At 59.4% G+C, this 112876-nt stretch carries 112 protein-coding genes and 3 pseudogenes (2 of these 115 cut by a window edge); 53 read left to right on the top strand and 62 right to left on the bottom strand.

Annotation, left to right across the window (positions count from 1 at the left end; translation table 11 throughout):
• The 7 genes from ACYZUM_RS21965 to ACYZUM_RS21995 form a co-directional block, all read left to right on the top strand.
• Nucleotides 1–753, top strand: partial view of a sensor domain-containing protein gene (locus ACYZUM_RS21965; protein ID WP_108183854.1) — the 3' end only. The gene continues 3096 nt to the left of window position 1, outside the view; 753 of the gene's 3849 nt are visible here — the last part of the coding sequence; its start codon lies beyond the left edge, outside the window; its stop codon occupies nt 751–753.
• Nucleotides 754–992: 239 nt separating this feature from the next.
• Entirely contained in the window at nt 993–2246 is a 1254-nt protein-coding gene (gene glyA, locus ACYZUM_RS21970; protein WP_108183855.1) for a serine hydroxymethyltransferase, read from the top strand.
• 226 nt (nt 2247–2472) lie between these two features.
• Nucleotides 2473–3045, top strand: coding sequence for a hypothetical protein (locus ACYZUM_RS21975; RefSeq protein WP_142579774.1), 573 nt, complete (start codon nt 2473–2475; stop codon nt 3043–3045).
• An 82-nt stretch (nt 3046–3127) separates the two neighbouring features.
• A complete protein-coding gene (locus tag ACYZUM_RS21980; RefSeq protein WP_108183857.1) occupies nt 3128–3682 on the top strand; it encodes a hypothetical protein in 555 nt (184 codons plus the stop codon).
• Nucleotides 3683–3949: 267 nt separating this feature from the next.
• A complete protein-coding gene (locus tag ACYZUM_RS21985; protein ID WP_095668274.1) occupies nt 3950–5263 on the top strand; it encodes a C4-dicarboxylate transporter DctA in 1314 nt (437 codons plus the stop codon).
• A gap of 84 nt (nt 5264–5347) precedes the next feature.
• Nucleotides 5348–6052 carry a FadR/GntR family transcriptional regulator gene (locus ACYZUM_RS21990; protein WP_025108765.1) on the top strand — a complete coding sequence of 235 codons (705 nt, stop codon included), beginning with the start codon at nt 5348–5350 and terminating at the stop codon, nt 6050–6052.
• A gap of 23 nt (nt 6053–6075) precedes the next feature.
• Nucleotides 6076–6786 (top strand): GntR family transcriptional regulator, encoded by a 711-nt coding sequence (locus ACYZUM_RS21995; protein WP_108183858.1) that lies wholly within the window; start codon nt 6076–6078, stop codon nt 6784–6786.
• Nucleotides 6787–6902: 116 nt separating this feature from the next.
• On the opposite strand, the gene yjiA is transcribed toward ACYZUM_RS21995, so the two are convergent.
• The 3 genes from yjiA to ACYZUM_RS22010 all read right to left on the bottom strand — a co-directional run bounded on the left by yjiA (nt 6903) and on the right by ACYZUM_RS22010 (nt 10318).
• Nucleotides 6903–7874: a GTPase gene (yjiA, locus tag ACYZUM_RS22000; protein WP_108183859.1), complete on the bottom strand. Its 972-nt coding sequence runs from the start codon at nt 7872–7874 to the stop codon at nt 6903–6905.
• Nucleotides 7875–8038: 164 nt separating this feature from the next.
• Nucleotides 8039–8236 (bottom strand): YbdD/YjiX family protein, encoded by a 198-nt coding sequence (locus ACYZUM_RS22005; protein WP_003228401.1) that lies wholly within the window; start codon nt 8234–8236, stop codon nt 8039–8041.
• A gap of 15 nt (nt 8237–8251) precedes the next feature.
• Nucleotides 8252–10318 carry a carbon starvation CstA family protein gene (locus ACYZUM_RS22010; protein ID WP_007963766.1) on the bottom strand — a complete coding sequence of 689 codons (2067 nt, stop codon included), beginning with the start codon at nt 10316–10318 and terminating at the stop codon, nt 8252–8254.
• A 159-nt stretch (nt 10319–10477) separates the two neighbouring features.
• Here ACYZUM_RS22010 and ACYZUM_RS22015 point away from each other — a divergent pair, with 159 nt between their 5' ends.
• Complete coding sequence (locus tag ACYZUM_RS22015; protein ID WP_108183860.1) at nt 10478–10846, top strand: PilZ domain-containing protein; 369 nt, start codon at nt 10478–10480, stop codon at nt 10844–10846.
• Between the two features lie 151 nt (nt 10847–10997).
• Here ACYZUM_RS22015 and radA read toward each other — a convergent pair whose 3' ends face one another.
• Genes radA through katB form a run of 3 tightly spaced genes read right to left on the bottom strand, consistent with a single transcriptional unit; the run spans nt 10998 to nt 14547 of the window.
• Complete coding sequence (gene radA, locus ACYZUM_RS22020) at nt 10998–12365, bottom strand: DNA repair protein RadA (protein ID WP_003228407.1); 1368 nt, start codon at nt 12363–12365, stop codon at nt 10998–11000.
• A gap of 43 nt (nt 12366–12408) precedes the next feature.
• Nucleotides 12409–12945: an ankyrin repeat domain-containing protein gene (locus ACYZUM_RS22025; protein ID WP_108183861.1), complete on the bottom strand. Its 537-nt coding sequence runs from the start codon at nt 12943–12945 to the stop codon at nt 12409–12411.
• A gap of 60 nt (nt 12946–13005) precedes the next feature.
• Nucleotides 13006–14547 carry a catalase KatB gene (gene katB / locus ACYZUM_RS22030; RefSeq protein ID WP_108183862.1) on the bottom strand — a complete coding sequence of 514 codons (1542 nt, stop codon included), beginning with the start codon at nt 14545–14547 and terminating at the stop codon, nt 13006–13008.
• Between the two features lie 285 nt (nt 14548–14832).
• Between katB and mscL the strand changes: the two genes are divergently transcribed.
• Entirely contained in the window at nt 14833–15246 is a 414-nt protein-coding gene (gene mscL / locus ACYZUM_RS22035) for a large-conductance mechanosensitive channel protein MscL (protein WP_007963760.1), read from the top strand.
• 42 nt (nt 15247–15288) lie between these two features.
• Here mscL and ACYZUM_RS22040 read toward each other — a convergent pair whose 3' ends face one another.
• Nucleotides 15289–16065, bottom strand: coding sequence for a ferredoxin--NADP reductase (locus ACYZUM_RS22040; RefSeq protein ID WP_041065214.1), 777 nt, complete (start codon nt 16063–16065; stop codon nt 15289–15291).
• Between the two features lie 331 nt (nt 16066–16396).
• Here ACYZUM_RS22040 and ACYZUM_RS22045 point away from each other — a divergent pair, with 331 nt between their 5' ends.
• Nucleotides 16397–17125: a helix-turn-helix transcriptional regulator gene (locus ACYZUM_RS22045; protein ID WP_108183863.1), complete on the top strand. Its 729-nt coding sequence runs from the start codon at nt 16397–16399 to the stop codon at nt 17123–17125.
• A 150-nt stretch (nt 17126–17275) separates the two neighbouring features.
• Nucleotides 17276–18400: a methyltransferase gene (locus ACYZUM_RS22050; RefSeq protein ID WP_108183864.1), complete on the top strand. Its 1125-nt coding sequence runs from the start codon at nt 17276–17278 to the stop codon at nt 18398–18400.
• A 75-nt stretch (nt 18401–18475) separates the two neighbouring features.
• Here the strand turns inward: ACYZUM_RS22050 and ACYZUM_RS22055 are convergent, their stop codons facing one another.
• From ACYZUM_RS22055 to ACYZUM_RS22065, 3 genes are all read right to left on the bottom strand, one after another.
• Nucleotides 18476–18643, bottom strand: a complete 168-nt coding sequence (locus tag ACYZUM_RS22055; protein ID WP_080963309.1) for a DUF2474 domain-containing protein — start codon at nt 18641–18643, stop codon at nt 18476–18478.
• An 84-nt stretch (nt 18644–18727) separates the two neighbouring features.
• A complete protein-coding gene (gene cydB, locus ACYZUM_RS22060) occupies nt 18728–19735 on the bottom strand; it encodes a cytochrome d ubiquinol oxidase subunit II (protein WP_007963753.1) in 1008 nt (335 codons plus the stop codon).
• Nucleotides 19736–19738: 3 nt separating this feature from the next.
• Nucleotides 19739–21181, bottom strand: a complete 1443-nt coding sequence (locus tag ACYZUM_RS22065; protein WP_041065206.1) for a cytochrome ubiquinol oxidase subunit I — start codon at nt 21179–21181, stop codon at nt 19739–19741.
• Between the two features lie 540 nt (nt 21182–21721).
• Here ACYZUM_RS22065 and ACYZUM_RS22070 point away from each other — a divergent pair.
• The 3 genes from ACYZUM_RS22070 to ACYZUM_RS22080 all read left to right on the top strand — a co-directional run bounded on the left by ACYZUM_RS22070 (nt 21722) and on the right by ACYZUM_RS22080 (nt 23641).
• Nucleotides 21722–22960, top strand: a complete 1239-nt coding sequence (locus tag ACYZUM_RS22070; RefSeq protein WP_108183865.1) for an MFS transporter — start codon at nt 21722–21724, stop codon at nt 22958–22960.
• 100 nt (nt 22961–23060) lie between these two features.
• A complete protein-coding gene (locus ACYZUM_RS22075) occupies nt 23061–23339 on the top strand; it encodes a type II toxin-antitoxin system RelE/ParE family toxin (RefSeq protein ID WP_027612847.1) in 279 nt (92 codons plus the stop codon).
• Between the two features lie 14 nt (nt 23340–23353).
• Complete coding sequence (locus ACYZUM_RS22080; protein WP_108183866.1) at nt 23354–23641, top strand: HigA family addiction module antitoxin; 288 nt, start codon at nt 23354–23356, stop codon at nt 23639–23641.
• A gap of 11 nt (nt 23642–23652) precedes the next feature.
• On the opposite strand, the gene ACYZUM_RS22085 is transcribed toward ACYZUM_RS22080, so the two are convergent.
• Together ACYZUM_RS22085 and ACYZUM_RS22090 are read right to left on the bottom strand one after the other, a co-directional pair.
• Nucleotides 23653–24198 carry a DJ-1 family glyoxalase III gene (locus ACYZUM_RS22085; protein ID WP_108184435.1) on the bottom strand — a complete coding sequence of 182 codons (546 nt, stop codon included), beginning with the start codon at nt 24196–24198 and terminating at the stop codon, nt 23653–23655.
• Nucleotides 24199–24265: 67 nt separating this feature from the next.
• The gene (locus tag ACYZUM_RS22090; protein ID WP_108183867.1) at nt 24266–24715 is read right to left on the bottom strand and encodes a DUF4879 domain-containing protein; all 450 of its coding nucleotides are present in this window, start codon (nt 24713–24715) and stop codon (nt 24266–24268) included.
• Between the two features lie 224 nt (nt 24716–24939).
• Here ACYZUM_RS22090 and ACYZUM_RS22095 point away from each other — a divergent pair, with 224 nt between their 5' ends.
• From ACYZUM_RS22095 to ACYZUM_RS22110, 4 genes are all read left to right on the top strand, one after another.
• Nucleotides 24940–26235 carry an NCS2 family permease gene (locus ACYZUM_RS22095; RefSeq protein ID WP_047296708.1) on the top strand — a complete coding sequence of 432 codons (1296 nt, stop codon included), beginning with the start codon at nt 24940–24942 and terminating at the stop codon, nt 26233–26235.
• Complete coding sequence (gene trmA / locus ACYZUM_RS22100; protein ID WP_041065191.1) at nt 26232–27311, top strand: tRNA (uridine(54)-C5)-methyltransferase TrmA; 1080 nt, start codon at nt 26232–26234, stop codon at nt 27309–27311. Before ACYZUM_RS22095 ends, trmA begins: the two co-directional genes overlap by 4 nt.
• A gap of 198 nt (nt 27312–27509) precedes the next feature.
• The gene (gene aroQ, locus ACYZUM_RS22105) at nt 27510–27959 is read left to right on the top strand and encodes a type II 3-dehydroquinate dehydratase (protein ID WP_025108744.1); all 450 of its coding nucleotides are present in this window, start codon (nt 27510–27512) and stop codon (nt 27957–27959) included.
• Nucleotides 27956–28810, top strand: coding sequence for a shikimate dehydrogenase (locus tag ACYZUM_RS22110; protein WP_108183868.1), 855 nt, complete (start codon nt 27956–27958; stop codon nt 28808–28810). The genes aroQ and ACYZUM_RS22110 overlap by 4 nt, the downstream gene beginning before the upstream one ends.
• Before the next feature lie 79 nt (nt 28811–28889).
• On the opposite strand, the gene ACYZUM_RS22115 is transcribed toward ACYZUM_RS22110, so the two are convergent.
• Complete coding sequence (locus ACYZUM_RS22115; RefSeq protein ID WP_041065184.1) at nt 28890–29567, bottom strand: TetR/AcrR family transcriptional regulator; 678 nt, start codon at nt 29565–29567, stop codon at nt 28890–28892.
• A gap of 102 nt (nt 29568–29669) precedes the next feature.
• On the bottom strand, nt 29670–31571 hold the full coding sequence (gene quiC, locus ACYZUM_RS22120) for a 3-dehydroshikimate dehydratase QuiC (RefSeq protein WP_108183869.1): 1902 nt from the start codon (nt 31569–31571) through the stop codon (nt 29670–29672).
• Between quiC and ACYZUM_RS22125 the strand changes: the two genes are divergently transcribed.
• Nucleotides 31570–31812 carry a hypothetical protein gene (locus ACYZUM_RS22125; protein WP_473061185.1) on the top strand — a complete coding sequence of 81 codons (243 nt, stop codon included), beginning with the start codon at nt 31570–31572 and terminating at the stop codon, nt 31810–31812. The genes quiC and ACYZUM_RS22125 overlap by 2 nt on opposite strands.
• A 111-nt stretch (nt 31813–31923) precedes the next feature.
• Complete coding sequence (locus tag ACYZUM_RS22130) at nt 31924–33261, top strand: MFS transporter (protein WP_108183870.1); 1338 nt, start codon at nt 31924–31926, stop codon at nt 33259–33261.
• A gap of 186 nt (nt 33262–33447) precedes the next feature.
• Here ACYZUM_RS22130 and ACYZUM_RS22135 read toward each other — a convergent pair whose 3' ends face one another.
• The 4 genes from ACYZUM_RS22135 to ACYZUM_RS22150 form a co-directional block, all read right to left on the bottom strand.
• Nucleotides 33448–34326 (bottom strand): DMT family transporter, encoded by an 879-nt coding sequence (locus ACYZUM_RS22135; RefSeq protein ID WP_047296716.1) that lies wholly within the window; start codon nt 34324–34326, stop codon nt 33448–33450.
• A gap of 64 nt (nt 34327–34390) precedes the next feature.
• Nucleotides 34391–35206: a sugar phosphate isomerase/epimerase family protein gene (locus tag ACYZUM_RS22140; protein WP_108183871.1), complete on the bottom strand. Its 816-nt coding sequence runs from the start codon at nt 35204–35206 to the stop codon at nt 34391–34393.
• 2 nt (nt 35207–35208) lie between these two features.
• Nucleotides 35209–36270: a Gfo/Idh/MocA family protein gene (locus ACYZUM_RS22145; RefSeq protein WP_108183872.1), complete on the bottom strand. Its 1062-nt coding sequence runs from the start codon at nt 36268–36270 to the stop codon at nt 35209–35211.
• A gap of 229 nt (nt 36271–36499) precedes the next feature.
• The gene (locus ACYZUM_RS22150) at nt 36500–37276 is read right to left on the bottom strand and encodes an IclR family transcriptional regulator (RefSeq protein WP_108183873.1); all 777 of its coding nucleotides are present in this window, start codon (nt 37274–37276) and stop codon (nt 36500–36502) included.
• Between the two features lie 175 nt (nt 37277–37451).
• Here ACYZUM_RS22150 and ACYZUM_RS22155 point away from each other — a divergent pair, with 175 nt between their 5' ends.
• The 4 genes from ACYZUM_RS22155 to ACYZUM_RS22170 all read left to right on the top strand — a co-directional run bounded on the left by ACYZUM_RS22155 (nt 37452) and on the right by ACYZUM_RS22170 (nt 42040).
• Complete coding sequence (locus ACYZUM_RS22155) at nt 37452–39191, top strand: FAD-dependent oxidoreductase (protein ID WP_108183874.1); 1740 nt, start codon at nt 37452–37454, stop codon at nt 39189–39191.
• A complete protein-coding gene (locus ACYZUM_RS22160) occupies nt 39175–40008 on the top strand; it encodes an aldo/keto reductase (RefSeq protein WP_108183875.1) in 834 nt (277 codons plus the stop codon). The genes ACYZUM_RS22155 and ACYZUM_RS22160 overlap by 17 nt, the downstream gene beginning before the upstream one ends.
• 190 nt (nt 40009–40198) lie before the next feature.
• A complete protein-coding gene (gene ypfJ, locus ACYZUM_RS22165) occupies nt 40199–41086 on the top strand; it encodes a KPN_02809 family neutral zinc metallopeptidase (protein ID WP_108183876.1) in 888 nt (295 codons plus the stop codon).
• Entirely contained in the window at nt 41087–42040 is a 954-nt protein-coding gene (locus tag ACYZUM_RS22170; protein WP_041065155.1) for an alpha/beta fold hydrolase, read from the top strand. It abuts the gene before it with no gap.
• Between the two features lie 115 nt (nt 42041–42155).
• On the opposite strand, the gene ACYZUM_RS22175 is transcribed toward ACYZUM_RS22170, so the two are convergent.
• The 3 genes from ACYZUM_RS22175 to ACYZUM_RS22185 form a co-directional block, all read right to left on the bottom strand.
• The gene (locus ACYZUM_RS22175; protein WP_108183877.1) at nt 42156–42749 is read right to left on the bottom strand and encodes an HAD family hydrolase; all 594 of its coding nucleotides are present in this window, start codon (nt 42747–42749) and stop codon (nt 42156–42158) included.
• Nucleotides 42746–43615, bottom strand: coding sequence for an acyl-CoA thioesterase II (gene tesB / locus ACYZUM_RS22180; RefSeq protein WP_003228466.1), 870 nt, complete (start codon nt 43613–43615; stop codon nt 42746–42748). The genes ACYZUM_RS22175 and tesB overlap by 4 nt, the downstream gene beginning before the upstream one ends.
• Nucleotides 43616–43720: 105 nt before the next feature.
• Nucleotides 43721–44290, bottom strand: a complete 570-nt coding sequence (locus tag ACYZUM_RS22185) for a GNAT family N-acetyltransferase (RefSeq protein ID WP_041065149.1) — start codon at nt 44288–44290, stop codon at nt 43721–43723.
• Between the two features lie 82 nt (nt 44291–44372).
• Between ACYZUM_RS22185 and ACYZUM_RS22190 the strand changes: the two genes are divergently transcribed.
• Both ACYZUM_RS22190 and ACYZUM_RS22195 read left to right on the top strand, forming a co-directional pair.
• A complete protein-coding gene (locus ACYZUM_RS22190; RefSeq protein WP_108183878.1) occupies nt 44373–45293 on the top strand; it encodes a histone deacetylase family protein in 921 nt (306 codons plus the stop codon).
• A gap of 280 nt (nt 45294–45573) precedes the next feature.
• Nucleotides 45574–46818: a TIGR03862 family flavoprotein gene (locus tag ACYZUM_RS22195; protein WP_108184436.1), complete on the top strand. Its 1245-nt coding sequence runs from the start codon at nt 45574–45576 to the stop codon at nt 46816–46818.
• 135 nt (nt 46819–46953) lie between these two features.
• Here ACYZUM_RS22195 and ACYZUM_RS22200 read toward each other — a convergent pair whose 3' ends face one another.
• Both ACYZUM_RS22200 and yedA read right to left on the bottom strand, forming a co-directional pair.
• Nucleotides 46954–48294: a DEAD/DEAH box helicase gene (locus tag ACYZUM_RS22200; protein WP_041065140.1), complete on the bottom strand. Its 1341-nt coding sequence runs from the start codon at nt 48292–48294 to the stop codon at nt 46954–46956.
• A 65-nt stretch (nt 48295–48359) separates the two neighbouring features.
• The gene (yedA, locus tag ACYZUM_RS22205) at nt 48360–49301 is read right to left on the bottom strand and encodes a drug/metabolite exporter YedA (protein ID WP_041065137.1); all 942 of its coding nucleotides are present in this window, start codon (nt 49299–49301) and stop codon (nt 48360–48362) included.
• A gap of 163 nt (nt 49302–49464) precedes the next feature.
• On the opposite strand from yedA, the gene ACYZUM_RS22210 reads away from it, so the two are divergent.
• Nucleotides 49465–49917 (top strand): Lrp/AsnC family transcriptional regulator, encoded by a 453-nt coding sequence (locus ACYZUM_RS22210; protein ID WP_041065134.1) that lies wholly within the window; start codon nt 49465–49467, stop codon nt 49915–49917.
• A gap of 144 nt (nt 49918–50061) precedes the next feature.
• Here the strand turns inward: ACYZUM_RS22210 and ACYZUM_RS22215 are convergent, their stop codons facing one another.
• The 3 genes from ACYZUM_RS22215 to ACYZUM_RS22225 all read right to left on the bottom strand — a co-directional run bounded on the left by ACYZUM_RS22215 (nt 50062) and on the right by ACYZUM_RS22225 (nt 52186).
• Nucleotides 50062–50667: a 3'-5' exonuclease gene (locus ACYZUM_RS22215; RefSeq protein ID WP_108183879.1), complete on the bottom strand. Its 606-nt coding sequence runs from the start codon at nt 50665–50667 to the stop codon at nt 50062–50064.
• A 35-nt stretch (nt 50668–50702) separates the two neighbouring features.
• Nucleotides 50703–51182, bottom strand: coding sequence for a LabA-like NYN domain-containing protein (locus tag ACYZUM_RS22220; RefSeq protein WP_007963710.1), 480 nt, complete (start codon nt 51180–51182; stop codon nt 50703–50705).
• 245 nt (nt 51183–51427) lie between these two features.
• Entirely contained in the window at nt 51428–52186 is a 759-nt protein-coding gene (locus tag ACYZUM_RS22225; protein ID WP_108183880.1) for a DUF2076 domain-containing protein, read from the bottom strand.
• 178 nt (nt 52187–52364) lie between these two features.
• Here ACYZUM_RS22225 and ACYZUM_RS22230 point away from each other — a divergent pair, with 178 nt between their 5' ends.
• Together ACYZUM_RS22230 and ACYZUM_RS22235 are read left to right on the top strand one after the other, a co-directional pair.
• Nucleotides 52365–53039: a YciC family protein gene (locus ACYZUM_RS22230; RefSeq protein WP_108183881.1), complete on the top strand. Its 675-nt coding sequence runs from the start codon at nt 52365–52367 to the stop codon at nt 53037–53039.
• Nucleotides 53040–53113: 74 nt separating this feature from the next.
• On the top strand, nt 53114–54193 hold the full coding sequence (locus ACYZUM_RS22235) for an endonuclease/exonuclease/phosphatase family protein (RefSeq protein ID WP_108183882.1): 1080 nt from the start codon (nt 53114–53116) through the stop codon (nt 54191–54193).
• Between the two features lie 116 nt (nt 54194–54309).
• Here ACYZUM_RS22235 and ACYZUM_RS22240 read toward each other — a convergent pair whose 3' ends face one another.
• The 4 genes from ACYZUM_RS22240 to ACYZUM_RS22255 form a co-directional block, all read right to left on the bottom strand.
• Nucleotides 54310–55146, bottom strand: coding sequence for an ABC transporter ATP-binding protein (locus ACYZUM_RS22240; protein ID WP_041065116.1), 837 nt, complete (start codon nt 55144–55146; stop codon nt 54310–54312).
• Nucleotides 55134–55937, bottom strand: coding sequence for an ABC transporter permease (locus ACYZUM_RS22245; protein ID WP_041065113.1), 804 nt, complete (start codon nt 55935–55937; stop codon nt 55134–55136). Before ACYZUM_RS22245 ends, ACYZUM_RS22240 begins: the two co-directional genes overlap by 13 nt.
• A 10-nt stretch (nt 55938–55947) precedes the next feature.
• Nucleotides 55948–56934 carry an ABC transporter substrate-binding protein gene (locus ACYZUM_RS22250; protein ID WP_108183883.1) on the bottom strand — a complete coding sequence of 329 codons (987 nt, stop codon included), beginning with the start codon at nt 56932–56934 and terminating at the stop codon, nt 55948–55950.
• A 340-nt stretch (nt 56935–57274) separates the two neighbouring features.
• Nucleotides 57275–58765 carry an aldehyde dehydrogenase gene (locus tag ACYZUM_RS22255; protein ID WP_108183884.1) on the bottom strand — a complete coding sequence of 497 codons (1491 nt, stop codon included), beginning with the start codon at nt 58763–58765 and terminating at the stop codon, nt 57275–57277.
• A 222-nt stretch (nt 58766–58987) separates the two neighbouring features.
• Here ACYZUM_RS22255 and ACYZUM_RS22260 point away from each other — a divergent pair, with 222 nt between their 5' ends.
• A complete protein-coding gene (locus ACYZUM_RS22260; RefSeq protein WP_108183885.1) occupies nt 58988–59932 on the top strand; it encodes a LysR family transcriptional regulator in 945 nt (314 codons plus the stop codon).
• Here ACYZUM_RS22260 and ACYZUM_RS22265 read toward each other — a convergent pair.
• The 8 genes from ACYZUM_RS22265 to ACYZUM_RS22300 form a co-directional block, all read right to left on the bottom strand.
• Nucleotides 59915–61099 carry an MFS transporter gene (locus ACYZUM_RS22265; RefSeq protein ID WP_108183886.1) on the bottom strand — a complete coding sequence of 395 codons (1185 nt, stop codon included), beginning with the start codon at nt 61097–61099 and terminating at the stop codon, nt 59915–59917. The two genes, ACYZUM_RS22260 and ACYZUM_RS22265, sit on opposite strands and share 18 nt — an antisense overlap.
• Entirely contained in the window at nt 61096–62331 is a 1236-nt protein-coding gene (locus ACYZUM_RS22270) for an ATP-grasp domain-containing protein (protein ID WP_108183887.1), read from the bottom strand. Before ACYZUM_RS22270 ends, ACYZUM_RS22265 begins: the two co-directional genes overlap by 4 nt.
• 38 nt (nt 62332–62369) lie before the next feature.
• Nucleotides 62370–63752, bottom strand: a complete 1383-nt coding sequence (locus ACYZUM_RS22275) for an FAD-binding oxidoreductase (RefSeq protein WP_047296761.1) — start codon at nt 63750–63752, stop codon at nt 62370–62372.
• A 139-nt stretch (nt 63753–63891) separates the two neighbouring features.
• Nucleotides 63892–64791 carry a hypothetical protein gene (locus ACYZUM_RS22280; RefSeq protein ID WP_254616369.1) on the bottom strand — a complete coding sequence of 300 codons (900 nt, stop codon included), beginning with the start codon at nt 64789–64791 and terminating at the stop codon, nt 63892–63894.
• Between the two features lie 25 nt (nt 64792–64816).
• The gene (locus ACYZUM_RS22285; RefSeq protein ID WP_108183888.1) at nt 64817–65557 is read right to left on the bottom strand and encodes an alanyl-tRNA editing protein; all 741 of its coding nucleotides are present in this window, start codon (nt 65555–65557) and stop codon (nt 64817–64819) included.
• Nucleotides 65558–65635: 78 nt separating this feature from the next.
• The gene (locus ACYZUM_RS22290) at nt 65636–66697 is read right to left on the bottom strand and encodes a pyridoxal phosphate-dependent aminotransferase (protein ID WP_108183889.1); all 1062 of its coding nucleotides are present in this window, start codon (nt 66695–66697) and stop codon (nt 65636–65638) included.
• Nucleotides 66694–68277, bottom strand: coding sequence for a phenylalanine aminomutase (D-beta-phenylalanine forming) (locus ACYZUM_RS22295; protein ID WP_041065084.1), 1584 nt, complete (start codon nt 68275–68277; stop codon nt 66694–66696). Before ACYZUM_RS22295 ends, ACYZUM_RS22290 begins: the two co-directional genes overlap by 4 nt.
• 4 nt (nt 68278–68281) lie before the next feature.
• On the bottom strand, nt 68282–69295 hold the full coding sequence (locus tag ACYZUM_RS22300) for a TauD/TfdA family dioxygenase (RefSeq protein ID WP_108184437.1): 1014 nt from the start codon (nt 69293–69295) through the stop codon (nt 68282–68284).
• A 327-nt stretch (nt 69296–69622) separates the two neighbouring features.
• On the opposite strand from ACYZUM_RS22300, the gene ACYZUM_RS22305 reads away from it, so the two are divergent.
• Nucleotides 69623–71032, top strand: coding sequence for an amino acid permease (locus ACYZUM_RS22305; protein ID WP_108183890.1), 1410 nt, complete (start codon nt 69623–69625; stop codon nt 71030–71032).
• Nucleotides 71033–71700: 668 nt separating this feature from the next.
• On the opposite strand, the gene ACYZUM_RS22310 is transcribed toward ACYZUM_RS22305, so the two are convergent.
• On the bottom strand, nt 71701–72249 hold the full coding sequence (locus ACYZUM_RS22310) for an antitoxin Xre/MbcA/ParS toxin-binding domain-containing protein (RefSeq protein WP_017849609.1): 549 nt from the start codon (nt 72247–72249) through the stop codon (nt 71701–71703).
• A 237-nt stretch (nt 72250–72486) separates the two neighbouring features.
• On the opposite strand from ACYZUM_RS22310, the gene ACYZUM_RS22315 reads away from it, so the two are divergent.
• A complete protein-coding gene (locus ACYZUM_RS22315) occupies nt 72487–73656 on the top strand; it encodes a lysozyme inhibitor LprI family protein (RefSeq protein WP_179294960.1) in 1170 nt (389 codons plus the stop codon).
• Between the two features lie 317 nt (nt 73657–73973).
• Entirely contained in the window at nt 73974–74465 is a 492-nt protein-coding gene (locus ACYZUM_RS22320; protein ID WP_239778225.1) for a hypothetical protein, read from the top strand.
• Nucleotides 74466–75185: 720 nt separating this feature from the next.
• On the opposite strand, the gene ACYZUM_RS22325 is transcribed toward ACYZUM_RS22320, so the two are convergent.
• Nucleotides 75186–75425, bottom strand: coding sequence for a hypothetical protein (locus ACYZUM_RS22325; RefSeq protein WP_081791613.1), 240 nt, complete (start codon nt 75423–75425; stop codon nt 75186–75188).
• 304 nt (nt 75426–75729) lie between these two features.
• On the opposite strand from ACYZUM_RS22325, the gene ACYZUM_RS22330 reads away from it, so the two are divergent.
• Together ACYZUM_RS22330 and ACYZUM_RS22335 are read left to right on the top strand one after the other, a co-directional pair.
• Nucleotides 75730–76056, top strand: coding sequence for a Tn7-like element transposition protein TnsE (locus tag ACYZUM_RS22330; RefSeq protein WP_257011529.1), 327 nt, complete (start codon nt 75730–75732; stop codon nt 76054–76056).
• Between the two features lie 91 nt (nt 76057–76147).
• Nucleotides 76148–76249 (top strand): annotated as a pseudogene (locus ACYZUM_RS22335) (ATP-binding protein); the annotation flags it as partial.
• A gap of 290 nt (nt 76250–76539) precedes the next feature.
• Here the strand turns inward: ACYZUM_RS22335 and ACYZUM_RS22340 are convergent.
• Nucleotides 76540–76692 (bottom strand): annotated as a pseudogene (locus tag ACYZUM_RS22340) (transposase domain-containing protein); the annotation flags it as partial.
• A complete protein-coding gene (locus tag ACYZUM_RS22345) occupies nt 76649–77092 on the bottom strand; it encodes a transposase (protein WP_430459340.1) in 444 nt (147 codons plus the stop codon). The pseudogene ACYZUM_RS22340 and the gene ACYZUM_RS22345, both read right to left, overlap by 44 nt.
• A 125-nt stretch (nt 77093–77217) precedes the next feature.
• On the opposite strand from ACYZUM_RS22345, the gene ACYZUM_RS22350 reads away from it, so the two are divergent.
• The 16 genes and pseudogenes from ACYZUM_RS22350 to ACYZUM_RS22425 all read left to right on the top strand — a co-directional run bounded on the left by ACYZUM_RS22350 (nt 77218) and on the right by ACYZUM_RS22425 (nt 91174).
• A complete protein-coding gene (locus ACYZUM_RS22350; RefSeq protein WP_034126242.1) occupies nt 77218–77490 on the top strand; it encodes a helix-turn-helix domain-containing protein in 273 nt (90 codons plus the stop codon).
• Between the two features lie 43 nt (nt 77491–77533).
• The gene (gene hsp20, locus ACYZUM_RS22355; RefSeq protein WP_034126243.1) at nt 77534–78103 is read left to right on the top strand and encodes a small heat shock protein sHSP20; all 570 of its coding nucleotides are present in this window, start codon (nt 77534–77536) and stop codon (nt 78101–78103) included.
• Between the two features lie 105 nt (nt 78104–78208).
• Nucleotides 78209–81058 carry a heat shock survival AAA family ATPase ClpK gene (clpK, locus tag ACYZUM_RS22360; protein ID WP_095668238.1) on the top strand — a complete coding sequence of 950 codons (2850 nt, stop codon included), beginning with the start codon at nt 78209–78211 and terminating at the stop codon, nt 81056–81058.
• Between the two features lie 146 nt (nt 81059–81204).
• The gene (hsp20-GI, locus tag ACYZUM_RS22365; RefSeq protein WP_016782889.1) at nt 81205–81663 is read left to right on the top strand and encodes a small heat shock protein sHSP20-GI; all 459 of its coding nucleotides are present in this window, start codon (nt 81205–81207) and stop codon (nt 81661–81663) included.
• A 21-nt stretch (nt 81664–81684) separates the two neighbouring features.
• Nucleotides 81685–82593, top strand: a complete 909-nt coding sequence (yfdX1, locus tag ACYZUM_RS22370) for a heat resistance protein YfdX1 (RefSeq protein WP_016782890.1) — start codon at nt 81685–81687, stop codon at nt 82591–82593.
• 102 nt (nt 82594–82695) lie between these two features.
• The gene (locus tag ACYZUM_RS22375; protein WP_016782891.1) at nt 82696–83583 is read left to right on the top strand and encodes a YfdX family protein; all 888 of its coding nucleotides are present in this window, start codon (nt 82696–82698) and stop codon (nt 83581–83583) included.
• An 85-nt stretch (nt 83584–83668) separates the two neighbouring features.
• Nucleotides 83669–84280, top strand: a complete 612-nt coding sequence (locus ACYZUM_RS22380) for an HdeD family acid-resistance protein (protein ID WP_000993372.1) — start codon at nt 83669–83671, stop codon at nt 84278–84280.
• Nucleotides 84281–84378: 98 nt separating this feature from the next.
• Complete coding sequence (locus ACYZUM_RS22385; protein ID WP_029611654.1) at nt 84379–85524, top strand: hypothetical protein; 1146 nt, start codon at nt 84379–84381, stop codon at nt 85522–85524.
• Nucleotides 85514–85954, top strand: coding sequence for a heat resistance system thioredoxin Trx-GI (gene trx-GI, locus ACYZUM_RS22390; protein WP_000787151.1), 441 nt, complete (start codon nt 85514–85516; stop codon nt 85952–85954). The genes ACYZUM_RS22385 and trx-GI overlap by 11 nt, the downstream gene beginning before the upstream one ends.
• A gap of 3 nt (nt 85955–85957) precedes the next feature.
• Nucleotides 85958–87664, top strand: coding sequence for a cation:proton antiporter domain-containing protein (locus ACYZUM_RS22395; RefSeq protein ID WP_034113490.1), 1707 nt, complete (start codon nt 85958–85960; stop codon nt 87662–87664).
• A 20-nt stretch (nt 87665–87684) separates the two neighbouring features.
• Entirely contained in the window at nt 87685–88578 is an 894-nt protein-coding gene (locus tag ACYZUM_RS22400; RefSeq protein WP_176464243.1) for a GGDEF domain-containing protein, read from the top strand.
• 28 nt (nt 88579–88606) lie between these two features.
• Nucleotides 88607–88690 carry a hypothetical protein gene (locus ACYZUM_RS22405; RefSeq protein WP_193759561.1) on the top strand — a complete coding sequence of 28 codons (84 nt, stop codon included), beginning with the start codon at nt 88607–88609 and terminating at the stop codon, nt 88688–88690.
• An 11-nt stretch (nt 88691–88701) separates the two neighbouring features.
• Nucleotides 88702–89190: a phosphate-starvation-inducible PsiE family protein gene (locus tag ACYZUM_RS22410; protein WP_047290147.1), complete on the top strand. Its 489-nt coding sequence runs from the start codon at nt 88702–88704 to the stop codon at nt 89188–89190.
• A pseudogene (locus tag ACYZUM_RS22415) lies at nt 89177–90140 on the top strand (zinc metalloprotease HtpX). Before ACYZUM_RS22410 ends, ACYZUM_RS22415 begins: the two are co-directional and overlap by 14 nt.
• A 19-nt stretch (nt 90141–90159) precedes the next feature.
• Complete coding sequence (locus tag ACYZUM_RS22420; RefSeq protein ID WP_257012236.1) at nt 90160–90291, top strand: hypothetical protein; 132 nt, start codon at nt 90160–90162, stop codon at nt 90289–90291.
• Nucleotides 90292–90631: 340 nt separating this feature from the next.
• The gene (locus ACYZUM_RS22425) at nt 90632–91174 is read left to right on the top strand and encodes a DUF1523 family protein (RefSeq protein WP_033896496.1); all 543 of its coding nucleotides are present in this window, start codon (nt 90632–90634) and stop codon (nt 91172–91174) included.
• Between the two features lie 127 nt (nt 91175–91301).
• Here ACYZUM_RS22425 and ACYZUM_RS22430 read toward each other — a convergent pair whose 3' ends face one another.
• The 6 genes from ACYZUM_RS22430 to ACYZUM_RS22455 all read right to left on the bottom strand — a co-directional run bounded on the left by ACYZUM_RS22430 (nt 91302) and on the right by ACYZUM_RS22455 (nt 97736).
• Nucleotides 91302–91727: a hypothetical protein gene (locus ACYZUM_RS22430; RefSeq protein WP_042561205.1), complete on the bottom strand. Its 426-nt coding sequence runs from the start codon at nt 91725–91727 to the stop codon at nt 91302–91304.
• Nucleotides 91728–91820: 93 nt separating this feature from the next.
• Nucleotides 91821–92297: a DUF2059 domain-containing protein gene (locus ACYZUM_RS22435; RefSeq protein WP_042561206.1), complete on the bottom strand. Its 477-nt coding sequence runs from the start codon at nt 92295–92297 to the stop codon at nt 91821–91823.
• A gap of 84 nt (nt 92298–92381) precedes the next feature.
• Nucleotides 92382–93593, bottom strand: coding sequence for a hypothetical protein (locus tag ACYZUM_RS22440; RefSeq protein WP_033896493.1), 1212 nt, complete (start codon nt 93591–93593; stop codon nt 92382–92384).
• 11 nt (nt 93594–93604) lie between these two features.
• Nucleotides 93605–95587, bottom strand: a complete 1983-nt coding sequence (locus tag ACYZUM_RS22445; RefSeq protein ID WP_042561207.1) for a hypothetical protein — start codon at nt 95585–95587, stop codon at nt 93605–93607.
• A 9-nt stretch (nt 95588–95596) separates the two neighbouring features.
• On the bottom strand, nt 95597–96454 hold the full coding sequence (locus tag ACYZUM_RS22450) for an SH3 domain-containing protein (protein WP_033896491.1): 858 nt from the start codon (nt 96452–96454) through the stop codon (nt 95597–95599).
• A 22-nt stretch (nt 96455–96476) separates the two neighbouring features.
• Complete coding sequence (locus ACYZUM_RS22455) at nt 96477–97736, bottom strand: hypothetical protein (RefSeq protein WP_042561208.1); 1260 nt, start codon at nt 97734–97736, stop codon at nt 96477–96479.
• 418 nt (nt 97737–98154) lie between these two features.
• Between ACYZUM_RS22455 and ACYZUM_RS22460 the strand changes: the two genes are divergently transcribed.
• The gene (locus ACYZUM_RS22460; protein ID WP_042561209.1) at nt 98155–99408 is read left to right on the top strand and encodes a TerD family protein; all 1254 of its coding nucleotides are present in this window, start codon (nt 98155–98157) and stop codon (nt 99406–99408) included.
• 327 nt (nt 99409–99735) lie between these two features.
• The gene (locus ACYZUM_RS22465) at nt 99736–100992 is read left to right on the top strand and encodes a VWA domain-containing protein (protein ID WP_042561210.1); all 1257 of its coding nucleotides are present in this window, start codon (nt 99736–99738) and stop codon (nt 100990–100992) included.
• A 57-nt stretch (nt 100993–101049) separates the two neighbouring features.
• On the opposite strand, the gene ACYZUM_RS22470 is transcribed toward ACYZUM_RS22465, so the two are convergent.
• The 14 genes from ACYZUM_RS22470 to ACYZUM_RS22535 form a co-directional block, all read right to left on the bottom strand.
• Nucleotides 101050–102243 carry a DUF4236 domain-containing protein gene (locus tag ACYZUM_RS22470; RefSeq protein ID WP_080896062.1) on the bottom strand — a complete coding sequence of 398 codons (1194 nt, stop codon included), beginning with the start codon at nt 102241–102243 and terminating at the stop codon, nt 101050–101052.
• A gap of 137 nt (nt 102244–102380) precedes the next feature.
• Nucleotides 102381–103337, bottom strand: coding sequence for a lysozyme inhibitor LprI family protein (locus ACYZUM_RS22475; protein ID WP_162184592.1), 957 nt, complete (start codon nt 103335–103337; stop codon nt 102381–102383).
• Nucleotides 103338–103438: 101 nt separating this feature from the next.
• Nucleotides 103439–104446: a hypothetical protein gene (locus tag ACYZUM_RS22480; protein WP_095668235.1), complete on the bottom strand. Its 1008-nt coding sequence runs from the start codon at nt 104444–104446 to the stop codon at nt 103439–103441.
• Nucleotides 104447–104612: 166 nt separating this feature from the next.
• A complete protein-coding gene (locus tag ACYZUM_RS22485; RefSeq protein WP_033896483.1) occupies nt 104613–105191 on the bottom strand; it encodes a TerD family protein in 579 nt (192 codons plus the stop codon).
• An 84-nt stretch (nt 105192–105275) separates the two neighbouring features.
• Nucleotides 105276–105851, bottom strand: coding sequence for a TerD family protein (locus ACYZUM_RS22490; protein ID WP_042561212.1), 576 nt, complete (start codon nt 105849–105851; stop codon nt 105276–105278).
• Nucleotides 105852–105878: 27 nt separating this feature from the next.
• Nucleotides 105879–106880 (bottom strand): TerC/Alx family metal homeostasis membrane protein, encoded by a 1002-nt coding sequence (locus ACYZUM_RS22495; protein WP_042562209.1) that lies wholly within the window; start codon nt 106878–106880, stop codon nt 105879–105881.
• Nucleotides 106881–106924: 44 nt separating this feature from the next.
• Complete coding sequence (locus ACYZUM_RS22500) at nt 106925–107374, bottom strand: tellurite resistance TerB family protein (RefSeq protein ID WP_033896478.1); 450 nt, start codon at nt 107372–107374, stop codon at nt 106925–106927.
• A gap of 45 nt (nt 107375–107419) precedes the next feature.
• Nucleotides 107420–108601, bottom strand: a complete 1182-nt coding sequence (locus ACYZUM_RS22505) for a TerD family protein (RefSeq protein ID WP_033896477.1) — start codon at nt 108599–108601, stop codon at nt 107420–107422.
• Nucleotides 108601–109188: a TerD family protein gene (locus ACYZUM_RS22510; RefSeq protein WP_033896476.1), complete on the bottom strand. Its 588-nt coding sequence runs from the start codon at nt 109186–109188 to the stop codon at nt 108601–108603. The genes ACYZUM_RS22505 and ACYZUM_RS22510 overlap by 1 nt, the downstream gene beginning before the upstream one ends.
• 2 nt (nt 109189–109190) lie before the next feature.
• A complete protein-coding gene (locus ACYZUM_RS22515; protein ID WP_042561213.1) occupies nt 109191–109949 on the bottom strand; it encodes an HAD family hydrolase in 759 nt (252 codons plus the stop codon).
• Nucleotides 109946–110896 carry an HpcH/HpaI aldolase/citrate lyase family protein gene (locus ACYZUM_RS22520; protein WP_042561214.1) on the bottom strand — a complete coding sequence of 317 codons (951 nt, stop codon included), beginning with the start codon at nt 110894–110896 and terminating at the stop codon, nt 109946–109948. The genes ACYZUM_RS22515 and ACYZUM_RS22520 overlap by 4 nt, the downstream gene beginning before the upstream one ends.
• Entirely contained in the window at nt 110896–111990 is a 1095-nt protein-coding gene (locus ACYZUM_RS22525; RefSeq protein ID WP_042561215.1) for a cysteine protease StiP family protein, read from the bottom strand. The genes ACYZUM_RS22520 and ACYZUM_RS22525 overlap by 1 nt, the downstream gene beginning before the upstream one ends.
• On the bottom strand, nt 111983–112741 hold the full coding sequence (locus ACYZUM_RS22530) for an HAD family hydrolase (protein ID WP_033896472.1): 759 nt from the start codon (nt 112739–112741) through the stop codon (nt 111983–111985). The genes ACYZUM_RS22525 and ACYZUM_RS22530 overlap by 8 nt, the downstream gene beginning before the upstream one ends.
• Nucleotides 112731–112876 carry the 3' portion of a phosphoribosyltransferase domain-containing protein gene (locus ACYZUM_RS22535; RefSeq protein WP_042561216.1) on the bottom strand. The gene runs 982 nt beyond the window's last position, so 146 of the gene's 1128 nt are visible here — the last part of the coding sequence; its start codon lies beyond the right edge, outside the window; it ends in the stop codon at nt 112731–112733. Before ACYZUM_RS22535 ends, ACYZUM_RS22530 begins: the two co-directional genes overlap by 11 nt.

Here is a 112876-nt window from a genome sequence, read left to right on the forward strand (position 1 = left end):
GCGCTGGAACAGAACGAATTCGTCCTGTATTACCAGCCGCAGTTCAGCGGCGACGGCAAACGCCTGACCGGTGCCGAAGCGCTGCTGCGCTGGCGCCATCCGCGTCGCGGGCTGGTGCCGCCGGGGGATTTCATTCCGGTGCTGGAAGAGCTCGGTCTGGTGGTCGACGTTGGCGACTGGGTCATCAGCGAAGCCTGCCGCCAGCTCAAGACCTGGCACCAGAACCGGGTTCGCGTGCCGAAGGTGTCGGTGAACATCTCGGCGCGGCAGTTCTCCGATGGCCAGCTCGGTACACGCATCGCCACCATCCTGCGGGAAACCGGGCTGCCACCGGCGTGCCTGGAACTGGAGCTGACCGAAAGTATCCTGATGCGCGAAGTCAGCGAGGCCATGCAGATTCTCGCCGGGCTGAAAAACCTTGGTCTGAGTATCGCGGTCGACGATTTCGGCACCGGTTATTCATCGCTGAACTACCTCAAGCAGTTCCCGATCGACGTGCTGAAGATCGACCGTACCTTCGTCGACGGCCTGCCGTCCGGCGAGCAGGACGCGCAGATCGCCCGCGCGATCATCGCCATGGCCCACAGCCTCAATCTGGCGGTGATCGCCGAGGGCGTGGAAACCCATGAGCAACTGGACTTCCTGCGCGAGCACGGCTGCGATGAGGTTCAGGGCTATCTGTTCGGCCGGCCGATGCCGGCGAGCCGGTTTGAAGCGCAGTTCAGCAATGATGCGCTGTTCATGTTCGACTGAACATCGGCGGCGCGCCCTTCGCGAGCAGGCTCGCTCCCACAGGGATTGATGTCGATCACAAAATCGCAGGCCTGCCTCGATTACTGTGGGAGCGAGCCTGCTCGCGAAGAGGCCTTCAAAAGCACCGCACATCTGTCATGAACGCCACTTGTCTGCGACATGATGTCGTTTCATATGCCATCCAAAACCCATTGGGTTAGAATGCCCCCCTTTTCTGCCCCCGATCCTTGAGGACCGCCATGTTCAGCCGTGATTTGACTATTGCCAAGTACGACGCCGATCTCTTTGCCGCCATGGAGCAAGAAGCTCAGCGCCAGGAAGAGCACATTGAGCTGATCGCTTCGGAAAACTACACCAGCCCTGCGGTGATGGAAGCTCAAGGCTCGGTTCTGACCAACAAATACGCCGAAGGCTATCCGGGCAAGCGCTACTACGGTGGTTGCGAGTACGTTGACGTCGTTGAACAACTGGCCATCGACCGCGCCAAAGAGCTGTTCGGCGCCGATTACGCCAACGTTCAGCCGCACGCCGGTTCGCAAGCCAACGCCGCTGTTTACCTGGCCCTGCTGCAAGGTGGCGACACCATTCTGGGCATGAGCCTGGCCCACGGTGGTCACCTGACCCACGGTGCCAGCGTTTCCTCCTCCGGCAAGCTGTACAACGCGGTGCAGTACGGCATCGACGCCAACGGCCTGATCGACTACGACGAAGTCGAGCGTCTGGCCGTTGAACACAAGCCGAAAATGATCGTGGCCGGTTTCTCTGCCTACTCGCAGATTCTCGACTTCCCACGCTTCCGCGCCATCGCGGACAAAGTCGGTGCCTACCTGTTCGTCGACATGGCTCACGTGGCCGGTCTGGTCGCCGCTGGCGTCTACCCGAACCCGGTGCCTTTCGCTGACGTCGTGACCACCACCACGCACAAGACCCTGCGCGGTCCACGTGGCGGTCTGATCCTGGCGCGCGCCAACGCCGACATCGAGAAGAAGCTGAACTCTGCGGTATTCCCAGGCGCCCAGGGTGGCCCGCTGGAGCACGTGATCGCCGCCAAAGCGATCTGCTTCAAGGAAGCGCTGCAGCCTGAGTTCAAGGCTTACCAGGAACAAGTGGTGAAGAACGCCCAGGCCATGGCCGAAGTGTTCATCGCGCGCGGTTTCGACGTGGTTTCCGGCGGTACCAAGAACCACCTGTTCCTGCTGTCGCTGATCAAGCAGGACATCTCCGGTAAAGACGCCGACGCCGCGCTGGGCAAAGCGTTCATCACCGTGAACAAGAACTCCGTGCCAAACGACCCACGCTCGCCGTTCGTCACTTCCGGCCTGCGCTTCGGTACTCCGGCTGTGACCACTCGTGGCTTCAAAGAAGCAGAGTGCAAAGAGCTGGCCGGCTGGATCTGCGACATCCTGGCAGACCTGAACAACGAAGCGGTGATCGACGCCGTTCGTGAGAAAGTCAAAGCCATCTGCAAGAAACTGCCGGTATACAGCGCTTGATGCGACGTTAAATCAGCAGCATGAAAAACCGGCCAAGTGATTGGCCGGTTTTTTTTCGTCTGCGTGAAAGTCGCTGCCGCCTCACTTAAAACTTGAAACAACAACTTCAAAGAAAAACAGGACACCCACAAAACTTAGCTGTTAGTGTTAAAAACAGAACACGCAACAGCAACTAAAAATCCACACAAAATAAAGAAACACCCATCAAAAACTCAAGGAAGAGTTCATGACAACAAACAGGCAAAAGTCATTTATCGCAACACTAACACTGGACCAGCACCATCTGAACATCCTGGGAGCGCTTTATGAAAACCCAGTCTTGCGTTATGACCATTCATTTTCCGGCGGTTTTTATACAGGCGCCCCCAAAACGATCGATGATGCCCATCTATTGGGTTGCCGCCCCCAAAGGGAAGTAAAGAATGTTCAACCCATGAACATTTATTTCCGCTGCACTGATGACTATTACCACCTTTACATACGCGACCACGCCACGCACACCGGCTATTGCTTGAGCAAGGGTCGCGCCGGGGTGTTAGGGGCTTTTCTGCCGGCGGGCAGCGATACCACCTCTTTCAACTTGCTGAGCCACGATAACCGGATCATCACCTTGCAGGACATGGGCGGTGATCGCCAGCGAGTGCGGCTCAAGGCACGCAACGCCGGTCAAATAACAGCGCTGCGTCGACGAGGCGCGCCCTACACCTACCTGGCCGAGACGGATAACACAGGCCTGCCGTTCACACTGAACATCATCGAGCGCAATGCATCGTTTCTCAGTGATCCCGACGAAATCTGACATCAACGCTCAAGTTTTCAATATTTACGCCACAGAACAGTCCGCTGCTTATTTATCAACATTCAAACAATCGAGTAATACCATGAGCACCAATCAGGAAAAATCCTTTATTGCAACATTGAGCACTCGCTATGGCTACCCGCACTTCCCCAAGTTGACGTATGGCAGAAAGGTCACCACTCCGCGTCCTGATTATGAAGCTTTTACGTTCTCCCACCACCTGGATGTTTCAAACTATCTCTTTCTCAAGCCGGATGTTGCACCGGACGCACTGACTCTTTACTTCCGCTGCCTTGACGACTACTACACTATCTATATCTTCACGCCAGGCGAGTACTACTACAGAACCATCAGCCGTGAAGAAAAAGATTTCTTGAACGCTTATGCAACCGAAGATGGAGACCAGACCACGTTCAACTTGCTCAATGCCAAGGGCAATATCATCACGCTGGATCAGATCGAAACGGATACGCCCACCGTCAGAATCCAGACCCGAAGCGGCGCGCTGTTGTGCGCCGGGCAAAGTCGCAACAAGCATGACCCCAGAGTCGGCACGTTCGTACGCACCAACTCGAACCGCAGCGCCGGTGTTCTCGACTTCAAGCTCAATATCCTGAAGCGCAACGTGCCTTACTGAGCAGATTGAAATCCGCCAGCGTCAGCACAAACCAGCCCGGCCGAACATCGCCGGGCTTTCTCGTTGCGAACGGGCTCCACGGCAACACCGTGCAAAGCACCACTGGTCAGACCGGTCATGCCAATTTCCGACCTCCCTCTTGTATTTCAAGAAATCCCGCGCGTAGACTGCGCCTGCACTGGACATACCGGTAAGACCACAATAATTAAGTCCTGAATCTGATGTGCTCCGCACACGGCAGCCAGGACACCGACCAGGATTCCTCCCATGCTCAGATGGTGCTCGCGTTCAATCTTCCTCCAAGTGGTTCTCGGACTGGTGCTCGGCATCATCTGCGGACTGACCCTTCCCGAATATTCCGCTCAGCTCAAACCCTTGGGCGACGGCTTCATCAAACTGATCAAGATGCTGATCGGCCTGATCGTGTTCTGCGTGGTGGTCAGTGGCATCAGCGGCGCAGGGGATCTGAAGAAGGTCGGGCGTATCGGCCTCAAATCGGTGATCTACTTTGAAGTGCTGACCACCATTGCGTTGGTGATCGGTCTGGTGTTCGCGTTCAGCACCGGGATCGGCAGCGGCGCGAATATCCATCTGGAGCAGTTGTCCGCCGCTGACATGGGCGACATCGCCGAACGCGGCCAGCACATGCACACCACCACGCAGTTCCTGATGGACCTGATCCCGACCTCGGTGCTCGGCGCCTTTGCCGACAACAACATCCTGCAGGTGCTGCTGTTTTCGGTGCTGTTCGGCAGCGCACTGAATCTGGTGGGTGAAGCGGCCTCCGGGATCTCGCGACTGATCAACGAACTGAGCCATGTGATCTTCCGCATCATGGGCATGATCGTGCGTCTGGCGCCCATCGGTGTATTCGGCGCCATCGCCTTCACCACCAGCAAGTACGGCCTCGATTCGCTGCAGCACCTGGGCAGTCTGGTCGGCTTGTTCTACCTGACCTGCGTCGCGTTCGTCAGCGTGATCCTCGGTGTGGTGATGCGTGCCTCGGGCCTGCGCCTGTGGCCATTGCTCAAATATCTGCGTGAAGAACTGCTGATCGTCATGGGCACCGCCTCCTCCGATGCCGTGCTGCCACAGATCATGCGCAAACTCGAACACCTGGGCATCGGCAGCTCGACGGTCGGGCTGGTGATTCCCACCGGCTACTCGTTCAACCTCGACGGATTTTCGATCTACCTGACGCTGGCCATTGTGTTCATCGCCAACGCCACCGGCACGCCATTGGCGATGACCGACCTGCTGACGATTCTGCTGGTGTCGCTGATCACCTCCAAGGGTGCCCACGGCATTCCCGGTTCGGCGCTGGTGATTCTGGCGGCGACACTGACAGCGATCCCGGCGATTCCGGTGGTCGGGCTGGTGCTGGTGCTGGCGGTGGACTGGTTCATGGGCATCGGCCGGGCGCTGACCAACCTGATCGGCAACTGTGTCGCCACCGTGGCCATCGCCCGCTGGGAAAAGGACATCGACGTACAACGCGCAAACAAAGTACTCAGCGGTCAGCAGGGCTACACCTTTCAACCGCGTAAAACCGGAACTCCGGCGCACCAGCAAGAGTTCTGATTTTCAACCCTGCAGGAGCTGCCGCAGGCTGCGATCTTTTGATCTTGTTTGCGGCATCCCCTATAGGCTTACGGAGCTAGACAAGTGATCACCACATCAACCGTCGTCAACTCAGTCGTAGAAAAACTGCGCGCCGCCCTCGCCCGTGGTCAGTGGCGCTCCGGCGACATGCTGCCGGGCCAGCGCGAACTGGCCGAACAACTGGGCATCAGCCGTCCGAGCCTGCGCGAAGCGGTGATCGTTCTGGAGACCCTGGGCCTGGTCCGCTCGATGCCGGGCAAAGGCGTGGTAGTGCTCGACGCCCAGCTCAGTGACAGCCAGAGCCACGACAGCGCGGTCGCCGGCGCCAGCCTCGAAGACGTGCTGCAACTGCGCTACACCCTTGAGCCGTTCATTGTCGGCCTGGTCGCGCAGTCGATCAGCAGCAAGGAAGTCGGCCAGTTGCGCCTGACCCTGATGGACATGCGCGAAGCCCTTGAAGCGGGCGACAGCGAAGCCGGCGTCAGCGCCTACATCGCCTTCCACGAAGAGCTGTTCACCCTGACCTCGAACCCGATTTTCCAGAGCGTGGTGCAGCAGACCAGCAATGCCCTCAAGCAAAGCGCCGAAGTGCTGCGCAATTCGCCTGAGCATCTGGCCGAGCGCCTGGAAGAAAACGAAGCAGTGGTGCGCGCGATCCGCAGCAAGAACAGCGCTCAGGCCAGCGCCGAAATGCGTCGGCACATCCTGCGCGAAGGCCAGCGGATGGGCATCGAACTGAATATCCCGGAAGACAACCTCAGCCACTGAAGAACTCACACTGGAGACCGGCCATGAACAGTCTTGCCACGTCGCCGCACACTCGTCAGATGTCGGCACCTCTGCCCTTCTCGCGCCTGCGAGCGCCGGCAGATGCTCTGTACCCGCGGCTGTTCGAGGCGATTCTGGACCGGCGAATCGACCCGGCCAGCCGCTTCACCGAAGACAGTCTCAAGCAGATGTTTGGCGTCAGCCGCGCCGATGTACGCCGGGTACTGAAGCAGTTGTCCCATGAACAGGTGATTGTGCTGCGCGCCAACCATCGGCCACGGGTCGCCGCACCGGATGCAGAGCAGACCCGACAAACCCTGCACGCTCGGCGCCTGACCGAAGCGACGCTGGTGCGTCTGGCTTGTCAGAATGCGTCGGCGGAGGGTTTGAAACGCTTGCGCACGCTGGTCGAACGCGAACGCCTGGCCGTGGTTCAGGAACGGCGTGCGGCAGCAATTCGCCTGTCCGGTGAGTTTCATCTGCAGTTGGCACAGATGGCGGGGAATGCACCGCTGGCGCATTTCCTTGGCAGCCTGGTGCCGTTGACGTCGCTGGCGATTGCGCGGTGTGATGGATCAACGCTCGGTTGCTGCGCGTGGCAGGAGCACCTGGCGATTATCGAGGCGGTGGAGCTGAGAGATGTTCCCAAGGCTGGTTTGTTGATGAATCAGCACCTGGATCATCTTGAGCAGACCCTGCTGGGTTCAGCCCTTGAGCATTGCGCTGTCGGTTAGATCGTCTTCGCGAGCAGGCTCGCTCCCACAGTGAACTGCATTCCTCCTGACAGAATGCGGATTACTGTGGGAGCGAGCCTGCTCGCGAAGAGGCCATCGCTGACAACCAGGATCCATCAGGCAGAAGTCACTCTGGCAAACCCCGCCCGAATTTTCTCTTCCGGCAAATCATCGGCAATAAACACGACCACACTTTCCCGCGCCTCACCCTCGGCCCACTCGGTGTCCCAGTCGAAACCGTAGAGTTTCAGCACGCCCTGGAACACCAGGCGCCGATCCTCGCCAGCGATGTTCAGCACTCCCTTGTAACGCAGCAATTGCTTGCCGTGCTCTTCCAGCAACTCATTCATGAATTCGCTGAGCCGATCGATATCCAGCGGCTGGTCCGTGCGCAGCACCAGGCTGGAGATGCGATCGATGGAAGGCGCCTTGCTGACCGGACGCAGGCTGACCCCGCCCCCCAGATCGGCGTTAAGGTTGAAACCACGCACATCAAGCAGTTCCGCCAGATCGATGTTGCCGTGCTCGACCACGCGGATTGGTGCACGGCGGTTGATTCGCGTCAGGCGTTCGCTCAGTGCATTGAACGTGGCCTCATCCACCAGATCAGTCTTGCTGACCAGCAAGCGGTCGGCGAAGCCGATCTGCGCCTGGGCGATGGTCTGGGTCAAATGCAGGTCGGCGTGGGCGGCGTCGACCAATGTGATGATGCCGTCGAGCAGATAGCGCTCACGCAGTTCTTCGTCGATGAAAAAGGTTTGCGCCACAGGCGCTGGATCGGCCAGCCCGGTGCATTCGATCACCAGCCGGTCGAAGGCGATTTCGCCGCTGTCCAGGCGTTCGAGCAGCAGGTACAGGGCCTTGGTCAGATCAGTGTGAATGGTGCAGCAGACGCAGCCGTTGGCCAGGGTCATGACTTGCACCGGTTCATCGCCGAGCAACTGGGTGTCGATGCCGGCGTCGCTGAATTCGTTCTCGATCACGGCGATTTTCAGACCGTGCTCGGCTTTCAGCAGATGGCGCAGCAAAGTGGTCTTGCCGGCACCGAGAAAACCACTGAGTACCGTTACGGGTATGGGAGAAGACAAAACAGATCCCCTTCACAAAATGAATGAACAACACAAAAACAAATGTGGGAGCGAGCTTGCTCGCGAAAGCGGTGTGTCAGTCAAATCATTCATCAACTGACACTCCGCATTCGCGAGCAGGCTCGCTCCCACAAGGGGGATTGCATCAACCGCAGGCTGTCAGCTCAACAGCACTTCGGCCCACCCTTGCCACCGTAACGCGCTTCCTGACGCTCGCGAAAGAACATCTCGTAGCTCATCACCGGCTTGTCCGGGTGTTTGGTTTGCATATGCTCGACGTAGGTGTCGTAGTCGGGCATGCCGACCATCAGGCGTGCGGCCTGACCGAGGTATTTACCGAGGCGACTCAGGTCATTGAACATGGTGCAATCCTCTGGTTACGCGTCCGGCAGGGCCTGGAATGGCGATTCTTTATCCGTACGCTCTTTTTTGCCCCAGGCGGCAATGCCGACCTTGAGCGCGTAGAACAGGATGCTGAAGACCACGAACAGGAACAGCGCGGTGAGCGTTGCGTTGGTGTAGGCGTTGAAGATCACGTGCTGCATCTGCTCGATGCTCTTGGCCGGAGCAATGACTTGGCCGGCGGCCAGGGCATCGCTGTACTTCTTGGCCAGCGACAGGAAGCCGATCGCCGGGTTGGCGTCGAACAGCTTGATGAAGCCCGCAGTCGTGGTGCAGATCAGCAGCCAGGCGGCCGGCAGCAGGGTGACCCAGATGTAGCGCTGGCGCTTCATCTTGATCAGGACCACAGTGCCGAGCATCAGCGCGATACCCGCCAGCATCTGGTTGGAGATACCGAACAGCGGCCACAGGGTGTTGATGCCGCCCAGCGGATCGATCACGCCCTGATACAGCAACCAGCCCCACATCGCCACACAACCGGCGGTGGCGATCAGGTTGGCGGTCCACGATTCGGTGCGCTTGAGCGCCGGAACGAAGGAGCCGAGCAGGTCCTGCAGCATGAAGCGCCCGGCACGGGTGCCGGCGTCCACAGCAGTCAGGATGAACAGTGCTTCGAACAGGATCGCGAAGTGGTACCAGAACGCCATGGTGTTTTCACCCGGCAGGACACTGTGCAGGATCTGCGCGATACCGACCGCCAGGGTCGGCGCACCGCCGGCACGGGCGAGGATGGTGGTTTCACCGATGTCATGGGCAACCGCTTGCAGCGCCTCAGGCGTGATCGCGAAGCCCCAACTGCTGACCATCTGTGCCACCGATGCCACGTCACCACCGACCACCGCAGCCGGGCTGTTCATGGCGAAGTACACGCCCGGCTCGATCACCGAAGCGGCAACCATCGCCATGATCGCCACAAACGATTCCATCAGCATGCCGCCGTAACCGATGTAACGGGCGTTGGTTTCGTTATCCAGCAGCTTCGGCGTGGTACCCGACGAGATCAGTGCGTGGAAACCGGATACTGCACCGCAAGCGATGGTGATGAAGAGGAACGGGAACAGACCGCCCTTCCACACCGGGCCCGTGCCGTCGACGAACTGGGTCAGCGCCGGCATTTTCAGCTCGGGCATGGTGACCAGGATGCCGATCGCCAGGGCGATGATGGTGCCGATCTTGAGGAACGTGGACAGATAGTCGCGCGGGGCGAGGATCAGCCAGACCGGCAACACAGCGGCAACGAAACCGTAACCGATCAGCATCCAGGTGATTTGCACACCGGTGAAGCTGAAGGCCTTGGCCCACACCGGGTCAGCGGCAATCTGCCCACCGAGCCAGATCGAACCGAGCAGCAGCAACACGCCGATGACCGAGATTTCGCCAATGCGGCCTGGGCGGATGTAGCGCATGTAGATGCCCATGAACATTGCGATCGGGATGGTCGCCATCACGGTGAAGATGCCCCACGGGCTCTCGGCCAGGGCCTTGACCACGATCAGCGCCAGCACCGCAAGGATGATGATCATGATCAGGAAGCAGCCGAACAGGGCGATGGTGCCGGGGATGCGGCCCATTTCTTCACGCACCATGTCGCCCAAGGAACGACCGTTGCGACGGGTGGACATGAACAGGACCATGAAGTCCTGCACCGCGCCCGCCAGCACCACGCCGGCGATCAGCCACAGCGTGCCGGGCAGGTAGCCCATCTGCGCCGCCAGTACCGGGCCGACCAGTGGTCCCGCGCCGGCGATGGCCGCGAAGTGGTGTCCGAAGAGAATGTGTTTGTTGGTCGGAACGTAGTCCAGACCGTCGTTGTTGAGCACGGCGGGGGTGGCCCGGCGTGGATCGAGTTGCATCACATTGTTTGCGATGAACAGGCTGTAGTAACGGTACGCAACCAGATAAATGGCCACGGCCGCGACCACGATCCACAAGGCGTTGATCGCCTCTCCTCGGCGCAATGCCACTACGCCCAGGGCGCACGCTCCTACGATTGCCAGCACTAGCCAGGGTAAGTGGCGTAGCAGGCTATTATTATTTTTCATTTTATTATTCCAGCCAGGGTGGACAAGAAAGACAGCCACCCCGAGTTTAGCGCTACTGGCGGTAAAGACCATACCCCGACATTGGTCTAGACGCCTTGTCGATTGGCAGCCACCCGCCGGTCGGGTCTATAGTCAGCGAACGCTTCCGAGGATTGCGCCATGAGCGAACAACCAGCCAATCGCCGTCGCTTCAAACGTATTGCGTTCGATGCCAGAACCGAGCTGAGTCAGGGCCAATTCATCTGGCCGGTGAAACTGATCGATCTGTCCCTCAAGGGGCTGCTGATCGAGCGGCCGGAGCCATGGCTGGGGGATAAGGAGCAGGATTTCTTCGTCGACATTCATCTGAGCGATGACGTGGATATTCAAATGAATGTGCATCTGGCCCATGAGGATCACGGGCAACTGGGGTTTGTCTGCCGGCATATCAGCCTGGAATCGATCCAGCGCTTGCGGCGGTTGATCGAACTGAATCTGGCGGATGAGGCCGAGCTTGAGCGCGAACTGGGCGCTCTGATCGAAATCTAGCCCCCAAATCGACCTGTGGAAACAACCGTGTGGTGAGGGGATTTATCCCCGATGGGGCACGGAGCGGCCCCGATAAATCCGGGTCTGCTGCGCAGCCCATCGGGGATAAATCCCCTCACCACAGGTTTTCATTCAATCAAGGGAATGGCAGCTATTCGAACAGTGCGTCGAGCGCCTGCTCCAACCGGGTCACGGCAATGATCTGCAGCCCCGCCGGCGCCTCTTTCGGCGCATTGCCTTTGGGCACAATTGCGCGTTTGAAGCCATGCTTGGCCGCTTCCTTCAAGCGCTCCTGACCGCTCGGCACCGGGCGTACCTCGCCGGACAAACCGACCTCGCCAAACACCAGCAGATCATGCGGCAGCGGCCGGTTGCGCAGGCTCGACATCACCGCCGCCATCAACGCCAGGTCGGACGCGGTTTCCAGCACCTTCACCCCGCCGACCACGTTGAGGAACACGTCCTGATCGTGGGTCGGGATGCCGCCGTGCCGATGCAATACCGCCAGCAACATCGCCAGACGATTCTGGTCCAGACCCAGGGTTACCCGGCGCGGGTTGGCCAGATGACTGTCATCGACCAGCGCCTGCACTTCCACCAGCATCGGCCGCGTGCCTTCCCACGTGGCCATGACCACACTGCCCGGGACTTCCTCTTGGGCACGGGTGAGAAAAATCGCCGACGGGTTGGAGACTTCTTTCAGGCCCTTGTCGGTCATGCCGAAGACGCCGAGTTCGTTGACCGCGCCGAAACGGTTTTTCACCGCCCGCAGCAAGCGCAAACGCCCGTCCGATTCGCCTTCAAAATACAGCACGGTATCGACCATGTGCTCCAGGACTCGCGGGCCGGCGAGCGCGCCTTCCTTGGTGACGTGGCCGACGAGGAAAATCGCCGTGCCGCTCTGCTTGGCATACCGCACCAGCAACGCCGCACTCTCACGCACCTGCGAGACGCCACCCGGCGCTGATTGCAGCTGTTCGGTGAAAATGGTCTGGATCGAGTCGATCACCATCACCTTGGGTTTTTCCTGGCGGGCGGTGGCGATGATGGTTTCGATGCAGGTTTCGGTCATCACCCGCAGTTGATCCTGCGGCAGTCCGAGACGGCGGGCACGCATGGCCACTTGTTGCTGCGATTCTTCGCCGGTGACGTACAGCGCCGGCATGCTCTTGGCGAGGTTGCACAGTGTCTGCAACAGGATCGTCGACTTGCCGATGCCCGGGTCACCGCCGATCAATACCACCGAGCCGTCGACCAGACCGCCACCCAGGACCCGGTCCAGCTCACCGGACGCGGTAGAGAAACGCGGAATCTCTTCGATGCTGACTTCGGCCAGGGTCTTGATCTGCGCCTGCTGCCCGGCCCAGCCGGTACGCCCGGTGGGCGCCGTGGCGCCGCCGCTCTCGATCATGGTTTCGGTCAGGGTATTCCAGGCGCCGCACTCGCCGCACTGGCCCGCCCATTTGGGAAAGGTTGCGCCGCATTCGGTGCAGCCGTACATGCGCTTGGCCTTGGCCATCTGGATCCCCCGGCAAAAACCGCGATGATAACGCAGCCACCGCTCAGCGCGGCACGGCGGTGCGGATTTCGCCGTTGGCCAGACGCGCGGCGCTATTGCCCAGCGGATCCTCGGCATTGAGGTCGGCGCCCTTGGCCTTGAGCGCGTCGAGCAGCTCGATGCGCTTGAACAACCCGGCGTACATCGCCGCAGTCTGGCCGGCGCCGTTGCGCTGATCGGGGCTGCAATCGGTGGCCATCAACCGTCGGGCAATCTGCATCTCGCCCTTGAAGATCGCGCCCATCAGCGCCGTATTGCCGCGTTGATCCTGCGCACAGGCATCAGCCCCCGCCGCCAGCAGTCGCTCAACTGCCGTCCCCTGGCCGTGATACGCCGCCAGAATCAGTGCGGTGTAGCCCTTGCTGTCGCGGGTATCGAGGGAATAACCGGACTCGATGAAGGTCTCGAGCATCGGCACATCACCACGCCGGGCCGCATCGAAATAGTAATCCTGCAACTGGGCCTTGATCGCCTCGGGGTTCTGTTCGGCCAGCGCTGTACATGACAGGCAACCGAGCAGCAATAACAGACAAAATCGCATCAGCCTTCTCCTTGAGCAGAACGGGGCCTGCATCAGGCCCCGCGTTGCATGGCGTCGAGATCAGTCGACCAGTTTCGCTGCCAGCGCCTTGACCCGGCTCAGGTCACCCTTGGCCACTTTCGTCACGCCAGTGCCGTATTCCGGATCGGCCTTATAAAGGAAGGACAGGATGATGTGCTTGCTCTCGTCATCGGTGGTGGCCAACGAGCCGCCGAAGCTGGCAATCAGGTCCTGACGTTCCTGCTGGCTGAACGAGCGGTACAGATCACCGGCCTGCTTGAAGTTCTGCTCGCGCTGAATCTTCGCCTGCTGGGTGCTGCCGGACAGCGCCAGCTGGCTGTAACGCGCGCTTTGCGGCTCTTCACGCGGTTGCAGGCGGCTTGGCTGATAGTTCACGCCAGACTGCGTGGCTGCGAAGTTCATCGCACCGTCCTGATTGCCATTATTGACGGCAACTTTGGGCGCGTTGATCGGCAACTGCAGAGCATTGGCTCCCAGACGATACATTTGCGTATCGGCATAAGAAAACACTCGGCCTTGCAACAGACGATCTTCCGAAGGTTCGATACCCGGCACAACATTGGCCGGGGCCATCGCAACTTGTTCGGTTTCCTGGAACACGTTGGCCGGATTACGGTTCAACACCATTTGTCCAACTTTTCGCTCAGGAACATTTGGCCAGATCTTGGTAGCGTCCAATGGATCGAAATCAAACTTGGACAAATCTTGCGGATTTAGCACTTGGATGTACAAGTCCCATTTCGGAAAATCGCCCTTGTTAATATGGGTGACCATATCATTAGTCATATGACTGTAATCCTTGCCCTGAACTTTCTCGACTTGTTCAGGTGTCAGGTTTTTGATGCCCTGCAAACTTTTCCAGTGAAACTTCACATAGTGCACTTCACCTTTGGCGTTCACCAACTTGTAGGCATGCACGCCATTACCGTCCATCTCCCGATAACTGGCTGGAGTACCCGAATTGGAATACAACTCGGTCAGCGTGCGAGTGGCTTCCGGTACGTGGGAGAAGAAGTCGAAACGACGCGAGTCATCGTCCAGGTTGGTACGTGGATCGGGCTTGAAGGCGTGAACCATGTCCGGGAACTTGATCGCATCGCGGATGAAGAAGGTCGGGAAGTTGTTGCCCACCAGATCCCAGTTGCCATCGGCGGTGTAGAACTTGGTGGCAAAACCCCGTGGATCGCGCAGGGTTTCCGGGGAGTGGTTGCCGTGCACCACGGCGGAGAAACGCACGAACACCGGTGTGACCTGGCCAGCGGCGAATACTTTGGCCTTGCTCAAATCGCTGAGGTCGTTGGTCACGGTGAAGGTCCCGTGAGCCCCGGTGCCGCGGGCATGCACCACGCGCTCGGGAATGCGCTCACGGTCAAAACGCTGAAGCTTCTGGATCAGTTGCACATCCTGCAGCAACACCGGGCCGGTGGCACCGGCGGTCTGCGAATTCTGGTTGTCGCCGACCGCGGCACCGTTATCACGGGTCAGGGGTGCAGCGTGCACGGAGAAAGTCAGCAAGCTGGCGGCCAGCACGCCGAAAGTACGGCGATGGGGAAAAGCCCCCAGTCCAAGAGTGGAGTTCATATCAGGTTCCTCTGGTTTTTTGGGCGCATCCAGGTGCGCAAACCAGAGGCTAGAGGGCTATGGCGGTGAACATAAATAGAAAGTTCGTAACTCGACGATTGAAAAAAATGGCTTTGTGATCAGCGATTTACGGCGTATTTCGCGCGCGATTAGTGGCACTTTGCAAACTAATCGTTGATTCATGTGTCGATAAAAACGGGCATTGTAAGAAGGTGTTTCGCGCAGGACGCGTTTTGCTGATTTACACTGCGTACACCAACCTCATCTGTAACAAGGAAATAACCTATGGGCGTGCTAAGTGAGTTCAAGGCCTTCGCGGTCAAAGGCAATGTGGTCGACATGGCCGTCGGTATCATCATCGGTGCAGCCTTCGGCAAAATCGTTTCGTCGTTTGTCGGCGACGTGATCATGCCGCCAATCGGCCTGTTGATCGGTGGGGTGGACTTCAGTGATCTGGCCATCACGCTGAAAGCCGCCGAGGGCAACGCCCCAGCCGTGGTACTGGCTTACGGTAAATTCATTCAGAGCATTCTGGACTTCGTGATCGTCGCCTTTGCGATCTTCATGGGTGTAAAAGCCATCAACCGCCTGAAACGCGAAGAAGCCGTGGCCCCTTCCCTGCCGCCGGTTCCAACCAAAGAAGAAGAGTTGCTCGGCGAGATCCGCGATCTGCTCAAGGCGCAGAACAATCGGCCTTGACGGCTTCATGAATGAAAACGGCGCCTGATGGCGCCGTTTTTTTTACCAGTAATTTTCCACCGCCACCTGACCGGGCCGCCGCGCCAGGCTCAGGCTCATGTGGCGTTTCTTCAACAACGCGCGGGTGTCATCGATCATCTGCGGATTGCCGCACAGCATGACGCGCGAGTGCTCGGGGGTCAGTTCCACGCCGGCCTCACGTTCCAGTTCGCCGCTTTCGATCAACGTGGTGATGCGACCGTGCAAGGCGCCAGGCCAGCGCTCGCGGGTAACCGTGGGGATGAACCGTAATTTATGGGCATGCTCTGCCAGGTAATCACGTGTGGAAAGCTCAGCGATCAATGATTGATAGGCCAGCTCCCTTGCCTCGCGCACGCTGTACACCAGAATAATTCGCTCGAAACGCTCCCACACTTCGAAGTCCTGCAGGATCGACAGAAACGGCGCCACGCCGGTCCCTGTGGATAACAACCACAGATCCCGGCCGTCGACAAAACGATCCAGCGTCAGGTATCCAAAGGCCTGGCGCTCCACCAGCACGGTATCGCCGACCTGCAACCGGCTCAGTTCACTGGTGAATTCGCCACCCGGCACCACAATAGAGAAGAACTCGAGAAACTCGTCGAAGGGTGAAGAAACCATCGAGTAGGCACGCCACACCGTGCTGCCATCCGCCTTGGTCACGCCCAGGCGGGCGAATTGTCCTGCGCGGAACCTGAAACCCGTATCGCGCGTGGTGCGCAAAGTGAACAGGCTGGGGGTCAAGGGCTGCACGTCGAGCAAGGTCTGGGCAGTAAACTTTTCTGCACTGACAGTCATGGGCCACTCCACTGTAAAGAACCCAGACAGTTTCGCGCAAACTGACACTGTAAACACCACTGTTTTTGTAATGTCTTTTCATTTAGCGAAGCCAATGAGAAACAAACTCAGATACAACCAATGGAGAAACTTTCATATCTCAATCTGAAATTGAATGACACCTTGAATACAACGCTCTACTTCGGACTAATAACATTCTTGCAATCAAACTTCTTTGCAAAGAGCAAAAAAGTTCAACGCCAACTGTAGGACATGTCCTACACTCGATTGCGTGATGGATTCATTGGATCCAAACAGCCCAGCGCGTAAAACGACTCACGGAGAGTTTGTGATGGAAATGTGGAAGGAGTCGCAATTAAAGCAACTGACTTTCGCAAGAGAAATAGAGACCGCTTATCCGATCCTGCTGAGATTCGCTCAAAACATAGGCTTCAACTTTTGTGCCATCTCTTTGACATCAAACAATCGGACCGCTGACTTTAAAGCCTTGCAAATCAATAACTATCCCAAAGAATGGAATAATCTCTATGAACAGAAAAGCTACAGCAAAGTTGACCCGGTAGTCATACACTGCAACCAGTCAATGCTGCCGATTGTCTGGACCGAAAAGTTGTTTGCGCCGACTCCACAGTTGTGGGACGCGCAACAGGAGCATGGATTGCGCCACGGTTGGTCCCAGTCGTTTCACCATGAAGCCAGCGGGCTGTGCAGCACACTCAGCCTTGTCAGGAAAAATGGTCCTCTGAGCCCGCTCGAGTTGTACGAGCATTTTGGCTACATGTTTTACGCGACCAGTCATCTGAGTGATCTGTTTGCCAGAACCCTGCCCACAGCCCCGAAAAAACCCCAACAACCGCACCTTTCACCACGGGAACTGGAAGTGCTGAAGCTCTCGGCGCTCGGCAAAACAGCCTATGAAATCGCCAGGATCCTCTGCCTGAGCGAACGAACCGTGAATTACCACGTGCAAAACGTGATTATCAAACTGAACGTCTGCAACAAAATCTCCGCCGTCATCGCCGCCAGCCGCTGCGGCCTTCTCGACGCCCCCTCCGCCTAAAAGCCACGGGTATTTCAACAGAAAAAAACGTACCATTTGAGGCCTTCCCGAGTGATGACGTGAGCAGTGACGTCGTATTGCACTCGGACGGTTCCGCCGCACATTCCCTTGGCCGCGGGCCACCCGTTGATTATCCAGAGTCCCCGCCCCATGCCTTTGCTCGACACGCCCTTTGCCCAACTCGACCTGATCCGCCAGCCCGAGCAGCAGAATGAACCTCTGCAAGCCTTCGACGCGGCTGACGAGTACCTGCTCAATCATCTGGCCGCGCAACAGCCGGCCGCAGACACTCGGGTATTGGTACTCAATGACAGCTTCGGGGCCTTGGCAGCGAGTCTGGCGGGCAAGGTTCAGGTCAGCAGCAGCGGCGATTCGTTTCTCGCGTTCCAGGGTCTGGAAAAGAATCTGGTACGCAACGGACTGCCATTCGATGCGGTGCGCGGCGTTGCGGCGAGTGAGCCGTTGACCGGGCCGTTCGACAAGGTGTTGATCCGCGTCCCCAAGACGCTCGCACTGCTGGAAGAGCAACTGATCCGTCTGCAAGGGCAACTGGCCCCCGGCGCCGAAGTGGTGGCAGCGGCCATGGTCAAACACTTGCCGCGCGCCGCCGGTGATCTGCTGGAGCGTTACATTGGCCCGGTACACGCTTCACTGGCGGTAAAAAAGGCTCGCCTGCTGATCGCGACACCCGAGGCCAAAGCCCCGGCGACCTCGCCCTACCCGTCGCGCTACCAGCTCGACGAGCCGGCCATCGAGTTGCTCAACCACGCCAACGTGTTCTGCCGTGAAGGTCTGGATATCGGCACCCGGGCCTTTCTCCCGCACCTGCCCAAAAACCTCGGCAGCGCCCGGGTCGCCGACCTTGGCTGCGGTAACGGCGTACTGGCCATCGCCAGTGCTCTGCACAACCCTGACGCACACTACACGCTGGTCGACGAATCGTTCATGGCCGTGCAATCGGCTGCGGAAAACTGGCGCGCCGCGCTCGGCGAGCGCGAAGTGATCGTGCGCGCCGGCGATGGTCTGGCCGGGCAGGAGCCGCAATCGCTGGACGTGGTGTTGTGCAATCCGCCGTTCCATCAGCAGCAAGTGGTCGGCGATTTCCTCGCCTGGCGCATGTTCCAGCAGGCCCGCGAGGCGCTGGTGTTGGGCGGTGCGTTGTACATCGTCGGCAACCGTCATCTGGGCTATCACAGCAAACTGGCGCGGCTGTTCCGTGGCGTCGAACAAGTGGCGGCCACACCGAAATTCGTGATTCTCAAAGCCCGCAAGTAAAGCATCAGGCAAAAAAAACCCTCCGCGGTACAGAGGGTCATAAAACCGTGCCCAAGGGCAACGGGACGGGATGTCTCAGTGTGTGGTCAGGCCGGCCGCGCTCATGAACAGGCGCATCAGACTGGCGGCAATGAACAGCGCGCCGACGCTACCGATCCAAATCAGAGCCAACCAGCCGAGCCGCTGCCACAGCGGCTTTTTTTCGGCTTCTTCAATCTCGTGCAGGGAATGTTTGCCGTTCATTGCATCGTTCCTCCATCAGGCGATGGCGTCGCCAGGGACGCCATCGCGAGCAGGTTCGCTCCCACAGGTGTGCGGGGCGGCAGTCTAGTGGTAACCGTCTTCATGGGTGACCTTGCCGCGGAACACGTAGTAGCTCCAGAAGGTGTAACCCAGGATGAACGGGATGATGAACAGCGTACCGACCAGCATGAAGCCCTGGCTTTGCGGCGGTGCGGCGGCGTCCCAGATCGAGATCGACGGCGGCACGATGTTCGGCCACAGGCTGATGCCCAGACCGCTGTAACCGAGGAAAATCAGCACCAGGGTCAGCAGGAACGGCATGTAGTTGGCGTTGCGTGCCACCGCGCGGATCAGCCCGTACAAGGTGACCAGCACCAGAATCGGCACCGGCATGAACCAGAACAGGTTCGGCATGCTGAACCAGCGAGTGGCGATTTCCGGGTGGGCCAGCGGCGTCCACAGGCTGACGATACCGATTACGGCCAACAGCACGAACGCCAGCGGCCGCGCCAGGTTGTGCATCTGCTCCTGCAACTTGCCTTCGGTCTTCATGATCAACCAGGTACAACCGAGCAAGGCATAGGCCACCACCAGCGCGGCGCCGCAGAACAGGGTGAACGGTGTCAGCCAGTCCAGTGAGCCGCCGGCGTATTGCCGATTGACCACCGGCAAGCCGTCGATGAATGCCCCGAGTGCCACGCCCTGGAAGAACGTCGCCGCCACCGAACCGCCGATGAACGCCTTGTCCCACAGGTGACGTTTGTCGTCCTTGGCCTTGAAGCGGAACTCGAATGCCACGCCTCGGAAAATCAACCCGATCAGCATGAAGATCAGCGGCAGGTACAGCGCCGACAGCACCACCGAATAGGCCAACGGGAACGCGCCAAACAACGCCGCACCGCCCAGGACCAGCCAGGTTTCATTGCCGTCCCACACCGGGGCGACAGTGTTCATCATCACGTCACGGTCGGTCTTGCCCGGGATGAACGGGAAGAGAATCCCGATCCCCAGGTCGAAACCGTCCATGACCACGTACATCATGATGCCGAAGATGATGATCACGGCCCAGATCAGCGGAAGATCAATACCCATGAGTCAAATCTCCTTTTCCAGGCTGCGCGGCGAGTCAGCGTCGGCGCCTTCGTCATCGGCGGCGGACAACGGCCGCGCCGGGGTGCGTTTCTGGCCGGGACCCCCTTCGTTGGTCTCCTTGCCTTCGTCGGTTTTCGGCCCTTTGCGCACCAGGCGCATCATGTAGCCGAGCCCCGCACCGAACAGCGCGAAATACACCACGACGAACATGATCAGGGTGATGCTCATCTGCATGAAGCTGTGATTGGAGGACGCATCCGCCGTGCGCATCAGCCCGTAGACCACCCACGGTTGACGACCGATTTCGGTGGTGAACCAGCCGGCGAGGATCGCGATCAGGCCGGACGGCCCCATCCACAACGCCAGATACAGGAACGGGCGTGAGGTGTAGAGCGTGTCGCGCTTGCGCAGCCACAGACTCCACAGACCGGTAAAGATCATCAGGAAACCGAGGCCGACCATGACCCGGAACGACCAGAACACGATGGTCGAGTTCGGCCGGTCTTCTGGCGGGAACTCCTTGAGCGCCGGCACCTGCTTGTCCAGCGAGTGGGTCAGGATCAGGCTGCCGAGGTACGGGATTTCCACGGCGAATTTGGTTTTCTCTTCTTTCATGTCCGGCCAGCCGAACAGGATCAACGGCGTCGCTTCGTTGCCTTTGTTTTCCCAATGGCCTTCGATTGCGGCGATTTTCGCCGGCTGGTGCTCAAGGGTGTTGAGGCCGTGGAAGTCGCCGATCACGGCCTGGATCGGCGCGACGATCAGTGCCATCCACATCGCCATCGACAGCATGGTGCGGATCGCCGGGTTGTCCCTGCCGCGCAGCAAGTGCCAGGCCGCTGACGAGCCGACGAAGAACGCCGTGGCGACGAACGCCGCCGTCGCCATGTGCATCAGGCGATACGGGAACGACGGGTTGAACACGATGGCCAGCCAGTCGGTCGGGATCACTTGACCGTTGACGATCTCGAAGCCTTGCGGCGTCTGCATCCAGCTGTTGGACGCGAGAATCCAGAACGTCGAGATCAGCGTGCCGATCGCCACCATCACCGTGGAGAAAAAGTGCAGTTTTCGTCCGACCTTGTTCCAGCCGAACAGCATCACCCCGAGGAAACCGGCCTCGAGGAAGAACGCCGTGAGCACCTCGTAGGTCAGCAACGGTCCGGTGACGGAACCGGCGAAGTCCGAGAAACGGCTCCAGTTGGTACCAAACTGGTAGGCCATGACCAGACCAGAGACCACCCCCATGCCGAAGTTGACGGCAAAGATCTTCGACCAGAAGTGGTACAGGTCTCGGTAGGTGTCGTTATGGGTTTTCAACCACAGCCCTTCGAGCACCGCCAGGTAGCTCGCCAGACCAATGGTGATGGCCGGGAACAGGATGTGGAACGAGATGGTGAATGCGAACTGAATTCGGGCGAGATCGAGCGCCTCTAAACCGAACATAAGTCTTCCTCTGTCAGGTAATACCGGCGATGGGGCTTGTGGCCCCTGCACCTACTGCCCCCACGGATATCGAGTGCGGCGAATTCTGATTCGTTCTTTTTTAATAACCATCGCAACGCAGGGAGTCTGGCCGTCGGGCCACCAGACCATGGCCCGGGAGGGTCTTGATCTGGATCAAGCAACGTTAAAAGAGTAGTCCCATTTCCGACGAAGAACGGCGTGGTCGTTTGCCGCGTGACAAGTTGCCTCAGCGCCTGAGTAACGCTCTGAAATACATCCCCCAGAGCGGCACGACCTGTAGCGAGGGGATTCATCCCCGATGGGCGGCGAAGCAGCCCCATAGACATCGTGCCTTTGGTGGCATCGTCAATGTTTTACGCCTGCTGCGCAGCCGATCGGGGATGAATCCCCTCGCCACAATGGAATGAGGAGTGCAGGGAACAATAGATGTTTGGCTAACTAAATTTTTCCTCATGGCAACTTCCTGTTACAGACTGGTGATAACCTCACCGTTCCGCCCCGAGCCAGACCTGCCTTAAGATGCCCAGCCAAGAGCCCCTGCTGTTACGTCACCATCGTCCTTTTCTTGCGTTCTGGTTCGCACGGATCTTCACCGCCAGTGGCTTTCAGATGCTCACGGTGGCGATCGGCTGGAATCTGTATCAGTTGACCGGCAACGTGCTCGACCTGGGTCTGGTCGGTCTGGTGGAATTCGCGCCACGGGTGCTGTTCATGCTGCACACCGGTCACGTCGCCGACCGCTATGACCGGCGCCGGGTCGCGGCCATCTGCCAGTCGTTGCAGGCGTTGATTGCCCTGGCGCTGGCCATCGGCAGTGCGACCGATCACGTGACCCGGGAAATGATCTTCGTCCTCGCCTTCCTGCTCGGTGCGGCGCGCTCCTTCGAAATGCCGACCACCCAGGCGCTCCTGCCAAGCATCGTGCCCAGCGCCCTGTTTCCCCGCGCGGTCGCCGCAGCGCAATCGGCTCAACAGTCAGCCACCATCGTCGCCCCGGCCCTCGGTGGCTTGCTTTACGCGTTTGGCAGTGTCTGGGTCTACGGCCCGACGGTGTTGCTTTACGTCATCGCCTGCACCTTGATGCTCAACCTGCCCGCGCGACAGACGCCATTGAACAAAGGCAAAGCCACGCTCGACTCGTTGCTGGCGGGCATCCGTTTCATTCGCAGCCGCCCGGACATTCTCGGGGCGATCTCGCTGGACCTGTTCGCCGTGCTGCTCGGCGGCGCCACCGCGTTGCTGCCGGTGTTCGCCAAGGACATTCTGCTCACCGGGCCGTGGGGCCTGGGCCTGCTGCGTTCGGCGCCGGCGGTCGGCGCGCTGGGGATGTCGCTGTTTCTGGCGCGATTCGCCGTCGAGCGCAACGTCGGGCGCGTAATGTTCACCGCCGTCGGCGTATTCGGCGTGGCGACCATCGCCTTCGGCCTGTCGACCTCGTTCTGGTTCTCACTGGCGGTGCTGGTGGTGCTCGGCGCGGCGGACATGATCAGCATGGTGATCCGCGCCTCCTTCGTGCAACTGGAAACCCCGGACGAAATGCGCGGCCGGGTCAGCGCGGTGAACGGCCTGTTCATCGGCGCCTCGAATCAGCTGGGCGAATTCGAATCCGGCCTCACCGCACACTGGTTCGGCACCGTCCCAGCCGTGGTGATGGGCGGGATCGGCACACTGGTGGTCACCGGGACGTGGATCAAACTGTTCCCGACCCTGGCCAAACGCGACCGGATGCATGTGCCGGTGGAAGAGGTGAAGGTCTGAGGCACATCAGCCAAATCAACACGCCAAGCACAAATTGATCGAAAAGGTGCGGTACATAGTTACCGCACAAAGTGTAATGTATCGCCTTACACTCGCCGCCATGATCAAATCCTTTCAGCACAAAGGCCTTCGTGGTTTCTATGAAACAGGTTCGACCCGCGGAATTCGCGCCGATCACGCAAAACGGCTGGCGCGTATGCTGCAGTTCATGGATCGCGCAGCACTTCCCGCAGACCTTGATCTGCCGGGTTGGCGCCTGCATCCACTGAAGGGTGAACTGTCCGAATATTGGTCGCTCAGTGTTTCAGGCAACTGGCGGGTTATCTTTCGTTTTGTCGGTTCGGACATCGAATTGGTCGATTATCTGGACTACCACTGACAGGAGGCAGGCTCATGCCCATGCACAACCCGCCACACCCCGGTGAAACGCTGCTCATGGATGTCTTGCCAGAGTTAGGCATCAGCGTGAGTGAGTTGGCCAGACATCTGGGCTTCGCCCGCCCTCACCTTTCCCGCGTATTGCACGGCCATGCACCGATCAGCCCGGATCTGGCAGTAAGGCTGGAGCGAGCAGGTATCGGCAAGGCGCGTGTGTGGCTAGGCGTTCAAACCGATTACGATCTGTGGCAAGCAGAGCATCGGGAGCAACCAGCCATTACGCCTATCGCTGCCCACGCCTAAAGCCATCACACCTACATCTCCCCCGCCACTTTCGCCCGCAATGCCTTGCCACCAAGCTGCTCCACCAACATCAGGGCAAAGTCCAGTGCGGCGCCGGAGCCCTGGGCGGTGATGCAATTGCCGTCGACCACCACCGGTTGATCAACAAACGTACAGCCCGACAGTTGATGACTGACACTTGGCAGGCAGGTCATGCGTCGCTGGCGCAATACGCCAGCGGCTTGCAGGGCGATGGCCGGGGCTTCGGCGATGGCGGCGAACAGACGTCCGGCGCTGGCCTGATCCTTGAGCAATTGTTGCAGCGGCTGATGCGCCGCCAGATGTTGAGAACCGACAGCCCCGCCGGGCAGGACGATCAGGTCAAACGTCTGCGCCAGCACATCGACCAGCATGCCGTCCGCCGTCAGGCGCGTACCGCGTGCACAGGTCAGCATGCGCCGGCCTTCGATGCTGGCCGCCACCACTTCAATGCCGGCACGGCGCAGCACGTCGATCAGGGTCACGCTGTGCAGATCATCGATGCCCTCGGCGAGGGTAATCAGGGCTCTAAAGGTCATGGGCGCCATCCGCTGAGTGATCTTTAAAGCGTAGTCAGCTTTGCCTTGCCCTGTTCGATGACAGCCGTTACTTGATGTAAAGCTGGGTCGACATCGTATTGCGTGGCGCGTTGATCGAGGTGTTGCTGAAGCTGAACGTACCTTCCTGCTTGCCCGCCAGATCGAAGGTATACAGCGAGCCGACCGTTTTGCTGCCGGGGGTGCATTCGGTCAGATTGCCGGTATCGAAAGCGCACACCGGGGCGCGGGTGCCATTCACTTCAAAACCGTCCAGCGTGGCGTGCGGCTGGTTCTGGCCATAGCCGATTTCCAGCACATACACCTTGATGCTCGGGCCGCTGTGATTACATTGGGTTTGCGGCTGGTTATCGCCAATGTCTTCCAGGCCACAGGCCGGCGACTGGACCTTGATCACTTTCACCTCAGTCAACGGTGGCGCCGAGGCTGCCAGCACCGCCGTCGACCCGGCCATCAGCCCTGCCATTAACCCGAAAGCCTGCATCCAGCGCTTGCCCATGTGATCGCGTTTCCCTGAAAAATTCAGCGCGCAGTATGGCGCAGATAACCCTGCTACAAAACTTCGACGACGTTCGGCACCAACAACCGCCATATTCCTCACGCTGCTGGTATGATGCGCGGCTTTTTCCGGCCCACCACAAATTCCCAGGCGCTTGCGACGGTCTGTGCTTTGCTGTTGAGGTCGATACATTCACGGCGCCACGCGCGCCACGGGGAGCAGACATGCTGGAAAGGCTGTTTCAACTCAAGGCACACAACACCAACGTGCGGACCGAGATTCTGGCGGGCGTCACGACTTTCCTGGCCATGGCCTACATTCTGTTCGTCAACCCGAGCATTCTCGGCGAGACCGGCATGGACAAAGGCGCGGTGTTCGTCGCCACCTGTCTGGCAGCCGCCATCGGCTCGACCATCATGGGCCTGATCGCCAACTACCCGATCGCCCTCGCCCCGGGCATGGGCCTGAACGCCTTCTTCACTTACACCGTGGTGCTGCACATGGGCCACACCTGGCAAGTGGCGCTGGGCGCGGTGTTCATCTCGGCGGTGTGCTTCTTCCTGCTGTCGATCTTCCGCATCCGCGAATGGATCATCAACAGCATCCCGCTGCCCCTGCGCTCGGCGATTGCCGCCGGTATCGGCCTGTTCCTGGCGCTGATCGCCCTGCACAACGCCGGTATCGTGGTCAGCAACCCGGCGACCATGGTCGGCCTCGGTGATCTGAAAGCCCCGGCCCCGATCCTCGCCACCCTAGGCTTCGCCCTGATCGTCGCCCTCGAAGCGCTGAAAGTGCGCGGCGCGGTACTGATCGGCATTCTGGCGGTGACCATCATTTCCATCGCCATGGGCTTCACCCCGTTCGGCGGCGTGACCTCGATGCCACCTTCGCTGGCCCCGACCTTCATGCAACTGGATATCAAGGGCGCCCTGGACATCGGTCTGGTCAGCGTGATCTTCGCCTTCCTGTTCGTCGACCTGTTCGACAACTCCGGCACCCTGATCGGCGTCGCCAAGCGCGCCGGCCTGATGGGCAAGGACGGCCACATGCCAAAAATGGGTCGTGCACTGATCGCCGACAGCACCGCGGCGATGGCCGGCTCGCTGCTGGGTACTTCGACCACCACCAGCTACATCGAATCCGCTGCGGGCGTGAGTGCCGGCGGCCGTACCGGTCTGACAGCGATCGTCGTGGCGATCCTGTTCCTGTTGGCGCTGTTCTTCTCGCCACTGGCGGCCAGCGTTCCGGCATTCGCCACCGCACCGGCGCTGCTGTTCGTCGCCGTGCTGATGACCTCGGGCCTGGCGGAAATAGACTGGGAAGACATCACCGTTGCCGCACCGGTCGTGGTCACCGCGCTGGCGATGCCGTTCACTTACTCGATCGCCAATGGCATTGCCTTCGGTTTCATCGCCTGGACCGTGATCAAGCTGCTGTCGGGCCGCGCCCGTGAGCTGAACCCGGCGCTGGTGATTCTGTCGATTCTGTTCGTGATCAAGTTGGGTTGGTTCAACGCATGACTTTCGATTCCCAGGCCTACGCCACTCAGCTCGAAGACAAGGTCACGCGTTTGCGCGACCTGCTGGCCCCGTTCGATGCACCAGAGCCGACCGTGTTCGACTCGCCGCTGCAGAACTTCCGCCTGCGCGCGGAATTTCGCCTGTGGCGCGAGGCCGGCGAGCGGCACTACGCGATGTTCTCCCAGGACGACAAACGCACGCCGATCCTGATCGAAGAGTTCCCGATTGCCAGCTTGCGCATCAACCAGTTGATGCCGCAGCTCAAGGCCGCGTGGCAGGCCAGCGCGGCGCTGAGCCACAAGCTGTTCCAGGTGGAATTCCTGACCACCCTGGCCGGCGACGCGATGATCACCCTGTGCTACCACCGTCCGCTGGATGAGCACTGGCATGCGGCCGCGTCGAAGTTGGCGGCTGATCTCAACGTCAGCGTCATCGGGCGTTCCAAGGGCAAGCGCGAAGTGATCGGCCACGATTACGTGGTGGAGAAACTCGACGTCGGCGGTCGCACCTTCAGCTACCGTCAGCCGGAAGGCGCGTTCACCCAGCCCAACGGCACGGTGAACCAGAAAATGCTCAACTGGGCCTACGAAGCACTGGGCGATCGTCCTGACGATCTGCTGGAGCTGTATTGCGGCAACGGCAACTTCACCCTGCCGCTCGCCACCCGCGTGCGCAACGTGCTTGCCACCGAGATCAGCAAGACTTCGGTCAACGCCGCACTGAGCAACCTCAGCGAAAACGCTGTGGATAACGTCACGCTGGTGCGGCTGTCCGCCGAAGAGCTGACCGAAGCACTCAACGAAGTGCGCCCGTTCCGTCGCCTGCAGGGCATCGACCTGAAGAGCTACGAGTTCGGCAGTGTGTTTGTTGACCCGCCGCGCGCCGGCATGGATCCGGACACCTGCGAGCTGACCCGGCGCTTCGACAACATCCTGTACATCTCCTGCAACCCGGAAACCCTCGCGGCCAACATCGCCCAACTGCACGACACGCACCGCATCAGCCGCTGCGCGATGTTCGATCAGTTCCCGTGGACGCATCACATGGAGTCCGGGGTGTTGCTGACCCGCCGTTGATGGCGAATGCCGGATACGAGAAAGCCGTCGTGAGTGACGGCTTTTTTGTGGGTGCAGTTTCTTGATCTGTGCGATCACCGAACATAAAACGTCGGAGGCAACGCCGTTCAATTGACCATGGTAACCATCTGGTACATTTTACCTCCACAGGCTGAAACCTTCGGCCCAAGCCAAAAACAATAAGTGGAGTTTGCCCCCATGCCCCCTATCGTTCTGGTGCTCAACGGCCCGAACCTGAACCTGCTCGGCACCCGTGAACCGGCAACCTACGGTCACGAAACCCTGGCTGACATCTCTGCCCTGTGCGGGCGCGCCGCCGAAGAATTCGGCCTGGCCGTGGAGTTTCGCCAGACCAATCACGAAGGCGAACTGCTCGACTGGATTCATGCGGCACGCGGCCGTTGCGCCGGAATCGTGATCAACCCGGCAGCCTGGACGCACACCTCGGTGGCGATCCGCGACGCCTTGGTCGCCAGTGAGTTGCCAGTGATCGAAGTGCATCTGTCCAACGTGCATGCCCGCGAGCCATTCCGCCATCACTCGTTCGTCTCGGCCATCGCCACGGCGGTAATGTGCGGCTTCGGCAGCCATGGCTATCGCCTGGCTCTGGAGCATTTCAGTCAGCGACTGAAGGGGCGCGCAGCATGACCCGTAAACCGGTAATACTGGCTGGCCTGATCGGCGCGGGCATTCAAGCCTCGCGCACGCCAGCCCTGCATGAACACGAAGGCGATGCCCAAGGCTTGCGCTATCTGTATCGGCTGATCGACCTCGATCAGTTGCAACTCGACAGCAATGCCTTGGCCGACTTGCTGCAGGCCGCCGAACGGATGAACTACACCGGCCTGAACATCACCTTCCCGTGCAAGCAGGCGATCATCCCGCTGCTCGACGAACTGTCGCCGGAAGCCCGGGGCATCGGCGCGGTCAACACCGTGGTGCTCAAGGACGGCAAACGCATCGGCCACAACACCGACTGCCTGGGTTTTGCCGAAGGTTTTCGCCGTGGCCTGAAAGACGCTGCGCGTGCACGTGTCGTACAGATGGGTGCCGGTGGCGCAGGGGCGGCGGTGGCCCATGCGCTGTTGAGCGAAGGCGTGCAGCAACTGAGTATTTTCGACGTCGATCGCGAGCGCGCCGAGAGTCTGGCGAACAACCTCAACCAGCATTTCGGCTCAGGTCGCGCGGTGGCCGGGCACGATCTGCCGAGTACGCTGAATCAGGCCGATGGTCTGGTGAACACCACGCCGATGGGCATGGCCAAACTGCCGGGCATGCCCGTGCCGGTGGAGTTGCTGCGCAAGCAATTGTGGGTCGCGGAGATCGTGTACTTCCCGCTGGAAACCGAACTGCTGCGCAACGCCCGCGCCTTGGGCTGCCGCACGCTGGACGGCGGCAACATGGCGGTGTTTCAAGCGGTGAAGGCGTTTGAGCTGTTCAGCGGCGTGGTGCCGGATGCGCAGCGCATGCTGGCGCATTTTCAAAGCATGAACGTTTAAAAGATCAAAAGATCGCAGCCTTCGGCAGCTCCTACAGGGCCTTGTGTAGGAGCTGCCGAAGGCTGCGATCTTTTGCTTGTCACGGCTGCAAGTAGCGCAACACCGACTCGCAGATCATCTCGCGATGACGCTGCTTGATGCTTTCGTCCGGCAGGTCGATCTGAAAGATCTCACCGAAGGTGTGGCGGTTCGAGACGCGGTAGAAGCAGAACGAGCTGATCAGCAAGTGCACATCCAGCGCGTCGAGCCCGGCGCGGAACACCCCTTCTTCAGCACCGCGGCGCAAAATCTCGCCCAGCGAATCGAGGATCGTATTGTTCATCGCCTTGATCGCGTCCGAACGCTTCACGAATTCGGCGTTGTGGATGTTTTCGATGCAGACGATGCGCACGAAATCGACGTTGCGGTCATGGTGGTCGAAGGTGAACTCCACCAGTCGGCGGATCGCCACCACCGGCGGCAACTCGGCGAGGTGCAGGCGGTTTTCGGTGCTGCGGATATCGCCGTAAAGCTTCTCCAGCACCTCGACGTACAACTGCTCCTTACTGCCGAAGTAGTAATAGATCATGCGTTTGGAGGTATGGATACGCTCGGCGATCGCGTCAACGCGGGCGCCGGACAAACCCTGCTGGACGAACTCGACGATCGCCTCCTGCAGGATGTTCTCGCGGGTCTTTTCCGGGTTGTTCTTGCGACTCTTGCGCGGCTCGATGCCGGATACGACGGAGGCGGCGGGGAGTTCTGAAGTCATTGTCATTGCGGGCTCACGGCCATCACTGCACAGGTGGGCGATTATGGGCCGCGCTGCACAGTGAAGGAAGCCACGCGGCCCGTGTTTAATCCCGCGTTTACGAAATTCCTACAACTTCGCCTGGCGCACCGCGCCGCTGCGTGATTTGGCCATCGCCGCCAGACGTACCGCGACGTTCGCCGCACCATAGCCGGCATAGCCGTTTTTACGCTGAATGATCTCGAAGAAGAAGCGTCCCTCGAACGGCTCGGTATAGACGTGGAACAACTCACCGCCCTGGGCATCGCGGTCGTAGAGCACGTTGTAGTACGCCAGTTCGCTGAGGAATTCATCGTCGAAATCGAAGCGCGCAGCGAGGTCGTCGTAATAGTTGAGCGGAATATCCAGCAACGGCACGCCAGCCTCTTTGGCGCGGCTGACTTCAGCGAAGATGTCGTCACAATCGAAGGCGATGTGATGCACACCGGAACCGCGATAACTCGACAGTGCGTGAGAAATCGCGGTGTTGCGGTTCTCCGAGATATTCAGCGGCAAGCGGATCGAACTGTCGCGGCTGCGCAACGCGCGGCTCTTCACCAGCCCGTACGGATCGGGCAGCACCACTTCATCGTCGGCCTCGAAATCCAGCAGGCTCTTGTAGAACAGCACCCAACTGTCGAGGCTGTCGGCCGGCAACGCCATGGCCATGTGATCGATGCGCTTGAGGCCGCCACGGGCCTGAGCGTTCGGCAGCAGATTGAAGTCGGTGCCATAGACATCCGCCGCTTCATCCACCAGATAAATCAGGCTGCCGTCCGGTGCACGCACCGCGGCCAGTTCCAGTTCGTTGGGGCCGACCAAGCCGCGATAGGGCTGGCCCTTGTAGGCGACGGCGCGGGCCAGGGCGCTGGCGCTGTCCTTGACCCGCACGGCGGTGGCGCACAGCGACGGGCCGTGCGCCTCAAAGAAACTGTGGCCGAACGAATACGGTTCGGCGTTGAGGATCAGGTTGATATCGCCCTGACGCAGCAGGCTCACGCTCTTGGAGCGATGCTGCCCGGCCTTGACGAAGCCCAGGCGCTCCAGCCAATTGCTCAGTTTGGCGCCGAGGCTTTCGTCGACGGCGAACTCGAGAAACTCGATGCCGTTGTACTCGCTGGCCGGCGGCGTTTCGAAGAGGATCTCGCGGTTGGCCACCGGCGTCGGTTGCTGCTCCAGCCGCTGACGGGTCTTCTCTTCCAGATACAGCAGCGAACGCAGACCATCGGCGGCATTCGCTCGAGGTGGCGCGGCGCGGAAGCCGTCGTTGAAAATTTCCAGCGACAACGGCCCGGTGTAACCGCTCTGGATGATCGGCGCGAGGAAGCCCGGCAGATCGAATTCGCCCTGCCCCGGGAAGCAACGGAAATGCCGGCTCCATTCCAGCACATCCATGGCGAGGATCGGCGCGTCGGCCATTTGCACAAAGAAGATCTTGTCGCCGGGAATGTCGGCAATCGCGCTTGGATCACCTTTCAGCGACAAGGTGTGAAAGCTGTCGAGCAGCACGCCGAGGGCCGGGTGATCGGCCTGGCGGACGATGTCCCAGACCTGTTGATACGTATTGACGTGCCGGCCCCAGGCCAGCGCTTCATAACCGATGCGCAACCCGCGCGCGCCGGCCCGTTCGGCCAGCAGGCACAGGTCATCGACGAGAATCTGTTGATCGCCGACGCTGTCTGCCGAGGCGTTGCTGCAGACCAGCACCAGGTCGGTGCCCAGTTCCTGCATCAGGTCGAATTTGCGCTCGGCCCGCTCCAGATTGCGCGCCAGCCGATCACGCCGGCAACCTTCGAAATCGCGGAACGGCTGGAACAGCGTGATGGCGATCCCCAGGTCAGCGCACATCTGCCTGATTTCCCGCGGACTGCCGTCGTAATACAGAAGATCGTTCTCGAAAATCTCGACGCCGTCGAACCCGGCGGCGGCAATGGCTTCGAGCTTTTCCGGCAGGGTGCCGCTCAGGGAAACGGTGGCAATGGAACGCTGCATGTTTCTACTCCCGGACTTCGCCGCGCTTATCTTTAAGGTAGGAGCTGCCGAAGGCTGCGATCTTTTGATCCTGGTCCTGAAAAGCAAATTCAAAAGATCGCAGCCTTCGGCAGCTCCTACACAGGATGTTTTTTATCGTTGGGAAATTATTGGCTGCATGACTGCGCACAGCAATTTAAAGTGTACCAGCCGGTTAGTTTTGCGTGCGATTATCGAACACTATGGCGTTTCGACGAATTGACGATTTTTCGTCCACTGCCCACCATCGACTCCACATTGAGTCCGGATATGAACCTTCGGTCGCAGTGCGTGCAAACAACACCACATAACAAATTCAAAAACGGGTGGAACAATGATTCCTTCACAGACTTCCCGCATGGCTCCGGCCATGAGCACTGCCACGGGTGGCATCGGCGACAAGATCCGCGGCGCCATGGCCGTCGGCAAGACCCGTTGGGGCATGCTGGCGCTGGTGTTTTTCGCCACGACCCTGAACTACATCGACCGCGCCGCCCTCGGCGTCATGCAGCCCATTCTTGCCAAGGAAATGAGCTGGACGGCGATGGATTACGCCAACATCAACTTCTGGTTTCAGGTCGGCTACGCGATCGGCTTCGTCCTGCAGGGACGCCTGATCGACCGGGTCGGCGTGAAACGCGTGTTCTTCTGCGCGGTGCTGCTCTGGAGCCTGGCCACCGGCGCCCACGGTCTGGCGACGTCGGCCGTCGGCTTCATGGTCTGCCGGTTTATCCTCGGCCTGACCGAAGCGGCCAACTACCCGGCCTGCGTGAAAACCACGCGCCTGTGGTTCCCGGCCGGCGAACGCGCGGTGGCCACCGGCATCTTCAACGCCGGGACCAACGTCGGCGCCATGTTCACGCCGATGCTGCTGCCGCTGATTCTCCACGTCTGGGGCTGGCAGGCAGCGTTCCTGTGCATGTCGGCACTGGGCGGGATCTGGCTGCTGTTCTGGGGCTTGAAATACTTCAACCCGGAAGACCATCCGAGCGTCAAACAGTCGGAGCTGGAATACATCCAGAAAGAAGTCGAACCGGAACAGGCCCGCGTCCCGTTCTCACGCATCCTGCGCATGCGCGGCACCTGGGCGTTCGCCCTCGCCTATTCGCTGACCGCGCCGGTGTTCTGGTTCTACCTGTATTGGTTGCCGCCGTTTCTCAACCAGCAATACAACCTGGGCATCAACGTGACCCAGATGGGTATTCCGCTGATCATCATCTACGTGACGGCCGACTTCGGCAGCATCGGTGGCGGCATTCTGTCTTCGTTCCTGATCGGTCGCGGCATGAACTCGATCAAGGCGCGACTGCTGTCGATGTTCCTGTTCGCCTGCTGCATCATCGGCGTGATCATGGCCGCCGGTTCGAGCAATCTGTGGGTCGCCGTCGCGGCAATCTCCCTGGCGATCGGCGCGCATCAGGCCTGGACCGCGAATATCTGGAGCCTGGTGATGGACTACACGCCCAAGCACATGATGAGCACGGTGTTCGGTTTCGGCGGCATGTGCGCAGCGATTGGCGGGATGTTCATGACCCAGATCGTCGGCCACATTCTGACCGTCACCAACAACAACTACACGGTGCTGTTCACGCTGATCCCGGCGATGTACTTCATTGCGCTGACCTGGATGTACTTCATGGCCCCGCGCAAGATTCCTGACGTCACCGAGTAACCGGCCTACCCTGTAGGGGGGGGGGGGGGGGGGGGGGGGGGGGGGGGGGGGGGGGGGGGGGGGGGGGGGGGGGGGGGGGGGGGGGGGGGACGCTGCGATCTTTTGATCCTGTTTTTAAAGATCAAAAGATCGCAGCGTGCCGCAGCTCCTACAGGGTTTTGTGTTCGGCAAAAAGCTGAGTTCTTTTCACCTACGGCTCTGCTGCCACGCCGCCGCCAGGCCGCTGCAACAGATCACCACAATGCCGATCACCGTCAACAGGCTTGGCGTGTGATTGAACACCACCCAGCCCAACAGCCCGGCAAACACGATCTGACAGTAACCGAACGGCGCCAGCAATGCCGGCGCGGCGTGCCGAAACGCCTGGGTCAGAAACAGGTGCGCGGTCATCCCGCAACTGCCCAGCGCCAGCATCAGTGCGGCGTGCGTCAACGTCGGCACCTGCCAGAAGAACGGCACCAGTGCACTCATCACCAGCGTGTTGCACAGACCGGCGAAGAAGTTGCTGGTGGTCGGGCTATCGACCTCACTGAGCTTGCGCGTCAGCAGTTGATAGAAGCAGAAAAACAACGCCGAGCAGAACGGCAGCAGCACCGCTGGAGTGAACAATTCACCGCCCGGGTGAACGATGATCAGCACGCCGATGAATCCACAGATCACCGCAATCCATTGCCCGCGCGTTACCCGTTCCTTGAGCAACGGCACCGACAATGCCGTCACCAGCACCGGCGCGAGAAAGTTGACCGCCGTGGCCTCGGCCAGCGGGATATACAGCAGCGCCGTGGTGAAAAACAGACTGGTGCCGAGCAGACACAGCGCCCGCGCCAACTGCCACAACGGCCGTTTGGTACGCAACACCCGAAGCCCCGATTGTGGCAGGAAGATCCCCGCCATCAGCAAGGTGTGCACCAGATACCGCGCCCATACCACCATGACGATCGGGTAGAAACCCGAGAGGTATTTCGACAGCGCATCGTGGCTGGAAAACAGGAAGGTCGCCACGACAATCAGCAAGATCCCCTTGAAGGGTTGGTTGACACCGGAGAGCGGGGTGCTGACGGTCATTGGATATCTCTGAAGGAAAAATAAACAGTGGTGGGGACGCTGGCGCCCCGCCACCCACACTGACTTACAACTGCGCCAACAATTCCCGCGTCCTGTCGAGCGCCATCTGCGCTCGTTGCAATCCGCTGACGCCCTGCTCCAGCAGTTTTACCGTGGGGATCTCCAGGCTCAGGGGAATATTAGCTGGCAGACTGCGCAACAAACCGTGCAGGTCGCAATCGCCCTCGCCGGGAAACCGCCGCTCGTTGCGAGCCTGACGCAAGATCTCGGCCATGTCCGCCGGTCTCGGCCCCGCCACATCGCACAATTGCGCATAACGCAGGCGCGCCGGTGCGACGCTGGCCAGATCCTCCAGCCGTGAGCCGGAGCGATCGAAATGAAAGGCATCGACCAGCACCGCGGCATTTTCCCGGTCGGCATTGGCAACGATGCGCAACGCCTGTTCGAGGTTGCACGCATCGGTCCAGGGCATGAACTCCAGATGCGGATGCAAACCGTAAGGCGCCGCCAGATCACACAGCGCGGCAAAGTTGTCGGTGAGCCGTTGCTCGTCAGGATCATTGCCGGCGATGAGTAATTCACTGGCGCCAAACTCCGCGCCGACGGCCAGCAGCTTCTCGAAATCGGCGACCACGGTGTGCGGTTTCAGGCGCAGGATTTCCACATCGAGCACCGCGATGCCAGTGTCGCGCAAACGCCTCAACGTCTGACGCCGCAGATCACCATCAGCCACCAGCGGAAAGTGATATTCCTCCGCCGTCGCCGGTTCCAGGCGCAGGCCGACATGGCTGTAACCGGCACGCGCCGCGACCTCGACCATTTGCGGTGGCGACAATTCGAGCACGGTGAGACTGGCCAGGGACAGGATTCGTTCGTTCATGCTCAAGCCTCGACCGCTGCCGGGGAACAGGCACGGCCGCTGGCCGCCGCTTCACGAATCGCCTCGACCAGTGCCAGGGTTCGCGCGGCATCGGCGGCACTGACTAAGGGTTCGACTTCACGCCGCGCGACCTGCACAAAATGTTGCAGCTGCAAACGCAACGCGTCCCCGCCCTCACACGGTTCTTGCAGCGCGATCAGCGGTTCGTGCCAACCGGCATCGACTTGATCGGCAGCGTAATGCCAACGCTTGAGTTGCGGAATGCTTAACGCTCCGGCAGTGCCCGCCAGCAAATAACACGGCTGATCGGCCTGACGCGGGTAAACCGGGTTCTCTGCGGAATTCAGCTCCCAGCTCCATGGCGCGGCGACCGCATCGGAACCGCTCAGCGTGCCCAGTGCACCGCCGGCAAATTGCAGTAACACCGCGACGCTGTCTTCGTTGGCAAAACCCCGCACCGCGTTGTCGGTGACGGCCTGTACCGACTGCACCTCCCCGCACAGGTGACGCAGCAGATCGAGGTCGTGAATCAGGTTGGTCAGCAACAGGCCCGCGCCCGGCTCACGGCGCCACGGGACCTCGAAATAACGGTCGGGTTTGCGTAACTGGAACAGCGCAGTAACCATGGTCAGCCGCCCGAGCGCGCCGCTGCGCAGCAATTGGTGGGCACGCACGATCAACGGATTGTGCCGCCGATGATGGCCGACCAGCACCGGCACGCCGCTGCGTTTGACCGCCGCCACCAGTTTGCGCACCTCATCCCTGTTCACGCCCACCGGTTTCTCCAACAGCACCGGCACGCCAGCGGCGAGGCAATCCAGCGCCGTGCTGACGTGCTGATTATTCGGGTTGGCCACGATCACCGCGTCGGGCCTCACCTGCTCCAGCATCTGCCGGTGATCGGCGAAATTCGCCACGCCCCACTGCGCCGCCAGCGCGGGAGCCTGCGGGCCGGGATCGGCCACTGCACACAACCGGGCTTCATCGAGGGTTTGCAAGTGCTGGTAATGCTGTTGGCCCATGTTGCCGGCGCCGATCAGGGCGATACGAAGGGGCGGAGTCAAGGCGCGATCCTCTTGTGATTGTTGTTGGAAATGTCTCTTCAGCAACAATCTAGAACTGCGTTCCAGAATCAAACACCCACTAATGGAAAATCCGTGCGAACACCGCACAACTTCGTACACGACGCTCAACCTGTAGGAGCTGCCGCCGGCTGCGATCTTTTGCTCTTGATCTGAAAAACAACGTCAAAAGATCGCAGCCTTCGGCAGCTCCTACAAAGATCGGCGCGGGTCAGACAAACAATTCGGACGCCAGACTCGCCGCCGACAACTCCTCGGTGAACTTCATCAGCAACGGCGCCAATTCATGCAGCCGCGCGCCGGGCATCCGTGCGCTTGGCCCGGCGATGCTCAGTACGCCGATCACCCGTCCGTCAACGGGATGCTTGACCACCGCGGCAATCGCCGAAGTGCCCACCGCCGAACTTTCCTCGACGCAGGCATAACCCTGCTCCCGCGCCAGCCGCAGGCGCTCGAGCAACTCGATATTGGAGCGCGGCGCATTCGGCCCGACGCCCATCGGAACTTCCGCGCCCTGGCGCTCGACCAGCGACAACGCCTCGGCATCGCTCATGCAGGCCAGCCACGCGTGCCCGGAAGCGGTGTAGAACAGCGGCGCGTCGCGGCCCATGTCCGGGTCATAACGCAGGCCCGTCCGGGCACCCTGCGCCTTGGCGATCCAGGTCTGGCGCTCGCCATCGATCACCCCCAGACGCACCAGCTCACCGGTTTCCTGAGCCAGTCGATCCAGCACCGGTTGCACGATGTCGGCACCGCTGCTCGACAGGTACTGAAACCCCATCGCCACCAGTTTGGTCGACAGGTGATAGCGCAAAGTCTCGGCATTCTGTCGCACGTAGCCCAGCCGAATCAGCTCGGCGAGCATCCGGTGAGTGGCACTTTTCGGGATGTCCAGTTGCTCGGCCAGGGTCTGCATCGGCAGCCCGCGCGGCTCACTGGTGAGGCTTTCCAGCACACTGAAAACCCGTTCGATCTGACTGCCGGCCATGGGAAGGTCCAAGTGAAATTTTGCCGATTCTAGAAGACATCCGAGACAAAGCGAAATCCGGAACTGGCCGTGCGATAACCGCCCACTTTACTGAACCATGCCTTGTTGCAGCTGCACTTCATTGGTTAATTTCTGGAATCTAATTCCAATAAACCCAGTTGCGGAGCTTTGCCTGATGCCTGCCGAACTTCCCGAAATCGACTGCGACGTTCTGGTCGTCGGCTCCGGTGCCGCCGGTTTATCCACAGCGGTCACTGCCGCCTGGCACGGTCTGAAGGTCATCGTGGTTGAAAAAGATCCGCTGTTCGGTGGTGCCACGGCGTGGTCCGGCGGCTGGGCGTGGGTACCGTGCAATCCGCTGGCGCGACGCGCCGGCATCGTCGAAGACATCGAGCAACCGCGCACGTACCTGCGCCACGAACTCGGTGAGCATTACGACCCGGCCATGGTCGACGCCTTCCTCACTGCCGGACCACATATGGTCGCGTTTTTCGAACAGCACAGTGCTTTGCAATTTGCCGACGGCAACGCCATCGCCGACATCCATGGCGATACGCCGGGCGCTGGCACGGGCGGGCGCTCGGTCATCGCGGCGCCTTACGACGGACGACAAGTCGGACGCCTGCTCAAGCGCCTGCGTACAACGATGCGCGAAACGTCCTTCATGGGCATGCCGATCATGGCCGGCGCCGACCTTTCGGCGTTCCTCAATCTCACCCGTTCGCTGAAAGCGGCTTGGCATGTAACCCGTCGTTTTACCCGACACTTGCTGGATCTGGCGGTACACGGCCGGGCCATGCAACTGGTCAACGGGGTGGCGCTGGTCGCAAGGCTGGCGAAATCCGCCGAGGACCTTGGCGTCCTGTTATGGGAGTCGGCGCCGGTGAGCGAACTGCTGCGCGATGAATCAAGGGTTTGCGGCGCCGTGGTCAACAGCGCAAAAGGCCCGATCCGCGTCCATGCACGCAAAGCCGTGGTGCTGGCCGCCGGCGGGTTCGCCAATGACATCGAGCGGCGCAAGGCCTTGTTTCCGCGCACGCCCACAGGTCATGAACACTGGGCACTGCCACCGCTGGCGGTCAACGGCGATGGCCTGCGTCTGGGCGAAAGCGTCGGTGCCACGGTCAACACCGACGTGGCGTCGCCCGTGGCCTGGGCGCCGGTCTCGCAAGTGCCCCATGCCGACGGCAGCATCGGCCATTTCCCGCACATCATCGAACGCGGCAAACCGGGAATCATCGGCGTACTGCGCAACGGCCAGCGTTTCGTCAATGAAGCCAATGGTTACTTCGACTACGTCAGCGCCATGGTTGCCGCCACCCCGGAAGGCGAGGAAGTCGCCTCGTGGCTGATCTGCAGCCGCGCCTTTCAACGGCGTTATGGCCTGGGCATGTCGCGGCCCTTTCCCGTTCCGCTGTCAGGATTTATCCGCAGCGGCTATCTGAAAACCGGCAACACCCTTGAAGAATTGGCCAGCGCCTGCGGTATCGATCCTGGCGGGTTGCGCCGCACTGTTGATCACTACAACTCGCATGCGCGCCTTGGCGAAGACCCGTTGTTCGGTCGCGGTGCAACGCCCTACAACCGCAAACAGGGCGATCCGGCGAACCTTCCCAACCCCTGCGTTGCCCCAATAGAGGCCGGCCCCTTCTATGCCGTGAAAGTGCAACCGGGCTGCTTCGGCACCTTTGCCGGGCTCAAGGTCAACCCGCAGGCGCAAGTGCTCGACGCCCATGCCCGGCCCATCGCCGGGCTCTACGCCGCCGGTGGCGACATGGCCAGCATCATGGGCGGGCACTATCCGGCAGGCGGGATCAACCTCGGCCCGGCGCTGACGTTCGGCTACATCGCCGCCCGGCATATCGCCGGTATCACTGCTTTCGAACAGGAGATCGACCATGCAGCACATCGTTAACGCCCAAGGTTTGAACATGCCGAAACTCGGCCTCGGCACCTGGCCGATGCTCGGCGACGAATGCACCCGTGCCGTCGAGCAAGCACTGGAACTCGGCTACCGGCACATCGACACGGCAGCGGCCTACAACAACGAAGACGCGGTCGGACAAGCATTGGCGAATACACCGACACCCCGCGAGCAGATTCATGTCACCACCAAGGTCTGGTGGGACCAGTTGCAACCCGACGCCATGCGCCACTCGATGGAACGAAGCCTCAAGGCTTTGCGCAGTGAGTATGTCGACCTGTTCATGATCCATTGGCCGAGCACTGACTGGGACTTGCCGCGCACGCTTGAAACCCTCGCATCCTTCAAGGAGCAAGGTCTGGCTCGCCACATCGGCGTGGCGAATTTTCCGCTGCCGCTGCTGCGCACAGTCGTCGAGGAATACGCCATCCCTCTGTCAGCGATCCAGGTCGAGTACCACGTCTTGCTCGGACAAAACGCCCTGCTCGACTATGCCCGCCAACACGATCTGGCACTGACGGCCTACACGCCATTGGCGCGCAACAAGGTCTCGGAGATTCCACAGATTCAGCAGATTGCCGAAAAACACGGCGTGCTGCCGACTCAGGTGGCGTTGAAATGGCTGCTGGATCAGAACAACGTGGCAGCGATTCCCAAAGCCAGCAGCCGGGCCAATCAACTGGCGAACCTGGCTTCACTGCAGGTTGAACTGGACGCTGAAGACCGCGCGCTGATCGCCGCCCTGCCGAAGAATCAGCGTCAGGTCAGCCCGGATTTCGCCCCGGTGTGGGACGCCTTCGATCGCTGACGCACAGCGCGCCGAGAGAAATCCGCCAACGGATTGAATTAGTCGCGCACACGCTCGTCAATAACAGGCCCGCCCTCGTCACCCGAGGCCGGGCCTGTTTGCGTGTACGCCAATAGACGGACGACCGGACTGGCGCCACACTCCCACACCAGCAACACTCATCACCACGAACAAAAAAGAGGATTCCCACATGCTATGGAAAAAAGGCCGACGCAGTGACAACGTCGTCGATGCCCGTGGCGATGATAGCGGCGGCGGTGGCATGCGGTTCGGTGGCGGCAAAGGCCTGAGCCTGGGGGCGATCCTGCTGATCGTCGGCATCGGCTGGATCACCGGACAGGATCCGTTGCAGATCCTCGGCCAGCTCACCGGGCAAATGACCGAACAATCGGCACCGGCCTCGACGCAAACCCGTCAGGCGCCACCGGCCAACGACCAGCAGGCCGAATTCGTGCGTTCGATCCTCGGCGATACCGAAGACACCTGGGGCGCGATTTTCCAGCAGGCCGGCCGCCAATATAAGGACCCGACTTTGGTGCTGTTCAGCAACCGGGTCAATTCCGCCTGCGGTCTGGCGACTTCGGCGACCGGCCCGTTCTATTGCCCGGCGGATCAGAAAGTCTATCTGGACATGGCGTTCTTCCAGGAAATGGCCCAGCGCTTCAAGGCTGCCGGCGACTTCGCCCAGGCCTACGTGATCGCGCACGAAGTCGGCCACCATGTGCAGACGCTGCTCGGCGTCTCGGCAAAAATTCAGGCGGCCCGTCAGCAGGGGCGGCAGATGCAGGGCGACGGCGGTTTGCTGGTGCGTCAGGAATTGCAGGCCGACTGCCTGGCCGGCGTCTGGGCCTACCATGCGCAGCAGCGCCTGAACTGGCTGGAACCGGGTGACGTCGAAGAGGCCTTGAACGCGGCCAACGCCATCGGTGATGATCGCCTGCAACAACAGGGTCAGGGTCGAGTGGTGCCGGACTCGTTTACCCATGGCACGTCAGCGCAAAGGGTGCGCTGGTTCAAAACCGGATTCGCCCAGGGCCAGGTCGGCCAGTGCGATACCTTCGCGGCGAAAAACCTGTAAATGCACAAATGGCTTTTGGCGTTACTGATCATCGGCGGCAGCGCACACGCGGCGGGCGTCGATGCCATCAGCTCCGGGCGTCTGCAACTCAAGGCCGGCGAAATGGCCGTGGGCATCAGCCCCGCACCGGAAAAAATCGAGCGGGTGCTGATCGTCATTCACGGCCGTCTGCGCAACGCCGAAACCTACCGCAAGAGTGCCGAGCACGCCACGGAATTGGCCGGACAAACTGCGCACACGCTGGTGATCGCGCCGCAGTTTCTCAATGAAAGCGACGTCGCCCTGTACTCGCTGCCCAACACGTTGCTGCGCTGGAAAGGCAACGAGTGGATGGGCGGCGGGTTATCCACAGGGCCGAATCCGCTGAGTTCCTACGCCGCGCTGGATGAAATCGTCGCCCGGGTCAGCGACCGCAAGCAGTTTCCAGATGTGAAACAGATTGTGATTTTCGGCCACTCGGGTGGTGGCCAAGTGGTGCAGCGTTATGCCCTGCTGGCAAAGGATCAACCGGCGCTGAAGGCCAACGGCATTCGCCTGCGGTACGTGGTGGCCAACCCGTCGTCATACGCGTATTTCAACGAACAGCGGCCAGTGGCCTTCGATCACGCACAGTGCCTTGGGTTTAATCGCTGGAAGTACGGCCTGAGCGACATGCCGGTGTACGCCGGCGGGCAAACGCCGTTGCAGCTTGAAAGCAGTTACATCAAGCGCGAGGTGATTTATCTGCTCGGTCAGCAGGACACCGACCCGCAGCATCCGGCGCTGGACAAGAGCTGCGCCGCCGAAGCCCAGGGCGCGTATCGACTGGAACGCGGCAAACTGTTTTTCGGCTACCTGCTGCGCCGGCATCCGGAAGGGGTGAATCAGCGGCTGGTTGAAGTGCCAGGGGTCGGGCATAACGGCGATGGGATGTTGACGTCGCCGGAGGGGCAGAAAGCGCTGTTTGATCAGTAATTCTTGCGCTGGCCGTTCTGGCCTCATCGCGGGCAAGCCCGCTCCCACAGGGGAATGCATTTCAAATGTGGGAGCGGGCTTGCCCGCGATGGGGCCCTTTCAGGCGCTAAAGAACTCAGGCCAAAAGCATCCGCCGCAACTCGACACAATCCTGCGCATGCCAGTCGGTCAGCTCCGGCCACGGGTTGTCCGGCAGATTCACCAGCACCGTCCGCGCCCCGGCCGCCCGCCCGCAATCCAGATCAAAGCGGTAATCCCCGACCATCACCATCTCGCGCGCCGGCACGTTCCAGGCCTCGGCCAGTTTCAGCAACCCGCCGGGATGCGGCTTCGGCGGTGCTTCATCGCGGCCCAGCACATCTTCCACAGCGAAGCAGTCGGCCAGACCGATGGCTTCGAGCGTCACATGCGCCAGCTCCCGCGCGTTGCGCGTCAGGATGCCCAGGCGATAGCCCCGCCCGTGCAGATCGCGCACCAACTCCACCGCACCGGCAGCCGGTTTCGAACCCAGCGCCAGATCGCGCTCATGCTCCAGCAGCCAGGCATGTTTCGCCGCCGCTTCGTCGGCCGGCAGCGCCGCGAGGTGGGTGAGAATGTCGTCCTCGGGCGGAATCGCCAGCGCCACACGGATCGCCGCAAAGTCATGCACGGCGATCGTCAGCGTGCCGTCCATGTCGAACACCCAGTGCTTCACATCGCTCAGGCTCATGCCCAGTCCTTGCGGTGACGAATCAGGCCTTCCTGGGTCACCGACGCCACCAGTTGCCCGGCGCGGTTGTACACGCTGCCACGGGAGAACCCACGGGAATTACCGGCCCACGGGCTGTCCATCGCGTAGAGCAGCCAGTCATCGGCGCGCAGATCATTGTGGAACCACAGTGCGTGATCGAGGCTGGCGACCTGCATGTCTTTCTGCCAGACCGACTTGCCGTGGGGCAGCATCGAAGTGGTCAGCAGACCGAAGTCCGAGGCGTAGGCCAGCAGGTATTTGTGCAGCGCCGGAATATCCGCCAGCGCGCCATCAGCACGGAACCACACGTACTTCACCGGATCGGCCGGCTGCGGGTTGTACGGGTCCTTTTCGGTGACCGGGCGTACTTCGATCGGTTTCGGGCACAGCAGTTTTTCGCGCATGTGTTCCGGGATCAGGTGCGCGCGCTGCTGGGTCAGTTCCAGCTCCGACGGCAGGTTTTCCGGACCGACCACCACCGGCATCTGGCTCTGGTGCTCGAAGCCTGCCTCGTCGTACTGAAACGACGCGCTGCAGGTAAAAATCGGGTGGCCCTTCTGGATCGCGGTGACCCGCCGGGTGCTGAAGCTGCCGCCATCACGCACGCGATCCACCGAGTACACCACTGGCAATTTGGCGTCGCCGGGGCGCAGGAAATAACCGTGCATCGAATGCACATGGCGCGCCTCTTCAACCGTCTGACTGGCCGCCGACAGCGACTGGCCGAGCACCTGCCCACCGAACAACTGACGGAAACCCAGGTCCTGGCTGCGGCCACGGAACAAATTTTCCTCGATCGGCTCCAGGGTCAGCAGGTCGACCAGATCTTCCAACACTTGGCTCATTCAGACTCTCCTCACACAACGCTATGCCGCGCAGTCTTGGCTGCGGCGGCCCATTCAGGTTCTGGCGCGAGCCATTGTCGCGCCATTGTAAACGTCCGTGTCGGCTTAGCCATGCAGGGTTTGCAGCCATTGCTCCCTGGTAATCCGGTACAACACATGCCGGCGCAACGGGTGATCGACGGCAACTTTGGGGTGATCGAAATCATCGGCCGGATCGTGCTGCATGCCAATCGCTTGCATGACTTTCTCCGAGGGCAGATTGCTCTGGGCGGTGAAGGACACGATTTCCTTCAGCGACAACCGGTCAAAGCCGCAACGCAGAGCGGTCCATGCCGCTTCACTGGCGTAGCCCAGCCCCCAATGCTCGCGGGCCAGGCGCCAGCCAATTTCCACCGCTGGCGTGAACGGGGCATCGAAACCGACCACACCCAGACCGGTGAAACCGATGAACTCGCCGCTGTCCTTGCGCTCCAGCGCCCATAATCCGAAGCCGTGTTCGGCAAAATGGCCGCGCACCCGACCAATGAGCGAAGCACTTTCCAGGCGGCTCAAGGGCTGTGGAAAGTAACGCATGACCTGCGGATCGGCACACATCGCCGCAAATGCCGGCAAATCCTCGTCCTGCCATTGGCGCATCAGCAATCGCGCACTTTCCAGTTGCAGTATCGGCTCCATCATGCCCCTCCGTTTCCATGCCGCAAGTCTACATCGCTGGTAGGATCGTTCACTCTTTCCATCGTTCCTACATGAAGTCGCCATGCCACTGCCGTTGATCTACCACGAAGACTACAGTCCCGAGTTTCCGGCGGATCACCGCTTTCCGATGGACAAGTTCCGTTTGCTCCGCGACCACCTGGTCGACAGCGGCCTGACCCGCGACGCCGACCTGCTGCGCCCGGAAATCTGCCCCAACGACATCCTCGCCCTGGCGCATGACCGTCGCTATATCGAACGCTACATGAGCGGCGAGTTGTCCCGCGAAGACCAGCGGCGCCTTGGCTTGCCCTGGAACGAAGCGCTGGCGCGGCGTACGGTGCGGGCGGTCGGCGGTTCAATTCTGGCGGCAGAAAAAGCCCTGGAGCATGGTCTGGCCTGTCACCTCGCCGGCGGCACCCATCACGCCCACTACGATTACCCGGCCGGCTTCTGCATTTTCAATGACCTGGCGATCATCAGCCATTACCTGCTGCAAAGCGGCCGGGTGAACCGGGTGCTGATCTTTGATTGCGACGTGCATCAGGGTGATGGCACCGCACGCATCCTCCGCGACACGCCGGAGGCGATCACCGTTTCCCTGCACTGTGAAAAGAATTTTCCTGCACGCAAGGCCGAAAGCGATTGGGACATTCCGCTGCCTAAAGGCATGGGCGATGGCGACTACCTGAAGGTGGTGGATGACACACTCAACTACCTGCTGCCGCTGTATCAACCGGACCTGGTGCTGTACGACGCCGGGGTCGATGTGCACAAGGACGACGCCCTCGGTTATCTGCAGCTGACAGACGAAGGCGTCGCCGCCCGCGATGAAAGCGTGATGCGCCATTGCCTGGGCCGCGACATCCCGGTGGTTGGCGTGATCGGCGGTGGCTACAGCAAGGATCGCCACGCCCTCGCCCGCCGCCACGGCATCCTGCATCACAGCGCGCAACGGGTCTGGACGTCACACGGTTGTCACTGAGCTGTGCTGCGTTACCCACAATGGCTGTGGAACGGCCTGTGGATAACCTGAGCGAAAGGGACTACAGCCCGCAGCGAACACGGTGTACAGCGCGATGGTTGTTTTTTAACCAGGCCACCAGATTTACCGTCGATCCCCCTGTAGGAGCTGCCGCAGGCTGCGATCTTTTGATCTTTGTTTTCTCAAGGCCAAGATCAAAAGATCGCAGCCTGCGGCAGCTCCTACACGGATCCCGGCTGTTAGAATGCGCGCCTTATCCCGCCATACCGCAGCGCACGCCATGACCCAGACCTCCGCCCCCCTCCCCGCTCACGTCGCCATCATTGGCGGTGGCCCCGCCGGCCTGATGGCCGCCGAAGTGCTGAGCCAGGCCGGCGTGCGCGTCGATTTGTACGACGGCATGCCCTCGGTGGGGCGCAAATTCCTGCTGGCCGGGGTCGGCGGCATGAACATCACTCACTCCGAGCCTTACCCGGCGTTCCTCGCGCGCTACGCCGACCGCGCACCGCAGGTCGCGCCGTTGCTGCGCGGCTTCGACGCCGACGCGTTGTGCCGCTGGATTCATGAGCTGGGCATCGAGACCTTTATCGGCAGCTCCGGCCGGGTATTCCCCACCGACATGAAAGCCGCGCCGTTGCTGCGCGCCTGGCTCAAGCGCCTGCGCGACAGTGGCGTGGTTATCCACACCCGCCATCGCTGGCTCGGCTGGGATGCACACGGCGCTCTGCGCATTGCCAGCCCCGATGGCGAAATCACCGTCAAACCCGACGCCACCCTGCTCGCCCTCGGCGGTGGCAGCTGGTCGCGGCTGGGTTCGGATGGCGCGTGGATGCTGCCGCTGGAACAAAAAGGCGTAGGACTGGCTCCGTTACAGCCGAGCAATTGTGGTTTCGAAGTGCAGGCCTGGAGCGAGTTCCTTGTCAGCAAATTCGCCGGCGCACCGCTGAAAAATGTCGCCATCGGTTTGAACGACGATGTGCCGCGCCTGGGCGAATGCGTGATCACTGCAACGGGCGTTGAAGGCAGCCTGATCTACGCGTTGTCAGCGCCGATCCGCGAGGCGATCAACGCCCACGGCTCAGCCACGGTGCACATTGATCTGCTGCCCGGCCGGCCTGTGGATAAATTGCAGGCAGCGTTGAGCAAACCGCGCGGCTCGCGCTCGATGGCCAAGCATCTGCATAGTCAGGTCGGGATTGATGGGGTGAAAGCGGCGTTGTTGCGCGAGCTGAGTGACGCGGCAACCTTCAATGATCCGGCGCTGCTGGCGCGGGCGATCAAGGCGTTGCCGTTGACCCTGGTGAAAACCCGTCCGCTGGACGAAGCGATCAGCAGTGCCGGTGGCGTGACGTTCGAGGCGCTGGATGAGCGCTTGATGCTCAAGGCCTTGCCGGGGGTGTTTTGCGCGGGGGAGATGCTGGATTGGGAAGCGCCGACGGGCGGCTATCTGCTGACCGGGTGTTTTGCCAGCGGGCGGGCGGCGGGGTTCGGCTTGCTCGAGTGGCTTCAGCACAAATCCCTGTAGGAGCTGCCGAGTGAAACGAGGCTGCGATCTTTTGACCGTTAAAAACAAGATCAAAAGATCGCAGCGTGCCGCAGCTCCTACAGGGAAATGCATTCCCGACGTACCAGCGAAGGTGTCCTTAGCGATGCCACATCATCAAGGCTTGCGCTTGCGCGGCCCGGTATTGAACACCGGCACTTTACGCACAGGCTTGATCGACGGCTCCGGCGCCTGGGTGTCGCCACTGTCGACCCACTTGCCCAGATTGCGTTTGCCGCCACCGCCACCGGAGGTCTTCGGCTTTTTCGGTTTCTTCGGCTTCTTGATCACCTGACCGCTGGCATCGGTCTCCGGCACACGGTGCTCAGGTTCGAAGTCCGGCTCGTTCTGGCGCTTCAAGGTCTGACGGGTGAGCATCTCGATTGCCGAGAGCATGTTCACTTCATCGGCACACACCAGCGAGATCGCCTCGCCCGTTGCACCGGCACGGCCGGTACGACCGATGCGATGGATGTAATCCTCGGCCACGATCGGCAGGTCGAAGTTGACCACCAGCGGCAAATCTTCGATATCCAGACCCCGAGCCGCGACGTCGGTCGCCACCAGAATCTGCACTTCACTGAGTTTGAAACGATCCAGCGCGCGCTGACGGGTCGCCTGCGGTTTGTCGCCGTGAATACCGTCGGCGTTCACACCGAGGCCCTGGAGTTTTTCCACCAACGCGTCCACGCCGTTGCGGGTCTTGGCGAACACCAGCACCTGCTTCCACTTGTTCTTGCGCATCAGGTGCACGAACAGTTCCGGCTTGCGCTTCTTGTCCACCGTCACCACCCACTGCTTGACGGTGTTGGCCGCGACGTTGCGCGGGCTGACTTCGATGCTCAGCGGATCGTTGAGCATCTGCCCGGCCAGCAGGCGGATGTCATCGGAGAAGGTCGCGGAGAACAGCAACGTCTGGCGCTTCTTCGGCAGCGCGCGATAGATGTTCGCCAGCTCTTCGGAAAAGCCCAGGTCGAGCATGCGGTCGGCTTCGTCGAGCACCAGGGTTTGCAGCTGATTGAATTTCAACGCGTTCTGGCGGAACAGGTCGAGCAGACGGCCCGGGGTTGCCACCAGCAGGTCGACGCCGCCGCGCAGTTTCATCATCTGCGGGTTAATGCTGACACCGCCATACACCGCGTAAGTGCGCAGCGGCAGGTTTTCAGCGTACTGGCGTACGGATTCGTGAACCTGCTCGGCCAGCTCGCGGGTCGGCACCAGGATCAGCGCACGCACCGAGTTGGCCGTGACTTTCGGTCCTTCCATGGCCAGCAACTGCAGCAGCGGCAAGGCGAAACCGGCGGTCTTGCCGGTACCGGTCTGGGCCGCAGCCATCAGGTCGCGACCGGCCAGCACGGCCGGAATGGCTTGCGCCTGGACCGGCGTCGGGGTCTGGTAGCCGAGCTTCTCAAGGGAGCGCAGCAAGGGTTCGATCAGGCCAAGGGTGGCGAAAGTCATGGGAGTACCGTAGGAAAAATCAGCGCGGTTGCGCAAAACAAGGGTGCAATGGCGCGCAGTTTACCCTAATTCACACGCGGTTCTGCTGGAACGGCGGTCTTCGGCGGCTCCGCGACCAGCGGCTGCGCTGGCCGCCGCCATTGCGGCAGACCGATCAGCACCACGGCACTGATGATCACCAGCATCGCCAGCGCTTCTTCCATGCCAATGGTCTCGCCGACAAACACGATCCCCAGCAACACCGCCACCGCCGGGTTGACGTAGGCATAACTGGTGGCCGCCGCCGGACGCACGTGTTTGAGCAGGTACATGTAGGAATTGAAAGCGATGATCGAGCCGAAGAAGATCAGATACCCCAGGGCCAGCCAGCCTTCCACCGGTGGCAAGGCTTGCAGGTGTTCGCCGCTGACCGCGCTGCCGATCAGCAGGACCACGCCGCCCACCAGCATCTCCACGGCACTGGCCATCGCCCCTTGCGGCAACGGCAGGTGTTTGCTCCACACCGAGCCGAAGGCCCAGGTCGCCGCCGCAAAAATCAGCAACGCCGCGCCCAGCGGACTCGATTGCAGGTTGGAACCCATGTTGAGCATGGCAATGCCGACGATCCCCAACGCCACCCCGGCCCATTCGAGGCGGGTATTACGCGCGCCCCAGAAATAGCCGCACAACAACGTAAACAACGGCACAGTCGCCACTGCCAGTGCCGCCACGCCGGACGCCACACCCGTGTGCTCGGCGACACTGACCGCGCCGTTACCGAAGCTGAGCAACAGAATCCCGATGATCCCCGCCGCTTTCCACTGCACCCAGGTCGGCGCCGGCGCGCCACGCCAGCGCAGGAAGGCGTACATCAGGCTGCCGGCAATCACGAAGCGCACCCCGCCGAGCATCAGCGGCGGCCAGTATTCGACGCCGAGGCGGATTACCAGATAGGTCGATCCCCAAATCACATACAGCGCGAAAAACGCGGCGATCAACGGCAAGGAAAAACGGCGCAAGGCAGGCATGGGCAGCTCGACAGTCAGAGGCAGGGTGAGGATTATTCTAGAAAGGCCCGTGAGCAAAAATAAGTTACAAAACCTGTTTATCGCGCCGGTACACTTTTGAAACAACGGAGATCGACGGGATAAGCCGTGATTTCGAAAGTCTGGCATTTTCAGGAGTCCGGCCTTGGACAAATACGACCGCATGCTGCTCAGCGCTCTGTTGGAAAACGGTCGAGCGTCCTACGCCGATCTGGCACGCAAGGTGAACCTGTCCGCCCCGGCAGTGGCCGAACGGGTGGCCAAGCTTGAGGCGTCCGGCGTGATCACCGGGTATCAGGCGAACATCGACCTGTCGAAAATCGGTTTGCCGATCCAGTGCATGATCGAATTGCGCCTGCACCAGAACGGCAGCCAGAAGGTCTACGACGAACTGGTGAAAATCCCGCAACTGACCGAATGCTTCCGTGTGACCGGCGATCCATGCGTGATGATGAAGGGCGCGGTGGGCTCGATGACCGAACTGGAGGAACTGATCAATCACGTGGCGAAGTTTGGCTTCAGCAAGACCTCGATCGTGTTGTCCAGCGCAATCGAGAAGCGCGTGCCGCTGAGCCATATAGAAGCCAACGGCAAATAGTTCGGGCCAACCACAAATCCACTGTAGGAGCTGCCGAAGGTTCGGGCCGCGTTCGGACGATCTTTTGACTTTGACTTTTAAAAGCAAGATCAAAAGATCGCAGCCTTCGGCAGCTCCTACAAAGGTTCTGTGTCGGGCTGGGGATCAGCGGAAGCGCTGCAGGTGTTCGCTGACTTTGGCCGCCGGGACTTTCTGCAGTTTGCACAGCAAGTCATGGTTCAGCTCACGCACGCCATGCTTGTGCCGCAGCTCTTGCGCCAGATGCGCCATCAGATTGGCCGCCATCTCGGCATCCGCCATGGCCCGGTGCGCCTGGCCGGTGTGCGGCAGGCGCGCAAATGCAGTGAGCGTACCGAGCTTGTGATTGGGTGCCGCGGGCATCAGGCGCCGGGCCAGCAGCAGTGAACAGGCGAAGTTCTGCAGACGGGTGCGTTTGATCCGTCCCAGTTCAAAGTCCCAGAATTTCTGGTCGAACGAAGCGTTGTGCGCCACCAGCGGGGTGCAGCCGACGAATTCGTTGACCTCTTCCATGACCCGCTCCGCCGCAGGCGCGGTACGCAGCATGGCGTTGCTGATGCCGGTCAGTTGTTCGATGAAGGCCGGGACGCGCACGCCGGCATTCATAAGGCTCTGGTAACGCTCGACGATACGGCCGTTTTCCAGCATGACCACGGCGATTTCCGTGGCGCGACAGCTGCTGTTCGGCGACAGGCCGGTGGTTTCAAAGTCGATGACTGCAATGCGTTCCAAACCGGGTTCAACTCCGTTCAAATCAATTTTTCAGCTTAATTCTTCAGCAACAACGCGCCTTCGATCGGCACGTAACGGCTGGCGGCGCGGATCAGCGAGTTGGCGGTCAAGCCGGGCACGCCGTAGGCGACTGCCTGTACGCCGTGCTTGCTGATGATGCGTTCGAGCAGCATGTCGAAGTCGCCGTCACCGGAGGCCAGGACGATTTCGTCGACGTGGTCGGCGGCGTCCATGATGTCGAGGGTGATGCCCACGTCCCAGTCGCCCTTGGCCGAGCCGTCGCTGCGCTGGATGTAGGGTTTGAGTTTCACGGTGAAGCCGAGGTTGCGCAGGATCTGCTGAAACTGCTGCTGCTTGCTGTCGCCACGGTCGATGGCATAGGCATAGGCCTCGACGATCTGCCCCTGTTTGCTGATGTCAGCCCACAGCGCGGCGTAGTTGAAATGGCAACCATAGGCCTGACGCACGGTGTAGTAGAGGTTCTGCACGTCGGCGAACACTGCGATTTTTTTCACCGGGATTCCTGTGAGCGCATAGCGCACGAAGCGGGATCAGGCGCCTGGCCCGAAAAAGGCGCTCAGTATGCCAGTCCACAGGAAGGTGGCGCGAATAATCGACCCACCACTCCAGACGGATGGTGGACTGTGGCGAGGGGATTTATCCCCGATGGGCAGCGCAGCGGCCCCGAAAATGGGACTGCTGCGCACTCCATCGGGGATAAATCCCCTCACCACAGGTTTGATACTGGCGGGCTGATCAGTCAGACAAACGAATCGTCGTCATCGAAAAACGACGAGCTGTCATCGCTGTAGTCCGTGTCGGTAAACCCGCCCTGGTCATTGCCGGAGAAACCGTTATCGGCCACACGCTGGTCATTGCCCCAGTCATTGCCGCTCTGGTCGGACACCTGCGCCGGCTCTTCCTTGATCACTTCAACGATTTCTTCAGGCTGCTGGTTGTGATGGAACAGGCTGCTGATGCCCTGTGCCAGCATCACGCCACCGGCCACGCCAGCGGCGGTTTTCAGGGCGCCGCCGAGGAAGCTGCTGCCCGCAGCCGGGGCGGCTTGCTGCGCGTAATTGGGCGGTGGTGCGGCATAGTTCTGTTGTGGCGCTGGCGCCGTATAGTTCTGTTGCGGTGCCGGTTCACGCCAGCCGCCGGTGGAGGCCGGAGCGCTCTGGGTCGGCGCCGGACGCGAGCTGCTGCCGCCGAAGATGCTCGACAGGAAACCGCCACCGCCGCTTGGCGCCGGGGCCGCACTCTGAGCCTTGGCCGCTTGCAGTTCAGCCTGCAATTGCTGGACTTGCTGGGTCAGCAGCTTGTTCTGTTCGTCGAGGCTCTTGATGGCCGCCTCTTGCACCAGAATCGCCTGGGTCATGAAATAACCTGCCGCCGGCTGGCGGGTCAGGTGTTCCTTGATCCGCGCCTCGGCCTGGGCGTCGCGCGGGGCTGCCTCCGTTTCGGCCTGTTGCAGCCGGGAAAACAGTCCATCGATCAGGGTTTGCTCTTCGCTGTTCATGGCGACCTCGTAGATTGCCGGGGATAACGTTGCCCGTGCCCACTGCGGACATGGCGCACCTCTGTAATGGAGGCAGTGACAGGATGTTTCAACGACCTTTACCGAATGTTTACGTTTGTGTCGGCCCACGCATCATCGGTTAAAGTGAGCCACTGTTTTCCACCTGCGATACCGACTGATGAATGCCTTCGATGTACTGCGCGACTCTCTGTATTTTTTCAAACGCCACCTGGGCAGCATCGTGCAGCTGTGCCTGCCGCTGGTGATCTTCGAGGCGGCGCTGCAGCAAGTGGTGGACCATGTCACCGACCCGGACAGTTTCTCCGCCGCCAGCGTGGTGGTCGGTCTGCTGGTGTATCCGTTGTACACCGCCGCGCTGATCCTGTTCCTCGACGCCCGCACCCGCGGCGAAGCTCCGCGCAATCTCGATCTGCTGGCGATGTCCGCGCGCCTGTGGCCGCGTTTCGCCCTGCTCACGGCGCTCAATACCTTGCTGATTCTGCTGGGGCTGTCGTTGTATTTCCTGCCAGGCTTGATGCTGATGGTCATGCTCGCATTTGGTGAGTACCTGCTGGTGTTGCGCGGTATGGGGCCGTTGCAGGCGATGAAGGAAAGCCTGCGCCTGACCCGCGGGCATTTCTGGCGGATCCTGCTGTGCATTCTGTGTGTGATGGGGCCGTTGTGGCTGCTCAAGGGCGCGACCCTGGCGGCCTACCCCGACCCGCAGAATCCGCTGATCGCGGTAATGATCGACAGTGCGCACAGCTTCCTGCAGCTGTTCACCAGCGTGGTGCTGTTCCGTCTGTTCATGCTGATCAGCGAATTGCCTGACAAACGTAGCGGAGCAGTCTGACTTCAGGAGACTTGGGCCAAGCGTCTGCGGTCGGGTATGCTCGCAAGCACTTTTGTAACGCGATAAGCCGAGCCATGCCCCGTCTGCTGCGCTACTCCCTATTGTTGATCGTGCTCGCCATCGCCCTGATCGGCGGGCTGATCTACAGCCTGACCTGGCGCCCCGGCGCGCGCGAAACCTTGCCGGTCACCTGCACCGGCACCCCACCGACACTGGTGCCCGGGCAGGCACTGAAAGTCATGACCTGGAACGTGCAGTACCTGGCGGGCAAGCGCTACGTGTTCTGGAACGACCTCGCCCAAGGCACCGACGAAGCGCCAACCCCGGAAGACATGGCCTTCAGCCTCGACGAGGTGGCGCGGGTGATCCGGGACGAGCAGCCCGACGTGGTGCTGCTGCAGGAACTGGATGACGGCGCCAAGGCCAGTGATTACCAGAACCAGCTCAAGTTGCTGCAGGAACGGGTCACCGACCTCTACCCGTGCAGCGCTCACGCGTTCGACTGGAAGGCCGATTTCGTTCCCGACCCGCACATTTTCGGCAGCGTTGGCCGGCAATTGGCGACCCTCAGCCGCTACCGCATCGAACACGCCGAACGCCTGCAATTACCGGTGCCGCCGGCGAATATCATCGCTCGACAGTTCGCACCCAAGGATGCGTTGCTCGCCACCAAGCTGCCGCTGAGTGACGGCGGGCAACTGACGGTATTCAACACCCATCTGGATCGCGCCAGCCAACCCGACGAGACCTTGCAGGCGCAAGTGACGGCGGTGGCCAAGGTGCTCGACAAGTATGAGAGCCAAGGCCTGGCGTGGCTGATCGGCGGCGATTTCAACCTGTTGCCGCTGGGCCAGTATCAACGCCTGCCCGCTGAACAGCGCACGCCCTACTCCGTCGACAGCGCCCTGCATCTGTTGTGGGACAAGTACCCGATGATCCCGACCAACAACGAGGCCAGCGGCGTCGACCGCGCCCACTGGCTGACCCACTACCCCAACGACCCCGGCCTCAACGGTCCGGATCGCACCGTCGACTACCTGTTCTACAGCCCGAAAATCAAACGGGTCGAAGCGAACGTGCGCCAGGACGATACCTTGCGCATTTCCGATCATCTGCCGGTGATTGCGCGGTTCCTGCTGCCCGCGGCTCCCTGATCACCAATGACCCCTGTAGGAGCTGTCGAGTGAAACGAGGCTGCGATCTGTTGATCTTCAAAAAACAAGATCAAAAGATCGCAGCCTGCGGCAGCTCCTACAGGGGACTCATGTGATCAATGGACTTCTTCCAGGTCGTCATGCAGCAAGCCGAAAATCTCCCGCTTCATGTCGATAAACGAGCGCTCCATCACCATGTCCAGTGAGCGCGGACGCTCGATCGGCACGTCGAGGATCTGCTTGATCCGCCCCGGTTTGGCGCCCATGACATAGACCCGGTCGCCCAGCAGGATCGCCTCGTCGATATCGTGGGTGACGAACAACACGGTCTTCTTGCTGTTGCCCCACACCCGCAACAATAACTGCTGCATTTGCAGGCGGGTCTGGCTGTCGAGGGCGCCGAACGGTTCGTCCATCAGCAGAATCTGCGGGTCGTTGGCCAGCGCCCGGGCAATCGCCACGCGCTGCATCATCCCGCCCGAGAGCTGCTTGGCGTAATTGTCAGCAAACCCGGCAAGCCCGACTTCGTTGACGTAGTAATCGACAATTTCCTTGCGCCGCGCCGCCGGCATGCCACGCCGCTTGAGGCCGAACTCGACGTTCTGCCGCACCGTCAGCCACGGAAACAGTGTGTAGCTCTGGAACACCATGCCGCGATCGGCACCGGGGCCCTGCACTTGCTGGCCGCCGACGTAGATCTCGCCGGAGGTTGGCTCGGCGAGGCCGGCGGTCAGGTACAACAGGCTCGATTTGCCGCAACCCGACGGCCCGACCAGCACCGCGAACTGCTGATCCGGCACCTCGAACGACACCTGTTCCAGCGCCGTGAACGTACCGCCATCAGGCTTTTTGTAGCGCAGGCTGACCTTGTCCACTTGCAGGCGCGGGGCGGCTTGCGGCGCCGCAGCGCGCGATTCGGTAAAGCGATGATTGGCGGCAGTTACTGAGCCCATGCGGCAACCCTCAGGCGGAGAAAGCGGAACAGTTGATCGGTGACCAGCCCCAGCAGGCCGATGATCGCGATGGCGAGGAAAATCACGTCGACCTGAAAACCGCGCATGGCTTTCAGGCTCAGGTAACCGAGGCCACTCGACGCGGCGACCAGTTCGGCCACCACCAGATAGGTCCAGGCCCAGCCCATCGTCACGCGCAAGGTGTCGAGCACGCCGGGCACCGAGGCCGGGGCGATCACATGCAGCACCGCGTCGCGGCGGTTGGAACCGAGCGTGTAAGAGGCGTTGATCAGGTCCTTGGAGATGCCCTTGGACACATCCGCGATCATCACCAGTTGCTGAAAGAACACGCCGAAGATGATCACCGATACCCGCTGCTCCAGACCGATGCCAATCCACAGGATGAACAGTGGCACGAACGAGGTCACCGGCAGGTAACGGATGAAGTTGACCAGCGGTTCGAGAAACGCCTGGACGATGCGAAAGCTGCCCATCAGCAACCCCAGCGGTACCGCCACCAGCGACGAGACGATGAACCCGACCATCACCACTTCGACACTGGCCCACACATGGGTGCCAAGGGTGCCGTCGCGGCTCAGGCGCACGGCGGCTTCAACCACCGCGCCGGGCGTCGGCAGAAACATCCCCGGGACGATGCCGCCGTAGGACAGCCCGGCCCACAGTCCGACCAGCAACACCCAGGCCAGACCACTGGCGCTCCATACCACCGGGACCGGCAAGCCGGTCTTCGGTGTGATGCAGCGACTCAGCCATGAATTGCGCTTGAACATGACCAGTCTCCTAGAGCGGGCTGACGAAACGGTTATCCACCAGATCATCGTTACTGACGTTGTAGGGTTTGCCCTGCAATTCACTGGCGGTTTCGTTGGCCAGTTTGATCAGCGGTGCACTGTCACCCGGCGCGCCCGGTTTGCCCAGCAGCTTCTCGCTCATGGCCTGATCGTAGAAACGCACGCCTTGTGCTGCAGCAGCCAGTTCCTTCGGATCGGACAGATAACCGCCGACGCCCTTGGCCATGATTTCGTAGGCTTGCTGTGGATGGTCCTTGGTGTATTGCACCGCCTTGTAGAGACCGGCGACCAGCGCCTTGACGTCTTCGGGCTGCTTCTCGATCACCGTGCAGTTGAGCGCCACGACATCGACAATCACCCCGGGCGTGCTGCTGCTGTCGATCAGCACTTTGCCCTGCTGCTTGTCGCGCACCATCGACAGGTGCGGTTCCCAAGTCACGGCCGCCGGCACGCGACCGGCAATGAACGCGGTGGCAGCATCGTCGGCAGTCATGTTCTGCACGGTGATGTCGCTCATTTTCATGCCGTTCTTTTTCAGCAGATAGGAGAGCCAGAACTGCGAGGTCGAACCTTCGTTGACGGCCACGGCCTGGCCCTTGAGTTCCTGCAACGACTTCACGTCCTTGCCCACCAGCACGCCGTCGCCACCATGGCTGTCATCCAGTGCCGCCACAGCCTTGAAGCAGAACTGCGGACGGTATTTGAGCACTTCGTCGATGGTCGAGGCCGAACCGGAGAGTTGTCCGGAAGCCTGTGCGGCCATGTACATCGAAGCTTCCTCTACCACCGGCAACTCGACGGTCAGGCCGTTTTCCTTGAAGTAGCCCAGGTCCTGAGCCAGATACAGCGTGCCATAACCCACCCAGGTGGTATGGCCGATGGACAAGGTACCGGCCTGCGCGCCGGTCGCGACCGTGGCCGCCAGGGCGGTGATCGCCAGTGGAAGGGTGAGACGGAGACACAAGGACTTGATCATGGAGCACTCCCGACGCTGTTGATTTAGTTTTGTCATGGGCAGTACGGCCAGCACCAATGATGTGAATCCACGCTGCGGTCTCTGCTGGACTCTGGCGTGAACCACCGGGCTGGCAAGATCGATGGTGGCCCATGTGCGGGCTGAGGAAAATCAGGAAATTGTTGGCAGCAAATGATGAAAAAACTGCTTAGCGTGCACCGCAAAAGCGCGACCTGAGCAGGGATGGTGCACAGTCCTGAAAAGCAAAAGATCGCAGCCTTCGGTGTAGCCTACAGGGTTCAGGTTCGCCCGGTGTAGGAGCTGCCGAAGGCTGCGATCTTTGCTTTTGAATCAACCGCAATCAGCGCAACTGAAACCAGGTGGTTTTCAGTTGGGTGTATTTGTCGAACGAGTGCAGCGACAGGTCACGGCCGAAGCCCGATTGCCTGCCGCCGCCGAACGGCACGGTCACGTCCAGCGCATCGACGGTATTGACCGATACCGTGCCCGCCCGCAGCCTTCGCGCCACGCGGTGCGCGCGATGCAGATCATCGGTCCACAGCGACGCCGCCAGCCCATACACACTGTCGTTGGCCAGGCGCACCGCCTCGTCTTCATCATCGAACGGCACCACCGCCAGCACCGGGCCGAACACCTCTTCGCGAAACAACGCCATGTCGGCACTCACGCCGGCGAAAATCGTCGGTTCGATGAAGTTGTCCGAGCCGTTGAAGCGCCGTTGCTGACCGCCACACACCAGGCTCGCACCCGCCTGCCCGGCCTCACGGATGGCGCGCATGATGCTCACTGTCTGCCGCTGATCGACGATCGCTCCGGCACGGCTTTGCGGGTCGAGCGGATCGCCCGGCAGCCAGCGTTCGGCCTGGGCTTTGAGGCGTTCGACAAACGCATCATGAATCGAACGCTCGACCAACAGTCGCGAGTTGGCCGAACACACTTCGCCCTGATTGAAGAAGATCCCGAACGCGGCTTTTTCCGCCGCCAGGTCCAGATCCCGGCAATCGGCGAACAGCAGATTGGCACTCTTGCCGCCGCACTCCAGCCACACCTGTTTGAGGTTGGATTGCGCCGAGTACTGCATGAAATACTTGCCGACCTGCGTCGAGCCGGTGAACACCAGACAATCGACATCCGGGTGCAGGCCCAAGGCTTTGCCGGTCTGCTCGCCCAGCCCCGGCAACACGTTGAGCACGCCCGGTGGCAGGCCCGCTTCCAGTGCCAGCTCGGCCAGACGCAATGCCGAAAACGGTGATTGCTCGGCCGGTTTGAGGATCACCGAATTACCCGCCGCCAGCGCTGGCGCAAGCTTCCACGCGGCCATGTCCAACGGAAAATTCCACGGCACCACGGCAGCCACCACGCCCAGTGCTTCACGGGTGATGGTCGCCAGTACATTGGCGGCGCCGGGGGCGATCTGGTCGTAGAGTTTGTCGAGGCTTTCGGCGTACCAGCGAAACACCCCGGCGGCGCCCGGCACATCAATGTTGTAGGCGTCCATCACCGGTTTGCCCATGTTCAGCGAGTCGAGCAGGGCCAGCTCCTGACGATGTTCCATCAACAGCTCGGCCAGGCGCAGCAGCACCTGCTTGCGTTCGGCGGGCGGACGTTGCGCCCAGATGCCAGCCTCGAACACGTGTCGCGCGTTCCGCACCGCCGCGTCCACATCCGCCTCGCCACACGCTGCGACATTGGCCAGCAACTGGCCGGTGGCGGGATTGATCGCGGCGAACGTCTGCCCCGATTGCGCGGCGCAGTGCTGGCCGTTGATCACGGCCCGATCGGGAAACTTCAAGGCACCGGCCTGGCGCTGCCACTCTGCAAGTTCGAACACGTCGAATGCTCCTTGGACGTTATTGTGCAGTCGATGGTGGCGCAGGCCCGGACGGGCGAAAATTAGTAAAAATGTCTTCGCAGGCAATGAAAAAACTGCTCAATCGGTTTCCCCAAAACCGCTGTGGATGACTAAGGTTCAAGGATAAAAACAACGTCGCGCAGCGGACGCGGCGGCGCACAAATTGCTTGGAAGTCGAGTCCGCTCGTCCTGAGGTTTGCCGTGGCCGCCTACAATTTGCGTCAGTTGAAATACTTCATCACCACCGTCGAATGCGGCAGCGTTGCCGAAGCCTCGCGCAAGCTGTACATCGCACAACCAGCGATCTCTACGGCGATCAAAGGTCTGGAAGACAGCTTCGCGGTGCAGCTGCTGATCCGCCATCACGCTCAGGGCGTATCCCTGACGCCGAGCGGTGCACGGTTCTTTCGCAAGGCGCAGGAGCTGTTGCGCATGGCCCGGGAGTTCGAGCAGAACGCCCTCGCCGATAACGACATCGTCGCCGGACAGATCGACATCGGCTGCTTCGAAACCGTCGCGCCGCTGTACCTGCCGCAATTGATCGCCGGGTTTTCTGCGCTGTATCCGGGCGTGAAAATCCGTATTCGCGACGGCGAGCAACAGGAACTGGTGCAAGGCCTGACCTCGGGCAGTTTCGACCTGGTGATCCTCTATGAACACGAACTCGATGCCACCATCCAGACCGAGCCGCTGATGCCGGCGCAACGGCCGTATGCGCTATTACCGGTCGACCACCGTTTCGCCCAGTACAAGCAAGTGTCGCTGCGCGATCTGTGTCTGGAGCCGATGATTCTGCTCGACGTGCAGCCGAGCCGAACCTACTTCGTCAGCCTGTTCGAAGAACTGGGCCTGACCCCGCGCATCGAGTTCAGCTCGCCGTCGATCGAGATGGTCAGGGGCATGGTCGGTCAGGGTTTCGGTTTCTCGATCCTGGTGACCCGGCCCCACTCGGAATGCACCTATGACGGCAAGAAAGTGGTGTGCGTGGACATCGTCGAAGACGTCACCGGCTCAGGTCTGGTCGCCGCGTGGCTCAAGCGCGGGCAACTGACCAAACCGGCACAGCTGTTCGCCGACTATTGTCGCGAACAGTTGACCGCCAAGACCGCTGCCTGCCGCACCGAGCCATCAGGAAACCGGGACTGACCGCTGTTCCACGTCGATGCCGATCAACGGGCGTTTGAGCGCAATCGATACCCAGGCGCCCACGGCGGCGATGACGCAGGCGGCAAACCCCAACAGAAACGACATGAAGCTCAGCTCGTTGGCCACTGCCAGCAGGCCGAGCACGGCGGCGGTAGCTTCGGCAGCGCCCCAGACACAGGTCTGCACGGCCATCGCCACGGAACTGCGCCCGCGCCAGATCTTCACGGCCTGAGCCTGGTACAGCGGGCCGCAGATCATCTCGCCGATCACGATAAACACCACCACGACAAACAGGATCGCCTGCGCCTGTGACGAAATGATCAACAACAGGCAGCCCGCGCCGATCAACAGGTTGGAAACGATGACCCGCCACAATCGTGAGACACGCTGCGCGAATGAGGTCACGTAAACCTGGCTGAAGATGATGATCCCGCTGGCCACCAGAAACAGCACGCCGACCAGTTCACTGGAAAAGCGCTCGGTGGCATAGGTAGGGAACACGTAATAAAACTGCGCATAGCCGATCATGGTCAGAAAGTTGATCGCCATGAACGCCACCACCTTGGGCGATGCCTCGGTTTCGCCCGGCGCGGAAGCACGCGCGGTAAACGCCACGCCTGCACTACGCGCCACCTGCGGAATCAGCCGCGTGGAAGCCGTGGCCAGCACGCCCAACAACAGCGGCAGGGCCACAAACCAGTAACCGGTGCCGGCAAGAATCAACGACGCCACGAACGGCGCGACCCCGGCCCCTGCGTTCGCCGCAACATTCTCGTAAGAGAGCACGCGTTCGTGCTCGCCCTCGCGAAAGTACTGCACGATGTAGGAAATCTGCGAGATCGTGGCGATCGAATTGGAGACACCGAACACCACAACCAGTACGACCCAGATCAACACGTTGGTAATGCCCATCGCGGCGGTGACCAGCATCAATAGCGCCGCCACCGCCACACAGAACAAGGCCAGGGCTATTTCCCGGCGTCGCTCGACCTTGTCCAGCATGCCCTGAAAAGCCAATGCGCCGATGCGGTTGGAGACAATCGCGAACCCGACAACGACCCCCGCCGCACTGGTACTGAGGCCCACGGACGCATTGAGCCAAATGGCCATGAACGGATAGAAACAGCTCCAGGCCGCGGACGAAAGAAACCGGACGAAGTAAATCATTTGAATACCGGGCTTCTAGGGCCGCGATCGGTCAGGACACGTACCTGGCCAATCTCGCGCGCAACGACATCGGCATAGCCGGTGAGCATGCCGACCCAGGCGTAGTCGGACGTACCGATGGGCTGGATCACGCTGCCGACGTTGGCAATGGGCGTGTGAATGGAAGCCATCGGCGGAATCTCCCAGTCATGCACGACGGCTTCGTGATCCAGGCAGTACCAGTAGCTCAGGGTCTGGCGGCAAGATTCGACCGGCTGGTATTCAAGCGCAGCCTCCAGCAAGCCCAGTGGCAGCAGCGCCACGTGCTGCAGGACAGTCGCTGGCGCCAGATCGTAGGCCAGCGCAATCTGTTCAACGATGCTCGCGCCGCCCAGGCGCCCCATGTTGGCATCGATCAGATAAGCCGTGGCGTCGTTCGCAATGAACTCGCAATGGAAGAAGCCATTGTCGAACCCTGAACGGGCAATCAGATCGCGGACCGCCTTTTCGATTTTCGCACGCACGGGCAAGGCCATGCGGGCGTCGGCCGGGAACTGGTTGGCGACCTCCGTGAAACCCACTCGGTCGCGCCTGGACAGTCCGAGGAAGACCACCCGCCCCTCCTGGGCAAAGCCTTCCAGGCTGACGAGATCACCCGCGCAATGCGCCTGGACAATCCAGGCAGTGTCTTGCGGGTCGTCGATTCCGCTGTTCAGGATGGCGGCGCGGATCACTGCGCCAGGGTCAGCGTCCGGTGCAATCGAGAGCAGGGTGGTGGCCACCGCGCCAGAGCCGACCGAGGGTTTGAGCACCACATCGTTTTGTTGCCCGGGTGTCAGCCAGGGAATGACCACGTCGCCATCGCTCAGCGACACACAGGTCTCGGCGGGCACATGTTCCGGGATCAAGCGGCCGACGAAGCCCTTGGAGGACAGCCGGGCAAACACCTCAGGCGGCGCCTTGAAGCCGAATTCTTCGGCAATCGCGGATACGACCGGGAACAACTCGTCAAAGAATGTCGTGATGCTGCGAATCACGCCAACCAGTGCGGGATGGGCGTTCAGGTAAGCGGACAGCGCGACCCTGTCGGTAAAGGCAGGAATGCAGGTGACCCCTTCGAACACGTTTTTCGCCGCGCCATGAAAACCCGAGGGGTCAACGGACAGTACCGGTTCGAAGCCCGCACCGCGGATCGCCTCGCACACGTACTTGATGGAGACCTTGTTGATGCCCACTATCAAAATATGATCCATACCTTTCACATCCATCCTTAAAAACAAAAATTCGACAGTTATCGAGCGTCAACCCGTAACGATTGATACATCTTGCCGGGGTTGAACAGGTTGTCCGGATCCAGGGCCGATTTGATGGCCCTCATGAACTGCAGCGCTGCGCCGTGTTGCGCCGACATCCACTTCAGTTTTCCCTGCCCTACCCCATGCTCGCCGCTGACGGTGCCGCCGAACGACAACGCGCGACTCGACAGCCGGCTGAGGAACGCCTGAATGTCCGCACTTTCGTCTTCACCCTCATCGAGCATGATCAGCAGGTGAAAATTACCGTCTCCGACATGGCCGATAAGCGGCGCATCAAGACCGGAGGCAGCAATGTCGGCGGCCGTGGCGCTGATGCAGGCACTCAGACAGGACAACGGGACACAGACATCGGTGGCCAGCCCCTTGCGGCCTTTGTAGAAAGCGTGAAAGGCCCACCAGGCGTCATGTCGGGCTTTCCACAGGGCCGTGCGTTCTTCAAGGCGCTCGGAGATCCTGACCTGCCCGCCGTACTCACCGGCGCAATCCTTGAACAGCTCGACACTGCTGGCGACCGTCGACCGGTCGCCGTGGAACTCCAGAAACAGATGCGGCGTTTCCACCAGCCCCAGTGCCGCAGAATAGGCATTGCACGCACGCACCGCCGTGGCATCCAGCAGCTCGATCCGGGCGATCGAGAGTCCTTGGCCCAGGGCACTGGCCACCGTCTGTACCGCGTTATCCACCGAATCGAACGAACAGACACCGGCAACGATGGCCTCGGGCACCGGATGCAGGCGCACTTGCAGTTCGCTGAAGATGCCCAGAGTGCCCTCTGAACCGATGGCAATCGCCAGCAGATCCAGACCCATGGCCGATTTGGGCGCGCGGGAACCAATGGCGGCGACCGAGCCGTCCGCCATGATCCAGCGTGCGGCTTTGACATTCCCGGCCATGGTCCCGTAGCGCACCGAGTTGGTCCCCGATGCACGGGTCGCCGCCATCCCGCCCATGGAAGCGTTGGCGCCAGGATCGACGGAAAAGAACAGTCCGGTCTCACGCAAGTGGCTGTTGAGTTGCTCGCGGGTAACGCCCGGCTGAACCGTGGCGGTCATGTCGGTGACGTTCACATCGACAATCGCGTTCATTTCCGAGCAGTCGACGCAGACGCCACCCTGTGGCGCATTGATCTGCCCTTCGAGAGACGAACGCGCACCCGACGGGATCAGCGCCACACCGTACTCACGGCAAAGCTTCACGACCTGAATGATTTCGTCTTCGCTGCGAACGGTCACTACCGCATCGGGGGGACTCAGCTCGATGCCGGGAGGCGCCTGGCAGAACTGTTGCCGGATTCCCTGTTCGAGCCTCAAGCGTTCGCCGAACAACTGACGGAGTTTTTCTACGACTGGAGCATTCATTCATCTCATCCCTGTTCTGACTGATGACGGCCGGGTTGCGGTTCTGCGCCCCGTTTTCTGTACTGTCCGCACACTCCTGTGAACGGTTGGTTCTTGCCGGGCCATGCCACACAGAAGCGGCGAAGCGCCCGGCAGTTGTTCACTCCTCGTCTTTTTCACCGACGCGGGCCGCGCGCCCGTCGTACTCCGGACGCCCGGAAACCACCAGCCCGAAGAAATAAGGCTGTGCGCCTGAATCCTCCAGCTGACGACCAGACTTGTTATGCACTTCGATGACCGAGAACAGGTCCACCAGACGGTCCTGAATCTGTTCTATTTCGGCGTCCTTGAGTGTCACCATCGAGCTGTATTTAAAAGAGCCTGAAACATCGAAGTATTCGCTCTTCTCCGGCTTGAGCAGCGACCGGTCCACTTCATGGCGCAGGAACTGATCCTTCAACTTCAACGCATCCACCGTCCTGGGCATCCTCAACGTGGGTGCATGCCGGACAAACGGGTCATCCGGCGTCGCGCGCGGCTTGGACACCAGGTTCAGGAACGCTTCAGTGTCCCGGTCATAAGCCAGACCGATCTGCTGGCACACCAGCTGAATCTCCGCCACTGAGGCGCTGTCGACCATGTACAGATACGTCATCAATGGCAGCAGTTCGAATTGCGCCTCGAACGCGGCGATCACCTCTTCGGTGACAATGAACTCACGCTCGTAGCGACTCAGGCTCAGGGCCCGGCGCAAGATTCTGGAGTCGTGTTCACGCAGTTCCAGGCGCGAAGAGAGATCGGTCACCTCGACGCCTTTGCCGAACAACATTTCGTGGACGTCCGCCGGCAACAAATCCCTGAAGTAGTGCCAGAAATAATCAAAACTGGCTTTGCTGGCCGCATCGATGCCAAGGTGATCATGCAGTTCGACGGCAGCATCGATACTCAGGTATTTCCTTCCGGCCTCGACGTCGCGGTAGTAATTGGCCGAGAACGGAATATTGACCTCGTCGAGAAACGTGGAGATCTTCAGATGCCCCGCGTCGATTCGAAACTGCATGAGAAATGCGCCAAACGCACGTTTGCTATCCAAGCTCTTCCGCCTCTGCCGACAGAGTGACAAGCACTCTGGTCGTGTTTTTCTTGATCTTCATACTGGAAGTCACCACGCCTATTTCTTGCGTATTACGCACATGAACGCCCCCACAGGGGATTGACCAGTCTTCGCATTGCCACCAACGAAATCCCTGTCCCTGGCGGGTATCCGCTTCCGTACGAATCTCATGACTTGCAGAGCAAAACTCGTTCAAGGCATCTGTTGCGCGCCTCAGACTGTCTTCGTCGAACTCACCGACAAACTCGTATTGGTTCTCGCCACCCTCGTCGCTCAACGGCGAACGAACCGGATGCGCAATCGCTCGCCCGAGCGTCCGCTCGAGCATGCAATGAATCAAATGCATCGCCGAATGAACCCGCATCTGATGATATCGCAATGGCCAATCCAGCGTGGCGGTCGCCTGCTGGTCGCTGACCCGCGTCTGCAGCTCAGCGAACGTTTCGTCGTCAATGCTCAGGTAATGCCTGATCTGATCGTCCCGTTTTTTCGTCGCGACGATCTCCAGCGTGCGCAGTGCCTCACCCTCCCCCGCGAGCGGAATGTTCAATACCCCCCGATCGCCCAGTTGCCCGCCTCCCTGGGGGTAGAACACGGTTTCGCCGAGGAGTGCGAAAGGCAGGCCGGCGTCGTCGCGCTCCAGTCGATCAATTCGGCAGTCCAGTTGCTTCAAGTAGGGTTCAGCGTGAAACAACGTCAGCGTCTGGCTCATTTTTACCTCAGTCAAGGTTTCACTGATCTTGCCCTGGAAGCCCTGGGCAATCGCCGAAGGCTCCCTGCCCTGCTGGCCTCAGGCAAGTTCCATGGTTTGCAGTTTTTGCTTCAGTACAGCGCGCAACCGGGTCATCTGCGCCTGGTTGCCGAAGGAGATTCGCAGACACGTCTCAAGACCATAGTCGGTCAACCGGGACGTCAGGAAACCTTCCCTCTCCAGATGCTGATGCAAATCCTGGCAGCGTGGCGCGGTGACGCATTCGACGAAAACAAAATTGACGTAGCGGCTTCTGGCTTCAATGCCGTGAGACTTGAACAGGCTCACGAGCTCCTGCCCCCACGCCTGACAATACGCCGCCGTGTTGTCCAGATGATCGCCGTCCTGCAGGACGTATTCGCCTGCCAGGGCGGAAAACGAACTGACGTTGTACGGCGCACGCCGCGCTTGCAGCGCAGGCACCTGATCGCCGCTCGCGTAAGCCCAGCCAAGGCGCAGGCCGGCAATACCGTAGGCCTTGGAAAACGTGCGCAGGCATATCGCGTTTTCCCGGCTGTTGACGATCTGAATACCAGCCGTGTTTTCCCGATCCGGCGCAAACTCTGCGTACGCTTCGTCGATGATGACGGTCGTGCCGGGTGGAATCAGCGCCACCAGCGATAACAGCTGCGAGGGCAACAGATAGTCGCCCAATGGATTGGACGGATTGACCAGCACCACGACGTCGGGCTTTTGCTCAAGAGCCAGTTGCAATGCCGCCTCATAGTCGCCGCTGGCATCCGGGGTCATCTCGCTGTAGTCGGCCCCCAGCAACGCGGCCCGGATTTTGTACATCTTGAAGCCGTGCTGTTGCGTCACGATGCGACTGCCGGGCTTCAACAGGCTACGCAGCGCAATGTCGATCAGTTCGTCCGAACCGGCGCCCACCACGACGCGCTCGGGATCAACGCGCCAGCGCTCGCCGATTGCCAGGCGCAGAGACTTGTAAGTGACTTCGGGGTATTCGCTGAGCAGCGTCGGCATCGAGGCGCACAGCTGCAGGGCCAGGCCCGATGCACCCAGCGGATTTTCGTTGGCATGCAGCCGGACCGGCTCAGTGATGGCTGTTGCCAACAGGTCACTCTTTCCCGACGAACTCATCGGCCGTGCCCTCCCAGTACCTGGGTAACGAGCGCTTCCAGGTAAGCGGTCAACGCCACATCCCGATCCAGATACGGAATGTGTTCACGCACCCGCGCATGCCAGGCGCGGCCCTTCGGCCCGAGTCTGGCGTTGCCACGAATATCGGCGGCCTGGGCTGCACAGATCAGTTCAAACGCGAGGACGTAACGCGTGTTCTGCAGCACTTCGGTCACCCGGCGCGCGGCGACCAGGCCGAAGGAAACCACATCCTGGAAATCACCGGTGGTGGTCAGGGTCTGGATCGAGACGGGGGTGGCCAGCGAACGGTTTTCCGCCGTCAGCGACGCCGACATGAATTGCCCGCCCATTAGGCCGAAACGCAGGCCACCGTTTTCCGCGCACAGGAATGACGGCAGGCCATTGCTGTTGGCTTTGGTCAGAAAGCGATCGATCCGCCGATCCGAAAGATTGCACAGGGTGATGATGGAGATCGTCAGGTAGTCCATGGCCGAAGCGATGTATTGCCCATGAAAATGGCCATTGTGAAAAACCTCGCCGTTTTCAGGGGTGATCAACGGGTTGTCGTTGGACGAGTTCAGTTCGTTGCCGACCACGCGCTCGACAAATTCGATGGTCTCCAGCACTGGCCCGAGGATTTGCGGCGTGCAGCGAATGGAATAGGCATCTTCGATGGGCATGTCTTCCTGGCGCACCTGGTCGGTGCGCAGGGCGCTCAATTGCGAAGAGAGTTCAAGATCGTCAATCGCCAGTTCCGAGCCTTGCAGATCGGCCCAGATGGCCTCGGCAATTTTTTGCTGGCCCAGGTGCGGTTTCAACTGGTGAACATCCGGATGAAAAGGACGCACCCGAGCCTGCAGCGCTTCAAACGAGAAGGCTGAAATCGACGTGTATTGCTCGAGCAGTTCCCGGGCTTCAACCACATTCATCGCTGCCACCGCGACCATGCAGGAGGTGCCATTGATCAGCGCCAGCCCTTCCTTGTAACTCAGGTGCAGCGGCGCCAGACCCAATTGCTCGAGCGCTTGCGCCGCCGGAATCCGGGCACCGTCGAGGTAGGCATGACCGTCCCCGGTCAGCATCCGCGCAACCGCCGCCAGCGGCCCCAGGTCGCCACTGGTCCCCAACGAACCCTTGCTCGGGATTTCCGGGATCAGGCCGGCGTTGTAAATGGCGATATAGCGGTCGAAATTTTCCAGTGAGAGTGCCGAGTTGCCACGGGACAGCGATACGATCCGCGCAAACATGGTGGCTCGCGCCACACTGTCCGGGAACCGCTCGGCAACGTTGGTCGAGACGCCCTGAATCAGGTTCGATTGAAGCTCGTGGGCTTTGTCGATGGGCACCAGATGGTCAACGAAACCACCCATCCCGGTGTTCACCCCATAAATCACCGCGCCTTGTGCAACGAGATTTTCCAGGGCGTCTCGCGATGCCTGAACCCGTTGCCGGGTGGCTTGCGAAGCGACCACCTTTGCCCCGGGCCGGGAATACCTGATCAAGTCCTTGAGACTGACATCCACGCCGGGGGTCAGTACAAACGTGCTATCCGACGTGAAATTTCTTTCCTGAATCGTCATCTTTTCATCCCTGAGCTGCGTGTGGCTGATCATCCGCCCAATTGGCGATGATCACGTTGATGGTCCTGTTGCCGGAAAAGGCGCGCCGGCCGTGGGCATACTGAAAATTGTCGAGCAGCAAAATATCGCCCGCCCGCAGATCGACATCCTGTTCCAGACGTCTGACGGTGTGGAACAACTCCAGCGTCAGGTCTTGCGGCAGTGGTTCGCCGTCACCGAAACACATGGCCTCCAACAGTTGCGGCGTGTTGCGCAGCGCCTCGGCCAATTCACTGGCGTCCTGTTCACGACCGTCGATACGCGCCCATTCGATCATCGCGGCCGCGCCCCAGAAGTGCGCCTGATTGCACCAGATGTCCGCCGCTTTGCGCGGGTGTCGGCGCATCGGGGCGATACAGTCCTGCCAAAGGATCAGGTCGCCGCCACTCCACTCGAAGTCCCAACCGCGCGCCCGGCACAGCACTTCTGCCTCGGCGGTGCTGGAAGTGGAGAACGTCTCCTGCCAGCTTTTTTTCACCCCGGGCTTGAGATTCACCCGCGCCTCGCCGGGCAGCGTGCGGCGCAACTTGAGCCCGCGATCGGTCAGTTGCTGCAGAGTGGCGCGATCAATCAACTGCTCCAGTTTGCGCATGTCCCCGACCACGGATTCACCGCCGCGCTCCGCAGGCTCGACACACACGAAAGCGATGATTTCGGGCGGATGTTTTACGTAGGCCATTTCCTGATGAAGGATCACCGACCAGTCGGGCGGGGTGCGCGTCGCTTCCATGACCTTGCCCTGGATCGTCGAGCGTGGAGAGCTGCCGCCGACGTAATCGCGCGTGTGAAAACCCAGCGCACCGATGGCCCGTTCAAACACCTCGGGATCCCTGCACGGCGTGGCACCGCGAATGAGCACCGCGCCTTCACTCAGCAGCTGTGCCCGAATGTCCTGCGCCGCCGCTGAAAAATAGCCCGCCGGATCGGCCTCGGCGCCGACCACAAAATCGAATGTCCCTAGTGCATTGCAGCCCGTCACCGTCATCACTCCTCAGTCCCTGGAATCGTTGGCATGTCCCTGTGCGATGCATTAGATACCATCCCCCATTTACAAATTCAACAGATAGAAATATGTTTCTTCCAATAGATTTTTCCAAGCAGCGCGCACGAAATCGCGCGTAACCAAGCTGAAAACTCGATCTAACTGATTGATAAAAATAGAAATAATCTGAAGGAACAGAATCCGTATGACTGTGGAGAATTACCTGTCCCCCACTGTTGGCACCGTCGCATCACTGCATCGGCCCGCCTCGCCCCGCGCAAGTGTCTTGCAAACACTCAAGCAACCTTGCGAGTACCCTTTCTCATGAGCGGACTCCATGCGCACTCAGGTCAACTGCAACGCAGCCTGAAAAATCGACACATCCAATTGATCGCACTGGGAGGCGCCGTTGGCACGGGGTTATTCCTGGGCTCGGCGGGCGCACTCAAGTCTGCCGGGCCCTCGATGATCCTCGGTTACGCCATTTGCGGCTTCATCGCCTTCATGATCATGCGACAACTGGGCGAGATGATCGTTGAAGAGCCGGTTGCCGGCTCTTTCAGCCATTTCGCCCACAAGTATTGGGGCGCATTCGCCGGTTTCCTCTCGGGATGGAACTGCTGGATGCTGTACACCCTGGTCGGCATGTCCGAACTGACAGCCGTCGGCAAATACGTGCATTACTGGTGGCCCGAGATACCGATCTGGGTATCGGCTGCGGTGTTTTTTGTGCTGATCAATGCGCTCAACCTGATCAACGTCAAAGTGTTCGGCGAGGCGGAATTCTGGTTCGCCATCATCAAGGTGTTGGCGGTGATCGGGATGATCGCCATGGGCAGCTACCTGCTGGTCAGCGGTAACGGAGGGCCGCAGGCATCGCTGAGTAACCTGTGGCAGCACGGCGGCTTTTTCCCCCACGGAATGGCCGGCCTGGCCATGTCCATGGCGGTTATCATGCTGTCCTTTGGCGGGCTGGAGATGCTCGGTTTTACCGCCGCCGAAGCGCAAAACCCTCGTCGCGTGATCCCCAAGGCAATCAATCAGGTGATCTACCGTATCCTGATTTTCTACATCGGCGTACTCGTTGTGCTGTTGTCATTGATGCCGTGGGACAGCCTGCTGACGTCGCTCAATGCCTCTGGCGATACCTACAGCGGCAGCCCGTTCGTACGTGTGTGGTCAATGCTCGACAGCAATACCGCCGCGCACATTCTCAACTTCGTGGTCCTTACCGCGGCGTTGTCGGTCTATAACAGCGGCACCTATTGCAACAGCCGGATCCTGCTCGGTCTGGCCCGGCAGGGTGACGCGCCACAAAGCCTGGTCAAGATCGACTCGCGCGGGGTTCCTGTGCGCTCGATCCTCGCAACGGCTGCAGTGACTTTGATGGCGGTGGTGCTGAACTACGTGATCCCGCAGCAGGCCCTCGAAATACTGCTATCGCTGGTGGTGGCGACGCTGCTGATCAACTGGGCGATGATCAGCCTGGCCCACGGCAAATTTCGCCGGCACCTGAACGAGACCCGGCAGACACCACGGTTCAAGGCGCTGTGGTACCCCTACGGTAACTATGTCTGTCTGGCCTTCATGGTGTTCATCATCGCGGTCATGCTGATGGACCCCGTCAACCGGATGGCGGTCTACGCGATTCCGCTGTGGATCACGCTGGTGTGGGTCTGCCACAACATCAAGCACCGCCGCCGTGCTGCGCAAAGCCTCTACGGCGAGGCCTGATCAACCCCGGGCAAAGGCTCACTTGCGCGGTTTGATCCGCGCCGTGGCCTCGGCCACCAGCGGATCATCCGGCCAATAATCGCCTGGATCAGCTACGTCTCTAACCATTGACACAGCAGTAGGCCTGCAAGATTGGGCTTTACCACTGAGTCAGTGAACTGCTCATTGACAGTCAATGTTTGCGCCTGATATTGACGCATCAGGAACGCCAAAAGTGGAGGATTGACAGAGGCATCCGGCCTCAGATTCTTAACGCCTCCAAACATTGACAGTTTTATTTGGGTGAATGCAAACGTGCCTTTGAAAAGGCAGTGCCGAAGCCGATGAGAATTACGACAATTTGCGGCCGAGCCAAGCACTAGCGGCGAGTTCAAACCTACGCCGAGGCTATATACAAAAATCACGACCTCACTGAAGCAGATATGCGCCGAGCGCTGTTTGGCGGTGCAGCCACTTGCGCAGACTCATGCCTTACATGAACATGACAATCTTTCGGATAACTCGAACATCCAGCCAGTGAAGGCTGCGGAGAAAAAGAAGATCGGTGAAAGCGTTCACCCCCGTGTTAAGGGTCACGCTGCGGGTCGGTAATGAGTTTGAGGGTAGGAAGCACACAATGGTCCATGAGGAGGATACGCTCAGTACGCGTCTCGCAGAACAGAAAGCGATCAAAGCGGCCAGGAAGAATTACCGCCTTGTAGAGTTGGTTTCTGTAAAACCGATGTAGCGTGGCTCATCGACTTGCCACCAAAGATCAGTGCACCCGTTATAAGACCATCCCCTCGGCAAACCTGAATCAGCAGTTTCTCGACCATCCGAGTGCCCTGGGTAGTGGATAACAGTGCGAGGGGCTGTTCCTTGGCAAAACGTTGCTTAGGCTTGCTCAGCCAGCGCTGGGCTTTTTTGACGTCTCCGAACAGCGCCTCTGCCATTGCTGTCACATGTGCAAGTCGGAACAACCGATCACTCTCGTCCAGATTTAAGCGTTGTCGGCGAGCCAATCGGGCGTTAAGGGTCCCAACCGGCATAATCTTTTCAAGGGCGACTGCGTCGTACACGCCAGATTCGCTAAGCAATTTGAATCTCTCGGCTGCGAATCCTGCCGCGATAATCTCGTGGTTCTCTTGCTCTGATGCCCCTACGCCAATTTGAAGTGAAACTCCAAGATGACGTCGGTAGTGACGGTACACCGGTTTAGGCAGCAATTCAGCCAACATAGGTCGCCTCTTGACCGGCCATGTTCCACGACGGGTGACGTTCTTCTAGGAAATATGGGCTGGTAGTACAGCCCTGTCAACGTCGGCATCTGACAACAAAAATTCCCCGGGAAGGAAATGTTGCTGCTCAAGACTTCAACTGACGCGTCCACACGAGCATGCAGGTTCTCCTCACGTATTCACATGCCCGGCCGATAACCACTATGCCCTGCTGGGCACTGGATAACGGAATTAGGGATGAACCGGATGATGTTTCGCAACGCTCTCGCATTTACGCTGGCATTAGTGGCCTGTAACTCAATAGCAGCAAGCTTTGATTGTTCTAAGGCCGCAAATTTTGCGGAATCCAGCATCTGTAATGACGGCTATCTGAGTGGCGTCGACAGCATTCTGGCGCGCTCCTATCAAAAAGCCCTCGCTGAAACGGAACACCCGGATGAGCTACGGCAATCACAACGCGAATGGCTATCGGTGCGAGACCAGTGCACCACCCAGAAGTGTCTCGATCAAACCTTGGGAGCTCGTGTCACCTTTCTGGATAGTTACTCACGCGTTGAAAAAAGTAAGGCATACGCTGCAGAAGAGAAGCTGCGCAAGGATGAGTATGAAGCTCAGCGCCAGGCAGAGGATCTTGCCAACTCACAAAGAGATCAGCAGTACCGGATCGCTCAGGAACAATTCCGTCAACAAAAACAGCAATCTGCTCAGCCGCACCAGGTGGCTCAAACACAATCACAAAGTGTGCAACCGGCGCCCTCCTCTCAGAGCCCAGCCAATGTGTTTTCGGCACAGCAAGTGCGCCCTGCTCAGCCTGTAGCTGGGAAACCAGCAGTGCTACGCATGTGGCAGGCCTTCTGGGCAGGCCCGGCATGGAAATACACGCTCTTGATAGGATCTTTGATCACCTGCCTGGCGATCTGGAGACACCACACAGAGGCTGCCACGATCTACACCGACTACACCGATGCTGCGATCACGAATGCGCTGCCCGCGATCGGAGCGGTTGCGGCTCTGATCCTTCGCTGGCTTGAAATGCCTGGCTTGGTCTCAGGGATAGCGTTGGGTACCGGGATTATCTTGGCCATTGCATATGCCGTATTCGCGACCTTCCGGACAAACCAGGGAGCTCTGAGTATCACCCTAGTTATTGTTGCCAAGCTCACTCTCATCACAGTGTTCTACGCGTTGATTGGAATGCTGATCGCGTCTCTCTTTTCGAACAGTGCCAGACGCAAAGGTGAATCCCAAGCGCGTGCTGCTGCTAGAAACAGTCGAGAGAAGAAGCAAACGATGGCTCTGATCACAGGCTTGTCGGTGGCTTACACCGCTTTTACTGCCTGGGTCTGCCGGCGACCTGAGTTCACCTCACTTTCCGAATGCCTGGAATTTGATACAGCACCTGCATAAGCCAGGGCGATCGGAACGCGATCGCGTGCTTTAGTAAACAAGTAGCCCGGGAGATTTCCTGGGCTTTTTTTGTGCCACGTTACTATCAGGGGTTTGGGGAGCAATGGAACCGAAAACCAACGTAAGCACGAATTAGAGTTCGCTTTACTCGTATGTGACTGTTGATTGGAGAACTCTGATTGTCGAAACGAGTTTATCGAACCGCTTTTCGGATGTTTACGGTCCTTCCTGATGTTCGTTAAAGCGGTTTCATAAAACGGTGGTTTTATCGTACTCCCCAGACAGAGCGCTGGTTTGCGGGCAGGTACTGGGCTTAAGTGCGTTTACTGTTCCATTGCTCCCCGAACCCCTCCATCGGGCTGATGCCGTCCGACACCGGCGAGCCTGGCGGGAAACGTCATGGCCAGCAGATGACGCACTACATCATCGAGGGCGGGCCGTTCGATCTTTCCAGCAAGGAACTGATCGAACAGGGCCGCATGTTGTCCTGGATCGACGTGGTAACCAAACGGGTTCCTATGTCGGCAGTGCTGCTCTACGGGCCTGGCGGCGAGCCGGTGCCAGGTACGCCGGAAGATCCGACGATAGATATATCGGCGCTGACCTCGGCGGGTTTGCTGCAGCCAGATCCTGGCAAGGAAGACCCGAAGAACAAGCGCAAGTACACCTGTCCGAGTTGCCACCTGAATCTATGGGGCAAACCGGGGCTTAGCGGTCGGATTCAATGTATTGAGTGCGCAGTCCCGTTTGTGGACTCGAAAGAGCTGGTCGAAGTCCCGCCAGAGGTGGCGGCTGAGAGCGGCGAATAGGCCCGCGCAGATCGCGGGCGAAGCCCGAACCATTCCAACTTGCGGATCCAAGGGGGGCACCCCTTTGGTCGCCGAAGGCATTCCGATGCAATGGCCAGCGCATGAAAAATCGCCCAGCGAGCGGGGCCCGTCAGAGGCCAGAGCGAGCGATGCAGTTATCCACGGGCCGGGAGGTTTCTTGCCCGGGCGGTGGATAACTGCAGGGTGATTTCCTGAGTCGTGCGCAGATCCAGGACGCGGGCTGTTGCATCGCCCGGGCTATCGGCTTTTTCCCTGTATCGATATAAAGAGTGGGGGACGTTGACCTGGTGCAAGCGGAGCGCGCAGCCCGGGACGGGCGAAGGCGTGAGGATCGAAGCCCGAAGGGCCAAGACCCGGCGCGCTTTTGGCCGGGGCTTGGTTTACGAGAGCCGTTTCGGCGAGGCCGAACACGCACAGCGGCGGGGTCACACCGGCTCGCGTTGCGGGTAACGCACCCTATGTTCAATCGGGGGTACAGAGAAGGGGTGCATAGAGAAAACGGAAAAAATCGTACGATAGGCCCTGTGACCCGCAAAGTTCGGGCATGTCTCTGTCAGAGTGTTTGCACTTGCTCGGTTTGCCTTTCATTTCTTGACTACAATCGTGGGAGCTGAAGGATCAGATCCCCTCAACAAAAGCCCCGTCAAGATGCCGGGGCTTTTGTTTTCAGTCCACACCGTTGAGCAGAGAACGACTAGATCATGGTGAGCTGATGCCGGTAGGTGTTGTCATAGAGGTTTGATAGTGCTCCATGTTCAGTCTTTCGCATTCAGCATCTGCTTCTATCTGTGTCGGGTAGGTGAACTGCAATCGCTGCTTATCTTGATTGTCATAAATATCAAACCCGCCAGGAACTGTAGTGGAGTGAAAGCGAGTTCCATTACGAATCGATCCTGTTTCGATGGGGATCGCAGGAACAACAACAAATCTCTGAATCATCGTCGCGTCCTTGTGTTGAGTGAATCTTAACTAATAGCGGCAGCCCGCCACTTCTTCAAGTTTTGATAAACCCAATGACAACCAAGCAGCCTGAAGCCGTGGCCTGTCAGGTTGAAGTCATAGAGGTTTGTAGGGAAACGTCAGGAAAAGCCGAAATAGCCCCTATCTTGACGTACTTCGGTCGTCCGGTCTGACGCCAGGTTGAGGCATACCCCATTCGGACACCGACTACACAACCTAAGGGCTTGCAGGCTGTCAGCAGGGCTTATCGTACGATTTTTTCCGTTTTCTCTATGCCCCCCTGATTGATCACGAAAAATCACGCTGCTATCTGCTGGCAAGGTTCAAGCTGCAAAACGGCGATCAACGCTACCTTCTAGAAATAGATACCTCAGACAACCGGAAGACCATGTCAACGCGGATCATGGGCTTCAAAGCAGGTGTTGAGGCAGGAAAATGCATAGACAGGATCTTGAGGGAGACAGTGAAAGGCTCGTTGCGTTGGCCAGGCACCATGGCGAAGTACTGTGAGCCTTTGCACTCTGTGCATCACCCGAAAGAAAGCTCACCTGGGGCCAACCATGCCCGGGTGTTCGACTGGAAGCAGCGGATACGCGCGGCCCTAGGCTGATTGCAGAATACACCGCAGTTCGGCTGCGATACATCTTGTCGCGCACTGCGTGCAGCCTCCCCGAAACTGCCCGGAGCCGTGCCAAGGCGATATAGGCCCCTTGGGAGTCGGCAAGACGCATCTGGCCATCGCACTGCGCTATCGGGCGGCGCAGTGCGGCATCAAGACCCGCTTCATCACTGCGGCCGACCTTGGTGCTGCAACTGGGCGCGGACCAGCGTAACCGTCCGGGCATCCCGGCTGGCTTGACCCCGCCAAGCTAAGAGATGGTGGCAGTTCGTGGATGCCGTTTCCCGGGTGCACGCGATCCGAGACCACGCGATCAAGCAGGAAAACGAGCACCTGGGCTTGCCTGACTGACCGCAGGCCGGCGACGACAAGGTGGAAAAGTTCGGCGTGTGGCTCTGGCGGCAACGATCCCGCGAAGGGCGGACGGTGCTTGAGCTGTTGAACGTAAGCGTGCGGGCAAACCGTCTTGCGCGACTATGCCGGATGCCACCTATGCGGCAGCAGCTCTGCAATCTCACTCGCCCGCTGCGTCGGCAACCGTGTCAGCACATCCTTGAGATAGGCATACGGATCGTGCCCATTATTACGGGCCGACTGGATCAAACTCATGATCGCAGCAGCGCACTTGAGCATGCGATCCCGCGCCGAGCATTTGAGAAGGCAACGGGATGAACGCTGGCTGGATAGCCGTGGTTTTCTGGGTATGCAGCCGAATCCATTTGTGGACGAGGTTGGCATTGAGGCTGTAGCCCAAGGCGATGTTTGCGATGGAGGCACCGGGTTCAGAACACTCCTGAATGACCTGGGCCTTGAAAGATTTGCTGTAGGTACGGCGCTGAGGGGGCATGGAAAATCCGCTTGATGGGCCATGGCCTTCGGCGGCGGTGTCGGGAAGGTGTGTTGGCCGGACGGATACTGTTGAACTACGCTGTCTGGGGCAACGGAAGTGTTTCGGCCCGACTCTGGAACGCGATCCGCAGCGACGACTGGGCAATTCCGCACGTTGGCCTGAGCAGTTGACCTGCATCAATGGGGCGGGAGATCGCTGTACATTGACTCTTGAAGTTTGTCCTGGTAAGCGCAATATCTTGCAAAGTCTTGCAAGGATTTCCTTGGCCGGAACCGCAAAGCGACGCGATTGGAGAGGGTGAGATGAAAGCGCACCTACAGGTGATTTTCACGCTCGATGAATTGGCTGCGTACTTGAAAGTCGGCAAGCGGACGCTTTATCGGCTCGCCGCGCACGGGGAAATTCCGGCTTTCAAGGTGGGCGGGACGTGGCGGTTTCGTCAAAGTGAAATCGATCAGTGGATCAATGATCAGACCCGAGCCGGAGCAAAGAAGGAGGTGATGCGCAAGCGTGAACAGCAGAAGTCATCCGAGCCGCCCGTGTCGCCTGGGCGCACTGCCCGTCGCAGCAGGTAAAGGGCTTGAGTAACTCGTTTTTCAATTTTTCTGGAGGTATGACATGGACATCGATTTCAAGAAGTTGGCTCCCTGGAACTGGTTCAAGAACGAGCAGCAAGAGCAGCAGACCGCCTCTTCCCTGCCGGTGCAGCGCAATGACCTGCCAGCGGCGAGCGGGCCAGTCAGCCCGATCCTGCAACTGCATCGCGAGATCGACCGGCTGTTCGATGACGCGTTCCGGGGCTTCGGTTTTCCGGCGCTGGCCATGCCGCGGCTGCCATCCGATTGGTCGGGCATGCTGAAGCCGGCCCTGGACATCCAGGAAACCGACAAGCAGTACAAGATTGCCCTGGAAGTGCCCGGTGTCGAGGAAAAGGACATCCAGATCACCCTCGACAACGACGTGCTGGTGGTGCGTGGCGAGAAGCGCCAGGAACAGGAGAAGAAGGAAGGTGGCTTCCACCGTGTGGAGCGCACCTACGGCAGCTTTCACCGCGCCTTGAACCTGCCTGACGACGCCAATCAGGATTCGATCAAGGCATCGTTCAAGAACGGGGTGCTCACGGTCACGATCGACAAGCGCGAGGTCAGCGCGCCGAAGCAGGGACGTTCGATCCCGATCAACAGCTGACGTCGCCGGCTCGTTCGTCACAAGAAAAACCCGGTACGAGACGAGGTGTCGCGGCTCGCGATGCCTCGTCGCCTCAACCTTGTCAACCTTCTCAGGAGCATCAGCATGGCCAGAAAACAATGCCAGGTCTGCGGCCAACCCGCCACCGTGCGGGTGGAAGCCAATCTCAACGGGCGTCACAGCACCATGCTGTTGTGCGACGACCATTACCGCCAACTGGTGCGCCAGCAAAAGCGCACCGTCTCGCCGCTGGAAGCCTTGTTCGGCTCGCGCAGCGGCCTGTTCGAGGACTTCCTCGGCAGTGACTTCTTCCGCATCGGCGACGACGCGACGCCCTTTGCCGCCGATACCGATGACGTGGTCGATGCCGTGTTTGGCGAACCCGCCGCCGCAGGTTCGGGTGCACCGCGCCGGCGCGGCAGTGGGCTGGCCAGCCGCATCAGCGAACAGTCGGAAGCCCTGCTGCAAGAGGCCGCCAAACACGCTGCCGAATTTGGCCGCTCCGAGGTGGATACCGAACATCTGCTGCTGGCGCTGGCCGACAGCGACGTGGTCAAGACCATCCTGGGTCAGTTCAAAATCAAGGTCGATGACCTCAAGCGGCAGATCGAGTCCGAGGCCAAGCGCGGGGACAAGCCGTTCGAGGGCGAGATCGGCGTGTCGCCGCGCGTGAAGGATGCGCTCAGCCGCGCCTTCGTGGCCTCCAATGAACTCGGCCATTCCTATGTCGGTCCGGAGCATTTCCTGATCGGTCTGACCGAGGAAGGCGAAGGGCTGGCCGCCAACCTGCTACGCCGCTACGGCCTGACGCCGCAGGCGCTGCGCCAACAGGTCAGCAAGGTGGTCGGCAAAGGCGCCGAGGATGGCCGCGCCGAGACGCCGACCAACACGCCAGAACTCGACAAGTATTCGCGCGACCTCACCAAGATGGCGCGCGAGGGCAAGCTCGATCCGGTCATCGGCCGTGCGCAGGAGATCGAGACCACCATCGAGGTGCTGGCCCGGCGCAAGAAAAACAACCCGGTGTTGATCGGTGAGCCCGGCGTCGGCAAGACCGCCATTGTCGAAGGACTGGCGCAGCGGATGGTCGCCGGCGAAGTGCCCGAGACGCTGCGCGACAAGCGTCTGGTGGAACTCAACATCAACGCCATGGTGGCCGGCGCCAAGTATCGCGGCGAGTTCGAGGAGCGCGTGCAGAAGGTGCTCAAGGAAGTGACCGAGCACCAGGGCGAGATGATTCTCTTCATCGATGAAGTGCACACCATCGTCGGTGCCGGCCAGGGTGGCGGCGAAGGCGGGCTGGACGTGGCCAACGTGTTCAAGCCGATGATGGCGCGCGGCGAGCTGAACCTGATCGGCGCCACCACGCTCAACGAGTATCAGAAGTACATCGAGAAGGACGCCGCGCTGGAGCGTCGTTTCCAGCCGGTGATGGTGCCCGAGCCGACGGTAGCGCAGACCATGATGATCCTGCGCGGCCTGCGCGACACCTTCGAGGCGCACCACAAGGTCAGCATCACCGAGGATGCGATCATCGCCGCCGCCGAGTTGTCGGACCGCTACATCACCGCGCGCTTTTTGCCTGACAAGGCCATCGACCTGCTTGACCAGGCGGCCGCACGCGTGAAGCTGTCGGCCACGGCTCGCCCAGTGGCCGTACAAGAGCTGGAGTCCGAACTGCACCAGTTGCGGCGTGAGCAGGACTACATGGCCTCGCGCAAGCAGTACGACAAGGCCGCCGAGCTGGGCAAGCGCATCGAGGCAAAAGAGGCCGAACTCAAGAAGCTCATCGAAGATTGGGAGCGCGAGCGCGCCTCGGGCAGCGCCGAAGTCAAGGCCGAGCATGTCGCGCAGATCGTCTCGCGCCTGACCGGCATTCCGGTCAACGAGCTGACGGTGGAAGAACGCGAGAAGCTGTTGCATCTGGAACAGCGGCTGCACGAGCGCCTGGTGGGCCAGGACGAAGCGGTGCGCGCGGTGGCCGATGCCGTGCGGTTGTCGCGCGCGGGGCTGCGCGAAGGCGGCAAGCCGGTGGCGACTTTTCTGTTCCTCGGGCCGACCGGCGTGGGCAAGACCGAGCTCGCCAAGGCGCTGGCCGAGTCCATCTATGGCGATGAAGGTGCGCTGCTGCGCATCGACATGTCCGAGTACGGGGAACGCCATACCGTGGCACGCCTGGTGGGCGCGCCTCCGGGTTATGTGGGCTATGACGAGGGCGGCCAGCTCACCGAGAAGGTGCGTCGCAAGCCCTACAGCGTGTTGCTGCTGGACGAGATCGAGAAGGCTCACCCCGACGTCTACAACATCCTGCTGCAGGTGTTCGACGACGGGCGGCTCACCGACGGCAAGGGCCGGGTGGTGGATTTCACCAATACCATCATCATCGCCACCTCGAACTTGGGCTCGGACATCATCCAGCGTCGGCTGAAGGCCCGTAGCGCCGCCGGCGAGGAATACGAGAAGACCAAGTCCGAGGTGATGGACGTGCTGCGCGGACACTTCCGCCCCGAGTTCATCAACCGCATCGACGAGATCATCGTCTTCCATGCGCTGGGCAAGGAGGAGATCCGCCATATCGTCGGCCTGCAGCTCGATCGTGTGGCCCGCAACGCCGCCAGCCAGGGCGTGACGCTGACCTTCGATCAGACCTTGATCGACCACTTCGCGGAGGAAGGCTACAAGCCCGAGTTCGGTGCGCGTGAACTCAAGCGCCTGATCCGCAGCGAGCTGGAAACCGCGCTGGCACGCGAGATGCTCGGCGGCGGAATCGGCAAGGGCGATCACGCCAGCGCACGCTGGGACGACAAGGCCGAACGGGTGGTCTTCGAGCGCCAGGAGCCACCCGCAAAGCCGGCCGAGCCTGAGAAGCCCGATGCCGCGAACGTGGCCGAGACGCCGCCGAGCGACGCGAGCAAGCCTGCGCGCAAGAAAAAGTCAGCGGGCGGCGAATCTTGAGTCATGGGGAGGCTGTCGTGATCCTTCAATTGACCCAAGGACTTGTTCTTGATGGAAACGAAAAGTAGCAGGCGCTATTCAGAGTGCGCCGGCGGCTCTGTTCGGTGCGTCATCCAATTCGCCGGCATTGTTCAAGGAGAACCGATATGTCTGCATTGACTCCGTGGGACCCCTTCCGGGAACTGGATGAATTGCAAAACCGCCTGGCGACGATGTTGGGACGGCCCCCCCAGCGACAGGGCGCCCGTACCGGCAACGAAGCCATGACCACGGCGGACTGGGCACCAATGGTGGACATCAGCGAGGATGAGAACGCATTCCTCCTCAAGCTGGATCTGCCGGAGGTCCCCAAGGATGCCGTGCGCGTCAGCGCGGAAAACGGCGTACTCACCATCAGCGGCGAGCGCAAACTGGAAAAAGAGGAGCAGGGCAAGAAATTCCACCGCATCGAACGTGCGTATGGCCGCTTTGTGCGCAGCTTTGTCTTACCTGACAACGTTGATCCGACCAAGGTGACGGCTTCGATGAAAGACGGCGTGCTGGAAGTGCGGCTTGTCAAGGCCGAGCAAGCCAAGCCGAAGCAGATTGAAATTTCAGTCAATTAACTTCAATTGGAGTCCAACATCATGAATATCAAACAGCCCCAATACATCCGTTCCGCACTTGCCCTGGCGGTCTGCATCGGACTGAGTGGACCGGTTTTGGCCCAATCGGCGGCAAGTCCAAGCGCTGCAGCGCCCTCTGTCGCACCCAAGGCGGCGCAGCCACAAGTAGACGACAAGGCCGCCCAGGAAGCCGAAAAAAAGCGTTCCGAGCTCACTCAGGACGCCATCACGGCGCTCACCAAGACCCAGGAGGCTTTGACCCTCCTTGATGCAAATAAGACCAAGGAGGCGCTCGCTGCGCTGGAACTGGCCACCGGAAAGCTGGAACTGGTATTGGCACGCGACGCCAAACTTGCTTTGGCGCCGGTCGATGTACGCGTCATCACCCATGATATCCACGCCAACGTGGAATCGGTAAAGAAAGCGGTCAAGTTGTCTCGGGAGTTGTTGGGTGATGGCGAGGTGCAAAAGGCCCGGCCCATCGTTGCCAATCTGGCCAGCGAAATCGTGATCGAAACCGACAACCTGCCCATGGCAACGTACCCGGCAGCGATCAAGTCGGCTGCACGGCTCGTCGACAGCGGCAAGATCGACGAAGCCAAAGCAGAGCTCGCCCGAGCACTGAACACGCTGGTGGTCATCCAAGTTGTACTCCCTCTGCCCGTGCTACGGGCCGAGGCCGCGATAGCAAAAGCTGAAAAGCTGGCCGAGACTGACAAGCGCGATGCCAAGCAGAACGAGGAGCTCAGCACCTTGCTGTCGTCCGTGCGCACGGAGATCGAGCTGGCGCAAATCCTGGGTTATGGCAAGAAGGAGGACTTCAAACCCATCTTCGATCAGGTGAAGTCCATTGAGCAAAAGTCGGCTGGTGGCAAAAGCGGCAATGGATGGTTCGACGAGTTGAAGACGCGCATCCAAAAGCTGTTTTGAGGTGATGAAGGGGCCGACTGCTCCATCGGTCAGTCTCGCGATATTCGCAGTCGGCCCCAATAGATTCCCCTATTTTCACTATCTCATACGAGGCATATCACCATGAATGAGCAAACATCGAATCCCAACGCGATCAACGAAGGCACGAACGAACAGGCCGCGGTAAGCAGCCTTCCTGCCAGACCAGAGCCCAAGCCTGAAGTCGTCACGGAGGTACAGCCTGAGGTTCAGAAGGAAACGGACTCGCAAGCGGCAGACAAACGTAAACAAGTCCTCGATGAGGCCGTCTCGGCCTTGGCGCTGACCAAATCAGCGCTGGCGGCCCTGGACGAAAAAGAATCCGCGCGAGCACTGGCAACGCTGGCCGAAGTGACGGGAAAGCTGGAGCTGATCGTTGCACGCGAACCCACGCTCGCCCTGGCCCCCGTTGATGTGCGCACCATCGTGCACGACTTGTTCGCCAACACGGAAACCGTTGAGGCGATGACTGACGAGGCGCTGGATGCCCTCAAACATGGCGAGGTGCAACGCGCTCGTCGCGTGTTGGCATTGCTGGCCAGCGAAATCGTGATTGCGGTCACCAACATCCCTCTGGCGACTTACCCGGCAGCCGTGAAATCCGTCGTGCCGCTGATCGATCAGGGCAAGATCGAAGAGGCCAAGGCCGCGCTGCAGTTGGCGCTCGGCACGCTCGTCGAGACACTCAGCGTCATCCCGCTGCCCATCCTGCGCGCCAAACTGCTCGTCAAGCGCGCCGAGACCTTGACAGAAGATGGCCAGCGCAGCGAGGCGTCCGGTGAACGCCTGCAGGACTTGTTAAACGAAGCCCGGCAGCAGTTGGAAATGGCAGAACTGCTGGGCTATGGCAAAAAGAAGGACTTTGAGCCCCTGTACTCTGAACTCAAGAAAGTCAAGGAAAAGACGGCCGGAGGCGGGAGCGGAAAAGGCTGGCTCGATGAAATCAAGGCGAGACTGTCAAAGCTGTTCTAAAACCGCAAGAGAGGGGCGAATAGCCCCTCTCTTCGCCATGAAGGCTTGATTTTCCTGATCTCATGATCCATCAAGGAGATATCGCATGAATGCAAATACCATCGCCGATTCGAATGCGGATAACCCTGCCGATGCCGTGTGTTCACTGACCCAAAATTGGTGGTTGTTTGCGCTGCGCGGCATATTCGCGTTGATTTTTGCAGTCCTCGCATTCTGGATGCCACACTCGGCTTTGTTCGCCATGACGATAGTGTTCGGCGCATTTTCTTTGGTCAATGGTGCGTTCAACCTGGTTGCAGCGGTGCGGCAAATGCGGCAAAAGCAGCGCTGGGGCTGGCTGTTGTTCAGCGGCATCGTCGGCATACTCACCGGTGTCGTTGTGGTAGTTGCCCCTCTGGCTGCCACTTTGGCGTTGGCCTATTTCTTGTGGGTAAGCGTGGCATTCTGGGCAATTTTCACCGGTATGCTGGAGATATCCGCCGCCGTTCGTCTGCGCCGGGAAATCAAGGGCGAGATCTGGCTTGCCCTCAGCGGGCTGCTTTCCGTGCTCCTCGGTGCGATCATCCTATGGATGTTTTTTACCCGCCCGATCGAATCATTTCTGGCCGCGGGCTGGGTATTGGGTTTCCATGCTGCGATCTTCGGTATGACTCTTTTGCTTCTTAGTTGGCGTTTGCGCAAAGCGCGTCAGCGGTAAGGGCGTGAAAAACCAAACCGTAAGATCATCTTTGAAAATCAACATATCCAATCACCCGGGTCCACTCACCTGGGCGGACAACCCTAAAGGGCTTGAGCATGCGTATACAATATAGCTATCGACTCGTCGAAAAAGAATTTCATGAACCTTGGCGAATGTCTGTAGAAAAAGCGGTTGAACCCGCTCTCAAGCCGCTGATCGAAAAGCGCTCCGAAGATTCGGTACGTCTTCAAATCGTCCTCGAACGCGCGAAAAAAGGATCTCGCTTAACGGCCAGTGGCCACATGCACTTGCCGGGCAAAAAAATCGTCAGCGTCACTGCATCGCATAACGATCTGACGCCTCTCGCGCACATGCTAGCGCAGGCGTTGTTCCGGCAGGCCAAGAAGCACTTTGATCGGCTGAGCGCTCAGGATCAAATCAAGCGTAAGGCGCGTCGTGAACGCTTGCGCGAGCTCAAGGCGCGGATCGACACTCAACCTGCCTCTGTCGTCCAGCAAGCACGCGGGATAATCGAGACGCTGCTGCCGAAGGTTGAGGCCGTTGCGCAACGCGAGTTGGCTTATCTGCATGCCGCCGGTGATTTGCCTCGCGATTATCCGACGCTGCACGACGTGGTGGACGAAGCGATTGCTCTGGCTGAATCGGTATGGACATCCGTTCCAGAAGAAAATGCCGCTTACCTCGATCTTTTGAAACATCTTTTTGCCGTCATTGATCGCGAAGTGGCAAACAGCCGGCAATATGGCGAGGCCGTTTCGCTGGATGCGCCGGTCGAAGCGGATGCGCAGGACATGGCGGAGGCCATGGTAGAGGAAGAGTTCTACGAGTTTTATCAGCCTGATGACGCACTCAGCCTGGCCGACGTCATGGCTGATAGTCGGCTTCCCGACCCAGCAGCAATCGCCGAACAGGAGGAAATTGGTGACAGATCGAGCGAATTCGCATTTGCATTCGACCTGATGAAGGGTATGCCGCACTTGTGGCGCCGCATTTTTCTGCTTATCCGGGTGGATGGGCTGGATGCAGGCTGCGCTGCTGAAATCCTGCGGATGCCTAATAAGATAGATGCTGTCAGAGCGGGGCTCATTCAAGCCGAAGCCTTCATTGCGGCTCACGTGGAAGATGCCGGCGTGAGCGAAGACGGGAACGATTGGATCAAAGGCGTAAATTGGTCGGCGATGTCGGTGATCCGAAGCGAGGCAACCTCACCGCAGTCCAAGGAAGCGAACCATGAAAAATGAACTCCACATCGTCTGCCCACATTGCCAGTCCATCAACAGCGTGCCGGCCGCCAAGCTCGCGGATCGTCCCAACTGCGGCCGCTGCCAGCAGCCCTTGTTCACCGGCGAGCCCATCGAGTTGACGACGGCGACGTTCTCGCGCCACGTGGAGCGCAGCGATCTGCCGCTGCTGGTCGATTTCTGGGCGCCCTGGTGCGGGCCGTGCAAGATGATGGCGCCGCAGTTTCAACAAGCCGCGCGCCAGCTCGAACCCGGGATCAGGCTGGCAAAGGTGAACACCGAGGCTGAGCCCCACCTGGCCGCGCAGTTCGGTATCCGCAGCATTCCGACGCTCGCCCTGTTCCAGGGCGGACGTGAGATCGCCCGCCAGGCAGGCGCCATGGGCTCGCAGGACATCGTGCGCTGGGCCTCTGCACAGGTGGGACGCTGACCGATGCAGGATTTGCTCGGCACTACCCTGATCCTGCTGGCGGCGTGCAGCCTCGCGGTGGTGGCGACGGCGGCGTTCAGAGTACCCGCCTTGCTGGGTTACCTCGCCGTCGGCGCCTTGCTGGGCCCCTCGGTCAGCGGTGTGATCGCGCCGGGAGAGGCGTTGACTTTCATATCCGAACTGGGTGTGGCCCTGCTGCTGTTCATGGTCGGACTGGAATTCTCGCTGGGGCACTTCTGGCTCACTCGCAAGACCGTACTGGCGTCCGGCAGCTTGCAGATGGTCGTCGTGGCCGCGCCACTGACCCTGGTGCTGATCGGGTTGGGTCAGCCAGCTCAGAGCGCTGCACTGCTCGGCGCCGCAGCGGCCATGTCGTCCACGGCGCTGGTCAGCCGACAGCTGGCCGACCAAGGCGAGCTCACCACCCGCCACGGCCGCAGTGCCATCGCCGTGCTGGTCTTTCAGGACCTGGCCAGCGTGCCCCTGCTGGCCCTGCTGGCGATCTGGGCGCGCGGCGACTCGCCGAAGATCGAGAGCGTGCTGCTCGAAGTGTTGGGCGTGCTGGTGTTGTTCGCGGCAGCGGCGGTTGCCTCGCGTCGTCTGTTGCATGGCCTGCTGGGCTGGGTGGCGCGGCAGGGCCACGAAGAATCCTTCGTGCTGGTCTCCTTGTGCGTGGTCGTGGCGGCAGCCGCTGCTGCACACGCCGTCGGCGTATCCGCCGCCCTGGGGGCCTTTCTCGCCGGCATGGTCCTGGGCGAGAGCGACTTCCGGCACCACATGGAAAGCCACCTCAAGCCCTTTCGTGATGTGCTGTCGGGCCTGTTCTTCGTGACCATCGGCCTGCAGCTGGACACCGCGCAGATCGTGGCCGCACCGCTGGCGGTACTGGGTTGGCTGTTGGCCTTGGTGCCTCTCAAGATGGGGCTGAACTTTCTGGCGCTGCGCGCAACCCGCCTGTCGGCGCTCGACGCCTGGCGCGCAGGCATCGTGCTGGGTCATGGCGGCGAGTTTGCGCTGCTGCTCCTGGGCATGGTCATGCAGCAGCACCTGATCGCCGCCACCATGGTGCAACCGATGCTGGTGGCGCTGGTGTTGAGCATGGGGTTGGCACCGCTCCTGATCCGACACCATGACCGATGGGCGCGGGCTTTCAGCCGCTCGGGCGCACTCGGTCAGCCACCGCAGGCCGAAGAAGGCGAAGTCGCCGAGCGGGCGCGGTCGTTACGCGACCATGTGATCATCTGTGGGGCGGATGACGTCGGGCTGCTGCTGAGCCGAACGCTGCGCCTGGCAGGCATACCGCATTTGCTGCTGGAATCGGACCGCCAACGGGTCGAAGCGGGGCGTGCGATGGGGGCGCCGGTGTCGTATGGCGATGCCAGTCGGCTCGACACCCTGGCCGCCGCCGGATTGGCCCATGCCCGCCTGGTGGTGCTGACGTTTGCCCGTCCGCAGACGGCCCTGCGTATCGCTCAGGCGGTTCTCGACCGCCGCCTGAGCTTGTCCGTGGTGGTGGCCACTGAGCGCGTAACGGATGCCCAGCTTTTGCGTAATCTGCCCAATGTCAGACTGTACCCGTTGTACCTGGCTGCGGGACTGGGACTGGCCGAGCAGGTACTGTTGATGTTGGGCATCAACGCCGACCAAGTCGACCACCGGATCGAGGAATTACGGCAGACACTCAGTGAGTCAGGTGGGGATAGACCATGAACGGGCCGACCATTTGACTGATGGTGTCGCTACTTGCCAATATTGGCATGGCGGTTGCGCTATGGCGTTTTGTTCGTACCAATCGCCAGAGGCGTGACGAGCTGAAGCATCGCCAACAAGCGCAAATCGATGACAAGGAACGGATCGCCATCGCCCTGGAGGGCGCAGGGCTGGGATTCTGGGAGTGGGATATCGCTACCGACAGCTTCAGGCTTTCTGCCCGCAGTCTGGCGATGTTCGGCTTGACCTCCGACGAGGAGGTTGGCGCCACCCATGCCGCATGGCAAGCGCGTACTCACCCGGAGGATTTGCCGGTCGCTCTGGCAAAGGTGCGCGCTTACCAAGAAAACCCGTCGGAGCGATTGGAGTGCGAGTACCGCGTTCGTCATCGATCTGGCGTTTGGATTTGGGTGCTGGATCGCGGCCGTTGGCTGGGTGGCGCGGGCAGGCAACTGATAGTCGGCACTCTGCTCGACATCTCTTCTCGCAAGGAAATGGAGCAGCAGTTGCTGCGTATGGCGATCACCGACCCCTTGACCGGCTTGTCGAACCGGCGGGCTTTTAACGAACGATTACAGCTGGAATGGGAGCGCCTCAAACGCAGCACCGAGATACAAGCAGCACTTGTGCTCTGCGACATCGATCACTTCAAGCGTATCAATGACACCTATGGACACGGATGCAGCGATGAGGTGCTCAAGCACTTTGCTTCACGGTTGAGGGAACATGTTCGCGCAACCGACATGGCTGCCCGGATTGGGGGGGAGGAATTCGCTGTGTTGTTGGAAGCGGCATCGATAGAAGACGCCCAAGTATGGGCGGAGCGATTTCGTCAGGACACTGCGGCGACAGCGGTGGTGTGTGGAGAGGTGTCGATCAGCTATAGCGCCAGCATGGGGGGAGGCTCTCCTTGACCCCCGTTTGCACTCTGTCGAGCAGGTGATGCAGCAGGCGGACAGCGCGCTCTACCAGGCAAAAAGACAAGGGCGCAACCAAGTTGTGGGTGCACAAGTATTTCAGAATTGAGAGGAGTGGCGATGAAGGAAAAGCAAGCAGACCCGATCAAAACATTTCGCGCCCAATGGGCAGTGATGACGTTCTACGAGCGCTTCGAACAGGTGATCGCGCTCGCGCTGTCCGCAATCATTGCCGTGATTATCGTGGTCTCGCTGCTGCAGCTGATCTCGATCGTCTTCAGCCTGCTGATCATTGATGCGTTCAATCCGCTCGATCACAAGGTCTTCCAGACCGTGTTCGGCATGATCATGACGCTGCTCATCGCCATGGAGTTCAAGCATTCCATCGTGCGGGTGGCCTTGCGGCGCGACAGCATCATCCAGGTCAAGACGGTGATCCTGATCGGGCTGATGGCCCTGGCGCGTAAATTCGTGATCCTCGACCCGGAGACCGGCCCCGCCAAGGTCGCGGCGCTCGCAGGCGCGACACTGGCCCTCGGGGCGACTTACTGGCTGCTGCGCGAGCGCGATGACCGGACAGCCGGGGAAAGCTCAGATGATCAGTCGTGATCTGCGCCACGCGCAGAATGTCGGCGCGCGGCATCGCTGGCTCAATCGCCTGCAAACCGCGCTGTTGGTGCTGACCCTGCTCGGGATTGCCGCCGTCGCTGGCAGCCTGCTGTTGGGTGACGGCGGGCTTTGGCTGGCGCTTGCGGCCGCGGGGTTCACCCTGCTGCTCGAACCGGCGGCCGCCTCCGGGCTGACCTTGCGGCTGTATGGCGCACGCCCCCTGCACCCGGATGAAGCGCCCGATCTTTGGGCTGTGTTGCGCGGAACTGGCGGCGCGGGCCGGGCTGCCTGCCGTGCCGGTACCGCACTACGTGCCCAGCGGGGTCGTCAACGCCTTCGCCACCGGTTCGAAGCATCACGCGGCCATCGCGCTGACCGACGGCCTGCTGCGTAGCCTCACGCCCCGCGAGTTGACCGGCGTGCTCGGCCACGAAATCGCGCATATTGCGAACGAGGATTTGCGTGTCATGGGCTTGGCCGATTCCATCAGCCGGCTCACCCATCTTCTAGCCTTGTTGGGGCAGCTTGCGATCGTGCTCAGCTTGCCAGCGCTATTGCTTGGAGTCACGGAAGTCAATTGGCCCGCGTTGCTTCTACTGGCGGTCGCGCCACAGCTAGCCTTGCTGGCTCAGTTGGGCTTGTCCAGGGTGCGCGAATTCGACGCCGACCGGCTCGCTGCCGAATTGACCGGCGACCCGCACGGGCTGGCCTCGGCGCTCGCCAAGATCGAGCGGGTGAGCCGCTCCTGGCGCGCCTGGCTGCTGCCCGGATGGGGCAATCCGGAACCCTCCTGGTTGCGCACGCATCCGGCGACGGCTGAACGCATTGAGCGCTTGCTGGAACTTGCTCCGCCGCCCGCGATGCCGCCGTTTCCATCGGCCCGTTTCGTCCCCGAGGTGACCGTATCACCACGTCCGCCACGCTGGCGCACCGGCGGCCTTTGGCGCTGATTTCAACATGGAGAATGACGTGACCTACCCCGACCCCTACAGCCGCCCGGCGCCGGACCGCTTCAGCCGGCGCTGGCTCGTCATCACTGGCTGCATCGCCGCACTCATGCTGCTGGGGTTCGGGGAGCAATGGAACAGTAAACGCACTTAAGCCCAGTACCTGCCCGCAAACCAGCGCTCTGTCTGGGGAGTACGATAAAACCACCGTTTTATGAAACCGCTTTAACGAACATCAGGAAGGACCGTAAACATCCGAAAAGCGGTTCGATAAACTCGTTTCGACAATCAGAGTTCTCCAATCAACAGTCACATACGAGTAAAGCGAACTCTAATTCGTGCTTACGTTGGTTTTCGGTTCCATTGCTCCCCAAACCCCTATCACTGCAGCACCTACACATTTGCTAACCAAGTTTAGTAGCACCCCAGCGGTCAAAGGTGAATACCCAAGATCAAATTGGGGCAGAATTCGACGATCAAAATGGAGCACATAAATGAAGTGGATTAAAGGGGTGATTGTCGGCGCATTCTTGCTCGTAATCACTGGTGCGGGACTGGGTCTGTTTTATGTTTTGCCGCAGTACGACGTGGTGGCCATCACCGGCGTTGAGGTAAAACGTGTGGACGATGACGGCGTCATCAATGCTGAAAACCCGGCCGACGGCCCGACCCGGGACGTGTATTTCATTAACACTGAACACCCAACATCGAAAGTGGTAAAAGTTTACCGAAACGACGACACCGGCTGGAGTTTTCCGTGGTACTTCAAGTTTGATTCGGCCGACGTTCAGGCAAAGGCTCAGGGTTACTCACGAGATGCCCAGCAACTGGCGCTGATCCGTTACTACGGCTGGCGCATTCAAATCTTGTCCGTGTTCCCAAACATCACAGACATCGAAGCCACAAACAGTCGCGAAGAGCCGTTTCCTTGGTTCAACACGATCTTCCTCAGCGTAGGCACGCTACTGATTTTGTTTGTGGTGTTTTTCATGCGCCGGCGATTCAAGCGCAAGACCAGGGGCGAAGTACTGGGTTGAACAGTTGAACCACCCGCCTTTTCAGCTTGGAAGATTCGTTAACCGCAGAATGAATGCCAGTCAGTTACCTGACTGGCATTTTTTTGTAGGTGCGATTCCTTGTTACGGCTAGGCTAAAGCAAGCCAGTCAGCGCTTTACCATTTCACACTGACGTCGCATGTCATCGTTTTTGATGCTCCCGCAACTGCCATTGCCAGTCTTGGCGTAGCACAGGTATCGCTGGTCGTCGTCGCGGATACTCGCGCAACTGCCGTTGCCTGTTTCGACGTAGCAGGCGTTACGCAAGTCGTCATTGTTGATGCTTGCACAGCTTCCGTTGCCCTCTTTCACGTAGCAGTATTTGCGCTTGTCATCATCACGGATACTCGCACAACTGCCATTGCCGGCCTCCACATAGCAGGTAGCGCGCAGATCGTCGTCCTTAATGCTCGCGCAACTCCCATTCCCTTCTTTGACGTAGCAGTAGGCGCGTTGATCGTCGTTGTTGATGCTGCCGCAACCGGCGTGAGCGAAGCCGCTGAGCGCCAGCAGCATTACCAAAAATAGCCTCATCCCACCCTCCATTAATTGCCAAACGCTACCTGAAACTGTTCGTAATTGCCGCCTCGATAACCGTGGTTCGGGCACAAGAAGGCAAATGACAGATCAGCCGCGAGCTTCTTTCTGAAGGTCGTCCAACTCGTCCACGATGTCTTCATCACGATCCTCGAACGCTTTGGCCATATCACGCTGTAGATCAACCTGGACTTCCATGGTTTTCTTGGCCAATTTCATGCCGTCCTTAGAGCCCATGATAATTTTCATCGCCTGATCCGGATGCTTGCTGGCCTCGATCATCAATTCGAGTTCGTCGGCATCAAAGTGATCTGCGTAGACCTGGACCAGGGTGTCTTTCAGTAGGTCCTGGGAAATGTTGTCCTCGATCACGGCCTTGATTTTTTCTGGCGCGACTTCGCGATATTTGGATGCATAACCCGACGTGGCGACTTGCACTACCATCTTGTATTGGACGTCCATGCCCATCAACTTGACCAGTTCTTCAGCTTTGTCCTGGCTTGAACCGCAACCGGCCAGCAGCACCGAGCAGAGCGCCGTGATTGCCCATTTGGAAACGTTCGTCATGAAATGCCTGCCTTTGTCTTGAGATTTTTTTAGGTGACCGTGGAGTACGGCGGACCGCACTCCAGGCTCTAGGAAATGTGGTGATCAGTTCGTCTCAAGCGTGAAGCTTTTGCTCACGAACAGGCCGGAAAATAACGACTTGTCTTCCTTGAAAATGTAGGACTCTTCAAACTTGGCATCGGTGGCCAGCTTTTGAGCGATCGCGCACTCCGAATCGCTGTGATCCTTGCCCTTGACTCCAAAGTCACTCTGATAACCTGATAGGCCTGTTTCATTGCAAAAGCCGGTGAACTCCTCACGCTTGGTAGCGGCCTTGAATTCGTCGAACGACTCCTTTAACTGGTCGAAGCCCTTGTAGGTCAGCGAGTAGCTGGCCACCTTGGTCTTACGAGCAAAGTCACCTGCGGCTTCCGCAATTACGGCCTGGCCCATGGACGTACTGTAAGCCCCCATGATGAAGCCACTTAGCGCGCTCTTGAGTTGCGCCTGGACATCGTCAAGCTCTGGGATGGACGCAAATTTAGCCTCGCGCACAATCCGGCCAACTTCGCTGCCGTCATTACGATGCACCACTACAAACTCGACCGAGCCTTCGCCGTCGCTGGAGCGCGTGAGCTTGAAGTCCAAGTCAACTTTGGTGCCGAACTCCCCTGTAGCGCCGGTGATAAATGCACCAGTGAACGGCAGACGTTGGACGATATTGCTACCCCACGAGTAGGGCGACTTGACCACGCCTCCGTACTGATCCATCTCCGCGCGCGGCTGGATCTCATCCGCTACTTCCGAAGGCAGGACCACATCTGTGCCTTTGTGCGACAGGTAAGGAGTACTCATGTCCATGCCCAACAATTGGACATGAATCTCGCCCTTCTTGTTATCACCTTCGCGGCTAACCTTGAGGGCGTCGGCCTTCAAGTAAACGCCACCGGCACGACCGCCACCAGTACTGGACGAAAGCAGATACCGTGACCATTCGACCAGGGCAGACTCTTTTGCCCCGGAGTCCATTCCACCGAGCAGCCCCATAATCCCTTTCAGGAATTTATCTGCGCCGTTGGTCTCTGCTGCAACCAGGCGGATTTCTGGTGTTTCAACGGTGACGTTTCCCGACCAGAAGGAATAGGAAATATCTCCCTCGCTCAGGACGTTCTCGAGGAAGTACTGTTCCTTCATCTCATCGTACTGACGCAGCGCTTGCTTCTTGCCGGAGCTCGATAACCCCACACCAGCCGCAAGAATCGCAATACCGGCGACCGCAGCGGCGATGAGGATGTGCTTCTTGTTCATCGTTTTCATAGTCGGTTGCCTTACTGAATTTGAGCAGATGCTTGCTGCCAATCAATCACGTGCTGCTGAGAGACTGCAGGCGTCCAGTTGAAGTCGATCCCGGCGCTAGGAAATTCCTTGGCCAGTACGGCACCAAATGACACTCTGTCAGCACAGTGGTCTTGCTTGCAGGCCTCAGCCGCGCCAGCGGTATACACGCGATACGTAGGAACGGCGCGACCGTCTTCGAGCGGCAGGAAGGGTGTCATGTTTGCCGCCGGCAGCACGTACCACTGGCTCTCCAGTTCAGCATCAGCCTGTACACGCCCCTTACGTGGGAAGTCGACCTCGTAGAAGTCGCCGCTCTTTCCGGTGACGTGAATCATCATCGGCACAGCGGACTTTGAAGAGCTCGGGTCCTGCATTGCGATCGGCGATGGGAAGGTGACTTTGATACCGGCCATCTGCGCCAGCGCTTCAGCCTCCCGACCTTCGAATTCCTTCATCCCGGATTTGAGTTGTTCGTAACGCTCCAAGACGCGTGTGTGCAGCTCAGCCATTTGCTGCTGCAGGCGACGTACTTCTCTCATGCGGATCTCCTCGCGACGCAGGGCGAAGTTATTGCCTTGGCGAGCATCGAAGTAAAACTCACCACGGTTCTCGCCCATACGCGTTTTGAGAATGTTGTCTTTGGTTTCCGACGCGTATCCCTCGGGGTAAAGCGCTTCGAAGTTCTTGGCGAAGAAGAGGTTCGACAGGCCGACGGTCGTTGGCGACGTTGCCTTCACCAATTGGTAGACCTCAACCACAGCGCGCTTCAACTCAACCGCATCAAGAGCAAATGCCTCATCTGCAGTGATCACTACGTAATACGGATCACTGGAGAACGGCGACAGGACACGGTAGTTGGGGCGCTCAAAGGCCAAATACACCTTCATGTTACGCGCAGGCAGTTCACCCACCTGAAAGAGTGCTTGGTCTGCCCGGCTATTCAGGAAAGAAAGCGCCTTGCCTTTCACCGCTGGGACCAGTGCCTGGTTGAACATCAGACCGCTCGGGTGCACGGTTGTTTTTGACCAGGTATCACCGCGATAGGTGTTCGGTACCGCCCAACGCAATTTGTCAAAGGACCCCTCGGCATAGCCTGATGCAGAGCAAGGCATGGCGGGTGTCGACGCAAAGGACAGACTTGGATCGGACTCATCAGTTACCGACTTACTGATAACCCATTTGCATCCGCTTCCGTCGGTAATCCCCATCAGGTTCTGGTTGGCCAGCACCAATGAGCGGCCGAAGTCACCGGTAGGAACGGCGGCAACAGCGGCCGGCGCTTCAGCTGGAGCGGCAGGCTTAGGGGCGGCGGCTGGAGCTGCCTCCACAGGTACTGTGGCCACGGCAGCTACAGGAGCAACAGGGGCAACGGGCGCAACCGTCACAGGTACTTGAGCCACCGGCACCGGTTGCACTGGCGCGGGTGAAGCCTCTGGTGCTGGTTGTGGTATCACAGGTGCCGTTACAGGCGCTGGGGCCGGTGCAGCAGCCACAGGCGCTGCGACGGCAGGCTCAGTAGGCGCAGCGGCGGCTGGTAGTACAGACGCAGCCGCCCCAGCTGCTGGTGGCGTAGGAGGAGAAGCCACGGGGGCTACCGAAACAGCGGGCGCGGCAGCGGCCGGAGCGGCAGGCGGTGAAGTCAGCGTGGCCAGGCCCAGATTGGTCGCATTGCCCGCACCGGTGGCGTAAACCGCCCCCTTTGCGTCGACTGCTTTCCAGGTGACCTTGGCCGTCGGGCATTCCTGTCCGAGAATATACGGGAGCTTCGATAGAAGCGTGTTCAGCGGCTTCTGGTCATCCCACGTTGGACGCTGCATGGTGATGGCCACTTCTGGTTTGCACCAGGTGGTCGCCTCACCATCGACGTTCACCTGGATCTGTTCTGTCTTCGAGTAGGCGAGCTGGTGAGCCCAGGCTTGCGGCGCGATGCCGCAAGCACCCACTACAACGAGAGCGAGTGCGCGGTTTTTCATGAAGATCCCTTAGATGAGTTCCCAGGTGCCGTTGGCTTGTTTGCAGAAGGTGTTCTTCTCCTGCTCAGTGTTTCCGTCGGCCGCTTTGAGGCTCACGGTCACCGGCCGGCAAGACGTTTCAGCAGCGACCTGCTGAGTTGGCAACGTCGGGATCGAATCCAGATCGAAGGCCTTTGTTTCCTTGTCGGCAGCGACGTTCATCTCGTCCAGGTTGGCCGCGGGCTTCACACTCTTCGCAACGGCTACTGATTTTGGTTCAACCAAATCTTTGTGGACGTAGCCGACAGTGACACCCTTGCGGCCGACAAGAATCCAGTCGCCTGTCGAACCAACGGCAGTGAACTCGGTGCCGGGTTTCAAACCACCCACTTTGTCTGCGCCTTTTTCAGGCGCGGCGCGGACGTTCGAACTGCTTTTGGTGACGTACTGCTCGTTAATGAGTTTCATCGAAGGGACGGCAACGATCTTAGGTGCACGTTTCACTTCAACCGTTTTGGTTTGGGTGAACTCTTGGCCCTGAACGATCTCCGCCGAAGCGCCGGAATGCGCCGATGTCCAGGACACAGGCAAACTGGACCCGCTCGGCGAGGCGTTCAAAGCATCTTGCGTGCGTTGCGCCAGGGCCTGCTGATCCTGCTCATCGAGTTTTGCACCGATTTTGTTACCGATGTAACCGCCCAGTGCACCGCCGACCAGGGTTGCCACGATCCGTCCGTTGCCTTTCCCGATGAACTGCCCGATGACAGCGCCAGCGACGACACCCACTGCGGTACCAGCCTGTTGCTTGTTGATGCCCAACTCAGCGCAGCCAGAGGTTGATGCTGCGATGGCCAATGCCAGTACTGAAACGAGAAACTTTTTACGCACGGTGACTCTCCCTTTGTGTAGGTCACTCTGCTTTCAGCAGAGGCCTTGTGATGTTGTAAAGCATTGCTTCTGAGGACATGGCCCAATGGAAAACGGTGGCAAGCACAACTGGCTGTTTGCCCAAGCTCCTGAACGCATCTCTATAACCGGGGCTATCGACAATTGCGTTGCCAACAACGAGAGGCAGCATAACGATCGAAATCACGGCGACCGGTCGAACGAAGCGAATTCGCCCGGGGAGGCTTCGAAGCGCCTCAATACCCGAGATGATCAAGACCACAAGACTGATGCCGCCGAAGAACAACCCGCTAAGAAGGGAGAAGGGGATAAACCACATATTCTTGAGGACGTTCAAACCCTCAGCGCCGTGGATGTCGGTGTGAGCGACGTCATAGGCCATGTTGTCGGCAATGCCAGGCAGATAAGCCTGGTACTGCTCTCGCGTAGCCAGAAGGTTCATGCCCTTCACATAGAGAGGACCGAGCTTGGTTTTCGCCATGTGGCGAACCTCGGTGGTGTTGGCCAGCGCATCTCGTGTCCGCACACCGGGATTGATTGACCGGGCATACTCGTCAATGGTCGGCTGGTACCCCAGATCTGCCCCAGCATTCGGCCACTTGATCGGTCGCCACTCACTCCCCGGAATTCCCCCTGCACGAAAACCTTCGAGCTGTGCATACGCCCTGCTGATGTCACTGATGGAGGGCACGACAGTTTCTTGCAGCCGCTCGTATAACGCGTCTCCATTACGGACGGTGTAGCCACGAAAAACTGCAGCTGAAAAGCCTTGGAAGTTCTTGTCGATGCGCTCGACGTAGGAGCCTTGAACACTCATCAGAACGCCGAGGTTTGCTATGAAAGCCTTGCCCTCTCCCTGGTCCTTGTAGGCCTTGTAGGGTATCTGCGGAATAGTCAGGGAGTCGTAAAGCAACCCCTTTTTGGTGACGTATGCGTAGAGGCTGCTAACCCGTAGCGAGCCGGGGAATTGCTCGGCGATCCAATCCGGAGCGGCCCCCTGAAACCACCAAGTCAACGGAGTGACAACAAGTGTCGATGCTGCGAGCCAAACCCACAGCACCCTCCCCTTGCCTTGGTAACGTCGATAGCAGATTCGCCATACCAGCAAGCACATGCTCGTAGCCGCCAGGATCTGGCTATACGTCTCAAGGACTTCGAGTTTTCGGAGGGGGATATCAGCGCCAGCGAAGTTGAGCAGCTCGGCGTTGAACAGCAGACTGCAGATCAAATAAAGGGCGTTCAAAACAACAAGTGCGATTAGCATCCAACGGGTCCTTGTCAGAAATTAAACGCCAGGCCCTGGATGATAAGGGGGAGCGCGAATAGATGTAGCATATTGCCATCTAGCAGAAGACGGCACCACTCAAAATGCCCCGTCGAATTCCGATGCAGAACGCCGGGCAGATGTTTTCGTTACCTACGATCAGAACTTAACGGGACTGAGAGGACTTTCAATGCCGGGCACAACATTCCCTCCCGCACGTTCCAATTCTGGGTTTCAGACGGTGTGTAAATGGAGAATGGATGTCTCGGCGGTCGCCGGCGGCCAAGCCGTTAAACTGCATCAATGCGATCAGTCCCAATGAGGGGATCTTTCCCCTTGGCCGGCGTTCGCGCTCAAACAACGAAAGCGCAGCGCATGAACAATGCATTGCGAAAACCCATGGAATAGGCGGCATGAATTGAATCAGTCACTCAAACCCGGCGAGAACACAACGATCTCTTCCTCCCAAGGGCGGGTGGAAGTTACCCATGCGGCAGGTAACAACCTGGACGTAAACCTTACTGCGTTTTTGGTCACCGACACTGGCAAGGTGGTGGATGACAGCGGCATGGTTTTCTTCAATGCACCCGTGCACTCTTCAGGCGCGGCGACATTCGCGCCCCCGATCGCTCATGGCGACACGGTCAGTCACAGCATCAGCTTCGACTCGTCTCGACTCCCGTCCAATATCACGAAGATCGCAATCACTTTGACGCAAGACGGCAACGCCGGCGGCTTCGAAGCAGTCAAAGACCTTCGCGCTATCGTCATTGCCGGGGACCAAACCCTGGAACTGGCACCTGAGCCCTTTTCACAAGAGACGGGCATCATCGTGCTTGAGTTGTACGTCCGGAACGGCCAGCTCAAGGCGCGCTCTGTATGGCAAGGTTTCGCCTCAGGTCTTGCCGGACTCTGCGGGTTTTATGGCATCGAAGTTGAAGACGTTGCATCCTCCGCGCCGGCGGCGACACCTGCACCGCCTCCAAAGCCCGTCAACATCGCCAAGACCGTGGTTAAACTGGACAAACCTGGCAGCAGCCACAAGGTGTCCCTCGAAAAAGGGCCGTCCGCTCCAAAGGTTATTCGGGTCAGCGCAACGTGGGTTGATAACGGCGACGGATCTGACAATGACGACCTCGATCTGCGGATTGGCATCCTTCGTCCTGATGGGCGAATGTCCATCATCCAGGCACCTGACAAGCGTGGGGCTTTTGACGTCGATCCCTTCGTTTTCCATACCGGTGACGTAGTCTGCGCCAGCGCCTCCGCTCCAGGTATTGAAACCGTCGAAATTAATCCAGCAATCTCGCAGCTCATGGGGGGCAAGGTAGTGCTGGTCTGCAGCGTTTATTCAGCAGTAGACAACGGTGCGGTTTCGGTGGCATCGCTAAAACCAAAGATGCGGATGGAATACGGCGACCAGGTCGTAGAGTGCGCATTCGAATTCAAGTCCGGGTTTTTCAGCTCAATGGTGTTCACCTATGTAATCGGTCAAATCGAAATTGACCAAGATGGTATCCATCTAAGTCCATCCGGAGTTACCTCCAAAGCCGGCAGTGAAGCCACCCCCTGGCTGACTCGGAAGGGAGACAAAATTGAGCTAACGATGGACGGCCCACACGTATTCAAAGGGCGCCCAATCGAAAGGAGCGGCAAAAAGCAGTACGTCTAAGCTTTCGTGCTAGTAGGCGCTTTAAGCAGCTTCATGCCTGACCAGTACTCCCGCGACGGCACACGGCCGCCGCGGGATTTCTATTTTGGTTGTATGCCAGCATCATCGGCCTCATAAACCCATGTTGAATCGCCCCGCGCCCTCGAACAAAACAGCTCTTCCCATAGGAACTTCCCGCGGCGACCTCACTGGCCGTATAAGACTTGCAGGAACTTCGAGCGCCGTTAGGTTTAACCCGACGGATGAACCAGCCGCCGGTGCAGATACGGCTGTTTCACCAAGGCCATCTCATCATCAGGCGCTCTAATCGTCACAAAGGAACCATGCATGCAGATCACCCAAGGCCAGCGCATGTCGCTGGCAAATATTCTTCCCGGTCTATCCTTCACTCTCTCGGTCAACATCGAAAGCCCCAGCGTAGTCGACTTCGTCTGTTTCGGTGTCGACGACCAAGGCAAGCTTTCTGATGATCGCTATATGGTCTTCTTCAATCAGCCTGTTACGCCTTGCAGCAGTGTGAAGCTTGCTGCGGGTGGCCAGTTTGAAATTAATCTAGCCATCCTGCCCGCCACTATCGATCGCTTGATCTTCACTGCCTCCATCGACGGTGCCGGGGCGATGAGTGACATCCGGAATGGCAACTTCAAAGTAATCAGCCCCGCTGGTGAGATAGGAGCGACCTGCGCGTTCTCAGGGCTCACGTTCACAACCGAGAAAGCGGTAATGATCGTTGAGCTTTACCGAAAGAATGGGGAGTGGCGGTTGGCCTCTAACCTTCAGGGTTTTGCTGAGGGCCTGGACGCTCTCGTGAGGCACTTTGGCGGCGAAGTTACTGAAGAAGCTGCACCGGCACCAGCACCTGCCCCATCTCCCTCCACAATCTCTCTGGAGAAACGTGTAGCTGCTGTCGCGCCGGAACTGGTCAGTCTGGCCAAGAAGGCACAGGTAAGCCTCGAGAAAGCCTGCTTGGTTGGGATGAAAGCTCGTGTTTTGCTCGTGCTCGACGTCACCGACTCGATGCGAAATCAATACAAAACCGGCCGCGTACAGGAAGTTCTCAATCGTCTTGTGCCCATCGCCGTAGCCATGGATACAGATGCCGAACTTGAGTGCTGGACATTCGCCGAACGGCCACTGCGACTCTCACCTGTGACGCTTACCAACTACCAGAACTTTGTCGAATCCGACAACAATGGCTGGACCAAGTGGGACGTCGGTCGGCGTTACAATGATGAACCGAGAGCGATCCAAAAAGTGATCGAATCCTTCCAGGCGTCCAAAGACAAAACCCCTATGTTTGTCGTTTTCATCAGCGACGGTGGCGTTTCTGAAAACCGCAAGATCACGCAACTGATGGTGGATGCAGCGAAGCTGGGAATCTTCTGGCAATACGTTGGTTTAGCAGGCCGGAATTACGGCATTCTGGAAAAACTGGACACCATGCCCGGGAGAGTCGTGGACAACTGCGGATTCTTTGCCCTGGATGACCTTCACGACATGACGGAAGAGCAGTTGTACGACCGGCTGATGCAGGAATTCCCGATGTGGATCTTGGAGGCAAAGCGCGAAGGAATCATTCGCTAATCCTCTCCTGCACTGCCCTGCCTCACACCGCGGCGGCTCAAGCCGCCGCGGTTGTCTTCAGTTCAAGACCAACATATCCATCGGCGTCACCTCAACAAAACGCGCAGAGCGGTCCAGCTTTACCACTGCGCCACACGCGTTCAGGGTCGCTGCAGGATCGATCGCATCCAGACGATTAAAATCAATCGCATCCCACTGATCTCGGCCTACTAAGACCGAGAGCACGTAGTGATCATCCACCGCACCGGTTGCGGTGTTGTTACGCTGAATGTAGCCCGACACCAGGATCTTCTGGATCGCTGGCAGTAGAGCAAATACCTCTCCTACAACTCGAAACAGAGAGCCATAGCACAGCGCGACAAAGTCTCTGCGTACCTGGGCATCCGAACGATTTTTGAAGGTTAGTTTGCCGTTACCCCGGGCTTCAGCGCTGCGCTGCGGGATATCGCCCTCATCAGGTAAATCAACATCGAGCGCGACGCCGGTAACGTCTTGTGAGAACTCATAGGCCACTTGGGTTTCTTTTGGCCAGGCAATGCCGCTCAACACATAGTCCAGGGCACGTTCCATCTGAGCACTGAAGCCCTTTGCCGCCAGCCGGAATGCTTTCTCGATTTCGGTGCGTTCAAGTTCATGGGCGTCCCGCGTGGACTGCCAGTTCGCGAGGTCTTGTTGATACTGCTCTTCCGCCGACTCAGCCTCACGCTCAATCTTCGCGCTGCGAAGGAGCATTCGATCCATCAAACCCGGTGTTTGCTGAGCAGGCCTGCGGGGCTCTTCAATGGCGAATGGAGCTGGGATTACCGGCATGGCCCCCGGCCGAGGCGTCAGGAGGTGCACGCCTAGGCAGGATTCAAGCTCCTGATTGACCTTATCAGCTGCTTTGGTCAGCAAGTCCTGAATGGAGTCGGCCATCTCGGATTTGACGCGTTTGACGACAGCCGCCGGCAACTCGATGTCATCCATGTCCGTAATCAACAACGTGCCATCGTCGTTTACCTTGACCTTTACCTGGCCCGAGTATTCGCTTCCGGCAGGACCTGGTTGGGAACTACTCGATCTACTGGGCCGGTCGATCCTCTCACGGTATGAAAGACCAGTACCGGGTAACCCAGCATTGAGAAAGGTGCCATTGCGGCCCATCGTCATACTCAAGCCCCGGGGGCCAACTGAAGTGCTGATCCCCTTCCCGCTGATGTTAAGGCGTACGCCAGGCACAATCGTGATTCGCTTGCTGAAACGAAATCCCATGACTACTCCTTGATCCTTATTCCTGGATTCTTTGTTGTTTGAAATGCCGGCATCGGTCGGAGCCCCTACGATAGGCTCGACGTCCATTTACATCGGAGGTCGCGCCTGTGGCAATAGCGCAACCACCGATATATCACTTATGCCCGTCCGGCAATGTAATCGTCGATCGAACTGAATTGCCGATTGCGGCACATCCAGCCTGAGAGGAATACGAATATCGTCGTGGCAAGAACTGCCCAGCCGCGCCGCCGCCGGGCCTCACTTTTGGTGCGGGCACCACCGCACAGCAGGAGGGCCATCATCAGGAGGTAGAAGGTCAGCAGAATGACCTTTGCGAAGAGGGATAGAAGAAAAAACCAGATGCTGTTGCTTCTGTACGTTTGAATAAGCACCTGCAATGACATAAGACCACCAAGGACACAGGCAGCAATGATGGAGTAGTTGCGTGGGACCTCGAGCCAGGCGCTCGCGACGAAATACGCACCAATTCCCAAGATTGGAGTCAAGGTTGTCCAAAGCGCGTCGGTGTAGTCCTGATAGATCGTAATGGTCCCCCGGCGGTGCAGGTAAATGCAGACCAGCAGCAACATTGCCATCACGAACAAGCCAATCTTCAAGTTCAGGATCGCTTGATGATCATCCGCTGCACTTCGCGTCGCTGCCGACTTCACCACGGCAGAGACCATTGGAGAAGAAGCAGCCTTTGAAATCACATTTGTTTCAGATTGATCAACCCGGGTAGCGGCAACGGAGGTTGGCGCTTTAGATGGCAGATCAACCTTGGTGCGTGATAGAGCACTGAGCCGCTCATTCATCGATGCGGATAAGCAACTGGCGGTCTTGCAGTTGTCACGCAGGCGCAACCAGTCTCGTTGGTCTTGACGGACCTGTCCCTTGTTCGGCGCTGCGTCTAGAGCGCGGACATATTCGGAGTTCATCTGCTCATCCAGATGACTGAGTGCAGAATCTGCGCAAATCGATTTCTCAGCAAAGCTTGCAGCTTTGTTGCAATCAAAGCTGGTGGCATTTGAGTGGGCTGAGACTAGGGTGAGCAACATTACGAAAAGGCCAGAGCCGATGTTGAGTCGCGACATATTCGATTTTCCCTTCATTTTGTTTGCTCCAGCGTTTCGCCAGAGCCCTGCCTAACCGCGCTCGTATGCGAACGCCTAGGTGCCTGATGTCTGGCTCTTATTTACGACGTTGGGACCTGAAGAAATGTCGTGCCGTCCCACTTGTAGTTTTCGGTGCTCTGAACACTCGGGCAGCAATCTGCATCATCCGGACCGACGGAGAGAACAGTCAGCCTGACGGTTTGGGGGTCAACAACCTGGATGTCCTGGACACCATTGCCGACTACAGCTTTCCCACGGAACTCCCAGCCTGCCGAACCGCCAATGAACGCGGCAAGTGTTTGGAAGTAGCCATTTCCACCACCCTGGCCTTCGATCGTGTAGAGCACCACAGCATCCTTGATGCCGTCGCTATTCAAGTCTGCAAAGATGATCTGACGGCCGTCCTTGTATTCATCCCCGCCATCCTGAGCAATCTCACTCGCAATCATCCGATCTGCAGATGCAGCAAGATCGGATGGCACTAATGCCTTTGCCTGAACTGCAGGCACAACGGACTGGCTCGCTGGCTCAGCTGCAAAGGTAACTGGAGCGGCCGGAGTCTGAGTCGGTGTGTGAGGAACCTTACCTAACAAGATTGCCTCGGTCTCAGACATTGGCTCGGCAGGCTTAGCAGAAGCGTTGGTGGCCTTAATGCCGGCACTGACCTTTTGAAGCACTGCGGCACGCAGTTCTTGCATGTCTGAAATGTCGAAGAGTTGGTTGCGGGTATTTCCGAACGGTTGGGCTTCCCCCAGGAACCATCGCGCAAAAAAACCGGGACGTTTGTTTTCTTGTTGGTCGACCAGGTGGTCAATCAGCTCATTGGCGGTTTTTGAGAAGCGTTCAAATCCATCCTTGCCAACGACCTGCACGATCGAGTCCTTTTCCCGGTCAATATTACTGCGCGCGAGCTCGAGCATGACAATGTTCGTGTCGACCAGTTTGCTTTCGCACTCGTTCGTATAATTTCCAAGGCATGCCTGCCTGTATTCTTGAACTGCGTTGTTGGCCTTGAAGTCGTTGTAGGCTCCGCAGCCTGACATGGACACCAAAACACCTACAGCTACAACCCCACGAAACATGCCCATCCAAATATCCTTTTAAACCCGAGAACCGGTGGACTGCCGTGGAGATCGCCAGCAGTCGTTCCTAATGTTGAAGAGATCAAACCGCCGCCCACATGACCCATTCCGAGGTCATTCTGTAGGCAAGAAAAAGCCCCCGGTTCGCGGGGGCTTTCTCAAGCCTTCCGGCTTAGCCGATGTTCACGCCCATCGATTTAGCCAGAGGGGCCAGGCCGCCCGCAAAACCTTGGCCGATCGCCTTGAACTTGAACTCGTCGCCATTGCGGTACAGCTCGCCGAAGATCATGGCGGTTTCGGTCGAAGCGTCTTCGCTCAGGTCGTAGCGCGCCAGTTCTTTGCCGTCAGCCTTGTTCACCACACGGATGTAAGCGTTGGCAACTTGGCCGAAGCTCTGCTTGCGTGCTTCAGCGTCGTGAATGGTCACGGCGAATACCAGTTTCTTCACAGCGGCAGCCAGACCGGTCAACTTGACGTTGGCTTGCTCGTCATCACCGGCGCCTTCGCCGGACTGGTTGTCGCCCAGGTGTTCAACCGAACCGTCAGCCGATTTTTTGTTGTTGTAGAAAATGAAGCTGGCGTCGTCGAGGACTTGGCCGCTTTCACCCAGGATGAAGATCGACGCGTCGAGGTCGAATTTCGAGCCGTCGGTAACTCGTGCGTCCCAACCCAGACCTACAGTGACTTCGGTCAGGCCTGGAGCCTCTTTAGACAAACTTACGTTCCCACCTTTCTGCAAAGATACGGCCATTTTTGATTCCTTTTAGTGAGGTTGAAAGGCCTTTAATACAAGGCCAATCAGGAAAAATATTTAATTAAATCAACGACCTACGCGCTAGAAGTTCATGCCGTAGTTATTGGCAAGAGCTTTCAAGCCACCGGCATAGCCCTGGCCAACAGCGCGGAATTTCCACTCGCCACCGTTGCGGTACAGCTCAGCAAACACCATCGCAGTTTCGGTCGAAGCGTCTTCTGCCAGGTCGTAACGAACGACTTCCGCGCTGGTCGTATCGTTAACGATACGAATGAAGGAACCGCCGACCTGACCGAAGCTTTGCTTACGTACTTCAGCATCGTGAATGGTAACGATGAAGACGACTTTGTCCACGTCGGCCGGGATGCGGCTCAGGTCAACCTTGATTACTTCGTCGTCGCCATCGCCCGCACCGGTGCGGTTATCGCCAGTGTGCTCAACCGAACCGTCAACGCTTTTCAGCTGGTTGTAGAAAATGAAGTCGGCTTCGCCGCGTACTTTGCCATTTGCTGCCAGCAATAGCGCACTGGCGTCCAGGTCGAACTCAGCACCATCAGTAGCACGCGGGTCCCAGCCCAGGCCTACCAAGATTTTGGTCAGGCTCGGGTCGGTTTTGGTCAACGAAAGATTGCCACCTTTCTGTAGGGTCAACGCCATGGGTATTACTCCTTGTGGTATGGGCTGTTACTCAGCGGTTTCAGGTTGAGCTTCTTCCTTGCCTGGGAAGACAAGGCTTGCAACCACACCAATCGCCAGTACAACCATAACGATCAGCAGGCTGGTGTTTGCATCGATTGTGTAGCCATGGTGGAACATGTGGTCGGTTGCGTTCAGGCCGAGTTTAATGGCGATGAAGAACAGCAGCGCGACTACAGATTTTTCCAGGTGGACCAGGTAGCGTTTCAGCGCTTCGAGCACGAAGTACATGGTACGCAGACCCAGGATCGCAAACAGCATGGCAGAGTAGACGATCAGGGGCTCACGGCTAACCGCGATCACCGCCGGCACAGAGTCGAACGCGAACAACACGTCAGACACTTCGGCCACTACAAGGCAAAGGAACAGCGGGGTCGCAAAAATCGTTCCTTTTGCTGCCAGAGTCATGCCTTTGTTCTCAGGCTTCTGGAGTTCCACCTCCAGCTGCTTACGGCTGACGAAGAAATTATGGCCATGGAGTTTCGGCCACACAGGGAACAACTTCTGGGCGAAGCGGTAAGCCATATGCTTGGAGTAGTCCTCTTCCTCTTCATCATCACCGCCGGCGCGCAGCATCATAACTGCGGTCCAAGCCACGATCACTGCGAAGACGATTTCGACCCACGGACCGAAAGCCAACAGGCCGGTACCAATGGCAACGAAGATGCCGCGGAACACAATGGCGCCGATAATGCCCCAATACAGGACTCGGTGACGCATGCCATCTGGCACTTTGAACCATGCGAAAATCGCCATGAACACGAACAGGTTGTCGACGCTCAGAACTTTTTCCAGGGCGTAGCCAGTTACAAACAGGCTGGCGACTTCAGGGCCGTGCTGTACGTATAAGAAGCCGGCGAACGCTAACGAGATAGCGATCCAGAAGATCGACCAAATCGAAGCCTTAGCCAGGGAAATTGGCTTGTCACCGCGGTGAGTAACCATGTCGAGGAGAAGCGCGCCGAGCGCGATCCCGACGAATACCGCCATGGTCAGCGGAGGGAAACCGATTTGAGTGTCCAAAGTAACGCTCCTTAGAGTTCAAAATCAGCTGGGTTAAGGCCCAGCTCAAGGCAGACCAAACGGCAGGCCGCTTTTTCTTGGGCGTCAAAGTCGCCGTCCGACGCACCGATGGCACAGCCCACGCGCACCAGGAGTCGGGACGCGCCGGCATCGTTCTTGATCTTGCCGATGACCTTCAGTGCTTCGGCTTGGCCGAGTTGAAAGTCGAACTCGAACTTTTCACAGTGTGCGTTGAACGCCTTGATCACATCGCCCATGTCGAAAACTTTCAACTCAGGCGAGTTTTGGATGAAGCCGGTCATCTTCTGTTTTTCCTCAGAAGAGATACCGCCGGATGCAGCTGAGATGAGAGCGCAATTGGCGGTCATCGCATCTAGAAATTTCTGATTCTTGAACTTCGAAACTTCGGTAGTTAGTGCTTCACGCGCTGCTGCTGCGTTTTGCTTAAGCCATGCAAACATGTTGTGTTCCCCCAAGGGCGGGGTCGTATGACCCCGCCATGATTTCTATTTGGACCCTGCAGTCCACCTCATGCCCCAGCCATAAGCCTGGTCCATGAGTTTGTGGCCTCGGTGGAAGTCCACCCGCCGAGAGACCTTAACGGCACCGTTCACGTTTTCAAGCATCGCTATGGCACACATTGGTTCACGGCCACCCTCTTCATTGAGACGCACCTCAATGTCAGGCTGACCAGGAATGTAAATAGTCACCACTCCATCGGTTTCTTTCCAAGAAGGCGAGCCCTCATAGATGAAGGCGAACACTAAAATGCGGCGAATTTCACTCCATTGTTTGCCATTGATATGCAACCACTCGCCACCGGAAACAGAGCCAGTACGGTCATCGCCCATCAGCTGTATGTATGGTTCCCGATTGAGACTGCCGAAGGACTCCCCGAGGGCTTGAACAACGCCCTTCTCGCCGTCTTGCAGCTCGTACAGGCAACCAACGTCCAGGTCGACGGATTGGCTTCGCTTGAAGAAGCCGCCCGAGCTGCCTTTGTTCCAGTTCAAGTTCACCTTGATTTCGCCGAAACCGGCTGCCGTCTTTTCAAGACTGATAGACGATCGTGTTTTATCGAGGGTGACCTTGCTCAGACTAATCGTAGATTTAGGTGCAGCGGCCGGAGCAGGCGGCGGCGTTTGTACCACTGGAGCAGGTGCAGGTGCAGGGGCCGGCGCTGGTGCGGCGACCTCTACACCAAAGTGCTTGGCCAACGGCTCAAGGCCGCCATTGAAGCCCTGGGCCACACAGCGGAATTTCCAGTCACCATTTCGGCGATAAAATTCGCCGAGGATGAGTGCTGTTTCCTTCATGCCACCGGTTGGGATTTGAGCTTCAATTCCACCCGTCACCACAACCGAAAGTTGTGACACGCGCTCAAAGCTCGCCTTGTTCTCGTAGATCGTGGCAGTGAGCGCCACTTTCTCAACTGCAGACTCAAGACGACTCGTATCGAGTGAAAATACTGCGCGCCCAGCCGAGGATTCGGTCAGCTGAACAGCGCCACCCAGAATTTGAGGCTGGCCATAGAAACACATGTCGCCATCGCCTCGGACTTTGGCCGAGGCGCCCAGTGCGAAGGCCGATACGTCAATGTCGGCCCCCGGGATAGGCGAGTAATTGATATCAACGCGAAGCTGGCCGCTGGCAACCGGCGCATTACCACCAGGTACGAGATTAGCCATTAGCGTAACGCCTGAACGGCCAGAGTGATCAGGTCGTCAGCAGTACGACCATTCGTGGTGGTGCCGATCGCCTTGAATTCCCAGTCGCCATTTTCGCGAGCCAGGCTCGCCATGACGATGCCGGTGTGCCCACCTTTTTCAGAAAGGTTGAAGCGTGCCAGCTCGGTGTTGTTGCTGCCATTCACGATACGGCAGTAGGCCTTTTCGACCTTCTCAAAAGACTGGCCCGTGAATGAATTAACGGTAAAAATCAAGTACTTAACGGAGGCTGGCAGGCGCTGCAGGTCGACATTAATGGTCTCGTCATCGCCTTCGCCATCGCCGGTACGATTGTCACCGGAGTGCTTGATCGAACCGTCCTGGGACTTCAGTTGGCGGAACCACACCAGGTCGATTTTTTGGTAATCGCTGTTCAGCAAAATGCAGGAAGCGTCGAGGTCGATCTCGGAACCACCACCAAACATCTTGCCGAGGAAACCGCCCGCCTTGACTGGGTCCCAACCCAAACCAAGGCTGATGCTGGTCAGCGAACTGCCGGCCGTTTTAGCTAGGGAGATGGATTGCTGTTTTTGCAGGGTAAGTGCCATGGTTACGCTCCTTGTTGGTCATCAGTGTTCGCGTGTCGATCAGGGTTGACCGCCACTTGCAGGTTAGCGTGCGCGACATTGCTCACACCCAAATTCCCGCTTCTATCTGCCCGCAGGCGAAGACGGCGCCATGCGGGGTGAAAGTGTCGCCAGTGTGCTTCTTGCGCCGCGGCCAACAACTCGAAATCACCGCGGGTGTCACCCCATGCTTTAAGCCGGTACTGGCCGAGCGGCCCATACACAGCCTCAAGTCTGAGTACTTTGTTCTCGCATCTGCAGTTGTTGCCAGTCATGCGTCCGGTCAACAGACCGTCTACCGCCTCAAGCTCGGTGCCGATCAACTTGATGCCAAGTCGATCCGCAAACGGCTGGAGCACCAACGCTGGGGACGCGGAGCAGAGAGTAACTACTGCACCTGCCTCTACTTCGGCGGCGACAGATTTTAAACCTGAAGGGCGCATGAGCTGTTCCCAAAACAACCCGCAGAATTTCACGGCCTGCTCCTGCACCCATTTCATTTCTACGCCTGTAAGAAACGTGCTGATCAGCTGTGCTTTCAACTCATCACGATTCAAACGCCGAGCCAGGAATCGAACGCTTGGCAGCGCAAGCCGCAAAATGCGTCGATTGAATTCCCGGGGTCCGAAGGCAAACTTCAGGAATGGGACGAAGCTATCGTGCCGGGTCAGCGTGCCGTCGAAGTCAAAAACCGACAGCACCTGACGCCTTTGCCCGCCAGCATCGTCAAATCCCATTGTCATCGCGCGGCCTCGGCCAAACGGATAGGCGCCTCAATAGGTCCTACATCCGGTTGCCGAACTCCGTGCCACTCTGCTCTTTCAAGGATGTTGACCGCCCATTTGTAATGGGTCGCAGGCTCGCACATGGCATCGTTGTGCTTGAACACTGCCGGAGCAACTTCACTGACAATCATCCTGGCGCAGTTGAGGTCTTCGAGGCTTACGCGCAACGCGTCCTGGATCGTGTTGATCTGAGATGGATGAATCGCCGTCTTCCCTACCAAGCCATGGGCGATGTCGAGTTCCAGCTCCTCCATCAGCAAATGCGGTGTCGCGAGTTGTTCGAACACCGGTGCCGTCAGTGCGAAACCTTGAGACCCCATGACGCCTGCCAACATTGGGATCACGTAGCCCATTGGGGTGCTGTAGAGCGTTGTTGCGGGATTGCGACGAAGTCCAAGACTTCCCATCAGGTCGTTCCCGCCGATACGTAGGGCGATAATTCGCTGATTCAGGTTCGCCTTCAGCGCCTGGCCCAACTCGACCATTCCACCTGGGTTGAACACGTCTGTAGTTTCCAGCGTCGGCATGAGGTACAGCGCCGGGTTTGTAACGGCCTGTTCCCAATCTCCAAGGTTGCGCAGGGTCAATTTCGGCACAACGAACCCATCGACGTGGGCCATCAATGGCCATTCATTCAGCACGGCAGCCATCACCGAGTCTCGGGGGCGAACAAACAGCAGCGGACCATCAGACGGACGCCCACCGCGCTCGTTGATCGCGGTCAACAGGCCATGCAGATTTTTCAACGCCGTGTCGACGTCAATTTCCGCGACCGCATCCTCCAAGCAAACAACCAGAGAACGCAGTTCAGGCAGTTTTGTGCGGAAAACCACTTCCAGCAGATCCGCACGTGTGGCCGGCATGTAGAGCGTTGCCCCCAGGGCATAAGGAGAAAGGACTTTCATCAGCTCACACTCCGAATGATGGTAACCGCCCGGTAAGGGCCCAATGCAGCACCGACCTCTTCCACAGCCACCCCAGCGCCCTCAGTCAGGTGCATGAGCAACTGAACATCGCTGTCGCTACGGCTGCGAACCAAGACGTGATCCGGTACGCGACGCAGTACCGCGCGGGTTGCTTCGGCAATACCTGGCTTTACTCGGTTGAGATTGGTAATGCCGAACTGGGAGGCCAGCGACTTGACTACGTGCGCAGCTGCACCCTGCAATTCAAAACGCTGGGTGTCGGTCCATGGCGAGGCTTGAGGAACCGCCCCCAGCGCCTTTCGCTTCTCGTCGATCTGCTCGATGAACTCGCGGGTTAAATCGTGCTCACGCAGATGGTCGTAAACCACACAACCATGCAGGCCTCCATTCGCGGGCCAGATGGAGCGCGAAACCAGACCAGACACCGTCGCACCAAGGATGCCGGAGGGGATAACCCAGTCTTCAGCCGACGCGGACAACCACGCCCGGCCGCAGGGATCTGCCAGCACAACAAGCCGAGGTTCCTCAGGAAAGCGTGAGTCGCCATTGAGGCTGCGCTGAATCTCACCAGAGATAGCGCCCTTCCCTGTCCAGCCATCGACGAAGACGATGTTCTCGGCACCATGTGCCTGAATGATGGCTTCGAGGGCGACCTTATCTATCCCCCGATCCCGAACGATGCTGATTCCGTAGTGGTGCGCATCTCGACCCATGTCGAGCAGGGCCCGACGCAACAACACGCCGAGCGGCAGGCCAGCACGAACGAAAGACACGAGAACAATTGACGGACCCGTGCATGCCTCGCTCAGCGCCAGCGCCAGGGACTGAACGTCCATGGCCATGCGGGTACCGTTTTGTTCAAGTGCGCGCTCGTATAGGGCTTTATGCACGTCAGTCGGCGCACTCTCCAGGCTGATCATTTCGGAGTAGTGCTTCTGCTTCGACTGAATCAGACGCTCCTTCTCCAAGACATCAGTGGTTTCCATCTGAACGGCCTGCAGCAGAAACTGAACATCATCTGCTGCATAGCTGCCGCTCCCTACGGTAACCAGACCCGCAACGGCCTTAGTCATGGATTTTCACCCCAACCAGCTTGGCCAATTGGCTACGCGCAGGGGTCGCCCACATATGACACTCCTGCATGAAACCGAGGTCAGTGATGCTGTCCCCAAAGCCCAGCACAGGACGCTCACCATTGGCCTCACGATCACGGCGCAACAATTCTTGAACGGCCACTTCCTTCGACAGGCCCAGCGGCAAGAACGCGAGGTTGTTGGAATTTCCGTGGATGTGCATCCCTTCCAGTAAACCGCGAGCCTGTACTTCCGCGAGTACCGTTTGCAGGACTTCATCGTTGGATTCGTTGTGCTTGGTCACCACGTAGTGGCGCAGGCCTTCTTCCTCGACAACCCATCCGCGCAAGGAAATGCCAAGCTCCTTACCAATGGCGAGGGTTGCTTCACTGAGGCCTGGCAAGCGAGCCTGATAGTCAGCAAGAACATCGCTCATGCGTGCTTGCCATTCCTCGTCAAGCTTTCCATCAGGACCAAGGATCACGCCGCCATGGGAGCAGACGGCACCGTGCATGAAAGGCAGTTGCACACGACTGAATGCTTCAACGCTGCGCGCTGTAACTGGGATCACGTCGGTTGTGGATAGGAGCCAATGGGCAAGGGAATGTTGGACAGTGCTCATGTAGCCATTGGGTTGACCCTCGATATCGAGAGTCGCAGTGACCCGCGGCAAACCTTCTGGCATTTTGCGAGCAGTCTGGAACAGGGTGTCGTCGAGATCGACCAGGGCGAGGGGGCGCTTATTGACCATCGACAATCACCTCCGCGTTCAGGGATTCAATCAGCGAGGCGGACACAGCCTGCACAGGTGTTTCCGAGCAAATCAGGACGCGATCAAACTGTCCGGGGCTCACGTTGTAGAGGAAGTTGGGGATACCGAGACCGT

This window comes from Pseudomonas sp. m6p (genome assembly GCF_055760375.1).

Excerpts from the sequence above, each read along its gene's own strand:
- glyA (WP_108183855.1), top strand. The coding sequence starts at position 993 with ATGTTCAGCCGTGATTTGACTATTGCCAAGTACGACGCCGATCTCTTT.
- ACYZUM_RS21975 (WP_142579774.1), top strand. The coding sequence starts at position 2,473 with ATGACAACAAACAGGCAAAAGTCATTTATCGCAACACTAACACTGGAC.
- ACYZUM_RS21980 (WP_108183857.1), top strand. The coding sequence starts at position 3,128 with ATGAGCACCAATCAGGAAAAATCCTTTATTGCAACATTGAGCACTCGC.
- ACYZUM_RS21985 (WP_095668274.1), top strand. The coding sequence starts at position 3,950 with ATGCTCAGATGGTGCTCGCGTTCAATCTTCCTCCAAGTGGTTCTCGGA.
- ACYZUM_RS21995 (WP_108183858.1), top strand. The coding sequence starts at position 6,076 with ATGAACAGTCTTGCCACGTCGCCGCACACTCGTCAGATGTCGGCACCT.
- ACYZUM_RS22005 (WP_003228401.1), bottom strand. The coding sequence starts at position 8,236 with ATGTTCAATGACCTGAGTCGCCTCGGTAAATACCTCGGTCAGGCCGCA.
- ACYZUM_RS22010 (WP_007963766.1), bottom strand. The coding sequence starts at position 10,318 with ATGAAAAATAATAATAGCCTGCTACGCCACTTACCCTGGCTAGTGCTG.
- ACYZUM_RS22015 (WP_108183860.1), top strand. The coding sequence starts at position 10,478 with ATGAGCGAACAACCAGCCAATCGCCGTCGCTTCAAACGTATTGCGTTC.
- radA (WP_003228407.1), bottom strand. The coding sequence starts at position 12,365 with ATGGCCAAGGCCAAGCGCATGTACGGCTGCACCGAATGCGGCGCAACC.
- ACYZUM_RS22025 (WP_108183861.1), bottom strand. The coding sequence starts at position 12,945 with ATGCGATTTTGTCTGTTATTGCTGCTCGGTTGCCTGTCATGTACAGCG.
- katB (WP_108183862.1), bottom strand. The coding sequence starts at position 14,547 with ATGAACTCCACTCTTGGACTGGGGGCTTTTCCCCATCGCCGTACTTTC.
- mscL (WP_007963760.1), top strand. The coding sequence starts at position 14,833 with ATGGGCGTGCTAAGTGAGTTCAAGGCCTTCGCGGTCAAAGGCAATGTG.
- ACYZUM_RS22040 (WP_041065214.1), bottom strand. The coding sequence starts at position 16,065 with ATGACTGTCAGTGCAGAAAAGTTTACTGCCCAGACCTTGCTCGACGTG.
- ACYZUM_RS22045 (WP_108183863.1), top strand. The coding sequence starts at position 16,397 with ATGGAAATGTGGAAGGAGTCGCAATTAAAGCAACTGACTTTCGCAAGA.
- ACYZUM_RS22050 (WP_108183864.1), top strand. The coding sequence starts at position 17,276 with ATGCCTTTGCTCGACACGCCCTTTGCCCAACTCGACCTGATCCGCCAG.
- ACYZUM_RS22055 (WP_080963309.1), bottom strand. The coding sequence starts at position 18,643 with ATGAACGGCAAACATTCCCTGCACGAGATTGAAGAAGCCGAAAAAAAG.
- cydB (WP_007963753.1), bottom strand. The coding sequence starts at position 19,735 with ATGGGTATTGATCTTCCGCTGATCTGGGCCGTGATCATCATCTTCGGC.
- ACYZUM_RS22065 (WP_041065206.1), bottom strand. The coding sequence starts at position 21,181 with ATGTTCGGTTTAGAGGCGCTCGATCTCGCCCGAATTCAGTTCGCATTC.
- ACYZUM_RS22070 (WP_108183865.1), top strand. The coding sequence starts at position 21,722 with ATGCCCAGCCAAGAGCCCCTGCTGTTACGTCACCATCGTCCTTTTCTT.
- ACYZUM_RS22075 (WP_027612847.1), top strand. The coding sequence starts at position 23,061 with ATGATCAAATCCTTTCAGCACAAAGGCCTTCGTGGTTTCTATGAAACA.
- ACYZUM_RS22080 (WP_108183866.1), top strand. The coding sequence starts at position 23,354 with ATGCCCATGCACAACCCGCCACACCCCGGTGAAACGCTGCTCATGGAT.
- ACYZUM_RS22085 (WP_108184435.1), bottom strand. The coding sequence starts at position 24,198 with ATGACCTTTAGAGCCCTGATTACCCTCGCCGAGGGCATCGATGATCTG.
- ACYZUM_RS22090 (WP_108183867.1), bottom strand. The coding sequence starts at position 24,715 with ATGGGCAAGCGCTGGATGCAGGCTTTCGGGTTAATGGCAGGGCTGATG.
- ACYZUM_RS22095 (WP_047296708.1), top strand. The coding sequence starts at position 24,940 with ATGCTGGAAAGGCTGTTTCAACTCAAGGCACACAACACCAACGTGCGG.
- trmA (WP_041065191.1), top strand. The coding sequence starts at position 26,232 with ATGACTTTCGATTCCCAGGCCTACGCCACTCAGCTCGAAGACAAGGTC.
- aroQ (WP_025108744.1), top strand. The coding sequence starts at position 27,510 with ATGCCCCCTATCGTTCTGGTGCTCAACGGCCCGAACCTGAACCTGCTC.
- ACYZUM_RS22110 (WP_108183868.1), top strand. The coding sequence starts at position 27,956 with ATGACCCGTAAACCGGTAATACTGGCTGGCCTGATCGGCGCGGGCATT.
- ACYZUM_RS22115 (WP_041065184.1), bottom strand. The coding sequence starts at position 29,567 with ATGACAATGACTTCAGAACTCCCCGCCGCCTCCGTCGTATCCGGCATC.
- ACYZUM_RS22125 (WP_473061185.1), top strand. The coding sequence starts at position 31,570 with ATGTTTCTACTCCCGGACTTCGCCGCGCTTATCTTTAAGGTAGGAGCT.
- quiC (WP_108183869.1), bottom strand. The coding sequence starts at position 31,571 with ATGCAGCGTTCCATTGCCACCGTTTCCCTGAGCGGCACCCTGCCGGAA.
- ACYZUM_RS22130 (WP_108183870.1), top strand. The coding sequence starts at position 31,924 with ATGATTCCTTCACAGACTTCCCGCATGGCTCCGGCCATGAGCACTGCC.
- ACYZUM_RS22135 (WP_047296716.1), bottom strand. The coding sequence starts at position 34,326 with ATGACCGTCAGCACCCCGCTCTCCGGTGTCAACCAACCCTTCAAGGGG.
- ACYZUM_RS22140 (WP_108183871.1), bottom strand. The coding sequence starts at position 35,206 with ATGAACGAACGAATCCTGTCCCTGGCCAGTCTCACCGTGCTCGAATTG.
- ACYZUM_RS22150 (WP_108183873.1), bottom strand. The coding sequence starts at position 37,276 with ATGGCCGGCAGTCAGATCGAACGGGTTTTCAGTGTGCTGGAAAGCCTC.
- ACYZUM_RS22155 (WP_108183874.1), top strand. The coding sequence starts at position 37,452 with ATGCCTGCCGAACTTCCCGAAATCGACTGCGACGTTCTGGTCGTCGGC.
- ACYZUM_RS22160 (WP_108183875.1), top strand. The coding sequence starts at position 39,175 with ATGCAGCACATCGTTAACGCCCAAGGTTTGAACATGCCGAAACTCGGC.
- ypfJ (WP_108183876.1), top strand. The coding sequence starts at position 40,199 with ATGCTATGGAAAAAAGGCCGACGCAGTGACAACGTCGTCGATGCCCGT.
- ACYZUM_RS22170 (WP_041065155.1), top strand. The coding sequence starts at position 41,087 with ATGCACAAATGGCTTTTGGCGTTACTGATCATCGGCGGCAGCGCACAC.
- ACYZUM_RS22175 (WP_108183877.1), bottom strand. The coding sequence starts at position 42,749 with ATGAGCCTGAGCGATGTGAAGCACTGGGTGTTCGACATGGACGGCACG.
- tesB (WP_003228466.1), bottom strand. The coding sequence starts at position 43,615 with ATGAGCCAAGTGTTGGAAGATCTGGTCGACCTGCTGACCCTGGAGCCG.
- ACYZUM_RS22185 (WP_041065149.1), bottom strand. The coding sequence starts at position 44,290 with ATGGAGCCGATACTGCAACTGGAAAGTGCGCGATTGCTGATGCGCCAA.
- ACYZUM_RS22190 (WP_108183878.1), top strand. The coding sequence starts at position 44,373 with ATGCCACTGCCGTTGATCTACCACGAAGACTACAGTCCCGAGTTTCCG.
- ACYZUM_RS22195 (WP_108184436.1), top strand. The coding sequence starts at position 45,574 with ATGACCCAGACCTCCGCCCCCCTCCCCGCTCACGTCGCCATCATTGGC.
- ACYZUM_RS22200 (WP_041065140.1), bottom strand. The coding sequence starts at position 48,294 with ATGACTTTCGCCACCCTTGGCCTGATCGAACCCTTGCTGCGCTCCCTT.
- yedA (WP_041065137.1), bottom strand. The coding sequence starts at position 49,301 with ATGCCTGCCTTGCGCCGTTTTTCCTTGCCGTTGATCGCCGCGTTTTTC.
- ACYZUM_RS22225 (WP_108183880.1), bottom strand. The coding sequence starts at position 52,186 with ATGAACAGCGAAGAGCAAACCCTGATCGATGGACTGTTTTCCCGGCTG.
- ACYZUM_RS22230 (WP_108183881.1), top strand. The coding sequence starts at position 52,365 with ATGAATGCCTTCGATGTACTGCGCGACTCTCTGTATTTTTTCAAACGC.
- ACYZUM_RS22235 (WP_108183882.1), top strand. The coding sequence starts at position 53,114 with ATGCCCCGTCTGCTGCGCTACTCCCTATTGTTGATCGTGCTCGCCATC.
- ACYZUM_RS22240 (WP_041065116.1), bottom strand. The coding sequence starts at position 55,146 with ATGGGCTCAGTAACTGCCGCCAATCATCGCTTTACCGAATCGCGCGCT.
- ACYZUM_RS22245 (WP_041065113.1), bottom strand. The coding sequence starts at position 55,937 with ATGTTCAAGCGCAATTCATGGCTGAGTCGCTGCATCACACCGAAGACC.
- ACYZUM_RS22250 (WP_108183883.1), bottom strand. The coding sequence starts at position 56,934 with ATGATCAAGTCCTTGTGTCTCCGTCTCACCCTTCCACTGGCGATCACC.
- ACYZUM_RS22265 (WP_108183886.1), bottom strand. The coding sequence starts at position 61,099 with ATGATTTACTTCGTCCGGTTTCTTTCGTCCGCGGCCTGGAGCTGTTTC.
- ACYZUM_RS22270 (WP_108183887.1), bottom strand. The coding sequence starts at position 62,331 with ATGGATCATATTTTGATAGTGGGCATCAACAAGGTCTCCATCAAGTAC.
- ACYZUM_RS22275 (WP_047296761.1), bottom strand. The coding sequence starts at position 63,752 with ATGAATGCTCCAGTCGTAGAAAAACTCCGTCAGTTGTTCGGCGAACGC.
- ACYZUM_RS22280 (WP_254616369.1), bottom strand. The coding sequence starts at position 64,791 with ATGCAGTTTCGAATCGACGCGGGGCATCTGAAGATCTCCACGTTTCTC.
- ACYZUM_RS22285 (WP_108183888.1), bottom strand. The coding sequence starts at position 65,557 with ATGAGCCAGACGCTGACGTTGTTTCACGCTGAACCCTACTTGAAGCAA.
- ACYZUM_RS22290 (WP_108183889.1), bottom strand. The coding sequence starts at position 66,697 with ATGAGTTCGTCGGGAAAGAGTGACCTGTTGGCAACAGCCATCACTGAG.
- ACYZUM_RS22295 (WP_041065084.1), bottom strand. The coding sequence starts at position 68,277 with ATGACGATTCAGGAAAGAAATTTCACGTCGGATAGCACGTTTGTACTG.
- ACYZUM_RS22305 (WP_108183890.1), top strand. The coding sequence starts at position 69,623 with ATGAGCGGACTCCATGCGCACTCAGGTCAACTGCAACGCAGCCTGAAA.
- ACYZUM_RS22310 (WP_017849609.1), bottom strand. The coding sequence starts at position 72,249 with ATGTTGGCTGAATTGCTGCCTAAACCGGTGTACCGTCACTACCGACGT.
- ACYZUM_RS22315 (WP_179294960.1), top strand. The coding sequence starts at position 72,487 with ATGAACCGGATGATGTTTCGCAACGCTCTCGCATTTACGCTGGCATTA.
- ACYZUM_RS22325 (WP_081791613.1), bottom strand. The coding sequence starts at position 75,425 with ATGATTCAGAGATTTGTTGTTGTTCCTGCGATCCCCATCGAAACAGGA.
- ACYZUM_RS22345 (WP_430459340.1), bottom strand. The coding sequence starts at position 77,092 with ATGCAGGTCAACTGCTCAGGCCAACGTGCGGAATTGCCCAGTCGTCGC.
- ACYZUM_RS22350 (WP_034126242.1), top strand. The coding sequence starts at position 77,218 with ATGAAAGCGCACCTACAGGTGATTTTCACGCTCGATGAATTGGCTGCG.
- hsp20 (WP_034126243.1), top strand. The coding sequence starts at position 77,534 with ATGGACATCGATTTCAAGAAGTTGGCTCCCTGGAACTGGTTCAAGAAC.
- clpK (WP_095668238.1), top strand. The coding sequence starts at position 78,209 with ATGGCCAGAAAACAATGCCAGGTCTGCGGCCAACCCGCCACCGTGCGG.
- hsp20-GI (WP_016782889.1), top strand. The coding sequence starts at position 81,205 with ATGTCTGCATTGACTCCGTGGGACCCCTTCCGGGAACTGGATGAATTG.
- yfdX1 (WP_016782890.1), top strand. The coding sequence starts at position 81,685 with ATGAATATCAAACAGCCCCAATACATCCGTTCCGCACTTGCCCTGGCG.
- ACYZUM_RS22375 (WP_016782891.1), top strand. The coding sequence starts at position 82,696 with ATGAATGAGCAAACATCGAATCCCAACGCGATCAACGAAGGCACGAAC.
- ACYZUM_RS22380 (WP_000993372.1), top strand. The coding sequence starts at position 83,669 with ATGAATGCAAATACCATCGCCGATTCGAATGCGGATAACCCTGCCGAT.
- ACYZUM_RS22385 (WP_029611654.1), top strand. The coding sequence starts at position 84,379 with ATGCGTATACAATATAGCTATCGACTCGTCGAAAAAGAATTTCATGAA.
- trx-GI (WP_000787151.1), top strand. The coding sequence starts at position 85,514 with ATGAAAAATGAACTCCACATCGTCTGCCCACATTGCCAGTCCATCAAC.
- ACYZUM_RS22395 (WP_034113490.1), top strand. The coding sequence starts at position 85,958 with ATGCAGGATTTGCTCGGCACTACCCTGATCCTGCTGGCGGCGTGCAGC.
- ACYZUM_RS22400 (WP_176464243.1), top strand. The coding sequence starts at position 87,685 with ATGGTGTCGCTACTTGCCAATATTGGCATGGCGGTTGCGCTATGGCGT.
- ACYZUM_RS22405 (WP_193759561.1), top strand. The coding sequence starts at position 88,607 with ATGCAGCAGGCGGACAGCGCGCTCTACCAGGCAAAAAGACAAGGGCGC.
- ACYZUM_RS22410 (WP_047290147.1), top strand. The coding sequence starts at position 88,702 with ATGAAGGAAAAGCAAGCAGACCCGATCAAAACATTTCGCGCCCAATGG.
- ACYZUM_RS22425 (WP_033896496.1), top strand. The coding sequence starts at position 90,632 with ATGAAGTGGATTAAAGGGGTGATTGTCGGCGCATTCTTGCTCGTAATC.
- ACYZUM_RS22430 (WP_042561205.1), bottom strand. The coding sequence starts at position 91,727 with ATGAGGCTATTTTTGGTAATGCTGCTGGCGCTCAGCGGCTTCGCTCAC.
- ACYZUM_RS22435 (WP_042561206.1), bottom strand. The coding sequence starts at position 92,297 with ATGACGAACGTTTCCAAATGGGCAATCACGGCGCTCTGCTCGGTGCTG.
- ACYZUM_RS22440 (WP_033896493.1), bottom strand. The coding sequence starts at position 93,593 with ATGAAAACGATGAACAAGAAGCACATCCTCATCGCCGCTGCGGTCGCC.
- ACYZUM_RS22445 (WP_042561207.1), bottom strand. The coding sequence starts at position 95,587 with ATGAAAAACCGCGCACTCGCTCTCGTTGTAGTGGGTGCTTGCGGCATC.
- ACYZUM_RS22455 (WP_042561208.1), bottom strand. The coding sequence starts at position 97,736 with ATGCTAATCGCACTTGTTGTTTTGAACGCCCTTTATTTGATCTGCAGT.
- ACYZUM_RS22465 (WP_042561210.1), top strand. The coding sequence starts at position 99,736 with ATGCAGATCACCCAAGGCCAGCGCATGTCGCTGGCAAATATTCTTCCC.
- ACYZUM_RS22470 (WP_080896062.1), bottom strand. The coding sequence starts at position 102,243 with ATGGGATTTCGTTTCAGCAAGCGAATCACGATTGTGCCTGGCGTACGC.
- ACYZUM_RS22475 (WP_162184592.1), bottom strand. The coding sequence starts at position 103,337 with ATGTCGCGACTCAACATCGGCTCTGGCCTTTTCGTAATGTTGCTCACC.
- ACYZUM_RS22480 (WP_095668235.1), bottom strand. The coding sequence starts at position 104,446 with ATGGGCATGTTTCGTGGGGTTGTAGCTGTAGGTGTTTTGGTGTCCATG.
- ACYZUM_RS22485 (WP_033896483.1), bottom strand. The coding sequence starts at position 105,191 with ATGGCCGTATCTTTGCAGAAAGGTGGGAACGTAAGTTTGTCTAAAGAG.
- ACYZUM_RS22490 (WP_042561212.1), bottom strand. The coding sequence starts at position 105,851 with ATGGCGTTGACCCTACAGAAAGGTGGCAATCTTTCGTTGACCAAAACC.
- ACYZUM_RS22495 (WP_042562209.1), bottom strand. The coding sequence starts at position 106,880 with ATGGCGGTATTCGTCGGGATCGCGCTCGGCGCGCTTCTCCTCGACATG.
- ACYZUM_RS22500 (WP_033896478.1), bottom strand. The coding sequence starts at position 107,374 with ATGTTTGCATGGCTTAAGCAAAACGCAGCAGCAGCGCGTGAAGCACTA.
- ACYZUM_RS22505 (WP_033896477.1), bottom strand. The coding sequence starts at position 108,601 with ATGGCTAATCTCGTACCTGGTGGTAATGCGCCGGTTGCCAGCGGCCAG.
- ACYZUM_RS22510 (WP_033896476.1), bottom strand. The coding sequence starts at position 109,188 with ATGGCACTTACCCTGCAAAAACAGCAATCCATCTCCCTAGCTAAAACG.
- ACYZUM_RS22515 (WP_042561213.1), bottom strand. The coding sequence starts at position 109,949 with ATGACAATGGGATTTGACGATGCTGGCGGGCAAAGGCGTCAGGTGCTG.
- ACYZUM_RS22520 (WP_042561214.1), bottom strand. The coding sequence starts at position 110,896 with ATGAAAGTCCTTTCTCCTTATGCCCTGGGGGCAACGCTCTACATGCCG.
- ACYZUM_RS22525 (WP_042561215.1), bottom strand. The coding sequence starts at position 111,990 with ATGACTAAGGCCGTTGCGGGTCTGGTTACCGTAGGGAGCGGCAGCTAT.
- ACYZUM_RS22530 (WP_033896472.1), bottom strand. The coding sequence starts at position 112,741 with ATGGTCAATAAGCGCCCCCTCGCCCTGGTCGATCTCGACGACACCCTG.